The organism is Shinella granuli (assembly GCF_004341885.1).
Classification (GTDB): Bacteria; Pseudomonadota; Alphaproteobacteria; order Rhizobiales; family Rhizobiaceae; genus Shinella; species Shinella granuli.
In genome coordinates this window covers 1-113128 of sequence record NZ_SLVX01000016.1, presented here as the reverse complement: position 1 = coordinate 113128, position 113128 = coordinate 1, and the positions used below count along the sequence as shown (strand labels likewise).

Here is a 113128-nt window from a genome sequence, read left to right as displayed (position 1 = left end):
CCCATCAGGACGAGGCCAAGAAGCTTGTCGAATACCTGTCGAGCGAAGACGTTTCCGTCTTCATGGCCGCCAACGGCTCGCTGCTGCCGACCTATGCCGACGCCTACAAGAACGACGAGGTGCTGAAGGCCGTGCCGTGGTTCGCCGATGCGCTCCAGGTGGTCGAGACCGCCAAGGCCCGCCCGGTCACGCCGCGCTACAACGAGGTGAGCGAGGTCATCCGCACCACGGTCAACGCGGTGCTCGCCGGCGTCACGACGCCGGAGGACGGCGCAAGCCAGATCGAGGCGCGCCTCAAGCGCATCCTGCGCTGATCGCCATACCATCGCCGGAAGGGCAGGGCGGCCTGCCCGCCCTTCCGCCTCCCCAACCTGAATTGCCGGGAGTTGCCCCTTGTCGACGACCTCCACCCTCAATGCGGCAAGCTCTGCCGACCGCGGCCCGCCGGCCTGGACGCGCTGGCTCGATCTCGGCGACCGGGCGCTGGCCGTGGTCCTGCTCGCGCCCGCCGCGATCCTCCTCGCGCTGATCATCGTCTACCCGGTACTGCGCCTCGGCTATACCAGCTTCTTCAGCCTGTCGCTGACGTCAGGCCTGCCGGCGGAGTTCGTCGGCCTCGAAAACTACAGCCTCATGCTGGAGGATCCGGTTTTCTGGGAAACTACCTGGAACACCGTCCTCATCACGCTCATCACCGTGCCCGGCGCCCTCCTGGTCGGGCTCGCACTGGCCCTGCTCGCCAATCTCCCCTTCGGCGTGCAGTGGCCGGTGCGCCTTTCCCTGCTGATCCCGTGGGCGCTGCCGCTCTCCTTCGCGGGCCTGATCTTCGCCTGGTTCTTCCATTCAGAGTACGGCGTCGTCAACGACGTGCTGAACCGCCTCGGTTTCGAGGGCATTATCTGGTTCAACTCGCCGAACTGGGCCTTCGCCGCGATCTGTCTGACGATCATCTGGAAGACCTCGTCCTTCATGGCGCTGATCATCCTCGCCGGTCTCCAGACGATTCCGCGCTCGCTCTACGAGGCCGCCGATGTCGACGGCGCGGGCCGCGTCCGCCAGTTCTTCGAGATCACGCTGCCGCTCCTGAAGCCCTCCATCGTCGTCGCCCTGATCTTCCGCACCATCACCGCGCTGCAGACCTTCGACATCCCCTACATGATGACCGGCGGCGGCCCGGGCACCTCCACCGCCACGCTCGCCATGTACATCCACCAGAACACGGTCTCCTTCCTCGACCTCGGCTACGGCTCGGCGCTCGCCGTCGTGATGTTCGCCCTGTCGATGTGCGTGACCGCCGTTTATCTCCGCGCCATCCGGACCAAGGAGTAAGCCATGAGCGCCGTCGCCAATCCCGGATTCTCCTCGCTTCTCTCCGGCCGTCCGCTGCGCTTCATCGCCGGTGGCGCGCTGATCATCAACGGCATGTTCCCGGCGCTGTGGATCCTCTTCACCTCGCTGAAGACGGAAGCCGAACTCACCGCCAAGCCGATCACCTGGATCCCGCATGCCCCGACGCTTTCGAACTACATGCAGGCCTTCTCCGACCAGCCGCTGCATCTCTTCCTGTTCAACAGCTTCATGGTGGCGCTGCTGTCGACCTGCCTGACGCTGCTGGTCTCGGTGCTGGCGGCCTATGCGCTGGCGCGGCTCAACCTGCGCTATCGCGGGCTCATCCTGTCGCTGATCATCGCGGTCTCCACATTCCCGCTGGTGACGCTGCTCGTGCCGCTCTTCGAGATCATGCGCACGCTGAACCTGCTCAACACCTGGATCGCGCTGGTGCTGCCCTATACCGTGCTGTCGCTGCCGGTCTGCACCCTGATGCTGGTCTCCTTCTTCGAGGGCATTCCGCGCGATCTCGAAAACGCCGCGATGATCGACGGCTGCACGCGCATGGGGGCGCTGTTCAAGGTGGTCGTGCCGCTCTGCGCGCCGGGCGTCTTCACCGCCGGCATCCTCGCCTTCGTCAATGCCTGGGACGAGTTCCTGCTGGCGCTCTCCTTCAACTCCAATCCGTCGCTACGCACGCTGCCGGTGGGCATCCAGCTCTACCAGGGCGAGTTTGCCTTCCCCTGGCCGGTGATCTCCGCCGCGCTCGTCGTCGGCATCGTGCCGGTCGCCGTGCTGATCGTCATCTTCCAGGAGCGCGTCGTCTCTGGCCTCACTGCCGGGGGGATCAAGGGATGACGAAGCGCGAGCTTTCCGAACTGCGCAGCCAGCGCTGGTTCGCCTCCGACGACATGCGGGCCTTCGCGCACCGCCAGCGCACCCAGCAGATGGGCATGCGCCGCGAAGAATTCATGGGCCGGCCGGTGATCGGCATCATCAACACCTGGAGCGAGATGAGCCCCTGCCACGCGCATCTGCGCGACCGGGCCGAGGCCGTCAAGCGCGGCGTCTGGCAGATGGGCGGCTATCCCGTGGAGCTGCCGGCGATTTCTGTCGGCGAGGTCATGGTGAAGCCGACCACCATGCTCTACCGCAATTTTTTGGCCATGGAATGCGAGGAGCTGCTGCGCTGCCATCCGATCGACGGCGCCGTGCTGCTCGGAGGCTGCGACAAGTCCACCCCGGCGCTGCTGATGGGCGCCTTCTCGATGGACATCCCGGTTATCTTCTGCCCGGCCGGGCCGATGTCGAACGGCCAGTGGCGCGGCGTGAAGACCGGCGCGGGCACCCACACCAAGAAATACTGGGATGAACTGCGCGCCGGCAACATCACCCGCGAGGACTGGGTAGACCTCGAAAGCCGCATGACGCGCTCGCCCGGCACCTGCAACACGATCGGCACCGCCTCGACCATGACCTCCATCGTCGATGCGATGGGCATGACTCTGTCGGGCGCCTCCTCCATCCCCGCCGTCGATTCCGGCCATACCCGCATGGCCTCCGCCTGCGGGTCGCGCATCGTCGAAATGGTCTGGGAGGACCTGAAGCCGTCGAATATCCTGAATCGCGACAGCTTTTTGAACGGTCTCGTTGCCTATATGGCGCTCGGCGGCTCGACCAATGCGGCCGTGCATCTCATCGCCATGGCGAAGCGTGTCGGCGTGGCACTGACGCTGGACGACATGGCGGCAATGGCCGGCAAGGTGCCGGTCGTCGCCAATGTCTTCCCGTCGGGCGAATATCTGATGGAAGACTTCTACTTCGCCGGCGGCATCAATGCGCTGCTACGGAAGCTCTCGCGGCATCTCAACCTCGACCGGCCGACCGTCAACGGCCGCACGCTCGGCGAGAATATCGCCTCGGCCGATTGCTGGAACGACGAGGTGATCCGCGGCGAGGACAATCCGGTCGTGCCGCTCGAACGCGGCAAGACGCTGGAAGTGCTGCGCGGCAACCTCGCGCCGAACGGCGCGGTGATGAAATCCTCCGCCGCCAATCCGAAATTCCTGAAGCATGTCGGCCCGGCCATCGTCTTCGACGATCCGCGCACCATGAACCGCACATTGGACGATCCGGACCTCGACATCACCGAGGACACGGTGATCGTGCTGCGCAATGCCGGCCCGGTCGGCGCGCCGGGCATGCCGGAATGGGGCAACCTGCCGATCCCGAAGAAGCTGCTGAAGCAGGGCGTGCGCGACATGGTGCGCATCTGCGACGGGCGCATGAGTGGCACCCACTACGGCACCTGCATCCTGCACGTCTCGCCGGAAGCCGCCATCGGCGGCCCGCTGGCGCTGCTGCGGACCGGCGACCTGATCGACCTCGACGTCGCCGCCGCCACCATCGACATGCGCGTCTCCGAGGAGGAACTGGCCCGCCGTCGCGCCGAATGGAAGCCGTCCGCGCCGATCTACGAACGCTCCTTTGCCGCCCTCTACCAGCGCCATGTCAGCCAGGCGCACGAGGGCTGCGACTTCGACTTCCTGACCGGTACGCAAGCCGTGCCCGAACCGCCGATCTATTGAGGGAAACACCCATGAGCAGCAACAACCCTTTCAAGTCCTGGCTCGGCGACAAGAGCCGTGCCACCCCGCTCGGCACCTGGCTGATGGCTGCCGCGCCCGCGACGGCCGAAGCGCTCGGCTATGGCGGCTTCGATTTCCTCGTCGTCGACATGGAGCATGTGCCGGTGGAATTCACCGACCTCGCCCATATCCTGCGCGCCGTCGGCTGCACGCCGGCCGACGCCGTGGTGCGGCTCGCCTGGAACGACCAGGTTCTCGTCAAGCGGGCGCTCGATGCCGGCGCGCGCACCGTCATGCTGCCCTTCGTGCAGAACGCGGAGGAGGCGAAGGCCGCCGCATCCTATACGCGCTATCCGCCGCACGGCATCCGCGGCGTTGCCGCCGTACACCGCGGCTCGCGCTTCGGCACGATCCCGAACTACCTGAAATCCGCCAATGACGACATCTGCACCATCGTCCAGCTCGAAACGCCCGAAGCCATCGAGCGCCTGCCGGAGATCGCCGCCGTCGAGGGCATCGATGCGCTGTTCGTCGGTCCCGGCGATCTCTCCGCCGCCATGGGCCATATCGGCAATATCGCCCATCCCGAGGTGCAGGCGCTGATCGAGAAGGCGGCGAAGGATGCGCATGCCGCCGGCAAGCCGGTCGGCATCGTCGGCCCGAACCCGGACATGGTGAGGCGCTTCATCGGCTACGGCTACGATTTCGCCGCCATCGCCTCCGACATCGCCATGATGACGGGCCGGGCGAGCGAATGGCTCGGCCAGTTGAAGGGCGTCGAGAAGGCCCCCGCAACGCCGATGGCGGCTTACTGAGGGCGGCGCGGTGGAAGAAGGTTTTGCCCCCGTCCTCGATTTCAAGGCCGCGCTCGGCGAATGCCCGCTGTGGTCGGTCGCGGAGCAGGCGCTCTATTTCGTTGACATCAAGCGCTGCCGCATCCACCGCTACGATCCGGCGACGGGCGCGCTCGACGCGATGGAGCTGCCGGAGGAAATCGGGTGCATCGGTCTTGCCGAGGGCGGCGGCTTCGTCGCGGGCCTGCGCTCCGGCCTCTGGCTCATCGACGCGGACGGCACGCTCCGGAAGAAGCTCGCGGACAATCCCGAGGACCAGGCGATCAGCCGCTTCAACGACGGCGGCGTTGATCCCGTCGGCCGCTTCATCGCCGGCACGGTGGACGAGACGCGCGAAAAGGGCATCGCCAGCCTCTACCGCTATGATACTCGCGGCCTGACGCGCCTTGCCGGCGGGCTGCTCACCTCCAACGGCGTCGCCTTCTCGCCGGACGGCAAGCGGTTCTATCATTCCGATACGCTGCGCTACACGCTCTATGCCTGCGATTACGATGCCGAGACCGGCGAGGCGACGAACCGGCGGGTTTTCGCCCGCTTCGATAGCGAGACGGACAAGGGCCGGCCGGATGGCGGGGCGGTGGATGCCGAGGGCTGCTACTGGACCGCGCTCTACGAGGGCGGCCGCGTGCAGCGCTATGCGCCGGACGGCAGGTTGCTGGCCGAATACCCGGTGCCTGCGAAATGTCCGACCATGATCGCCTTCGGCGGGCCGGATATGAAGACGCTCTATTGCACCAGCGCCTCGATCGGCCGGCCCGACGAAGAGCTTGTCGAATACCCGCTTTCCGGCGCGCTCTTCTCCATGCGCACCGCTGTCGCCGGCCTCGCCCGACCCCTGTTCAACCCAGCCCGCTGAGGCATGCCATGACCTACGATACCGTACGCTACCATTCGCTCGAAGGCCGCACCGTGCTGATCACCGGCGGCGCTTCCGGCATCGGCGAGGCCATGGTGACGGCCTTCCGTACGCAGGGCGCCCATGTCGCCTTCCTCGATATCGACGAGAAGGCGGGCAAGGTGACGGCGGAAGCGACGGGCGCGGAGTTTCATGCCTGCGACCTTACGGACATTCCGGCTTTGCGCGATGCGGTGGCGAGGGTCGAGGCTAGGCACGGCGCGGTCGACGTCCTCGTCAACAATGCCGGCAAGGACGACCGTCACCGCATGGACGAGGTGGAGCCGGACTACTGGCGACGCATGCTGGCGCTGAACCTCGACCACCAGTTCTTCGCGACGCAAGCGGTCGCCAAAGGCATGCGCGAGAAGGGCCGGGGCTCCATCGTCATGATGGGCTCGGTGTCGTGGATGCGTGGCAATCCGGTGATGGTCGGTTATACGACGGCCAAGGCCGCGATCAACGGCATGACGCGCACGCTCGCCCGCGACCTCGGCCCCGACGGCATCCGCGTCAACTGCATCGTGCCGGGTGCCATCGTCACGGAGCGGCAGAAGGCGCTCTGGGCGGGGGCGGAGGAGAGCCAGAAGTTCATCGACCTGCAATCGTTGAAATTCCGTCTCGACGCCGGCCATGTCGCCCGCCTCGCGCTCTTCCTCGGCTCGGATGAAAGCAGCGGCTGCACCGGCGCCAATTTCATCGTCGACGCCGGCCTCACGCAGAACTGAAGGTTTCGCCATGCTCCTCGAAAAGACCGCCACCGGCTTCACGCTCTCCCTCGACGGCTGCGAAATCCTGCGCCATGCAGCTGACAATCCCGCCCTCTTCGCCGGTCGCGGCGAGGAGCGCATGGACATGTATCGCGGCAATTTCGATATCGAGGACTATGTGGTCGAGCGTGTGGCGCTCGCCCATGCCGAGGTTGAGGGCGACACGATCCGCCTTTCCAACGCGCCCGGCCAGCCGGTGCGCCTCGTGCTGACGGTCGAGGGCGACAGCCTGCTGCTTGCCGCGCCCGACGCCTCGATCAACCGCCTCTGGCTGCGCACCGTCGCCGGGAAGGACGAGCACGTCTGGGGCGGCGGCGAGCAGATGTCCTATTTCGACCTGCGCGGTCGCCGTTTCCCGCTGTGGACCTCAGAGCCCGGCGTCGGCCGAGACAAGACGACCGAGATCACCTTCCAGTCCGACGTGACGGGCAAGGCCGGCGGCGACTACTACAACACCAACTATCCCCAGCCGACCTATATCTCCTCCCGGCGCTATGCGCTGCATGTGGATACCACGGCCTACGCCGTCTTCGATTTCCGCCGCGAGACCTTTCACGAGGTGGAAGTCTGGGAAGTGCCGGAAAAGATCGAATTCTTCGCCGCCGATACCTTCCGCGACCTCGTCGGAAAGCTCTCGCTGCGCTTCGGCCGCCAGCCGGAACTGCCCGAATGGGTCTATGGAGGCGCGATCATTGGCCTCAAGGACGGCAAGACGTCGTTCGAACGACTGGAAAAAATTCGCGCCGCCGGCGTGAAGGTCTCGGGCCTGTGGTGCGAGGACTGGGTGGGCCTGCGCCACACCTCCTTCGGCGCGCGCCTCTTCTGGGACTGGGTGGGCAACGAGGAGCGCTATCCGCATCTGCGCCAGAAGATCGCCGAGCTTGCCGACGAGAACATCCGCTTTCTCGGCTATGTGAACCCCTATCTCTGCGTCGACGGCTCGCTCTTCCCGGAAGCCGAAGCCAGCGGCTACTTCGCGACGGATGCCGAGGGGAAAACCGCGCTGGTCGATTTCGGTGAATTCGATTGCGGCGTGGTGGACTTCACCAATCCCGATGCGGCGGCCTGGTTCGCCGAGCGGGTGATCGGTGAGAACATGCTGGATTACGGCCTGTCCGGCTGGATGGCGGATTTCGGCGAATACCTGCCCATCGACGTGAAGCTTGCCAACGGTGTCGACGCCAAGCGGATGCACAATGCCTGGCCGACGCTCTGGGCCGAGGTGAACGCCAGGGCCGTGGCAAGCCGCGGCAAGACGGGTGAGGCGCTGTTTTTCATGCGTGCCGGCTATACCGGCGTGCAGGCTCATTGCCCGCTTCTGTGGGGTGGCGACCAGTCGGTGGATTTCTCCCGCCATGACGGCCTTGTGACGGTCATCTCCGGCGCGCTTTCTTCCGGTCTCCTCGGCAATGCCTATCACCATTCCGATATCGGCGGTTACACCAGCCTGTTCGGCAATGTCCGCACGGCCGAGCTGCTGATGCGCTGGGCCGAGATGGCGGCCTTCACGCCCGTCATGCGCAGCCACGAGGGCAATCGCCCGCGCGACAACCTGCAGATCGACCAGGACGAGGTGGTGCTCGCCCATTTCGCCCGCATGACGGCGATCTATGTGCACCTCGCTCCCTACCTGAAGGTGCTTTCCGCGGAAGCGGCCGAAACGGGCCTGCCCGTCCAGCGCCCGTTCTTCCTGCATCACGAGGACGACCGCGCCACCTATGCCATCCAGGACGCCTATCTCTACGGCGCGGATCTCCTCGTCGCGCCGGTCTGGCGAGCGGGCGAAACGGAACGGACCGTCTACCTGCCGAAGGGCGCGCGCTGGGTGCATGTCTGGAGCGGCGCGGCGCATGAGGGTGGCCGCGAGGTAACCGTCGCGGCGCCGCTCGGCCAGCCGCCCGTGTTCTATCGCGCGGGTGCGGCGCACGAGAAATTATTCGCGGATATCGGGACGCTCTGATCATGGACACGGCAAGCCTTGCCGTCCTCCTGCTGCTCGCGGCGGGCGCCTCCTATGTGCAGACGCTGACCGGCTTCGCCCTCGGCCTGCTGATGATGGGCGGCGTGGGGCTGACGGGCGTCGTGCCGCTGCCGGATGCGGCCGTTCTCGTCGGCATCCTCGGGCTCGTCAATGCGGCGCAGGTGCTCGCCAGGGGCTGGCGCGACATCGCAAGGCGCGAATTCCTGCTGGTGATCTTCGTCAGCCTCGCCTTCCTCGTCCTCGGTTACTGCTTGCTCGGCCTGTTGCTCGCGGCCTCCCTCGACTGGCTGAAACTGGTGCTCGGGGTAATCATCGTCCTTTCCAGCCTCCAACTGCTCCTCAGGCCCGCACCCTACGAAAAGCCGTCGGGACCGGGCTCCTTCGTCTTCTTCGGGGCGATTGCCGGGGTCATGGGCGGGCTTTTCTCCACGGCCGGCCCGCCGCTCGTCTATCATTTCTACCGCCAGCCGCTGCGGCCGGTTTCCATCCGCGAAACGCTTGTCGCCATCTTCGCCGTCAACGGCATCCTGCGCCTGTTTCTGGTGGGGCTGGCCGGCAACATGCCGTCCGCATCCTTCTGGTGGGGCCTGCTCGCGATCCCGGTCGTCATGGCCTTCACCGCGCTCGCCCGCCTCTACCCGCCGCCGCTGACGCCGACGGGCCTGAGACGTGTCGCCTTCTGTCTTCTGTTCCTGTCCGGCCTGTCGCTCGCCGCGCCCGCCTTCCTCAAGCTTTTCGGAGATCTCTCATGACGCACCCGCTGAAAACCGCGCTCAAGGATGCAAGCCTGCTCGCCGACAAGGCCTTCGTCGCCGGCCGCTGGGTTTGCGCCGCCGATGGCAGGACCTTCCCCGTCACCGATCCCTTCGACGGCTCCGTGATCGCCGAGGTTCCCTCGCTCTCGCGCGAGGAGGTTTCCGCCGCCATCGACGCCGCCGAGACGGCGCAGAAGCTCTGGGCCAGGCGCACCGCCAAGGAGCGTGCCAAGGTGCTGAACACCTGGTTCCAGCTCATCCTCGACAATGCCGACGATCTCGCGCTGATCCTCACCTCGGAACAGGGCAAGCCGCTCGCCGAGGCGAAAGGCGAGGTGATCGCCAACGCCGCCTATCTCGAATGGTTCGCCGAAGAGGCAAAGCGCATCGATGGCGATATCATCCCCGGCGCCAATGCCGGCCAGCGCATCCTGGTGCTGAAGCAGCCGGTCGGTGTCTGCGCCGCCATCACGCCCTGGAACTTTCCCAACGGCATGATCACCCGCAAGGCCGGCCCGGCGCTCGCCGCCGGCTGCTCCATGCTGCTGAAGCCCGCCTCGCAGACGCCGCTCTCCGCGCTGGCGCTTGCCGTGCTCGCCGAGCGTGCCGGCGTGCCGGCGGGTGTCTTCTCCGTCGTCACCGGCGAGGCGCGGCCGATCGGCACGGAGTTCTGCCATAACCCCAAGGTCGCCAAGATCACCTTCACCGGCTCGACCGGCGTCGGGCGTTGGCTGATGAAGGAGGCTGCCGACGGCATCAAGCGCCTGTCGCTGGAACTCGGTGGCAACGCACCCTTCATCGTCTTCGACGACGCCGACCTCGATGCGGCTGTCGACGGCGCGATGATCTCGAAGTTCCGCAATGCGGGCCAGACCTGCGTGTGCGCCAACCGCATCTATGTGCAGGAAAGCGTCGTCGAAGCCTTCACGGAGAAGCTGCTGGCGAAGGTTTCTGCGATCACGCTCGGCCGGGGCACGGACGCCGGCATCACGCAAGGTCCGCTGATCGACGACAAGGCCGTCGCCAAGATCGAGGAGCATGTGGCGGACGCGCTGGAGAAGGGCGGCCGGCTGGTGGCGGGCGGCAAGCGCAGCGTGCTCGGCGGCACCTTCTACGAGCCGACGGTCATCACCGGCGTCACGCAGGCGATGAAGGTGGCGGCGGAAGAGACCTTCGCCCCGTTGGCACCGATCATTTCGTTCAGGGACGAGGACGAGGTCATCGCCATGGCGAACGACAGCGAATACGGCCTTGCCTCGTATTTCTACGCGAAGGACATGGCTCGGGTCTGGCGCGTCGCGGAGGCATTGGAGGCGGGCATCGTCGGCGTGAATTCCGGCCTGATCGCCAACGAGATGGCGCCCTTCGGCGGCGTCAAGCAGTCTGGCCTCGGCCGCGAGGGCTCCAAATACGGCATCGAGGGCTTCCTCGAAATCAAATATGTCTGCGTCGCAGGGCTTTGACATGGCCCTCGATTGCGACATCCTCGGCCTTAACTGGGCGCGTCAAGCCAACAAAGCTCACGCTTGCCAGCCACCACAAGCGGAATGCGCCTTGGAGGTGCCTCAGGCCGTCGCTCCCCATCTGATCTTCAGATCGAGCACGACGGGTTCCCGTTCGGCATCTTCCATTTGATTGCGCTCGATCAGGGACCATCCACCGTGAGGGCGGCAGGCTTGGTGGTTTCGCGGACGATCCGGCTCAGTAATCCACGATCCGGTCGTCGGCCGGGTCGGCCCAGCGCGTGTTCGGCACGGTCGAGAACCAGCCGGGGCGGGCGGGGTCGCGGTCATAGGCGTAGCCGCCCAGCGACTTGTAGAGATCAGAATACCGGCCGAGCTTGTCGCGGTCGAGCGTGACGCCGAGGCCGGGGGCGGTGGGCACGGCGATCTTGCCGTCGACATAGCGCATCGGGCCGCCGACGATCACGTCGTCGACGAGCTGGTGATAGTGCGCATCGCCCGTGAAGACGAGGTTCGGCAGCACCGCGCCGAGATGCAGCATGGTGGCGAGCTGGATGCCGAGCTCGCCGGAGGAGTGCACGGCGATGCCGAGCTGGAAGGTCTCGCAGACGGCGGCCGCCTTGACGCAGGGCCGGATGCCGCCCCAGAAGGTCGTGTCGAGCAGGATGACGTCGCAGGCCGGCGCCAGGACATTGGTGGCAAGCTGCTCGAAATTGACGACGATCGTGTTGGTGGCGAGCGGCATATGCGTGTTCTCGCGCACGCGGCGCATGCCGTTGAGGCCCCAGGTCGGGTCCTCGTAATAGTCGTTGTTGAGGTCCTCGATGCCCTTGGCGAAGCGGATCGCCTCCTCCACGGTGAAGGCGGCATTGGGGTCGTAGCGCACGCTGTCGGTGCCGACGGCCTTGGCCAGCGCCCGGTAGACCTCCAGCTCGTAATCCGGCGGAAAGACGCCGCTCTTCAGCTTGTGGGCGGTGAAGCCGTGCGACTTCTTGAGGTTGAGCGCCTGATCGATGAGCTGGTCGGCAGTGCGGATCTCGCCCGCGCCTGTCTCCTTGTTCGGCAGGCGGAAGAACAGGTAGCTGGCAAAGCCCACCGCATCGCGCATCTTGCCGCCGAGAAGATCATAGACCGGCACGCCGAGGAACTTGCCCATGATGTCGAGGCAGGCGAACTCGATGGCCGCATGCATCTGCGTGCGGTTGTTGTAGAGGCTGGCGGTCGGATTGCAGATCTTGAAGCGGAGCTGCTCCAGTTCGAACGGATCGTGGCCGACGAGATAGGGCTTCAGCGCCCGGAAGGCGGCCTCGGCGCTTTCGCCGCCGCCGCCCATCTCGCCGAGCCCGACGAGGCCGACATCGGTCTCGACCTCCACGATGGTGCGCACGAAGCGTCCCCAATGGGCGCCGTTGGAATGGCGCAGCGGCGCCTCGAGCGGCACCGTCACGGTGGTGGCGCGGATGTCGGTGATGACGGGCCGTTTCATGGCGGGTCTCCGGTTCTCGTTCATTCGGGCAGGACGATGCCGAGCTTGGCCATCGTGCCGCCATCGATCTTGATGTCCGCGCCCGTGATGAAGCGGGCCTTGTCGCTGGCGAGGAAGGCGACGAGATCGGCGATCTCGGAGGGCTTTCCCACCCGGCCGACCGGATGGCCCTTGCCCCACAGCGCGATCGTCTCGTCCTGGCTGTGCTCGCCCTTCCACAGGTCCGCCGCCCAGCGCAGCATGGGCGTGTCGACGGAGGCGGGGCAGACGGCGTTGACCGTGATGTTGTCCGCCGCATGGTCGAGCGCCATCGCGCGCACCAGGGCGTTGATCGCGCCCTTGCTGGCCGTATAGGCCGCGACGCCCGCCTGCGAGGCGTAGGCCTGCACGGAGGAGATGGCGACGATCGCCCCGCCGCCGCGCTTGCGCATTTCAGGGATGGCGAAGCGGGAGGCGAGGTAGATGCCCTTCAGGTTGATGTCGAAGACATCGTCCCAGACATCTTCCGGCGTGTCGACGACCGTGCCGTAGCGCTGGATGCCGGCGCAGCAGGCGAGCACGTCGAGGCCGCCATGGCGCGCCACGGCCGCGGCGGCGGCGCGCTCCATGTCGTCCGCCCGGCGCACGTCGCCGACGAAGCCGGAGGCATTCGGCCCGATTGCCGCGACGGCCTCGTCCACCGATGCGGCATCGTTCGCGACGACGAGGACCCTGCCGCCGGCACCGGCGAACCGTTCCGCGCAGGCCCGGCCCATGCCGAGGCTGCCGCCGGTCACGATGATGCTCCTGCCGGAAAATTCATCCGCGCTCATGATCGTTCTCCTCCACATCCTTCCTAGCTAACATTCTACCATACCAGATTGTCAACCGGCATTTCTCAGAAGTGTCAGCCGGCGAATTTCGGTTCGGGAATACCGGTGCCGGCCCCGTCGATCGCAACGAGGCTGCCTTCCGCCGGATTTGCGGCAAGGTGCTCGGCCGTCATCGTGAAGCGGGCGGAGGTGACGTAGAGGGTGGAAAGGTCCGGGCCGCCGAAGGTGCAGCTCGTCGGCCAGGTGACGGGCAGTTCCGCCAGCGCCAGCAGCGCGCCATCGGCGGTAAAGCGCGCGACTGAGGCGCCGCCGACCACCCGGCAGTTCCACAGCGTGTCCTCGGCATCCATGCAGGAGCCGTCCGGCAGGCCGCGCTCGAAACCGCTGACGATGGTGCGCCGGTTGCTGATCGTCCTTGCGACGGGGTCGTAGGCGAAGGCGTAGATTTCGTTTTCCGGCGTATCGGCGAAGAGGAAGCGGCCGTCGTGCGTCCAGCCCATCGTGTTGGTGATGCCGTATTCGCGTGGCGTGAGCTGCGTGACGGTGCCGGTGGGGTCGATCCGGTAGATGGCGCCGGACTTGCGGTCCATCGCCCGGGGCGAGCCGTCCGGGTTGAGATTGTTCTGCATGGTGGCGACCCAGAAGGAGCCGTCGGGTGCGACGCGGCCTTCGTTCAGCCGGTTGTCGGCAAGGTCCGGCTCGGGCACGGCGAAGGTCTCGAAGGCCTCGCCCGGCCGCCAGAAGGCGACCTCGCGGCGCAGCCCGACGATGAAGCCGCCGGAGGCGCGAAGGCCGATCGACGTCGGGAAGTCCGGCGCCGGCCAGGTGGCATGCTCGCCGCTGCGCGGCACGTGGCGGTGGATGCGCTTGCCGCCGATATCCACCCAGTAGAGCGCCTGTTCCTCGCCGGACCAGATGATGCTTTCGCCGACGATGTCGCCCGCGGCGTATTCGATCCTTGCCTTCACGCGCAGCCCTCCCGCATCTGCCAAATTCACGTTGACAATAGCTGAGAGTGAATCTAATTCAAGGTCACTAGGTACCTATATGATAGGTAGGAGGCGACGGGATGGAATCGAAGTCGGAACCGGATGCGGCCGGCGGGCAGAGGGGTGGCGAAGGTCTGCTTGGCGGCGTCATGGATGCCGTCCGGATCCACATCCGCGAAAACGGCCTGCAGGTCGGCGACTGGCTGCCGAGCGAGGGCGCCTTTGCGGAAAAGCTCGGCGTTTCCCGCGGCATCGTGCGCGAGGCCTATCGTTCGCTGTCCGCGCTGACGCTGATCGATATCGGCAACGGTCGTCGCCCGCGGGTGGCCGCGCCGAGGGCCGACGTGCTGGCGCTGGTCACCGACCACGCCGTGCACACCGACCAGGTGACGATCCAGCAGATTTTCGATGTTCGCCGCACGGTCGAGCGCCGGACGGTCGTGCTCGCCGCGATGCGCCGCACGGACCGCGAGGCCGCCGCGATCGTCGCGCTGGCCGAGGCGATGCAGCGCGATTTCGACGCGCCGCAAAAGGTGATGGAGCACGACATCGCCTTCCACGAGGCGATCGGCGCGGCGTCGCGCAATCCGATGTTCTCGCTGATCGTCGGCTCGTTCCATGTGGTGACGCGCCAGACCTGGCCGATCGGCTGGGCAAGCCGCGCCAGCAACGAGACGCGGCAGGAAAGCATCGACGGTCACATGACCATCGCCCGGGCCATCGCCAATGGCGATCCGACGACGGGCGAGCAGGCGATGGTCGAGCATTTCGACCTGACGGTAAAGGCGCTGCTGGCGGCGGGAGTGTATTGAGCATGAAGATCACAGCCTTTGAAACCGTCCGCGCCCGCGACTTTCCCAACATCCTCTGGGTGCGCATCCACACCGACGAGGGCCTCGTCGGGCTCGGCGAGACCTTCTTCATGGCCGCGACGGTGGAAGCCTATATCCACGAGGTCGTTGCGCCGAAACTGCTCGGCCGCGATCCCCTGGAGATCGACCGCATCTCGAAGGACCTGACCGGCTATCTCGGCTTCCGTTCGACGGGGGCGGAGATGCGCGGCAATTCGGCCGTGGATATCGGCCTGTGGGACCTCTTCGGCAAGGCGACGAACCTGCCGATCGCCCAACTGCTCGGCGGCTTCTCGCGGCGCGAGATCCGTACCTACAACACCTGCGCCGGCAACACCTACATGCGCGAGGCGAAGGGCCAGCAGACCGGCAATTACGGCATCGGCGGCCCGCGGCGCGACCATGACGACCTCAACGGCTTCCTGGAGCGGGCGGACGAGCTTGCCGAGGACCTCCTGTCGGAGGGCATCACGGCCATGAAGATCTGGCCGTTCGACATCGCGGCGGAAAAGAGCGGCGGCCAGTACATTTCCGGCCCGGACCTGCGCAAGGCGCTCGAACCCTTCGAGAAGATCCGCAAGCGCGTCGGCGACCGCATGGACATCATGGTCGAGTTCCACTCCATGTGGCAGCTCACCCCGGCCATCCAGATCGCCCGGGCGCTCGAGCCCTACGCCACCTTCTGGCACGAGGACCCGATCAAGATGGATTCGCTCTCCAGCCTCAAGCGCTATGCGGCGGCGAGCCGCGCGCCGCTCTGCGCCTCGGAGACGCTCGCCACCCGCTGGGCCTTCCGCGACCTGATGGAGACGGATGCGGCCGGTGTCGTCATGCTCGACCTTTCCTGGTGCGGCGGAATCTCCGAGGCCAAGAAGATCGCCACCATGGCGGAGGCCTGGCACCTGCCAGTCGCCCCGCATGACTGCACCGGTCCCGTCGTGCTCGCCGCCTCGACGCACCTGTCGCTGAACGCGCCGAACGCGCTCGTGCAGGAAAGCGTGCGCGCCTATTACAAGACCTGGTACGCCGATCTGACGACGCAGCTGCCGACCGTGGCGAACGGCATGATCACCGTTCCCCCCGGGCCGGGCCACGGCGTCGATCTCGCGCCGGATCTCGACCGGAAATTCGATGTCTCGCGCCGGACTTCGGCGCTGGAATAATTGCGTCATGATGACCGCTTGACTTGTATGGTAGTATGCTAGTAGCCTGTAACGGGATGGAGGAGGCCGGAATGCAGAACATCAAACCGCAGCGCGTTCTTTCGGCCGCCGAAGCCGTCGGGCCGCAGGTCTACCGCATCCTGCGCGAGCAGATCATCCAGGCCGAGCTGACGCCGGGCGAGCGCATCTCCGAGGCCGAGATCGCCAAAAGCCTGTCGATCAGCCGCCAGCCGGTGCGCGAAGCCTTCATAAAGCTGTCGGAGGAGGGCCTTGTTCAGGTCCTGCCGCAGCGCGGCACCTATGTGACGCGGATTTCCACCGCCTCCGTGATGGACGTGCGCTTCGTGCGCGAGGCGATCGAGGCCGATATCGTGCGCCAGGTCGCCGGCGAGCACACGGCCGAGACCGTGCGGGCGCTGCGCGACCAGATCGCAAGGCAGAAGCAGGTGCCGCAGGACGACCGCGCCGCCTTCCTGCGGCTCGACGAACTCTTCCACCACACGCTCGCGGCGGCTGCCGGCCGCGCCTATGCCTGGAGCGTCATCGAAAGCGTCAAGGCGCAGATGGACCGCGTCCGCTTCCTCAGCGTCGACGACCTCCACATCGGCCGGCTGATCGACCAGCACGAACGCATCGTCGATGCGATCGCCGCCGGCGACGTCGGCAAGGCCGAGACGGCGTTGCGCACGCATCTGCGCGAGATCCTCAAATCGCTGCCCGAGATCGCCCGGGCGCGCACGGAATTCTTCGACGGCGTGGCATGACGCCGGGACGACAACGATTGATGTTCAACGGGAGGTACGCATCATGACGATCCGGAAATTTCTTGCAGGAACGGCCCTCGGGCTGGGGCTGATGGCCTCGGGCGCCAGCGCGGAAGGCCTCAATATCGCCTTCATCAGCCATTCGTCCGCCTCGAACACCTTCTGGCAATCGGTCAAGAAGGGCTATGACGATGCCTGCGGGAAGGTCGGGGCTTCGTGCCAGTTGATCCTCACGCAGACCGAAGGCTCGGTCGAGCAGGCCGTCGCCAATCTTCAGGCGGCCATCGCCTCCAGGCCGGATGCGATCTTCGTCGCGATCGTCGACAACAACGCCTATGACAATGTGATCAAGGAAGCCGTCGATTCGGGCATCCTCGTGCTCGCCGTCAACGTGGACGACAGCGACGGCACCAACGGCAATGCCCGCAAGGCCTTCATCGGCCAGGGCTTCACCGCGGCCGGCTATTCTCTCGCCAAGGCGCAGTCGGAGAATTTCCCCAAGGAAGGCCCGCTCAACCTGCTGGTCGGCGTCAATGCGCCGGGCCAGACCTGGTCCGAGCAGCGCGCCGGCGGCGTGATGAAGTTCCTGGAAGAATACAAGGCCGAGCATGCCGACCGCGAGATCACCATCACGCGCATCGATTCGGCCACCGATCTCGCGCTGACCGCCGATCGCATCGGCGCCTATCTCAACGCCAACCCGGACACCACGGCCTATTTCGACACCGGCTACTGGCATGCCGGCGTCGCCAAGGTGCTGAAGGACCGCGGCATCGAGCCCGGCAAGGTGCTGCTCGGCGGCTTCGACCTCGTGCCGGAGGTCCTGCAGCAGATGGAAGCAGGCTATGTGCAGGTGCAGGTCGACCAGCAGCCCTACATGCAGGGCTTCATGCCGGTCATGCAGGCCTATCTGTGGAAGACTGCCGGCCTGACGCCGTCGGACATCGACACGGGGCAGGGCATCGTCACGCCCAAGGACGTGCCGACGATCCTCGAAATGGCAAAGCAGGGCCTGCGCTGATCCGGCGCTCCTATGGGAAACCGGTGCCTTGCCGCTCGGGCGGGGCACCGAAGCACGAGTGGAGCCCATGAAGCGGTTTCTGAAAATCTATCTCGACAAGCCGGAGCTTGCGGGCCTTGCCCTGCTGATCGTCCTGCTTGCCGTCTTCCAGGTGAAGTCGAACGGCGTGCTTCTCTCCTTCGAGAACGTGCGCGGCGTCATGGGCCTCCTGCCGGAAATGGCGCTCGTCGCCATCGGCGTGACGATCCTGATGATCTGCGGCGAGTTCGACCTGTCGGTCGGTTCCGTCTTCGCGCTGATGCCGATGTCGATGGCGGTGATCCTCAATTCCGGCGTGCCTTTCACCGCCGCCGTGCTGCTCGGCCTTGCGATCTGCGCGGTGATCGGCTTCGTCAACGGCTATGTGACGCTGCAATTCTCGATCCCGAGCTTCATCACCACGCTCGGCATGCTGTTCATCGCCCGCTCGCTCACCATCGTCATATCCGGCGGCTTTCCGCCGCTGCTGCCCTCCGACCTGCCGACCTGGCTCTTCACGGACTATATCTGGCAGGGCGCGCTCTTCCGCATGTCCTTCGTCTGGTTCGTCGGCATCGCCGTTCTTGCCGCAGCGCTCCTGTCGCTCACCAATTTCGGCAACTGGATCCGCGCCACCGGCGGCTTCAACGAGGCGGCGGCCTCGATGGGCATACCCGTCAAGCGCGTGAAGATAATCTGCTTCATGCTCTGCTCGGTGCTCGCCGGCTTTGCAGGCCTGCTCCAGGTGCTGCGCCTCGGCTCGCCGCTGCCCTCGATCGGCGAGGGGCTGGAACTGCAGGCGGTCGCCGCCGCCGTCATCGGGGGCACGGCGCTTGCCGGCGGCATCGGCACGGTCTTCGGCGCCATCATCGGCACGCTGCTCATCCGCACCATCGACAACGGCCTCGTGCTGTCGCGCGTCGATGCCAACTGGTTCAAGTTCGCCATCGGCGTGCTCACCATGTTCGCGGTGATCGCCAATGCCTGGATGGGGAAGATGTCCCGCAAGATCAAGGTGGAGGCGCACAAGTGACGACACCGGTCATCGAATGCCGCAACCTGCAGAAATGGTACAGCGGCGTACACGCGCTGAAGAATGTCAACCTCACCATCCATCCCGGCGAGACCGTCGGCCTCGTCGGCGACAACGGCGCCGGCAAGTCGACGCTGATCAAGATCCTCTCCGGCGTGCATCACCAGGATTCCGGCGAGGTGCTGATCGAGGGCAGGAAGGTGGACCTGCGCAGCCCGAAGGATGCGATGCGCCACGGGCTGGAGACGATCTACCAGTACAATTCCATGGTCCCGACCATGTCGATCGCCCGCAATCTCTTCATCGGCCGCGAGCCGTTGAAATGGTCGGTCTTCGGCTTCGGCCTCATGGACCAGAAGCGCATGCGCGCCGAAAGCGTGCAGGCCATCGCGGATGTCGACCTGCACCTGCGCTCGCCGGATGCCTTGGTCGGCGAACTGTCCGGCGGCCAGCGGCAGGGCGTGGCGATTGCCCGCGCCATGCATTTCAAGTCGAAGGTGCTGATCCTCGACGAGCCGACCAACCATCTTTCCGTCAAGGAGACGGACAAGGTGATCGGCTTCGTGCGCGGCCTGAAGGCACAGGGCCTCACCGGCATCTTCATCTCGCACAACATGCAGCACGTCTTCCAGTCCTGCGACCGCATCGTCGCCATGGCGCGCGGCGAGATCGTCTTCGACAAGCCGACCGCCGCGACCTCGATCGACGAGGTCCACGCCCTTCTGTGAGGAGACCATGACAGAGCTTTCGGGAAAGACCGCCCTCATCACCGGCGCGCTCGGCACGCTCGGCCGTGCCCAGGCCGCGCGGCTCGCCCGGGCCGGCGCCAGCCTCCTGCTGCTCGACCGCCCGGCGGCCGAGGGCGGCACCGCCTTCGCGGCGGATATTGCCGAGGCACACGGCGTCAAGGCAGCCTATGTCGGCGAGGACCTGAACGACCTTGCCGCGGCGGAACGGCGGGCGGCGGCGCTTTCGCGCGAGCATGGCGGCATCGACATCCTCATCAACAATGCGGCGCTGATCATCAACAAGCCGTTCGAGGATTTTTCGCTGGAGGAATACGAGGACCAGGTCCGTGTCAATTCCTCCGCCGCCTTCGCGCTTGTCCGGGCGGTCGCGCCGGCGATGAAGGAAAAGCGCTACGGCAAGATCGTCAATTTCTGCTCGGTCACCCTGAACGGGCGCTGGGACGGTTATGTGCCCTATGTCGCCTCGAAGGGCGCGATGCTGGGCCTGACGAAATCGCTGGCGCGCGAACTCGGGCCGCATGGCGTGCGCGTCAACGCGGTGTCTCCGGGCGCGGTGGTGTCCGAGGCGGAGGCCCGCGTCTTCGCCGATCGCCTGCAGCAGTACAATGACTGGATCCTTGAAAACCAGTCGCTGAAGGCGCGCATCCAGCCGGCGGATGTCGCCGATCTCGTGCATTTCCTCGTCTCGCCGGCCTCCGACATGATTTCCGGCCAGAACATCGCGATCGACGGCGGCTGGTGATGGCGATCGAACTCGATAATGGGGCGGCGCGCATCCGCGTGCGGCCCGATCTCGGCGCCGGCCTGACATGCTTCGATGTCCGGCATGGCGGCGCCTGGCAGCCGGTCTTCCGCACGGTCGATCCCGCAACGGCCCATCCCTTCGCGCTGTCCAACATCCTTCTCGTGCCGTTTTCCGGCCGGGTCTCCGGCGGCGGCTTTGCCTTCGACGGCGCCTTTCACGCCCTGCCGCGCAACATGGAGACGGAGTCCTATCCGATCCACGGCAACGGCTTTTCCTCTGCATGGGCGGAGGCTTCCCGGAGCGACGGTTGCATCACGCTGACCCTGTCGTCGGACGGGCCGGGGCCGTTCCGCTACGAGGCGACGATGTGCTATCGCCTTGAAGGCGCGGGCCTCGTAATGGAACTGAGCCTTGTCAACCGCGCTAAAACACGGCTGCCCTACGGCGCCGGCTTCCACCCCTGGTTCGTGCGCGATGCGGATACGACGCTCGCCGCGCCGTCGAAGGGCGTCTGGCTGGAGCAGCCCGATCACCTTCCGAAGGCTTACGAGCCCATCGCCAGGCATCCTGATATGGATTTCAACGTGCCGCGGCCCCTGCCGCCGCGCTGGATCAACAACTGGTTCGACGGCTGGGATGGCAAGGCGCGTATCGACTGGCCGGCGCGCGGGCTGCGGGCCGAGGTCGAGGCAAGCGAGGCGCTGGATCAGTATGTGGTCTTCTCGCCTGCAGCCGATGCCGATTTCTTCTGCTTCGAGCCGGTGAGCCATCCCGTCGATGCCTTCAACCTGCCCGACCGGCCGGACGCCTACGGCCTGAAGGTGCTTTCTCCCGGCGAGACGCTGGACATCTGGACCCGTATCGCCGTTTCGCCGCACAAGGCGGCCTGACCTCGCAAGACATCCGACCTGCACACCCTGGCAGCCCATATGGTTGCCGGGGCTGATCGCGTGGCCACGGCGGGGGAAGCGTCCGTCAATGCAGCATCTGACGGGGTTTCCAAGGCTTGAAACGGCAATCCATATATGAAAGAATAATTCAAATAAGAATTTCAGTAGCGCAGCCTTCGGGAGCGCGGGAGGAGATGTGCATGCAGGATGAGACGGGACTTCTGGCCGGCCTGACCGTGGTCGATATGAGCCAGTTCCTCTCCGGTCCCTATTGTTCGTTGCGGCTTGCCGATCTCGGCGCCCGCGTCATCAAGATCGAGCGGCCGGATGGCGGCGATCTCTCCCGCCGGCTCTATCTCAGCGACACCGAGATCGGCGGCGATTCGACGCTCTTCCACGCCATCAACCGCGGCAAGGAAAGCCTCGGCATCGACCTGAAGAACCCCGACGACCTCGCTTTCCTGCGCAGGCTTCTCGGCAAGGCCGACGTGCTCATCCAGAATTTTCGCCCGGGTGTCATCGAACGCCTCGGGCTCGATCATGCGGCCGTCAGGGCGATCAACCCGGCGATCGTCTATGCCTCGATCAGCGGCTATGGCGAGGATGGCCCCTGGGTCATGCGGCCGGGGCAGGATCTCCTGGCGCAGGCACGCTCCGGCCTGATGTGGCTGAACGGCGACGAGACGCAGGGGCCGGTGCCCTTCGGCCTTGCGGTCGCCGACATGCTCGCCGGCGCCAATGCCTGCCAGGGCATTCTTGCCGCCCTCGTGCGCCGCGGCATGTCCGGCAAGGGCGCCCATATCCAGACGAGCCTGCTCGAAAGCCTCATCGATTTCCAGTTCGAGGTGCTGACCACCCATCTCAACGACGGCGGCCGCAAGCCGAAGCGCTCGGATTTCCGCAGCGCGCATGCCTATCTCTCCGCGCCCTACGGCGTCTATCCGGCAAAGGACGGCTACCTCGCGATCGCCATGACGCCGCTCGGCCGCCTGCAGGATCTGCTGCAGATCGAGGCGCTGGCGCCCTATCGCGACGACAGCAAGGCCTGGTTCACCGCGCGCGATGCGATCAAGCGGATCATCGCCGGCCGCATCGCGACCGAGACCGTCGAGCATTGGCTCTCCATCCTGGAGCCCGCCGACATCTGGTGCTCGAAGGTGCTGGAATGGCCGGAGCTTCTGGCCAGCGACGGTTTCCGCATCCTCGACATGCTGCAGACGGTAACGCGCGAGGATGCGGTTTCGATCGGCACGACCCGCTGCCCCGTGCGCGTGAACGGCCGGCGCCCTCTCGGCCATCGCGCCGCGCCGCGCGTTGGCGAGCACTCGGCAGCGATCCGCGCGGAGTTCGCGTGATGGGCGCGATCACGCTGAGGGGCATGACCTGGAGCCATCCGCGCGGCTACGACCCGATGGTGACCTGCGCGCAGGACTGGCGTGCCAGGACCGGCATCTCCATCGAATGGGACAAGCGCTCGCTGCAGGATTTCGAGAGCTTTCCGGTCGAGGACCTCGCCCGCCGCTACGACCTCATCGTCATCGATCATCCGCATGTCGGGCAGATCACGGCGGAAGGATGCCTCACGCCGCTGGACCTGCCCGGCCGCGAGGCGCCTTTCGCGGCTCTTGCGGACGGCAGCGTCGGCCTCTCGTTCCCGAGCTACAACTGGCAGGGCCGCCAATGGGCCTTCCCGATCGACGCGGCCACCCAGGTGCTCGCCTTCCGGCCGGATCGGCTGGACAGGGCACCGGGCACATGGGCGGAGGTGCTGGATCTGGCAAAGGCCGGCGAAATGCTGCTGCCGCTGCGCCCGCCGCATTCCCTGATGTGCCTCTTCACGCTCTGCGGCAATCTCGGCCGGCCCTGCGCGGTGGAACGGGATCAGCCCTTCGTCGATGCCGAAATCGGCGTGCAGGCGATCGAGATGATCCGGGAGCTTGCCGCGCTCGCCGACCCTGCCTGCACCGGCATGGATCCCATCGCCGTGCTGGACCGGATGGGCGAGGCGGGATCGCGCTACAGTCTCTCGCCGCTGATCTACGGTTATGTCAGCTACTCCCTCGCCGGCTTCCGGGCAAATCGCATCGCCTTTGCCGACATGCCGGTTGCCGGCGATGCGGGGCCGATCGGCTCAGCACTTGGCGGCACGGGCATCGCCGTCTCCGCCTTCTCGGCGCAGCGCGAGGCGGCCGTGGATTTCGCCTATTGGGTTGCGGCCGGGCCGCAGCAGGCGGGCCGCTACTGGCAGGCCGGCGGCCAGCCCGGCCATGCGGCAGGCTGGGAGGACGAGGCGGCCAATGCCGCGACGCTCGGCTTCTATCGCAACACGCGCCGGACGCTGGAGGGCGCCTGGCTGCGCCCCCGGCACGCCGGCTACATGCCCTTCCAGGAGGCCGCCTCGCAGCGCATCAACCAGGCCGTGACGGGCCGCGAGCCGGCGGCAAGGGCCATTGCGGACCTCAATGCGCTCTTCCTGAAAAGTTTTGCGGGGAACGGGTGAGCCTTGGCCGCGCCGGCGAATCATGCCTTCAGATGCGAAGCCTGTTGCTCCTCGGCATTGAAGCCGGCGCCTGCCATTTCCGAGAGCCTGCGCGTCGTCTCGCCCAGCAACTGGATGGTCGTCGAGATATCCGGCGCAACCGGCGTGTTGATCAGGGTGATATAGGGGATCGTCAGGGCGGCGATCGCCCGGCCGTCCGCGCCGAGCACGGGCGCCGAAAGGTTGATGACGCCCGCGGTCTGGGCGCTCGGCATCATTTCGTAGCCGCGCGAGCGGATGAGATCGAGCCGCGCCAGGAATTCCGGCGTGACGCGCATGTCCGTGCCGCCGTCGCCGACATGCTCGGCGATCATGCGCAGGCGCTCTTCCGGCGAGCGGAAGGCAAGCAGCGCGTGGCCGGATCCCGTGTCGAACAGGCCGATGCGCGAGCCGACGCGGATCGAGATGCCCCAGTAGCCGGGCGCCTCCTGCTGGGCGATGACGACGGGATTGCCGCGGTCGAAGACGACGAGCTGGTTGGCCTGGCGCGAGGCTTCGGCCAGCTCGCGCATCAGCGGCACGGCGAAGGAGACGAGCCGGCGCACCGGCGCGTGCAGTTGCGCAAGGCCGAAGAGTTTCAGGGTCAGCGAGAAGCGGTCGCCATCGATGCGGGTGACGTAGCCGCGTTTCACCAGCCGGTCGAGCATGCGGTAGAATTCGTTCGGACTGCGATCGAGCCGTTTGGCGATCTCCGCCTGGGTGAGCCCGCCATCGACGCCGGCGAGAAGCTCCAGGATGTCGAGGCCCTTGTCGAGCGCCGGCGCCCTGTAGCGATCGTTTTCCTCGTCCGACACCCGAATTCCTCCAGTGAATGAGTAAATTCATATACGCAGAAATAGGGCGTGACAATCCCGGGATGCCGATTTCCGCTTGACGATATGTAAATAGTAAGTTTGTATATGAATGAAGCTCTTATTGGTAAGGGCTGGCGAGAAGCCAATGGGAGGAGAAGATGACGAGATTTCTAGCCGGCGTGGCCGCCGGTGCCGTGATCTGCGCTTGGGCGGGCGCTGCGCTTGCCGCGGATCTGCCGGGAAAGTTCGAGGGGGTGACCGTCGATGCGAAGCTCATCGGCGGCCAGCAGTATGAAGCGCTCTATGCGCGCATCGCCGAATGGGAGAAGGCGACCGGCGCGAAGGTGAACGTTCTTTCCAAGAAGAACCATTTCGAGCTGGACAAGGAGATCAAGTCGGACATCGCGACCGGCAACATCACCTGGTGCGTCGGCTCGAACCATTCGTCCTTCGCCCCGCAATACCCCGACATCTACACCGATCTTTCGGCGCTTCTGCCGAAGGAGGAGATCGGCGCCTTCGTGCCGGCCAACATCGCGTCCTCGACGCTCGACGGCAAGCTGGTGATGCTGCCGCGCGCGCAGTTCGACGTTTCCGCGCTCTACTACCAGAAGAGCCTTTATGAGGACGACGCGAAGAAGGCGGCGTTCAAGGAGAAATACGGCTACGACCTCGCCCCGCCGGACACCTGGCAGCAGGTTGCCGACCAGGCGGTCTTCTTCGCCAATCCGCCGGATTTCTACGGCACGCAATATGCCGGCAAGGAGGAGGCGATCAACGGCCGCTTCTATGAGATGCTGGTCGCCGAGGGCGGCGACTATCTCGACGCCGACGGCAAGCCGGCCTTCAACTCGGAAGCGGGCGTTCGCGCGCTCGACTGGTTCGTCAACCTCTACAAGGCGAAGGCCGTGCCGGTCGGCACGACCAACTATCTGTGGGACGACCTCGGCCAGGGCTTTGCCTCCGGCACCATCGCCGTCAACCTCGACTGGCCTGGCTGGGCGAGCTTCTTCAACGACCCGAAGTCGTCGAAGGTTGCCGGCAATGTCGGCGTGAAGGTGCAGCCGGCAGGCTCCTCCGGCAAGCGCACCGGCTGGTCCGGCCACCACGGTTTTTCCGTGACGGAAAGCTGCGCCAACAAGGAAGCCGCCGCCTCGCTCGTCTGGTTCCTCACCAACGAGGACAGCCAGAAGCTGGAATCGTCCGCCGGTCCGCTGCCGACGCGCACGGCCGTCTGGGATTACAATATCCAGCAGGCGGAGAGCGATGCCTATCGCAAGGAAGTCCTGATCGCCTTCCAGGAAGCGGCGAAGCACGCCTTCGCCGTGCCGCAGACGCCGGCCTGGATCGAGATCTCCAACGCCGTCTATCCGGAGCTGCAGGCCGCCATCCTCGGCGACAAGACCTCCAAGGAAGCGCTGGACGCGGCAGCCGAGAAGGCGACGCAGATCCTTGAGGATGCGGGCGCGCTCTGAGGCAAGCTTGCCCCTCACCCTAACCCTCTCCCCGCAAGCGGGGAGAGGGGACGTGCCCCACGAACGGGCATTGGTTGAGGAAACCGGCGCGGCATATCCCTTCGCCCCGCTTGCGGGGAGAAGGTGGCCGGCAGGCCGGATGAGGGGCTATGCCTTATCCGCAACCTCTCCTGCGTCATGGTCGGGCTTGACCCGACCATCCACCCTATGCCGGTGGGTGGGCTCGGCACCGCGCCCCAAGCAAACAAACCAGCGGCCGCCCCCAGCGGCCGCTTCTTGAAATACGGCGGCGTCCGGAAAGGGCGACCGACCAGAGCATATCCAAGAGGCATTCATGAAAGGCTGGAGGCCACCGGCGCCGTTTCTGCTCCTGCTGCCCGCCATCGTGGTGCTCGCGGCCGTCGTCATCATTCCGCTCATCCTGTCGCTCTATTCGAGCTTCACGCCCTTCCGGCTGACGCAGCCCGCCTCGCTCTATACCTTCGTCGGCTTCCGCAATTATGCGCGCATCCTGACGGATCTCGAATTCTGGACGGCGTTCGGCCGCACCGTGCTCTTGCTCACCGTCGCGCTGAATGTCGAAATGCTGCTCGGCCTCGGCCTTGCCATGCTGGTGGAGAAGGCGACGAGCGGACAGCGGCTGCTGAGAACCATCATGATGTTCCCAATGATGTTCTCGCCGATCCTCGTCGGCTTCCAGTTCAAGTTCATGTTCAACGACAATATCGGCCTCGTGAACAACGCCCTGCAATCGCTCGGCCTGACGGACCAGGCGATCCCCTGGCTGATCGACGGCACGCTCGCCTTCACCGCGATCCTCGTCGCCGAAATCTGGTCGTCCACCTCGGTCTTCGCCATCCTCATCCTCGCGGGTCTTCTCGCCATGCCGAAGGAGCCGATCGAGGCGGCACGCGTCGACGGCTGCACGCCCTGGCAGACGTTCCGCTACGTCACCTGGCCGTTCATCATGCCATTTGCCTATATCGCCATGACCATCCGCTCGCTCGATGTCGCGCGCGCCTATGACATCGTGAAGATCATGACGGACGGCGGGCCAGCCAAGCGCACCGAGCTGCTGTGGACGCTCGTCTCGCGCACCGCCTATGCCGATGCCCGCATGGGTCTCGCCAATGCCATGGCCTATGTCGCGATCCTGCTTTCCATCCTCTTCACCGTCTATTTCTTCCGCAAGCTTGCGGCGGCGCGGACCCAGATCGCGGCCGAATGGTAAGGGGGGAGTGGTAAAGATGAACGAGAACACGAAAGCCCGTCTCAACGGCCTTCTCCTCTCCGCCGCGCACAAGATCGGCCTTTTCCTGGCGATGACCGTCATCTGCCTGCCGGGCCTGTGGATCGTGCTCGCCTCCTTCCGCCCGACGGTCGAGATCATGGCGAAGCCGCCGGTCTGGATCCCCGAGGACCTGTCCTTCGATGCCTATGTCGCGATGTTCTCCGGCGTTGGGCAGGGCGGCATTCCGGTCATCGAATATTTCCGCAATTCGCTGATCATCTCCGTCACCTCGACGGCGATCGCGCTCGCCATCGGCATGGCCGGCGGTTATGCCTTCGCGCGCTTCCGCTTCAAGGCGAAATCCTCGATCTTCCTCGGCCTGATGCTGACGCGCACCGTGCCGGGCATCGCGCTCTCGCTGCCGCTGTTCTTCGTCTATTCGAAGCTCGGCATCATCGACACGCATTTCGGGCTGATCATGGCCTATGTGGCGCTCAACGTGCCCTTCACCATCTGGCTGATCGACGGCTTCTTCCGCCAGGTGCCGAAGGATCTCGCCGAGGCCGCGCAGATCGACGGCTGCACGCGCTGGCAGGCCTTCTGGCAGGTGGAGTTTCCGCTCGCCGGCCCGGGCATAGCCTCCGCCGGCATCTTCGCCTTCCTCACCTCGTGGAACGAGTTCGCGCTCGCCTCGCAGCTCACCCGTTCCGTCAATTCCAAGACCCTGCCCGTCGGCCTGCTGGACTATACGGCGGAGTTCACCATCGACTGGCGCGGCATGTGCGCGCTGGCGGTGATCATGATCATTCCCGCCCTCGTGCTGACCTTCATCGTGCAGAAGCATCTGGTGTCCGGCCTCACCTCCGGCGCAGTCAAAGGATAATCCATGGCAACCGTTTCCCTCGAAAAGCTGGTCAAGCGCTACGGCGCGGTCGAAGTGGTCCATGGCATCGATCTCGACGTCGCAGACCGCGAGTTCATCGCCCTCGTCGGCCCCTCCGGCTGCGGCAAGTCGACAACGCTGCGCATGATCGCCGGGCTGGAGCCGATCTCCGGCGGCAATCTCAGGATCGGCGGCAAGATCGTCAACGACCTGCCGCCGCGCGCGCGAAATCTCGCCATGGTCTTCCAGTCCTACGCGCTCTATCCGCACATGACCGTGCGCGAGAATATGGGCTTCTCGCTGAAGATCGCCGGCCAGAAGCCGGAGGAGATCGCCCCGCGCGTCGAAGAGGCGGCAAAAACGCTCGACCTCACGCATCTCCTCGACCGCCGACCCTCGCAACTGTCAGGCGGCCAGCGCCAGCGCGTCGCCATGGGCCGTGCCATCGTGCGCCAGCCGGAAGTCTTCCTCTTCGACGAGCCGCTGTCGAACCTCGATGCGAAGCTGAGGACCCAGATGCGCGTCGAGATCAAGAAGCTGCACGCCAAGGTGCAATCGACGGTGATCTACGTCACGCACGACCAGGTGGAGGCGATGACGCTCGCCGACCGCATCGTCATCATGCGCGACGGTCATATCGAGCAGGTCGGCACGCCGGAGGATGTGTTCCAGCGGCCGAACTCGAAATTCGTCGCCGGCTTCATCGGTTCGCCGCCGATGAACCTCAAGGACGCCGAGATCGCCGATGGCCATGTGGTCTTTTCCAATGGCGACCGCCTGCCACTGCCGTCCCGCTTCCGCGACCGGGTGACGGCCGGCCAGAAGGTGACTTTCGGCCTGCGCCCGGACGATCTCTATCCCGCCGGCCACGGCATCCATTCCGGCGAGGATGCCGATGTATACAGGCACGACCTTCGCGTCATCCTCACCGAGCCGCTCGGCAACGAAACCCTCGTCTTCTCCGATTTCGGCGGCGCGGAATGGGTCGGCCGCATGCTGAACCCAAGGCGACTTGCGCCCGGCGAAGCGCTGCCCTTCTGCTTCGATCTCTCCCAGGCTCACCTCTTCGACGGTGAGACCGGCAAGACGCTCAGGGGCTGACATGGCGAGGATCGAACGCATCGAGCTGAAAATGGTCGACCTTCGCCCGAAGGTCGAGCGCACGGACGCCATCCAGAGCTTCGTTTCCCAGGAAACGCCGCTCGTCACCATCACCGACAGCGACGGGGCGGTCGGCACCGGCTACAGCTACACGATCGGCACCGGCGGCTCCTCCGTCATGCGGCTTCTGGCCGATCATCTCGCGCCGCGCCTCCTCGGCCGCGACGCCGACCGGATCGAGGCGATCTGGCACGAGCTGGAATTCGCGACCCACGCGACGACCATCGGTGCGATCACCTCGATCGCGCTCGCCGCCATCGATACCGCGCTCTGGGATTTGCGCGCGCGAAAACAGAACCTGCCGCTCTGGAAGCTCGCCGGCGGCGCGAAGGACCGCTGCCCGCTCTACACGACCGAGGGCGGCTGGCTGCACATTCCGGTGGAGGCGCTCGTCGAGGATGCGCTGGACGCCAAGGCGAAGGGTTTTTCCGGCTCCAAGGTGAAGATCGGCAAGTCGCACGGGTCCGAGGATCTTGCGCGCCTTTCCGCTGTGCGCAAGGCGGTCGGCGACGGCTACGAGATCATGACGGACGCCAACCAGGGTTTTTCAGTCGACGAGGCGATCCGCCGCGCCGAGCGCCTGCGCGACCTCGACCTCGGCTGGATCGAGGAACCGTTGCCGGCGGACGACATCGACGGCCATGTCCGCCTCAACCGCGCGACGGCGACGCCCATCGCCGTCGGCGAATCGCTCTATTCGATCCGCCATTTCCGCGAATACATGCAGAAAGGCGCGTGCTCCATCGTGCAGGTCGATGCCGGCCGCATCGGCGGCATCACGCCCTGGCTGAAGGTGGCGCATGCGGCGGAGGCCTTCGATATGCCGGTCTGCCCGCATTTCCTGATGGAACTGCATGTCAGCCTGACCTGCGCGGTGCAGAACGGCAAATATGTCGAATACATTCCGCAGCTCGACGACATCACCACCTCGCGCTTGACCATCGAGAACGGCATGGCGCTCGCGCCCACGACGCCCGGCCTCGGCATCGACTGGGACTGGGATGCGATCCGCGCCCGCTCCATTGCCGAATTCGAGCGCGAAATCCGGGAAAGGGTCTAGGACATGCAGCGCATCGGCATGGTGATCGGCGTGAAGCCGGAGAAGATCGAAGACTACAAGCGCCTGCACGCCGCCGTCTGGCCGGAGGTGCTGGCGATGATTTCCGCCTGCAATATCCGGAACTATTCGATCTTCCTGAAGGAGCCGGAGAACCTGCTCTTCTCCTTCTTCGAATATCACGGCAACGACTATGCCGCCGACATGGCGAAGATGGCCGCCGACCCGAAGACGCAGGAATGGTGGGCCGTCTGCATGCCCTGCCAGTCGCCGCTGGAGACGCGGAAGGATGGCGAGTGGTGGGCGGGCATGGAAGAGGTGTTCTTTCATGCGTGAATCTCCGCGCTTGCCCCTCACCCTAACCCTCTCCCCGCTCGCGGGGAGAGGAGACGTGCCCTGCGACCGGTCGAAATATGCTGAAAACAGCGCGGCATCCCCTTCTCCCCGCTTGCGGGGAGAAGGTGGCGGCAGCCGGATGAGGGGCGCACGTGTGCTGCGAGAGCTGAAGCCATGACCTTTGACCCCGAAACCCTCACCCAATCCTGGCCGCTGCCGGCGAACCCGCGTCCCATCGTCACCTTCGGGGCCGGCTCGATCGTCGGCGACGCGCATTATCCGGCCTATCGCAAGGGCGGCTTCCCGATCGCCGGGCTCTATGATCCGGACCACGACAAGGCGAAGGCGCTCGCCGAAAGGTGGGGCGTCACGGCCTACCGCACCGTGGAGGAAGCCGCGTCCGTCGAGAACGCCATCTTCGATCTCGCAACGCCCCCGGCCGCGCATGCGAACGTGCTGGCGGTGCTGCCGGAGGGCGCGGCGGCGCTGATCCAGAAGCCGATGGGCGCCGACCTTGCCGCTGCGACGGAGATCCTGACGATCTGCCGCGACAGGAAGCTCAAGGCGGCCGTCAATTTCCAGCTTCGTTTCGCGCCGATGATGCTGGCGCTGAAGGACGCCATCGCCAAGGGGCTGCTCGGCGAGGTCGTCGATTTCGACGTCCATCTGGCGCTCGATACGCCCTGGCAGCTCTGGTCCTTCCTCGAAGGCCTGCCGCGCATCGAGATCGCCATGCACTCGATCCATTATCTCGATGTGATCCGCCAGGTGCTGGGCGATCCCGGGGGCGTGCACGCCAAGTCGATCGGCCACCCGAACCACGGGATGGCGCAGACGCGCACCACGGCGATCCTCGACTATGGCGACCGTGTCCGCTGCGCCCTTTCGATCAACCACGATCACCGATTCGGCCGCAGGCATCAGGCCTGCGAATTCCGCGTCTCGGGCACGCAGGGCGCGGCCTATCTCCAGCTCGGCGTCAATCTCGATTATCCGCGCGGCGAACCGGACATTCTGGAGATCCATCCCAAGGGCGGCGACGGCTGGGTGCCGGTGCCGCTGGAGGGAACGTGGTTCCCGGACGCCTTCGTCGGCCGCATGGCGAACCTTCAGCGTTTCGTGTCGGGCGAGGATGCGGAACTCGTCTCCTCGGTCGAGGATGCATGGATGACCATGGCGCTCGTCGAGGCGGCCTATGCCTCCAGCGCCGCGCCCGCGACGCCGCTCGCCGCACGGCCCTAGACAGGAACAGCCATGGAACAGGTCAAATATTTCGAAGACTATGAAATCGGCGAGGGGCGCAAGACGAGCGGCCGCACCATCACCGAGACCGATTTCGTCGTGCATGCCGGCCATACGGGCGATTTCTTCCCGCACCACATGGATGCCGAATTCATGAAGACGCAGCCTTTCGGCCAGCGCATCGCCCATGGCACGATGGTGTTTGCGATCGGTGTCGGGCTGACGGCGAGCGTCATCAATCCTGTTGCATTTTCCTACGGCTATGATCGCATGCGCTTCATCAGGCCGGTCTTCATCGGTGATACGATCCACACCCGCGTGACGATATCAGGCAAGGAGGATGATCCGAAACGCGCCGGCTTCGGCCGCGTCATCGAGCGCACGGAAGTCGTCAACCAGAAGGGCGAGGTCGTTCTCGCCGCAGACCATATCTACGTCGTCGAGCGCCGCCCGGGCGCCTGACGCACCACAAGGAGCCATCATGAGCCTTTCCCTTCAAGACAAGCGCGTCCTCATCACCGCCGCAGGCCAGGGCATCGGCAAGGCGAGCGCCATCGCCTTCGCCCGCGCCGGCGCCAAGGTCGTCGCGACCGACATCAATGCCGATGCGCTGAAAAGCCTTGCGGGCGAGGCGGGCATCGAGACCTATGTGCTCGACGTCCTGAGCGAGGAGGCCGTCAACCGCGTGGTCTCGGCGACCGGCCCGTTCGACGTGCTCTTCAACTGCGCCGGCTTCGTGCATGCCGGCACGATCCTCGACATGCCGGACAAGGACCTCGACTTCGCCTTCGATCTCAATGTCCGCGCCATGGTGCGCACCATTCGCGCCGTGCTGCCGGCGATGCTGGAGAAGAAGGACGGCGCGATCATCAACATGGCCTCGGTCGCCTCCAGCGTGAAGGGCGTGCCGAACCGGGCGGCCTACACCATCACCAAGGCGGCGGTCGTCGGGCTCACCAAGTCGGTGGCGGCCGACTACGTGGCTGAGGGCATCCGCTGCAACTGCATCTGCCCCGGCACGGTGGAAAGCCCCTCGCTGCAGGATCGCCTGCGCGCGCAGGGTGACTACGAGACGGCGCGCGCGGCCTTCATCGCCCGCCAGCCGATCGGCCGCATCGGCACGCCGGAAGAGATCGCCGACCTCGCCGTCTATCTCGCGAGCGCCACCTACACGACCGGACAGGCCTACGCCATCGACGGCGGCTGGACCATCTGAGACATTTTTTAGCCGGCAGAGCGCCGGCCATTGCAAGGGCCGCACCATGACCAAGATCACCAGCCTTCGCTCGATCGACCTGCGCTTTCCCACTTCGCAGAGCCTCGACGGCTCGGACGCCATGAACCCGGATCCGGACTATTCGGCCGCCTATGTGGTGCTCGGCACGGATGCGCCCGGCCTCGAAGGCCATGGCCTCACCTTCACGATTGGCCGCGGCAACGAGATCTGCTGCCTGGCGATCGAGGCGATGAAGCATCTGGTGGTCGGCCTCGACCTTGCCTGGGTGCGCGAAAATCCCGGCCGCTTCTGGCGTCATGTCACGAGCGACAGCCAGTTGCGCTGGATCGGCCCGGACAAGGGCGCGATGCATCTGGCGACCGGCGCGGTGGTGAATGCCGTCTGGGACCTCCTGGCCAAGCAGGCGGGCAAGCCGGTCTGGCGGCTCGTCGCCGAGATGCGCCCGGAGGACATCCTCTCCATCGTCGACTTCCGCTACCTGACGGATGCGCTGACGCCGGAGGAGGCGCTGGCCATCCTAGAGAAGGCGGAAACCGGCAAGGCGGAGCGCATCGCGACGCTGGAGAAGGAAGGGTATCCCTGCTACACGACCTCGGCGGGCTGGCTCGGCTATGACGACGAGAAGCTGCGCCGCCTTTGCCAGGAGGCCGTCGACCAGGGGTTCACCCATATAAAGATGAAGGTCGGCCGCGACCTCGAAGACGACAAGCGGCGCCTGCGCATCGCCCGCGAGGTGATCGGCGACGAGCGCACCATGATGATCGACGCCAACCAGATCTGGGAGGTGGGGCAGGCGATCGACTGGGTGTCGGAGCTGAAACCCTACAAGCCCTTCTTCATCGAGGAGCCGACGAGCCCGGACGACATCGCCGGCCACAAGGCGATCCGGCAGGCCGTTCATCCGGTCAAGGTGGCGACGGGCGAGATGTGCCAGAACCGCATCATCTTCAAGCAGATGATCGCCGGCGGCGCGATCGACATCGTGCAGATCGACAGTTGCCGCATGGGCGGCCTCAACGAAGTGCTCGCCGTGCTGCTGATGGCGGCGAAATACGGCCTGCCGGTCTGGCCGCATGCCGGCGGCGTCGGCCTGTGCGAGTATGTCCAGCATCTCTCGATGATCGACTACATCGCCGTGTCCGGTACGAAGGAGGGCAGGGTGATCGAATATGTCGACCACCTGCACGAGCATTTCGTCGACCCCTGCCGCATCGAGAACGCCGCCTATATGCCGCCCGCGCGGCCGGGTTTCTCCATCGAGATGAAGCCGGAGTCGATCGCGGCCTATACGTTCGGGTGACGAGGGGCGGGGCGGCTGTCACCGCCGCCCCTTCGACAGGCGGATATCAGGACACGGGCTTGAGGGTGCCGTCCATCACGAAGCGGGGCGTCTCCTCCGGGCGATCATGGACCTGCCAGCGGATGGCGTTCGCGCCGATGTGGAACACGGCGGTCGCCAGCGTGTTCTCGTGGTCCGGGTCGTCCGGCTGCGCGCGGTAGATGGGCAGTGGCGCTACGGCCTTGTCCCACAGGATGGCGCGTGGATCCCGCAGGCCTTCCCCGCCCTCGGCGATGATTTGGTCCCCGCGTTGCTGCCGGGACCGGGAGGAGCCGGTGATCACCTGTCGTTCGCCGGCCATGCCGGCATGAACGAGGTGGTTGGCGTGGCATTGCGGGCGGTCGAGCGTGACGGTGGAGCAGTGCTCGTGGGTGAATTCCACGCCGACAAGCCGCGGATCGCCCCTTTGCCCGAGCGTCATGTGGAAGGCGCCGGCGCGTTCCGAACGCTCCAGCAGGTGGATAGCCGCGTCGATCGACGGGCAATCCAGCAGGGCGCGCCCGAGCACCATGCGCGGTAGGCCGGCGCCGACACCGCGCGAGCGGATATTGTTGACGGTCTGGACGAGACCCGTCGCCGTCACCGCAAAGGTGTGGCCGGGGATCGAGGCCGGGTAGACGAAGCTGGTGAAGGCCGTGCCGCCCTCCGGGCGGATATGGGCGAGCGCGCAATGGCCTCGAAAGCCGGGATCGCCGTCCTCGTTGTGGGCAAGCAGCGGTTCGGCGCCCGGTATCTGCACCGTCGTGCAGCCATCCGGCGCGAAGGCCCAGAGGTCGCCGCGGCAGTTCCACAGGAAGACGTCGTCGAAGGGAAGATCGAGGCCGAGGGCGAGGCCCTGCAGTTCCGCCCAACAGGCGGGGAAGCGGGCCTCCACCATCCGGCGCATCGCGGCAACGCGCGGATCCGCGCGAAAGGCGAGGACCGAGGCCCAGGCATGGCCGTGCACGAGGTGGCGATGGGCGATGTCGCGGCCGAAACGGCCGAGCTGGAGGCCGATCTCCCGCGGCATGCCGGCGATCTCGATGTAACCCAGCCGGTTGTCAGTGGACATGCTGCAAGAACTCCCGCAGGCGTGGATTTTCCGGATTGGCGAGCAGGTCGGCCGGCTTGCCGTCGACGGAGATCTTGCCATCCTCCATGAAGATCAGCCGCGTGCCGACCTGGCGGGCAAAGGCCATTTCGTGCGTGACCACGATCATCGTCATGCCCTCCTCGGCGAGCGCCTGCATGACGCGCAGCACCTCGTGGCGCAGTTCCGGGTCGAGCGCGGAGGTCGGCTCGTCGAACAGCATCAGCTTCGGCTTGACGGCCAGCGCCCGGGCGATCGCCACGCGCTGCTGCTGGCCGCCGGAAAGCTCGGCCGGATAGTGGTGGCCGCGCTCGGCAAGGCCGACCTTGGCGAGCAGCGCCCTGGCCTGCTCCTCGGCCTCGGCACGGCTGATGCCGCGCACGCGCCGGGGGCCGAAGGCGACGTTTTCCAGCGCCGTCATCTGCGGGAAGAGGTTGAACTGCTGGAAGACCATGCCGGCCTCCTGGCGGATGAGGCGAACCTGCGAGCGGCCGGCCTTGACGCTGATATTGTCGACGACGAGATCCCCGCCGTTGATCTCCTCCAGCGCGTTGATGCAGCGAAGCAGCGTCGACTTTCCGGAGCCGGACGGGCCGATCAGCACGACCACCTCGCCCTTGTCGATGTTGAGGTCGACCTCGCGCAGCACCACGACGGGGCCGAAGGTCTTCGTGACGTTTCGAAATTCCACGATGCTCACAGGATCCGCATCCTCTTTTCGGTGACGCGCAGGATCAGCGTCAGGGTTCCGGTCATCAGGAGGTAGAGGATCGCCACCGCGCTCCAGATCTCGACCGCGCGGAAGTTGGCGGCCATGATCTCCTGGCCCTGGCGGGTGAGTTCGCCGACGCCGATGACGATGAACAGCGAGGTGTCCTTGAGGCTGACGATGAACTGGTTGCCGAGCGGCGGGATCATCCGCCGGAAGGCGACGGGGCCGATGATGTAGACCAGTACCTTCCACAGCGGCAGGCCGAGCGCCAGGCCGGCCTCCTTCAATCCCCTGTGCACGGAGAGGAAGGAGCCGCGCACGATCTCCGCGATATAGGCGCCGGCATTGACGACGATCGCCGTGACGGCAGCGGTCATCGGATTGACGCGGATATCGGCGAGAACCGGCAGCGCGAAATAGATGAACATCACCTGCACGACGATCGGCGTGCCGCGGATGAGCTCGATATAGGCAAAGGCGATGGCGTTCAGGAACGCATTGCCATAGGCGCGCATCAGGCCCGCGACGAAGCCCACGGCAAGGCCGCCCACGAGGCCGGCAAGGGTGATGAGGATGGTAAGGCGTGCGCCGCTCAACAGGGCGGGCATGGCCTCGCCGATGACGGACCAGTCGAATTCCATAAAAGGCTCCCCGGCGTGAGGAGGGCGCGCCAGCCTGCCGGCGCGCCCGGGGCTAAGGCGTCAGAGCTTCGGCTCGGTGCCGAACCACTTCTTGTAGATCTCGGTGTAGCGGCCGTCCTTCTTCATGTTGGCGAGCGCGGCGTTCACCTTGGCGACGAGCTCGCTGCCCTTCGGGAAGCCGATGCCGTATTGATGGGCCATCATCTGCTCGCCGACGGCCTTCACCTTGCCGCCGCCGGCGGTCTTCACGTAGTAGAGCACGTTCGGCGTATCGTGCATGGCGGCGTCGACGCGGCCGGTCTGCAGTTCCAGATAGGCATTGTCGATGTTGGGGAACTGGCGCAGCTCCGTCTCCTTGAAGTGCTCCTTGGCGTAGTCCGTCGCCGAGGTGCCGGTCTTGGTGGCGAGGATCTTGCCCTTCAGGTCCTCGGCGCTCTGGACCGTGCTGTCCGCCGGCACCATCAGCAGGAAGCCGCTGTCGTAATAGCCGTCGGAGAAATCGATCGCCTTCTTGCGCTCGTCCTTGATGGTGATGCCGGCGAGCGCGACATCCACCTGCTTGGTCTGGAGCGCGGGGATGATGCCGTTGAAGTCCATCGGCTGCAGCGTGTAGGTGACGCCGATCTCCTTGGCGATGGCATCCCACATGTCTATGTCGAAGCCGACATACTTGTCGCCTTCCTTGAATTCGAAGGGCACGAAGGCCGTGTCGGTGGCGACCACAAGGTCTTCGGCCTGCGCGGCCTGGCCGAAGGCGAGGGCCGATGCGAAGGCGGCAAATAGAATGGTACGCAGTTTCATGGTCGTTCCCCTTTTGCTTGGTTATGCGTGTGGAAGTGTGCTGACGGCGGCATCGATCGCATCGCCCAGCCGCTCGACGATGCGCGTGATGTCCGCGCGCTCGACGATGAAGGGCGGGGCGATCAGCACATGGTCGCCCTGCCGGCCGTCGATCGTGCCGCCCATCGGATAGACCATCAGGCCGCGCGCCATGGCTTCCTTCTTGATCAGGACGTTGAGCTTGAATTTCGGGTCGAAGGGCTGCTTGCCGGCGCGATCGGCCACCAGTTCAACCCCGCGGAACAGGCCGCGCCCGCGGATGTCGCCGACATGATGGTGGTTGCCGAGGCGCTCGACGAGCTGGCGCTCCAGTTCCGCGCCCATCGCAACGACGTTGGCAAGAAGGTTTTCGCGCCGGATGACCTGCTGCACCGCAAGGCCGGCGGCGGCGGCCATCGGATGGCCCATATAGGTGTGTCCGTGCTGGAAGAAGCCGGAGCCGCTGGCGAAGGCCTCGAAGATCTTCTCCGAGAGGAGCACGGCGCCGACCGGCTGGTAGCCGCCGCCAAGCCCCTTGGCGATGGTCATCAGGTCCGGCGCGACGCCGTCCTGTTCGCAGGCATGCAGCGTCCCGGTGCGGCCCATGCCGCACATCACCTCGTCGAGGATGAGCAGCACGCCGTAACGGTCGCAGATGGCGCGGATGCGCTTCAGGTAGTCGGCGACTGGCGGAACCGCGCCGGCCGTGGCGCCGACGACCGTTTCGGCGACGAAGGCGATGACCGCGTCCGCGCCGAGTTCGAGGATCTTGTCTTCGAGCTGCTGCGCGGCACGAGCCGCATAGGCCTCGTCGCTCTCGCCGGTCTCCTGCAGGCGATAGGCATAGCACGGGTCGATATGGTGGGTTTCGACGAGCAGCGGCTTGAACTGCGCGCGCCGCCACTCGTTGCCGCCCGCGGCAAGCGCCCCGAGCGTGTTGCCGTGATAGCTCTGGCGGCGCGCGATGATGTGGCGGCGCTGCGGCTCACCCTTCTCGACGAAATATTGCCGCGCCATCTTCAGCGCCGCCTCGACCGCTTCCGAGCCGCCGCTGACGAGATAGGCATGGCTCAACCCTGCCGGTGCATCCGCGATCAGCAGCTCCGCCAGCGCTTCGGCAGCTTCAGAGGTGAAGAAGCCGGTATGGGCATAGGCGAGCCGATCGAGCTGCTCGTGCAGGGCGGAAAGGACGGCGGGATGGGCGTGGCCGAGGCAGGAAACGGCGGCGCCGCCCGAGGCGTCGATATAGGCCTTGCCCTCGGCATCGAACAATTCGATGCCCCTGCCGCCCACGGCGACCGGCATGCGGGAATGGATGGCGCGATGCAGAAGGCGGGTCACGGGCGCTTCGTCCTCGTCTTGAGATGGGTGTTGAGGGCGGCCGATTGGTGATCGACGGCGGCAAGCGCGGCGCCTGCCGCATCCCCTGCCTGGCCGGCGACCAGCGCGCCCAGCACCTCGGCGACGACGAAGGCCGGCGACATGGTGTGCAGGAACGACGGGCTTTCGGTCGGCACGACCAGCGTGCAGGCGGCAAGCTGGGCAAGGGGGGCGACGAGGCTGTCGGTGATGGCGATCAGCGGCACGCCCGCCTCGCCGGCATAATCGGCGATCTCGATCGTCTGGCGCGTATAGGGCAGCACGCTGACCGCGACCATCACGTCCTCGCCGCTCGCGCTGCCGAGCGCATCGGCGCCGATGCCGCCGACGGCATCCAGCATGATCGAGTGTTTTCCCGCCAGCGACAGGATGTAGTGCAGGTGCCAGGCCGGCGAATGGCTGGAGCGCAGGCCGAGGCAATAGATGCGCCGCGCGGCGCCGAGCCGGCGGGCGGCTTCCACCAGCATTTCCAGCGATTGCGGCTGCGAGAGCTGGCCGACCTGCGCGGCGATGCCGCCCAGCATGTCGGCTGCCAGCGCCTGGTCGCCCTTCAGTTTCTGGCTCTTCGCCTGCGCGCCGACGCGGCCGGCAAAGCCCGTCACGTCGCCGCGCATGGCGTCCGCATGGAGCTGGCGGATGTCCTCGTAGCCGGCAAGGCCGAGATGCTTGGCAAGCCGCGTCATGGTGGCGGGCTGCACGCCCGCCTGCCGTGCCTGCTCGCGCATGGACAACAGCGCGACCTCGCGCGGCTGGTTCAGCACATAGCGCGCGGCGGCCCGGAGCTGCTCCGACATCGTGTCGAAGGCCTGGACGATCTGGTCTGCGAGAGGGCCGTTTTGCATGGCGATCGAATACACCTTTCCAAATTTCTTTGCAACAGTTGTTTCATTAATGTAGATATATGATCCATATGAATCATATGCTGGATGCACGATGACAGATTCTCGCGAACCGCGCCGCGTGGCCATTGCCGTGGCCCCAAACGGCGGCCGCCGCACCAAGGCGGACCATCCCGCCATCCCCCTGACACCGGGCGAGTTGGCGCGTACCGCAGCCGAATGCCTGGATGCGGGCGCCGCCATGATCCACGTCCATGTGCGCCGACCGGATGGCCGTCATCTCCTCGATGCCGATGCCTATGGGGCGGCGATTGCGGTCATCCGCGCGGCGGTGGGCGATCGCCTGGTCATCCAGATCACCACGGAAGCGCTCGGCCTTTATGCGCCGGCCGAGCAGATCGCCGTGCTGAAGGCCGTAAAGCCGGAAGCGGCCTCGCTGGCGTTGCGGGAACTCGCGCCGGATGCGGCCACCGAACCCGCCTTCGCCGAGGCGCTCTTCTGGATGAAACGGGAAAACGTCCTGCCGCAGATCATCCTCTACGAGCCGGCGGAGGCGGTGCGCCTTGAAGGCATGATCCGCCGCGGCCTCGTGCCCTGGCCGAATATCCCCGTGCTCTACGTGCTCGGCCGCTATACCCTGTCCCAGACCTCGCAGCCCGTCGACCTGCTGCCCTTCCTCGCACCGGATGCGCCGCGCTTTTCGAACTGGAGCGTCTGCGCCTTCGGACGCCACGAGGCGGCCTGCGTCACTGCCGGCGCCCTGCTTGGCGGCCATGTCCGCGTCGGCTTCGAGAACAATCTCTTCAGGCCCGACGGCAGCCTCGCCGCCTCCAACGCCGACCTTGTCGAAACAGTCGCGACGGCCCTCGATCACTTCGGTCACGCGCCGTGCAGCGCTGCGGATGTGCGCGAGAGCTTTGGCGCCCCGACCTGACGCGTTTGAATGCATTGAGCTGCAAGCCTCTGCTTATGCGCCAGAGCGCCTCGGCTTGCGAGGCCCGGAAAACTGTCATACGGAAAGAAGGAGACACGCAGGAGGGGCGCCATGCAGGATCGAAACGCGGCTTTGCGGGAGGACGTGCGGCTCGACGATCCCGAGCGGGCCTATCGTGTCCTGATCGCCGACCTGATCGGCCTGCGGTTCGACGCCGAGGGACGGCCCGATTTCAGCGAGGTCGCGGCGTATATCGAGGAAAAAGGCGGCACGTTTCACGATGCGGCCTTTGCGGGCGAGGCCCTGCCGCCCGGCATCCATTTCTTCTACCAGCCGGATATCAGCACCGAGGCGGAGATCCTGGCGCAGACGTCGCGCGGTCAATATGACGCCCTCATCGCCGCCGCGACCTTCATCCCGCGGCTGGCGGTCTTTCCGCTTGGCGGCGTGCGCATCGGCGCGGGCACCGGCAATATGGGCTCGCTCTCCTGGGGCGGTGGCAATGGCGAGGGCGGCATCGCGCCCCTCATGAACACGCCCGGCATCAACAGCCGCGCGACGGCGCAGATGGTGATGAAGGCGCTTTTGAAGGTGGCGCCGGACCTGCCGGTCGATGTTCTGCACGAACGCGTGGCGAACGGCGATTTCGACACGGGCCGCGACCTCAAATCCTACCCGACCGCCAAGCTGGAGGGACGTCGCATGGCGGTCATCGGCTATGGCAATATCGGCCGTGAAGTGGCCAGGCTCGCCCGTGCCTTCGGCATGCAGGTGGCGATCCATGCGCGTCCGAAGCACCGTCAATGGATCGAGGCCGAGGGCTTTGACTACGCCAGTTCTCCGGCAGAGGCCGCGAGCGGGGCGGATGCGCTGTCCGTCCATGTCGGCCTCGGCCGGCTCGATCCGGTGACGCGCGCCTATGCCAATGCCGGCATCGTCGGTGACGCCGTGCTCTCGGCGATGAACCGCGGTGCCGTCGTCGTCAACTACGACCGCGGCGAGGTGGTGGATGCCGGCGCGCTCGACCGGGCGCTCGCCTCCGGCCAGCTCCGCCATGCCGCCATCGACGCCGATCTTTTCAAGGATGCGCAGAGCGGCGCGCTCAGCGGGCCGATGCTGCCCTATCTGACGCTCGCCGCCCGGCATCCCGGCAAACTCGAACTCCTGCCGCATGCGGCCGCCGATACGGACCATCCCTCGCGCGTCGCCGGCGCCTGCCAGGCTGTCGACCAGATCATCGATGTCATCCGCCATCGCCGCGTCCGCAATCTCAAGGGCGACCTGCCGGAGGGCTATGTCGATGCCGGGGCGAAGGTGCCGCACGGCATCGGGCGCGTCACGACCGCAACGCTCGCCGCCGCCGTCGCCGATCCGCGGTTCTCCGAGCTGCACGGTGTCTCGCGCGAAATCTTCGATACGCTGGAAGCCATCGTCGAGGCGGTGGACGAGGGCATGACGCACCAGCCGGCGGCCGGCGACGTCGTTGCGCTCACCCATCTCCTGTTGCGCCAGCGGCGGCTTCTCGAAGCGCTCGGGCTGGACGGCCCGGCGGAGGCCTGAGGCGGTTCGGGGGAACTTTCGCCGTCACCGCCAGTTCCCTCCCTGACACGATCTTCAGGGAGTGACCGCCATGACCCATCAGCAAGACGAACGCGGCGATCCGCTGACCCGCACCCATGATCCCGCCCGGAAAGACTATGCCGCGCGGGAAACCCGACAGGGCGGCCTCGGGCGGCCGGTGCTGAAAGTGCTCGGCATCAGCCTGGCGCTCGCCTTCCTCGTCTGGGGCGCGGTCGAGATCTGGGGCGAAAGCGCCGATCCCACGGTCGATACGGAACAGACGTCCTCCACCTCCGACGGCACGCAGACGCCGACCCAGGATACGATCGACGATAGCGTCCCCGGCGGTGGCGAGACCGTTCCGACGGATCGCGATCCCAATGCGGATTCCAGCACCGGCGGACAGAGCCAGCGCGTGACGCCCGACGGCACGGGCAATTGACCGCGCCGGGGATCAGGGCATGGCCGGCGCATCCGCGTGCCGGCCATATCGCTTCATCACCGCCACCAGTTCGTCGTGCCGGATGGCGTCGACGCGCAGACGGTCATGCGGCGTGCCGCCGCTGTCCTTCGCCGCCAGCATGGCATTGACGACGGCCTCCTCCACGCTTTCCACCGCCGCCAGATAGATCGGATCGAGCTGTTCGTCGTTGACCATGTCGAGGGCGAGCAGCGCCGGTGCGCGATGGGCCATCGGCTGCGGATTGGCGGTGGAGAAGGCGAGGAAGATGTCGCCGGAATTGTTGCCGCCGGGCGTGCCGTTGCGGCCGATGCCGATGGCGGCGCGGCGGGCGAGGCGCTTTAGCTGGTGCGGGGCCATCGGCAGGTCCGTGGCGATGACGACGATGATCGAGCCGCGCTCCTTGAGCTGGCTTTGCGGCGTGTTGTCCTGGAGGTGTTTTCCGACCGGCACACCGCAGATCGTCAGCCAGTCGCGCTGGCCGTGGTTGGCCTGCACCAGCGTGCCGATCGTATAGTCCTTGTCTCCGACCGTGACGACACGGGAGGCGGTGCCGGTGCCGCCCTTGAAACCATAGGCGATCATGCCCGTGCCGCCGCCGCAATTGCCTTCCGCGACGGGACCGGAGGAGAGGTTTTCCAGAGCTGCCCGGGCATCCGCCTCCGTCACCGGCATGGCGTTGATGTCGCTGAGCACGCCGTCATAGGTCTCGGCAATGACAGGCATCAGCCAGAGGAAATCGCCCACCTCGTAGGTCGAGGCATAGCGCTCCAGCATCCAGCGGATCGTTGCGTGATGGGTGATGCCGACGCCGTGGGTGTTGGTGATCATCACGGGGCCTAGAAACGTGCCGCCGTCCTCGATCCAGTGGGTGCCGGTCATCTCGCCATTGCCGTTGAAGCGGTGCACGCCGGCATAGACGGGGACGGGCGTCGGGCTCTCGCTATGGGGCAGGATGGCGGTGACGCCGGTGCGCACCGGGAGTTTGCGGCCGGGACGCGGGGTTTCCTCGACAATGGTGCGGAAGCCGACGGTGATGCCTTCCACATCGGTGATGGCGTTGAACGGGCCGGTGCGGCCGGTGAAGGGCAGGCCGAGGGTGCGGGCGCGGGGTTTTGCTGTCTGGGTCATGGTCATTTCTGCCGGGAGCGGAGATAGAGGCCGAGCGAGGCGACGACGAAGGAGAAGGTCAGCATCATCACGGCGATGGCGTTGATCTCCGGCTTGATGCCGCGCCGGAGCATGGCGAAGATGAACATCGGCAGGGTCGTCACGTCGACGCCGGCGATGAAATAGGTGATCACCAGATCGTCCATCGAGATGATGAAGGCGAGCAGCGCGCCGCCGACGATGCCCGGCAGGAGTTGCGGGAACACCACCTTGCGGAAGGTCGTCCATTCATAGGCGCCGAGATCGGCCGAGGCGTGCTCCAGCGTGCGGTCCATGCCGGCGAGCCGGGCGGAGACGACGATGAAGACGTAGGAGATCAGGAAGGTGCACTGGCCGATGATGATCGTCTTCAGGCCGAGATTGACACCGGCATTGACGAAGAAGATCAGGAGCGCGATGCCGAGCACGATATCCGGCATCAGCATCGGCATGAACATGACGACGCGGTAGAAGCGCCTGCCAAAAAAGTCGAAGCGGTAGAGGGCGATGGCGATCGCCGTGCCGAGCACGGTGGCGATCGTCGTCGTCGAGGCGGCGATCATCAGGCTGTTCCAGACGGCCTGGACGAGCTGGTCGGTCGATTCGATATAGAGCGCGTTTTCCGAGACCGTCGTCTTGAAGCCGAGGACCTGGGCGTACCATTCGGTGGTGAAACCGGTCCAGGTCATCATGTTGATCGGGTTGGAATTGAACGAATAGACCGCGATCAGCACCAGCGGGATATAGATGAAGGCGAAGAACAGCGCGGTATAGGCGATCAGGCTGCCGCGGGCGAGGGAGGCGAAGATCTTCATCGAAAAACCTCCTCAGCGCCCGGTCGCGGCATCGATGCCGCGGCGGCCGGAAACGATGACATAGGCGAAGAGCAGGACGAGCATCACGCTCATCACCATCATGGCGAGCGCCGAGCCGAAGGGCCAGTTGCGCGCGGCGAGGAACTGCTGTTCGATGAGGTTGCCGAGCATCATCACCTTCGCGCCGCCGAGAATGGCCGGCACGACGAAATTGCCGAGCGCCGGGATGAAGACGATCACCGCCCCGCCGGCAATGCCGGGTGCCGTCAGCGGCAGGATGATGCGCAGGAAGGTGCGGATCGGCCCGGCGCCGAGATCGAGCGAGGCGCGCACCAGCGTCCAGTCGAGCTTTTCGACGCTGGCATAGACGGGCATGAACATGAAGGGGATGAAGACATAGACCATGCCGAGCACGATCGCGCCGTCCGTATAGATCAGTTCCAGCGGCCGGGCGACGACGCCGGTGTTCAGCAGCACCGCGTTGACGAGGCCGGTCTGGCGCAGGATCAGCACCCAGATGAAAAGGCGCACGATCAGGCTGGTGAAGAAGGGCAGGGTGATGAGGAACAGGCAGAAATTCTTCCAGCGTTCCGAAAGCCGGCTGATGCAGAAGGCGGCCGGATAGCAGACGAGGAGCGTGGCGACGACGGTGAGCGCCGCGATCTTCAGCGAGCGCAGGAAGATCGCGATATAAACCGGATCGAAATCCTCGAACATGGGATCGGCGAAGCCGAGGATGCGGCCGTAATTGTGCGGATACCAGGTCCATTCCACGCCGCCATAGAGGCCGGGCGCCAGAAAGCTCGTCACGATCATGATGGCGAGCGGGCCGAGGAAGAAGATGGCGAGGAACAGCGAGACCGGTCCGAGCAGCAGGCCGAGTTGGGCGCGACGGCGAAAGGCGATCGACGACATGTCAGGCGGCCTCCGCCGGGATGAGGTGGACTGCCGCGGGATCGTAGGCAAGGCGGGCACGGCGTGACTGCTCGATCTCGCCGACGAGGTTGCGGCGCGTCGCCGGGATTTCCGCGATGACGCGCCGGCCGGTCGCCGTGCGGCCGAAAAGCTCGAAGGTGGAGCCGACGAAGACGATCTGTTCGAGGTCGACGTCGAGGGCCGGAGCGGTGTCGCCGGCCTCGGCGATGAAGAACTGTTCCGGGCGGATGAGCGCGGTCGCCGTGCCGCTCGTGCCGGCCGTCGCATGGGCGATGGAAAGGCCGTCGCCGGTGACGAGCCGCGCGCCCTCCGCCCGGCCCTCGAAGAGATTGCTCGCGCCGACGAAGGTGGCGACGAAACTGTTCTTCGGCTGGTCGTAGATGGCGCGGGGCGTATCGAGCTGCTGGATGCGGCCGCCCGAAAGGACCGCCACCCGGTCCGACATGGTCAGCGCCTCCTGCTGGTCATGCGTGACGAAGATGAAGGAGATGCCGAGCTCGTGCTGGAGCGTCTTCAGCTCGATCTGCATGGCCTGGCGCAGGTTCTTGTCGAGGGCGGAGAGCGGTTCGTCGAGCAGCAGCAGTTTCGGACGGGCGATGATGGCACGGGCGAGCGCCACGCGCTGCTGCTGGCCGCCGGAAAGCTGGCGCGGCTTGCGGCCCTCCATGCCTTCCAGGCCGACCATGCGCAGCGCATCTGCGACGCGCCTTGCCCGCTCCGGCCGCGCGACGCCCGCCACTTCCAGCGCATAGCCGGTGTTTTCCCCCACCGTCATATGCGGGAAGAGGGCGTAGTTCTGGAACACCGTGTTGACCGGGCGGCGATAGGGCGGGCGGTCCGTGATGTCCTCGCCGTCGATCAGGATGCGGCCGGAATCGAGCTCCACGAAACCGCTGATCGCCTGGAGGAGGGTGGTCTTGCCGCAGCCGGACGGGCCCAGCAGCGTCAGGAATTCGTTGCGGCGCACGGTAAGGTCGATCGCGTCGAGCGCCGTCACCGTCTGTCCTTCGGGCGTGCCGAAGGCTTTCGCCGCCTTCTCCAGGCGGACTATCGAATCTCGCATCGTCGTTCCCCAAAATGTTATTAAAATAACGCTTGTGCGATTTCGATAGTTGGATACCATTTGGCCATCCAAGTCAACGGCCGAAAGAAGCCGGGACGGGAACATCCGGTGCAAAGGAAAGCACCGGGGCCACGACGGGCCAAACCATCAGAGGAGATCATTCGATGACGAAGTCTTATTGCGCCGGCGCATCCGGCCTTGGGGCATGGACGCGCCGCACCGCCTTCTCGCTCGCCGCCCTTGTGGCGACGGCGGGCATGGCGAGCGCCGCCGAACTCAACATCTACAACTGGGGCGAATACATCAATCCGGAGGTTCTGAAGAAATTCGAGGAGGAGACCCAGATCAAGGTCAACCTCTCGACCTATTCCTCCAACGAGGAAATGCTGGCGAAGATCCAGGGCGGCGCGACAGGCTACGACATCGTCTTCCCCTCCGTGCACATGCACGACATCATGGCCAAGCTCGACCTTCTGGAAAAGACCGACATCAACACGTTCGAGGGCTTCAAGAACATCGATCCCGCCTTCCTGCGCGCGAAAAGCGATCCGAAGGGCGAATATTGCCTACCCTATGCCTGGGGCTCGGTCGGCATCTTTTACAACCGCACGATCCTCGGCAAGGACGTCACCGGCTGGAAGGACCTGATCGAGACGGTGGAGGCCAAGGGGCTGAAATTCACCCTGCTCGACGACATGCGCGAGGTGCTGGCGGTCGGCCTCATGCTGAACGGCCACAAGATCAACTCCACCGACCCGGCGGAGTTGCAGCAGGCGGCCGAGACGATCATCGCCATGAAACCCCATGTCGCGGCCTTCACCTATGACACGCGGCCGATGGTGCAATCCGGCGATGTCGCAGCCGGCCATTTCTTCGTCGGCGCGATGGTCGACGTCTTCGGCGACGAGAAGGACCTTGGCTATGTGATCCCCGAGGAGGGGGCGACCATGTACCAGGAGGACGTCTGCGTCTTGAAGACGGCTCCCAACAAGGAGAACGCCATCAAGTTCCTGCAATTCTACACCCGTCCGGAAATCGCCGCGCTCAACGTCGCGCAGCAGACCAATGGCACGGCCAACGTGCCGGCGCGGGAATTGACCCCGGAAAAGATCAAGAATAGCAAGGAGATCAATCCGCCGGCCGAGACCATGGCGCGGCTCCAGATCTTCGAGGACCTGGGTCCGGCACTGCGCCAGCTCGACCGCGTCTGGACGCGCATCAAGACGGCGCAGTGAGCGCGCCGGATCCCCGCCCGTCTTTCTGGCGGGCGGGACTTTGGGGAGAGGGCGACGTGTCGAAACGCATTCTGAAGCTCGTTCAGTCCGACGACCTCCGGCGCTCCAAATCCGACAGGCTGATCGCCCACTATATCGAGCGCAACATCGCCGAACTGCCCTTCGAGACGGCGCGCTCCATCGCCCAGCGCCTCCAGGTGTCGCCCATGACCATCGGCCGGTATCTCCGCCGCATGGGTTTCGACGGGCTCGACGAACTGAAGAGCGAACTGCGCCGCGGCGGCTCCAATCCGGCCTGGGAGGTCAAGGGGCCGGTCGCCTCGCTGGAGCAGGACCGCAAGGAGGGAAAGCTTCTTGCCGGCCTCATCCAGCAGCAGATCGACAATCTCGGCCAGATCTACGCCATCACAAGCGCGCCGGAATGGCAGCAGACGATCGACGCGCTGATCGGCGCAACGGAAGTCTATGTCGCCGCCTATCAGAACGTTCGCGGCATCGCCCAGTATTTCGCCAGCCAGCTTTCCTATACGCGGCCGCGCGTGCAGTTCGTCGACGGCCTCAACGGCACCTATTCGGAACTGCTCGACGGCTCCGTCGAGGGACGGCTGCTCTTCCTGCATGACGTGCGCCGCTTTGCCGCCAAGGCGCGGCCGCTTGCGCTGGAGGCGCGGCGGGCCGGCGTGAAGGTCGTGCTGCTCACCGACGAGTTCTGCCCGTGGGGACCTGAGGTCTCCGACATCTGCCTTATCGTGCCGGGCTCGCACGGGCCGCTCTGGGACGGCGCAGCCACCATGACCGCCGTCATGGACCTCATGCTCAGCAACATCATCGTCGTCATGGGCGAGGCGGTCAGCGAGCGCGTCGATACGCTGACCCGCCTCCAGGACATCTTCGGGGATTTCGAGAGCTGAGCGCCTTGACGCTGCCAAGCGCGGCGGACTAAGGATGGATCGACGGTTCCCCGAAGGATGACTCCCAGGGGATTAATAGGGAACACGGTGCGGACGACCCAACAGGGACCCATTCCGTGGCTGCCCCCGCAACTGTAGGCGGATTGCCGCCTGTCCTTGGGACGCGTTTTGCGTCATGCCACTGCGGTTTTCCGCGGGAAGGCAGACAGGCAGCAGATATCCGTGAGCCAGGAGACCTGCCGTCAGAGCAACAATCCAAGTCACGGGCGGGGATGCCCGGAACAGGAGACGCCATGACGACCCTGGCTGCCGGAGACGGCAGGACTCCACTCGTTTTCTCCCGACCGCAATCGGTTCGCCTCCATCGGCTTACCGGCTGAGCCCGCACGCTTTCATTCATCCGGGAGAAACCCATGACCATTCTGCCTGCGGCCGCGCGTGCCGCATCCCTCGTTTCCGCCCTGGCCGGCGCCGCCGTGCTCGTCCTGTCGTCGGGCGCGGCCCAGGCGGCCGCGACCCAGTATCCGCTGACGCTGGAAAACTGCGGCCGCAAGGTCACCTTCGAAAAGGCACCGGAGCGCGCCGTTTCGCTGGGCCAGAGCTCGACCGAAATCCTCTATCTCCTCGGCGTCGGCGAGCGCATGGTCGGCACTGCGGTCTGGATCGGCCCGGTGCTGTCGGGCTACGAGGACATCAACGCCAAGGTCGAGCGCCTTGCCGACAACGATCCGAGCTTCGAGAGCGTCGTCGCCAGGAAGCCGGATCTCGTGACGGCGCAGTTCCAGTGGCATGTCGGCCCCGAGGGCATCGTCGCGACGCCCGAGCAGTTCGAGGAGCTGAACATCCCGGTCTATACCTCGCCTGCCGATTGCATCGGCAAGGACAATTCCGGTGGCGGCGACGGCGTGCGCAATACGGTCTTCACCATGGACCTGATCTACAAGGAAATCAGTGAGCTGGCGCAGATCTTTGATGTGCAGGATCAGGGCGGGAAGGTCATCGCCGACCTGAAGGCGCGCGAAGAGGCGGCCCGCAGGAAGATCGCCTCGGCGGATGGCAAGCTCTCCGCCGTCTTCTGGTTCTCCAGCGCCGAACTCGACATCGACCCCTATGTCGCCGGCCGCAACGGCGCGCCGGGCTACATCATGTCGGCGCTCGGCATCCGGAACGTCATCGAGAGCGACGAGGAATGGCCGACGGTCGGCTGGGAAACCGTCGCCAAGGCCGTCCCGACGATCATCGTTGCCGGCAAGATGGAGCGGCGCCGCTTCCCCGCCGATGACGTCGCGGTCAAGCACGAGTTCCTCGAGACCGATCCCGTCGCGAGCCTGATGCCGGCCGTGAAGAACGGCCATGTCGTCGACATGGACGCCCAGGCGATGAACCCGACGATCCGCACGATCGAGGGCATCGAGGTGCTTGCCGACGCCATCGAGAAAGCCGGCCTCGCAAAGTGACGGCGGACCGCCCCATCCTGCTGCGCACGGGCGCCGCCTTCGCGGCGCTCGTGCTGCTCGTCGCCGCGCTCGGCATGGGCGCGGCGGTGGGCGAGACCGCCATTCCGCTCGATGTCGTGGCGAAGACCGTGGCGAACCGTCTCTGGCAGGCGGGGCACGCCATCGAACCGATCGACGAAGGCATCATCTGGAACTATCGACTGAGCCGGGCGATGGTCGCTGCCTGCTGCGGTTCGGCGCTCGCGCTCTGCGGCGTGATCCTCCAGTCGCTGCTGCGCAATGCGCTCGCCGATCCCTACATTCTCGGCATTTCCGCCGGTGCCTCCACCGGGGCGGTGGCCGTGGCGATCCTCGGCATCGGTGCCGGCATCCTGACGCTGCCGATCGGCGCCTTTCTCGGGGCGCTCGTCGCCTTCGGCCTCGTCAGCGCGCTTGCGGTGCGCGCGGGCCGCGGCACGGGGGCGATCATCCTTGCGGGTGTCGCCGGCTCGCAGCTCTTCAACGCGCTGACCTCCTTCATCGTCACGAAGGCGGCCAATGCCGAGCAGGCGCGCGGCATCATGTTCTGGCTGCTCGGCAACCTCTCGGGCGTGCGCTGGCCGGATGTCTGGCTGGCGCTGCCGGTGGCGCTTCTCGGCCTTGTCGTCTGCCTCTGGCATGCCCGCGCGCTCGATGCCTTCACCTTCGGCACGGAATCGGCGGCCTCGCTCGGCATTCCGGTGCGGCGGGTCTATGTCGTGCTGATCGCTGTCTCGGCGCTGATGACGGCCGTCATGGTCTCCATCGTGGGGTCGATCGGCTTCGTCGGGCTCGTCATTCCCCATGCCGCGCGCATGGTCGTCGGCGTCCGGCACGGGCTGCTGCTGCCGGCCTCGGCGCTGATCGGCGCGGTCTTCATGATCGCCGCGGACGTGCTGTCGCGCGTCATCATCCCCGGCCAGGTGCTGCCCATCGGCGTCATCACGGCGCTGTTCGGCGCCCCGGCCTTCGCGCTCATCCTCAGCCAACGGAGGTCGGCCCTGTGACCCTTTCGGCAAAAGGCCTCTCCTGGTCGGCCGGCGGCACGACCATCCTGTCGGACGTCTCGCTCGACGTGCGCCCCGGCGAATTTCTGGGCATCATCGGCCCGAACGGTTCCGGCAAGACCAGCCTGATGGCGCTGATGGCCGGCATCCGCAGGCCGCAGGCCGGCGTGGTGACGCTCGACGGCAGGCCGCTCTCCGCCCATGGCCGGCAGGCGATCGCCCGCCGCATCGCCTTCGTGGAACAGCAGGCTGAGACCACCGAGCGCATCACCGCGCGCCAGGCCGTCGAGCTCGGCCGCACGCCCCATCTCGGCGCCCTGACGCCCTGGTCGCGCACCGATGATGCCATTGTCGACCGGGCGCTGGAGGAGGTCGACATGGCGCGCTTTTCCGGCCGGCTCTGGCACACGCTCTCCGGCGGAGAGCGCCAGCGGCTGCACATCGCCCGCGCGCTCGCCCAGCAGGCGCCGATCCTCCTCCTCGACGAGCCGACCAACCACCTCGACATCGGCCACCAGATCAGCCTGCTCCAGCTCGTGCGCGAGCAGGACCTGACCGTCGTCGCCGCGCTGCACGATCTCAACCACGCCGCCATGTTCTGCGACCGCATCGCCGTCATGCAGGGCGGCCGCATCGTCGCGCTCGGCACGCCCGCCAAGGTGTTGGAGCCGCAGCGCCTCGCCGACGTCTTCGGCGTCACCGTCGATGTCGAGCGCGACAGCACCGGCGGCTGCTTCATCCGCTATCGCCGGCCGGAACCGCGGCCTGCCAAACTCAAGCTCGTTGCAGAGGCATGATGAAAACCGGTCTCCTCCTCGCCGCGGCCTTCGCCGCCCTCCTCCATGCCGTTCCCGCCGCGGCCGAAACGTTTCGCGTCGAGATGCGCAACCGCGGCGAAAGGGGCTCCATGGTCTTCGAGCCGGATTTCCTGGCGATCAAACCGGGTGACAGCATCAAGTTCATCGCCACCCACAAGAGCCACAATGCCGCAAGCATCGACGGCATGGTTTCCGAGGGCTATGCGGGCTTCAAGGGCAAGATCAACGAGGAGATCGAGGTGACCTTCGACCAGCCGGGCTACTACGGCATCAAGTGCTCGCCGCATTTCGGCATGGGCATGGTCATGCTGGTCAAGGTTGGCGCAGCGGAGCTGACGGAGGCGATCCGCAAGGTCGAGGTCCCGGCCCGCGCCCGGCCGCGCTTCGATGATATCTTTGCCCGTATCGATGCGGGCGAGGGGCAGTGATGCACGGCCCGCGCCCCAACAGCCATCTCAAGGAAGACATCCGCGACTACTGGTCGCGTCGCTCCGAAACCTTCGATCTCGCCTTCGGCCACCGCATTCCCGAAGGGCCGGAATTCGACGCCTGGGCGGCGGCGATCCGCGAGCGGCTCGGCCCCGAGCCGCGCCGCGTGCTGGAGCTTGCCTGCGGCACGGGGGAAGTGACGCGCCTGCTCCTTTCCCTCGGCCATGAGGTGACGGCGCTCGATTTCTCCGAGGCGATGCTGGCGGTGGCACGGAAAAAGCACGCCGGGGCGAGGGGGCTTCGCTTCCTGCTCGCCGATGCGGAAAACCCGATGGAGCCGGACGAGAGCTACGACGCCATCGTCTGCCGCCATCTCGTCTGGACACTGACGACGCCGGCCACGGCCTTTGCGGAATGGCACCGCATGCTGAAGTCCGGCGGCCTGCTTCTGTTCTTCGACGGCGACTGGGCCGCGCCGACCCGGCTCGGCCGGCTGGCAAGCCGGGCCATCGCCATGCTGGACAAGGTCGTCGGCACCGATCCGCACTATGACGGCGCGATGAGCGAACGGCACGCCAGCATCATGGAGCGCCTGCCCTTCGGCGACGGGCTCACCGTCGAGCGCGTGCTGCCGCTGCTGGAGGCGGCGGGTTTTCGCGACATGACGGTCGGCTCGCATGCGCCCATCGCAAAGGCCCAGCGCCGCACGGCGGACCTGCGCAACCGGCTGCGGACGCTGCTTTACCGCCGTTTCATCCTCTGCTGCCGTCGGGCTCCGGCTCCACCGTCAGCTTGACCCGGTCGGCGGCAAAGCGCGTACGAGAGAACTGGATCGGAACGCCGTCGAGGTCGGTGTTGACCGCCGTCGCCACGAGGATGATCGCCCCGGGCGAGAGCTTCAGGTGGCGGATGTCGTCGCCCTCGGCGTGGATCGCGGAGATTTCGGTCGAGCGGCGGACGTAATCCGGCACGCCGAGTTCGCGGAAGGAGGCGGTGATGGAGCGCGTCCTGTCGTAGATCGCGTCGATCCCCGTGAAGCGATCGGCCGGGAAATAATGTGTCCCGCAGGAGACGGGGCGCCTGTCGGCGCTGTTGACGGTTTCGAGCCGCATGCAGGGAGTGCCGGGCGCAAGGCCGAGCGCCTCGGCGACGGTGGCGGGCGCGGCCTCCGTTGCTGCCGCCAGCAGCCTTCCCTCCAGGTTGCGCGTCTGGTTGCCGAGGCCCTGCGAGAAGCGTGTCCGGCGGGAGATGGGAAAGCGCAGCCGGTCGCGCCGCTCGATGCGTGTGCCGATGCCCTGGATCGGGCGTACGATGCCTTCCTCCGCCAGCGCCGCCATGGCGCTGCGCACCGTGTGCCGGTTCACGCCGAAGCGGGCGGCCAGCACCACTTCCGGCGGCATCATGCCGGTCTCGTCGAAATCGCCATTGTTGATCGCAAGGCGCATGCGATCCGCGATCTGTCGCCAGAGCGCCACGCCCGATTGCCGTTCCACCATTTCCGCCCCCGCGAAGCCCGCTGTCACACCCTTGTCATCCCGGCCGATTAAGACGAGACTTAGATGTTCGGTTGTCTAGATTAATAGACATTTGGAGATGAGGCAATGGCATCAATTCGGAAATCTGCCGAAAGCGCCGCGACGGGCGAACGGCAGAGGGCGATGGGTCTGCTCGCGAAGGCGAGCCGGGCCGAACTGCAGGCGGCGTTCGACGCGCTCGGCGACAAGCCGGCCGCCCAGCCGGTGCGCGGCCCGGAAACGGGCCTCGTCATGGTGCGCGGGCGCATCGGCGGCGGCGGGGCGCCGTTCAATCTCGGTGAGGCGACGGTGACCCGCGCGAGCGTCCGTCTCGAAGACGGCACGGTCGGCCACGGCCAGGCGCTCGGCACCGACAGTGCCAAGGCGCGGCTTACGGCGATCTTCGATGCGCTCTTCCAGCAGCCGGCCCGCAGGGCCGGGGTGGAGGCGCTGCTTGACGTCGTCGCCGCGCGCATCGCCGACGAGGACGCCGAAAAGGCGCGCCAGACGGCCGCCACCCGCGTCGATTTCTTCACCATGGTTCGCGGAGAGGACTGATGACGACAGACACGCTCGCCTTTGCCGGCGGTTTCGACCAGCCGGTGTTCGAGGCCCAGGCCGCGTTCCGCACGCTGATGGACTGCATGGCCCGCCCGGGCACGATCGGCCGCATCGATGCGACAGTCGTGCCGCCCGCACCGCTGAACGCGACGGCCGGCGCCATCGCGCTGACGCTCTGCGACCACGATACCACCGTCTGGCTCACCCCGGCGCTCTCCCGCTCGGCGCTGCCGGGCTGGCTCGCCTTCAATGCCGGCGCGACGGTGACCGACGAGCGCCAGAACGCGCGCTTCGCCTTCGTGGAGAAGGGCGCAATGCTGCCCAATCTCAGTCTCTTCGCGCAAGGCACGCAGGAATATCCGGATCGTTCGACGACGCTCGTGGTCGAGATCGATGCTTTCGAGGGCGGACGGCCGCTCGTGCTGAAGGGGCCGGGCATCCGCACCGAGGCGGAGATCGCGCCGGTGGGCCTGCCCGACATGTTTCCGCATTTCTGGTCGGAGAACCGGCAGAATTTTCCGCGCGGCGTCGACCTGATCCTCGTTGCCGGAGCAAGAATCCTCTGCCTGCCGCGCACCACCATTGTCAGCGTGAAGGAGGCGTAGGACCATGTACGTTGCCGTCAAGGGTGGCGAAGCCGCCATCTCCAACGCCCACCGCCTCCTCGCCGACCGCCGCCGCGGCGACCGTTCGCTGCCGGCCATCGGCATCGAGCAGATCGTCGCGCAGCTCGGCCTTGCCGTCGATCGCGTGATGGCCGAAGCCTCGCTCTACGACCGGTCGCTCGCGGCGCTTGCCGTCCGCCAGGCGCGCGGCGACATGATCGAGGCGATCTTCATCCTGCGCGCCTACCGCACCACGCTGCCGCGCTTCGGCTATTCGAAGCCGGTCGAGACGGGCGACATGCGCGTCGAGCGCCGCGTCTCGGCGACCTACAAGGACCTGCCGGGTGGCCAGCTCCTCGGGCCCACCTTCGATTATACGCACCGCCTGCTCGATCCGTCGCTCCTGACGGACGAGGCGGTCGAAGCGCCGCTGGAGCGCGAGGAGGCCGGCGAGCCGGTGATGCGCGTTTCCGACATCCTGGCTGGCGAAGGGCTCGTCGAGGATGACGGCAGCCTGCCGGACGGTCATGTCGCGGGCGACCTGACGCGCGAACCGCTGGAATTCCCGATGGCGCGGGACCTGCGCCTGCAGGCGCTCGCCCGCGGCGACGAGGGCTTTCTGCTGGCGCTCGGCTACTCCACGCAGCGCGGCTATGCCCGCACCCATCCCTTCGTCGGCGAGGTGCGCATCGGCGAGGTCGAGGTGGAGTTGGACATGCCGGAACTCGGCTTTTCCGTCTCGCTCGGTCGCATCCAGGTGACCGAATGCCAGATGATCGCCCAGTTCAAGGGATCGGCGAAGAACCCGCCGCAGTTCACCCGCGGCTACGGCCTCGTCTTCGGCCAGAGCGAGCGCAAGGCCATGGCCATGTCGCTGGTCGACCGGGCGCTGCGCGCGGAGGAATTCGGCGAGGATATCGTCGCCCCGGCGCAGGATGAGGAATTCGTCATCTCCCATTCCGACAACGTGCAGGCGACCGGCTTCGTCGAGCACCTGAAGCTCCCGCACTACGTGGACTTCCAGGCCGAACTCGATCTTGTGCGCCGCATGCGGCGCGAATACGAGGCCGCGCAGAACATCGATCTTCCGGAGGCCGCAGAATGAGCACGGCAGACCTGGCGACCTACAATTTCGCCTATCTCGACGAACAGACCAAACGCATGATCCGCCGCGCGATCCTGAAAGCGATCGCCATTCCCGGCTACCAGGTGCCCTTCGCCTCGCGCGAAATGCCCATGCCCTATGGCTGGGGCACCGGCGGCGTGCAGGTGACGGCGGCGATCCTCGGCCCCAAGGACGTGCTGAAGGTCATCGACCAGGGGGCGGACGACACGACCAACGCCGTCTCCATCCGCGCCTTCTTCCAGAAGGTCGCCGATGTGGCGGTGACGACAAAGACGCGCGAGGCGACAATCATTCAGACGCGCCACCGCATTCCCGAGGAAAAGCTGACGGCCGGGCAGACGCTCGTCTACCAGGTGCCGATCCCCGAACCCTTGCGCTTCCTCGAGCCGCGCGAGACCGAGACGCGCAAGATGCACGCGCTGGAAGAATACGGCCTGATGCATGTCAAGCTCTACGAGGACATTGCCCGCAACGGCCATATCGCCACGACCTATGCCTATCCGGTGAAGGTGGAGGGCCGCTACGTCATGGACCCGTCGCCGACGCCGAAATTCGACAATCCGAAGATGCACATGTCGGAGGCGCTCCAGCTTTTCGGCGCGGGACGCGAAAAGCGCATCTACGCCGTGCCGCCCTTCACCGAGGTCGTCAGCCTCGATTTCGAGGACCATCCCTTCGAGATCCAGACCTTCGACAGGCCCTGCGCGCTGTGCGGCGCGGAGAATGTCTACCTCGACGAGGTCGTGCTCGACGACAAGGGCGGGCGGATGTTCGTCTGCTCGGACACCGATCATTGTGAAGAACGCTGCGCGGGCGGCCATCGCGGCTCTCTCGCCTATGACAAGGAGGCTGCCGAATGACCGACACGCCGCTTCTCAAAGTCCGCGACATCTCGAAGTTCTACGGCGCGCGCATCGGCTGCCAGAACGTCTCCTTCGATCTCTGGCCGGGTGAAGTGCTGGCGATCGTCGGCGAATCCGGCTCCGGCAAGACGACGCTGCTCAACTGCCTCGCCACCCGCCTGATGCCGAGCTCGGGCTCCGTCGAATATCGCATGCGCGATGGCGGGATGCGCGACCTGTCCCGCATGAGCGAGGCGGAGCGCCGCTTCCTGATGCGCACCGACTGGGGTTTCGTGCACCAGAACCCGGCGGACGGCCTGCGCATGGCGGTCTCGGCCGGCGCCAATGTCGGCGAGCGGCTGATGGCCGTCGGCGAGCGACACTACGGCAATATCCGCGAAACGGCCGGCAACTGGCTCGGCCGCGTCGAGATCAGCGTCGACCGCATCGACGACCAGCCGCGCGCCTTCTCGGGCGGCATGCGCCAGCGTCTTCAGATCGCCCGCAATCTCGTGACCTCTCCCCGCCTCGTCTTCATGGACGAGCCGACGGGCGGCCTCGACGTCTCGGTGCAGGCCCGCCTGCTCGATCTGTTGCGCGGCCTCGTGCAGGACCTCGGCCTTTCCGCGATCATCGTCACGCATGACCTTGCCGTCGCCCGCCTCCTCTCGCACCGCATGATGGTGATGAAGGACGGCATCGTCATCGAGCAGGGGCTCACCGACCGCGTGCTCGACGATCCGCGCGAAGCCTATACCCAGCTCCTCGTCTCCTCGATCCTTCAGGTGTGACCATGCCGACCCCGCTCGTTGTTTCCGAAGTCGCGAAGAGCTTCACCATGCATCTTCGCGACGGCATCCGCCTGCCCGTCATGTCGAATGTCGCTTTCTCGGTGAAGGCAGGCGAATGCGTCGTGCTGGGCGGCCCGTCCGGCATCGGCAAGAGTTCGCTGCTCAAGATGGTCTACGGCAACTATGCCGTCGACAGCGGCCAGATCCTCATCGAGCATGGCGGACGCCTGCTCGATCTGGCGGCCGCCGATCCGCGCACGATCCTGTCGGTGCGCCGCGCCACGCTCGGCTATGTCAGCCAGTTCCTGCGCACCGTGCCGCGCGTCGCGGCCGTTGACGTCGTCGCCGAGCCGCTGGCCGCCCGCGGCGTCGAGGCGGCCGAGGCGAAAGCGACGGCGGAGGCGATGCTCGCCCGACTCAACCTGCCGCGCGACCTCTGGCAGTTGCCGCCGGCCACCTTCTCCGGCGGCGAGCAGCAGCGCGTCAACATCGCCCGCGGCTTCATCACCGATCATCGCATCCTGCTGCTCGACGAGCCGACCGCCTCGCTCGACGCGAAGAACCGCGCCGTCGTCGTCGAGATGATCGCGGAGAAGAAGGCCGCCGGGGTCGCGCTTCTCGGCATCTTCCACGACGAGGACGTGCGCGAGAAGGTTGCCGACCGCATCGTCGACGTCTCTGCCTTCTCGCCGCGAAAGGCCGTCGCATGACCCGGCTGTCCGAAACGCCGCTGATCCATCCGACCGCCGTCGTGTCAGACACGGTGCTCGGCCGCTACACGGAGATCGACGAGAACTGCCGCGTCAGCGAAGCGGAGATCGGCGACTACTCCTACATCATGAACGGCGGCTCCGTCTGGTGCACGACGATCGGCAAGTTCGCCAACATCGCCGCCTCGGTGCGCATCAACGCGACGAACCACCCGATGTGGCGCGCGACCCTGCACCATTTCACCTACCGTGCCAACGACTACTGGCCGGACGCCGACCAGGAGGCCGACTTCTTCTCCTGGCGGCGCGACCATCGCGTCACCATAGGCCATGACGTGTGGATCGGTCACGGATCGACCATCCTGCCGGGTGTCACGATCGGCAACGGCGCTGTCATAGGCTCCGGCGCGGTCGTCACAAAGGACGTCGAACCCTACATGATCGTCGGCGGCGTCGCGGCGAAAGTCATCCGCGAACGCTTCCCCCGAACCATCGCCGAACGCATGGAAAAACTCGCCTGGTGGGACTGGGATCACGCCCGGCTGCGCACGGCTCTGGACGACTTTCGCAAACTTGACGCAGAAGCCTTCCTCGCCCGTCACGACGGGTGAGGAGGCCCCCTCCGATGCCGGAAATTCAGGCCTGTGGACTGTTATTTTTCCGACATGAAACTGACATCGCCCCTTCATCAACAGCGTTTAGAGCCAGTCCCGAAAACGACGAGGCCCGACCTCGATCCGACACAGGACAAAAGGGATCCATCATGTTTCGACTGAAGAATGTTACCCGCCGGTTCGGCGAGCGCGTTGCGGTCGACGACGTGACCTTCGACATTCCGCAGGGCCAGATGGTCGGTGTCATCGGCCGCTCCGGCGCCGGCAAGTCCACCATGCTGCGCATGATCAACCGTCTTGCCGATCCGAGCGAGGGTTCCATCCACTTCAATGACGTCGAGGTCTCCGCGTTGCGCGGCGCGGCATTGCGCAACTGGCAGCGCGACTGCGCCATGATCTTCCAGCAGTTCAACCTCGTGCCACGCCTCGATGTGCTCACCAACGTGCTGCTCGGCCGCCTCAACCATCGTTCGGCCGTGCTGAGCATCCTCAACCTCTTCACCCGCGAGGAGCGCATCATGGCGATTGCCGCGCTGGAGCGCCTCGGCATCGAGCAGACCGCGCTGCAGCCGGCCGGCACGCTCTCGGGCGGCCAGCAGCAGCGCGTGGCGATCGCAAGGGCGCTGATGCAGAACCCGAAGATGCTGCTTGCCGACGAGCCGATCGCCTCGCTCGACCCGCTGAACGCCAAGATCGTGATGGACGCGCTGCGCGACATCAACGAGCGCGAGGGCATCACCGTCATCACCAACCTGCACACGCTGGATACGGCGCGCGCCTATTGCGAGCGCATCATCGGCATGTCCGGCGGCCGCGTCGTCTTCGACGGACCGGCGCGTGACCTGGATGCCGAGGCGGTGCGCACGATCTACGGCACGGGCGCCGATGGGGCGGAGATCGACGAGAGCGTCACCTCCACGGCGATCCGCAATCCGGCCCGCCAGGACAACATCAAGGAATCCGCCAGCCCGACACCGCTGGCACTGGCCGGCCTTTGAGCCGACCGGGATCGATTGGCCCGCGTGAAGGGCCATCATTTTTCAAGAGCCCGGCAGAGCCGGTCAAACAGGAGAAAGACCATGCTGAAGAAAGCTCTTCTCGGCGCCGTCGCGCTCATCGCGCTCGCCGGCCACGTACAGGCTGAAGACCTCAAGGAATTCCGCGTCGGCATCATCGGCGGCGAGAACGAAGCCGACCGCCTGCGCAACTATCAGTGCCTCGGCGATCATCTGAAGGCCGAGCTCGGCTTCGAGAAGGTCTCGTTCTTCCCGGCCGCCGACTATGACGGCGTCATCCAGGGCCTGCTCGGCGGCACGCTCGACTATGCCGAACTCGGCGCCTCCGGCTTTGCCAAGATCTACCTCGCCAAGGCCGACGCCGTCGAGCCGATCCTGACGACCGTCCAGACGGACGGCTCGACCGGCTACCACTCGATCATGGTCGCCCGCAAGGATTCCGGCATCACCAAGCTGGAGGACCTGAAGGGCAAGAAGCTCGGCTTCGCCGATCCGGACTCCACCTCCGGCTACCTGATCCCGCTCGTCACGCTGCCGGAATCGATCGGCGGCCCGGTCAAGGAATATTTCGCTGAAACCGGCTTCGGCGGCGGCCATGAGAACCTGGTTCTCGAAGTCATGAAGGGCACCTTCGATGCCGGCACGACCTTCGGTTCGGGCGTCGGCGAGTGGAAGGACGGCTACACCTCCGGCAACCTGCACAAGATGGTCGAGAAGGGCATTCTCGACATGAACGACCTCGTCGAAGTCTGGAAGTCGCCGCTGATCCCGAACGGCCCGATCGTCGTCCGCTCCTCCATGGAAGGCGACATGAAGGCGAAGTTCAAGCAGTTCATGCTCGACCTGCCGCAGAAGGACGCCGCCTGCTTTGCCGCCGTCATGGGCGGTGACTTCACCTCGTTCACGGAGGTCAATGTCGACTTCTACAAGCCGATCATCGACGCCCGCAAGGCAACGATCGGCGGTTGATCGCCAAACAGCATCCGGCGCCGGCCGCAACCCGGCCGGCGCCTTTTGCTGACGTCGTCACCCCACTCTCGACGTCATCCTCGGGTCAAGCCCGACCATGACGGAAGAGAGGTCGTGGCGCTTTGTCGGCGATCAGGATTGCGCACACAGAACTCTGCCGAGACGGACAGATCATGGCCATGAACACGCTTCACGACGGCTTCAGCGAAAAGGGTGCGCTCATCGAGCGGCACTGGCAGGAGCTGAACGCCCGCCGCCGGCTCTATACCTGGCTCGGCCTTGCCATCCTCGCCATGGCGCTCACCGGCTCGCTCTGGTTCGCCAACGAGACCAATGCCGGAAAGTTCTTCGACCGGCTGCCGCATCTCTTCGATTTCGTCGGCGACATGGTGCCGCGTGACGGGCTGGAGGTCTTTCGCGCATTGTTCGACCTGCCGTCGCCCTATGATGACGGCAGCTTCAAGTACAATTACCCGGAGGGGCGGCTCTACATCACCGAGAGCCTCTATGTGCCGGAATATTTCCACAAGATGCTGGAGACGCTGAACATCGCGATCTTCTCCACCGTCATCGGCATGGTCTTCGGTTTCCTGCTCTGTTTCCTTGCGGCGAAGAACCTCGTCGCCAACCGCCTGCTGCGCGGCTTCGTGCGCCGCTTCATGGAGATCCTACGCGCCTTCCCGGAAGTCGTGCTCGCCGGCTTCTTCCTCGCCATCCTGTCGCTCGGCCCGCTGCCGGCCGTCATCGCCGTGTCGATCCACACGGTCGGAGCGCTCGGCAAACTGTTCTTCGAGGTGGTCGAGAATGCCGACATGAAGGCGGAGGAAGGGCTTCGCGCGGTCGGCGCAAGCTGGGTGGAGCGCGTCTGGTTCGGCATCGTGCCGCAGGTGCTGCCGAATTTCATGAGCTATTTCCTGCTGCGCCTCGAAATCAACGTGCGCGCCTCGACCATCATCGGCGCCGTCGGCGGCGGCGGCATCGGCGAATTGCTGCGCCTGTCCATCGGCCAGGGACACCAGGCCAAGACGCTCGCCATCGTGCTCCTGCTGCTCATCACCATCATCGCCGTCGACCAGTTTTCCGCCTGGCTGCGCCGCAGGCTCGTCGGCGATCACGCCTTCCGGCTGGCCCAATAGGAGAGTGCCATGACGACCCTCAATCCCGCTCAGATGGATGAGATCGCGGCACGCCATCCGGCCGTCTTCCACCGCTCGTTCTGGCAGCGCTTCCGCGTCGCCATCATCGCCGGCGGCTTCGTGCTCTACGCGCTCTATTGTTGGTGGTTCTTCGCCATCGGCCATGTGCTCGGCACGGCGAACTGGAACATTGCCGGCACCTATCTCGCCGACTGGGTCTCCTATGAGGTGCGCCCGGAAGTGACGATCGATCCCGACGGCGCGATGAAGTTGACCTATCCGCGCTTTTCGCCGCTCGGGCCGAATGCCGAGCCCGACTGGGTCGAGATCGAGCGCGGCACGATGACCCGCACCACGCCTTCCGCCGGCGCTGCGACGGACACCGCCCAAAAGCCCGCCTCGATGGGCTTCATGGGAACGGGCGGCACCATCGGCGGCTCGGCCACTGCCGCGAATGCCATGGCGACCGCGACCACCCGCGAGGAGGAGGTGGTCAAGCGTGCGAAGATCACGCTCAATTCCTCGACGAGCGTCGAGGTCGTGCCAGAGCGGGTGACCGTGCAGCATTCCGGCGAGACGCTGCTCGTCGAGATCGCCGGCTCCGATATGACGGTCGAGGGCGTGCTGCCGGCCTGGGCGACGCAGAAGGCGCCGGGCGAGAAGATCACGCTCTCCTTCGGTGTCGCCGGCTGGGGCGAGATCGAGGCGGACGACATCTCGATCCGCAAGCGCTTCTTCGGCTGGGCGAACTTCCTGTTCGACACCAATTCGCCCTTCCACGGCAAGCCGCTATCGGAAGTCTTCTCGCTGGTGACGTCGGGCGAGCGCATCGACCCGAAGCAGTCGAACCTGTCGCTTGCCTGGGACAACATCCTCTACAATGCGGAATGGCAGCATCTCGACGTCTGGACGAAGCTGCTCCAGACCATCGTCATGGCCTTCGTCGGCACGCTGTTCGCCATGCTGCTCGCCTTCCCGCTCGCCTTCCTCGCCGCGCGCAACATCACGCGGAGCTGGATCTCCAACCAGGTGACGAAGCGCCTCTTCGACTTCCTGCGCTCCGTCGACATGCTGATCTGGGCGCTGTTCTTCACCCGTGCCTTCGGCCCGGGGCCGCTCGCCGGCATGTCGGCGATCTTCTTCACGGATACGGGAACGCTCGGAAAACTCTATTCCGAGGCGCTGGAGAATATCGACGACAAGCAGCGCGAGGGCGTGAAGTCGGTCGGCGCGGCGCCGGCCGCGGTGCAGCGCTTCGGCGTGCTGCCGCAGGTCATGCCGCTCTTTGCCTCCCAGGCGCTTTATTTCTGGGAATCGAACACCCGTTCTGCCACGATCATCGGTGCGGTCGGCGCCGGCGGCATCGGCCTCAAGCTCTGGGAAGCGATGCGCACGAATTCCGACTGGGAGAACGTCGCCTATATGGTGCTGCTGATCCTCATCGTCGTCTTCGTCTTCGACGGCATCTCGAACGCGCTGCGCTCGCGCCTGATGGGCAAGCCGGCGCATTGAGCGGCGAAAGATCCGGCGTGGCGGCATGATGCTGCCACACGAATCCCTTCAAGTGCCGACGCCGCCGGACCGGCGGCGTCGAACGACTTTCACAGGAATGAACCATTGCGTTACGCCCTCTATTTCACCCCGCCCGCAAGCGACCCGCTGACCCTTGCCGCCCAGCGCTGGCTGGGGCGCAATGCGTTTACGGGGGCGGCGCTGGAACAGCCGGCCGTGAACGGCTTCGATGCGGCCGCGCTCGCCGGCCTGACGGCCGATCCGCGCCGCTACGGTTTCCACGCCACGCTGAAGGCACCCTTCGCGCTTGCCGAGGGCCGCAGCGAAGCCGAGCTGCTGGCTGCAATCGGCCGTTTCGCTTCCGAGGTCGGGCCTTTCGAGATTCCGCGCGCTGTCGTCGGCCGCCTCGGCTCCTTCTTCGCGCTGGTGCCCGGCGATGATTGCGAGCCGCTGCAGGCCTTTGCCGGCGAGGTGGTGCGCCGCTTCGAGCGTTTTCGCGCCCCGCTCACCTCCGCCGACATCGCCCGCCGCAAACCGGACGAGCTCACGGCCGAAGAGCGCCAGAACCTCGTGCAATGGGGCTATCCCTATGTTTTCGACACGTTCCGCTTTCATATGACGCTGACGGGGCGCGTCCCCGTGGAGCGCCGCGCGGCCGTCGAGGCCGCGCTGCTTGCGCATTTTTCCGATTTCCATGAACGCCCGCTGGCGATCGAGGGCCTCGCGCTCTTCCGCGAGCCCTCGCGCGGCGCCGATTTCACCGTCCATTCGCTTTTCCCGCTCGCAGCGGGAGCCAATAGAAAGACCGCCTGACATGACCCGCGAAACCGTTCTTTCCAATGCCCGCATCGTGCTTGAGGACCGGATCCTCGATGGCACGCTGGTGCTCCGTGATGGCCTGATCGCGGACATTTCCGAAGGTTCTTCCGCCGCTGGCGAGGACATGGAAGGCGACTTCCTCCTGCCCGGCCTCGTCGAACTGCACACCGACCATCTCGAAGCCCACTATTCGCCGCGCCCCGGCGTGCGCTGGGGCCTGACGGCGGCGATCCAGGCGCATGACGCCCAGGTCGTCACCTCGGGCATCACCACCGTCTTCGACTGCCTGCGCATGGGCTCGGACGAGGACGGCGGCTTCGAGCAGGGCGAGATGCGCGCCATGGCCGATGCCATCGCCGAGGCGCAGGACGAGGACCGCCTGCGCGCCGAGCACCTCATCCACCTGCGCTGCGAGGTCTCGACCGACAACGTGCTCGACCACTATGCGGAATTCGAGGACGATCCGCTGGTCCGCCTCGTCTCGCTGATGGACCACGCGCCGGGGCAGCGCCAGTTCCAGACGCTGGACCAGTACATCCTCTACTACAAGAAGAAGCGCGGCCTGACCGACGACGAATTCGCCGCCTTCTGCAAGCGCCAGCAGGACCTTTCCGCCCGCTATGCCAAGCCGCACCGCGATGCCATCGCCGCCTCCTGCGCGGCCCGCGACATCTCGGTCGCCAGCCATGACGACGCGACGCTGGAACATGTCGAGGAGGCGATCGGCTACGGCATCCGCCTTGCCGAGTTCCCGACCAGCTTTGACGCCGCCAAGGCCTCGCACGGTGCCGGCATGAGCGTCCTGATGGGCGCGCCGAACATCGTGCGCGGCAAGTCCCATTCCGGCAACATCGCCGCCCGCGACCTCGCGACGATGGGCGTGCTCGACGTGCTCTCCTCCGACTACGTGCCCTTCAGCCTGATGCATGCGCCCTTCATCCTCGCCGACGAGGTCGAGGGCATCGACCTGCCGCGCGCCATCGCCATGGTCTCCACCACGCCGGCCCGCACCGTCGGCCTCGACGATCGCGGCGCCATCGCCAGGGGCCTGCGCGCCGATCTCGTGCGCGTGCGCCGTCCCTCCGGCGTTCCGGTCGTGCGCTCGGTCTGGCGGCAGGGCAGGCGGGTCGCTTGAGCATGGAGGCCGAAATCGTCACGGCCCGGCCCCTGCCGGTCGCGGCCGGCACGATGGTCGTCGTCGTCGGCCCCAGCGGCGCGGGCAAGGACAGCGTCATGTCCTATGCCGCCCGGCATTTTGCCGGCGAGCCGCGCCTCGGCTTCGTGCGCCGCGTCATCACCCGCCCGCCGGATGCCGGCGGGGAGGCGCATGAGGCGGTCGATGCGGCCGGTTTCCAGGCGCGGGCGGCCGCCGGCGCCTTTGCGGTCTCGTGGGATGCGCACGGCCTTTCCTACGGCATTCCGCGCGAAACCCTCGACCGGCTTTCGGAGGGCATGACGCTGGTCGCCAATGGCAGCCGGTCGGCGCTGCCCGCCTTCGCTGCCGCCTACGAGCGGCTGAAGGTCGTGCTGATCACCGCCCGCGCCGACATTCTTGCCGCGCGTCTCGCCGCCCGCGGCCGGGAAAGCACCGAGGCCATCGCCCGCCGGCTCGACCGCGCCGTGCCCGAGATCGTCGTCGCTGCCGATACGGTCGTCATCGACAACAGCGGCGCGCTGGAAGAGGCGGGTGATGCCCTCGTGCGCCTGCTTGCCTCCGCCCTTGCGCGGGACGATTAGGGCTCCGGCTCAGTCCGCCTTCAGCGCCTTGAAGGCGGCAAGCGCCCGTTCGCGGGCGCGGGCGTGGTCGACGATGGGCTTCGGATAGGTCCTGCCGAGATCGATGCCGGCGCTCTTCAGCGCGGCCTCCGGTGCGGCGAAGGGCTTGTGGATCCAGGCGGCATCCAGGTTCTCCAGTTCCGGCACGAAGCGGCGTACATAGGTGCCGTCCGGATCGAATTTCTCGCCCTGCAGGATGGGATTGAAGATGCGGAAGAAGGGCGAGGCGTCTGCGCCGGAGCCGGCCACCCATTGCCAGTTCGCCGCATTCGAGGCCGCATCGGCGTCCACCAGCGTGTCGCGGAACCATTTTTCGCCGTGCCGCCAGTCGATCATCAGGTGCTTGATCAGGAAGGAGGCCGTGATCATGCGCACGCGGTTGTGCATCCAGCCGTGCCGCCAGAGCTGGCGCATGCCGGCATCGACGATCGGATAGCCCGTCAGGCCGCGCGTCCAGAGCGTGAAGGCCTCGCCGCGTTCCTCCCAGGGGAAGGCGTCGAACCGGTCGTTCCAGTTCTTCTCCGCGAGGGCGGGAAAATGGAAGTGCAGGTGGTAGCAGAATTCCCGCCAGGCCAGTTCCTTGCGGAAATGGACGAGATCGCCGGTCGGCGCGTCAAGCCCGCGCGTGGCGTGCCAGACGCGGGCCGGGGAGATTTCGCCGAGCGCCAGATACGGCGAGAGCATCGAGGTGGCGTCGAGGGCGGGATGGTCGCGGTCGGTGCCGTAGCCGTCGATCGCGCGGTCCACGAAGGTTGCAAGACGCTCCTGCGCGGCGGCTTCGCCCGGTGTCCATACCTCCCGGAAGGACGCGGCCCAGTCGGGCCTTGCCGGCGTGAGGCGCCAGTCCTCCAGGCGTTCCGACGTCAAGGGTTCGGGGAGGGCGGCCAGCCGTGCCGGCGGGTCGATCGGTTCCTGGGGTTCGCCCGCCCGTTCCAGCGCCTTCCAGAAGGGCGTGTAGACGCGAAAGGGCTTCTTTTCTCCCGTCAGCAGGCGGGTCGGGTCGTGCAGCAACTGGCCGGCGAAGCTGGTGGCGGCAAGGCCGCGCGTCTTCAGCGCGGCCTTGATCGCGCGGTCGATTGCCATGCCCGACGGGTCGTGCCGGCGGTTCCAGTGGACGGTGTCGGCGCCGGTCTCGGCGATCAGCGCGTCGAGGACCGCATCGGCCGGCCCGCTGCGCAGGACGAGCGGCGCGCCGAGCCCGGAGAGGTTCCCGGCCAGCGCTTCGAGGGCGTGGTGCAGCCACCAGCGCTGGGCGGCGCCGAGCGCGCCGGTTCCGGCCTCCGCAGGCTCAAGGACATAGAGCGGGACGACGGGGCGCCCGGTATCCGCGGCGGCGGCCAGCGCCGCATTGTCGTCGATGCGCAGGTCCTTGCGGAACCAGACGATGACCGGGGCTTGGTGCGTTGCCATCGGGCCGTCACGTCCTCTTCGGCAGGGGGCGGGTCAGGATGAAAAGGGCGCTTGCCGACAGGACGAGACCGACCACGACCGCAAGAAGAGGCGACGGCGCCGTGCGGTAATAGAAGAAACCGTAGCTCGCGACGATGAGACAGATGGCGATCGTCTTCGCGCGCGCCGAGATCGCGCCCTCGCGCCGCCAGTTCGCCAGCGGCGGGCCGAGGGTGCGGTGGTTCAGCAGCCAGTGTTCGAGGCGCGGCGAGGAGCGGGAAAAGCACCAAGCCGCGACGAGCAGGAACGGCGTCGTCGGCAGGAGCGGCAGGAAGACGCCGACAATGCCGATCGCCGTCATCAGCACGCCTGCCGCCATATAGATCGATCGCACCGGGTATCCTCGCTTCAGCCCGCGTTCGACCGTTCACATAGAGCGTCGCATCGCCGTCTCCAAGGGCATTGATGCCGCAGGAGGGCGGGAATAATTGGTAAAGACCGGCTGAGAAGGCAAGGCTTCGCTCTTGCCTCTTCTTCCCGGGGGAGGAAGAGGCCTGGTGTCGGGCGCCTTCATTCTATGGCCGATTGCCTGAGGCGGCCGCCTCATGGCGGGCGGAATAGCACACCCGCTACGGCAGGCCGTTTCTGCCGTGTCGCAGCGATCAGGCTTCCTTGCCGTTCGTCGTCGCCTTGACGGATTTTGCCTTCGCGACGATCGGCTTTTCCGTCGCGGCTTCGGCCTTCTTGCGCGGCTTGGCCGGGTCGGACTTCTTCGCCTGCGCCTTCCTGGATATCTCGATCAGCGGCGTCCTGGCGCCGGACGGCCTCGCCTCCGGGGCAAGTGCCACGCGCTCGAATTCGTCGCGCTCCTGCACTGCCTGTTCCCAGTGCTCGGCGTCATGGCCGTGCGGCCGTCCCGCCTCTTCCCAGAGCGTATAGGCCCGCTTGCTGATCCATTCCCTTCGCGCATCCGTCATCGCTAATCCCCGTTCCAGATTGAACTGACGTCGTGCCGCCGCTGCCGCAGAAAAGGGCAGGCAGGATCGGGACACGGAACTCGCTGGATGGCCGGGACGACATTAACCGGCACGTCCAGATACCAGGCACCATGCGCTCCGGGCATCGCCCCACGGGAGCAGGTCTGCTTCATGCGATTCGCCGGGTTAGAATGCGCCCAAAGCGACGGGGCATCAAGCAGACATGGATGCGGCAGAATGACCGTTTGCCGGCCGGAAAGGGAAAAACATGCTGCCGGCTGCGGTAAACCGGCGTAATTTTGGAAAAGTTTCATGCTTGCGGGTGGACAGCGCCAATCCCGCCAACGTATTGTCCGCATGAGAGAATATTCAACGCGGGCGATGGAATCGAAAGGCAGGGCGTTTGGTAGCGGCAGGGCAACAGCATCGACCTGTTCGTCGGGCTTTTTGCCTCTTCTGTGCTGCGCTTGCCTGTCTTTTGCTGCTGATATTGACGCTCTCGGCGCCGTCTGCCGCCGGTGCCGGTTCGAAGATGCTTCGCTACGGCACCCACAAGACCGCGGGCCATCCCTCGGCGCTTCCCGATGCCGAATGCCGCAAGCGCATTGTCGCCGGGAAAGTGACGCCGCTCGACAGCACAGGCGATCTTGCCTGCCTGCCGGCGCGGGAAGCTTTTGGCCTCGAGGGCATGGTGACCGCCATGGCCATCATCGTGCCTTCGGTCTCCGGCGCGGGGCATGTGGACATGCGCGGGGCGCGTGCCCCTCCGTTGAATTTCACCTGACGACCGCCGCCGATCGTCCCGTCGGTCGCGTGCGGTCTCCCGATTTTGCCGGCATGCCGGCGCGTGAGAAGCTCTGACGTTCGAAAGCGACCGATCAAACGATGACAGGTGAAATGATTCTGGTCCTGCTGGTCTGCCTTCCCTTCGCGGGAAGCCTTGCCGCGACCATTCTGCTGCGGACCGATTCGAGGGTGCTTGCCGCGCGCATGTCCGGCGCCGTGGCCTTTGTGAGCCTGGTGCTGACCGCCGCGCTCTATCCCGCGGTGCGCGACGGCGGCAAGGTCCGGATTGACCTCGAATGGCTGCCGCAGCTCGGGCTCAACGTCACGCTGCGCATGGATGGCTTTGCCTGGCTCTTTGCGATGCTCATCACCGGCATCGGCTGCCTCATCGTGCTCTATGCACGCTACTACATGTCGGAGGAGGATCCGGTTCCGCGTTTCTTCTCCTTCCTGCTCGCCTTCATGGGCTCGATGCTCGGCATCGTGCTGTCGGGCAACATCATCCTGCTGTCGGTGTTCTGGGAGCTGACCAGCATCTTCTCCTTCCTCCTGATCAGCTACTGGCATCACAATGCCGCTGCCCGCGACGGCGCGCGCATGGCGCTGACGATCACCGGCATCGGCGGCTTCTGCCTGCTCGCCGGCCTGCTCGTGCTCGGCCATATCGTCGGCAGCTACGATCTCGACGTGGTGCTTTCGTCCGGCGATCAGATCAAGGCGCATCCGCTCTACCTGACGGCGCTCGTGCTGATCCTCATCGGTGCGCTGACGAAGAGCGCGCAGGTGCCGTTCCACTTCTGGCTGCCCAATGCCATGGCCGCGCCGACGCCGGTCTCGGCCTATCTGCATTCGGCGACCATGGTGAAGGCGGGCGTCTTCCTGCTCGTGCGGCTCTGGCCCGCGCTGTCGGGCACCTATGAATGGTTCATGCTGGTCGGCATTGCCGGTGTGTGCACGCTGATCCTCGGCGCCTATTTCGCGATGTTCCAGCAGGACCTGAAGGGGCTGCTCGCCTATTCGACCATCAGCCATCTCGGTCTCATCACCACGTTGCTCAGCCTCGGCAGCCCGGTCGCCGCCGTGGCGGCGATCTTTCACATGATGAACCATGCCACCTTCAAGGCCTCGCTCTTCATGGCCGCCGGCATCATCGACCACGAGACCGGCACGCGCGACATGCGACGATTGAGCGGGCTCTTCAAATACCTGCCGATAACCGGCACGCTCGCCATGGTGGCGAGCGCGGCCATGGCCGGCGTGCCGCTGCTCAACGGCTTCATCTCCAAGGAAATGTTCTTCGCCGAGGCGGTGGAGACGCATGCCGATTCCGTGCTCGACCGCATGCTGCCCTATGTCGCCACGCTTGCCGGCGCCTTCTCGGTCGCCTATTCGCTCCGCTTCATCCACATGGTCTTCTTCGGCCCCGAGCCGACCGACCTGCCGAAGCCCAAGCCGCACGAGCCGCCGCGCTGGATGCGCTTTCCCATCGAGTTCCTGGTGCTCGCCTGCCTCGTCGTCGGCATCATCCCGTCGCTCTCGATCGGCCCGTTCCTGCATTCGGCCGTCGTCTCGGTGCTTGGTACGCGCACACCGGAATACAGCCTCGCCTTCTGGCACGGCATCAATACCCCGCTTATCATGAGCATGATCGCGCTCATCGGCGGCGCCGCACTCTACGCAGTGCTGAAGGACTATCTTGCCAGGTGCGACGACGGCCCGCCGCTCTTCCGCCATCTCGGCGGCCAGCGCATCTTCGAGCGTGTGCTCGTCACGGTCTCGTGGAAATGGGCACGCTGGCTTGAAAGCCGTCTCAGCACCCGCAATCTCCAGCCGCAGTTGCGCCTCGTCGCGGCCGCCGGATTGCTGGCGGGCGTCGTGCCGCTCTACATGGCGGGCTTTGCGCCGAAGCCGCTGGTCTTCGGGGACATCGATCCCATCTTCGCCGCCATCTGGTGCGTCGGCGCCTTCTGCGCGCTGGGCGCTGCCTACCAGGCGAAATACCATCGCCTTGCCGCGCTCGTCCTGCTCGGTGGCGCGGGCATCACGACCTGCATCACCTTCGTCTGGCTCTCCGCGCCGGATCTTGCCATCACGCAGCTCGTCGTGGAAATCGTCACGACGGTCCTCCTGCTGCTCGGCCTGCGCTGGCTGCCCAAGCGCTCGGAGAAGATCGACAACTCCGTCACCCTGTCGGCCCGCAGCCGCCGCTTCCGCGACTTCCTGCTTGCGGTCTCCTGCGGCCTCGGCATGTTCGTCTTCTCCTACGCGATCATGAACCAGCCGGTGCCGGACGCCATTGCCAGCTACTTCCTCGAAAAGGCCTATGCCGAAGGGGGCGGGCGCAACGTCGTCAACGTCATCCTCGTTGATTTCCGCGGCTTCGACACGATGGGCGAGATCGCGGTCCTGGCCATCGTCGCGCTGACGGTCTTCGCCCTCCTGCGCCGTTTCCGCCCCGCGCCGGACAGCATCGAGAAACCGGAGCAGCAGCGCATCCAGGCCGCCTATGACGCCGAACGCCCCGAGCGCTCGGCGGGCGATACGGTGCGCGATTATCTGCTGGTGCCCTCGGTCATCATGCAGTGGATGTTCCCGGTCATCATCACGTTTGCGATCTATCTCTTCCTGCGCGGCCATGACCTGCCGGGCGGCGGCTTTGCCGGCGGGGTCACCATGGCGATCGCCTTCCTGCTGCAATATCTGGGCGGCGGCGTGCGCTGGGCGGAGGACCGGCTGCGCATCCTGCCGCTGCGCTGGATGGGTGTCGGCCTGCTGCTGGCCGCGATCACCGGCATGGGCGCGTGGGCGTTCGGCTATCCGTTCCTGACCAGCCATTCGCAATATGTCGAGATACCCTTCATCGGCAAGGTACCCGCGGCGAGCGCGCTGTTCTTCGACCTCGGGGTCTTCTCGCTCGTCGTCGGCGCGACGGTGCTGATCCTCATCGCGCTCGCGCACCAGTCCATACGCATGCATCGGGTTCGCAATCTCGAAGCCCCCAAGGCGGAGGAGGCCTGATGGAACTCGTTCTTTCGCTCGGTATCGGCATCATGACAGGCTCGGGCGTCTGGCTCATCCTGCGCCCGCGCACCTATCAGGTCATCATCGGCCTCTCGCTGCTCTCCTATGCGGTGAACCTCTTCATCTTTGCGGTCGGCGGCGTGAAGTCCAATGCCGCGCCGCTGCTGGAGGAGGGCGTCGACATCTCGACGATGACCGATCCGGTGCCGCATGCGCTGGTGCTCACCGCCATCGTCATCGGCTTTGCCACGACGGCGCTCTTCCTCGTGGTGCTGCTGGCGGCCCGCGGCCTCACCGGCACCGACCATGTCGACGGCAGGGAGCAGCCGAAATGAGCGGCTGGCAGCAACACCTCATCATCGCGCCCATCGTCATCCCGCTCGTCGCGGGCGCGCTCCTGCTGTTCTTCGACGAGCGCGAGCGCGTCCTCAAGGCAATGATCAGCGTCGTGTCGTGCCTGGCGCTCGCGGCGGTCGCCATCAGCCTGTTCCGTCTTGCGAACAACGGCTCGGACGGTTTCGAGGGCGTCTACCTGCTCGGCAACTGGCCGGCGCCCTTCGGCATCGTGCTGGTCGTCGACCGGCTCTCGGCGCTGATGCTCGTCCTCGCCTCGATCCTCGCCATCCCGACGCTCGTCTTCGCGCTTGCCCGCTGGCACACCGCCGGCGCGCATTTCCATTCGCTGTTCCAGTTCCTGCTGATGGGCCTCAACGGCGCGTTCCTCACGGGCGACCTCTTCAACCTCTTCGTCTTCTTCGAGGTGATGCTGGCTGCGTCCTACGGCCTCCTGATGCACGGTTCCGGCTCGATGCGCGTCAAGGCCGGCATGCACTATATCGCCGTCAACCTCGCTGCCGCGCTCTGCTTCCTGATCGGCGTCAGCGCCATCTACGGCTCGGCCGGCACGCTCAACATGGCGGACCTTGCCGTGCGCATCGGCGAGATCGAGGGCGAGCGGCGCATGCTGCTGGAAGCCGGCGCCGGCATCCTCGGCATCGTCTTCCTCATCAAGGCCGGCATGTGGCCGTTGAACTTCTGGCTGCCGGGCGCCTACAGCGCCGCGACGGCGCCGGTCGCCGGCATCTTCGCCATCATGAGCAAGGTCGGCATCTATGTCATCCTGCGCCTCTCGCTGCTCGTCTTCGGGCAGGGGGATTCGGCCGGGCTCGGCCTCAACGTGCTGCTCTACGGCGGCATGGCGACCATCGCCTTCGGCACGATCGGGGTTCTCGCCTCGCAGGCGCTTGGGCGGCTGGCGAGCTATTCCGTGCTCGTTTCCTCCGGCACGCTGCTCGCGGTCCTCGGCCTCAACAACGGCACGGTGACATCGGGCGCGCTCTTCTACATGGTTAGTTCCACGCTGACGATCGCCGCCTTCTTCCTGCTGATCGAGCTCGTCGAGCGCGGGCAGGATGCGGGTGCATCGGTCCTCGCCGTGACCATGGAAGCCTACGGCGATGCGGACGAGGAGGACGAGGAGGTCGAGGTCGGCGTCACCATGCCCGGCACGATCGCCGTGCTCGGCATCTGCTTTGCCGCCTGCGGCATCCTGCTCTCCGGCCTGCCGCCGCTTTCCGGCTTCGTCGCGAAATTCGCCATGCTGTCGGGCATGATCGGAACGGGCGCGAACAGCGAGGCGCCGATCGCCGCGTCGGCGTGGTGGATCGTCGCCCTGCTCATCCTGTCGGGGCTGGCGGCGCTGATCTCGATGACCCGCGCCGGCATCCGCACCTTCTGGGCCTCGATGGAGGGCACCGTGCCGCGGGTCCTCGTCATGGAGATGGCCCCGGTCATGCTCTTGATCGCGCTGACGCTGGCGCTCACCATCAAGGCCGGCCCGGCGATGGGGTACATGGAGGAGACCATCCGCAATCTGCAGCAGCCGGCCGCCTATATCGATGCCGTGATCAATGCGCGCCGAGCCGGTGTCGCCGAACCGAGCGGGCCGGATGGCGGGGGAGGGCTCTGACATGCTTCCCTATCCGCTGCTCAGCGCCTCGCTCGTCATCATGTGGCTCGCCCTCAACGGCTTCACGCTCGGCCACCTCATCCTCGGCTGCATCGTGTCGGTCTTCGCCTCCTGGGGCATGGCGGCCCTGCGACCCGTAAAGCCGCACCTGCCGAAATGGTATCTGCTGCCGAAACTCATCGGCATCGTGCTCTACGATATCCTGCGCTCGAACCTCGCCGTCGCCTCGATCCTCATCACCGGCGGCCGGCGCAAGCACAAGTCCGGCTTCATCACCGTTCCGCTCGATCTTGAAAACCCGACGGCACTCGCCGTGCTCGCCGTCGTCATCACCAGCACGCCGGGCACGGCCTGGCTGGAATACAATTCGCTCAGCAAGACGGTGCTGATCCACGTCCTCGACCTCGTCGACGAGGCGGAGTGGCAGGTGCTGATCAAGACCCGCTACGAGGCGCTGCTGATGGAGATCTTCAAATGAGCCACACGATCCTCGCCTGGTCCGTCACCATCGCGCAGGTATTCCTTGCCATCGCCATGGCGCTTGCGGCGCTGCGCATGTTCCGCGGCCCGCGCGCGCAGGACCGCGTGCTGGCGCTCGACACGCTCTATGTGAACTCCATGCTGCTGCTCATGGTCTTCGGCATGCGCACCGGCAGGGTCATCTATTTTGAGGCTTCGCTGGTCATCGGCATGCTCGGCTTCGTGGCAACGGTCGCACTCGCCAAGTTCCTGATGCGCGGGGAGGTGATCGAATGAGCGTGATCGAGCATGCGGACGACCTGCCGGCCTGGGCGGCGCTTGCCGTCTCCTTCTTCCTCGTCGTCGGCGCCGGCCTGACGCTCATCGGCACGATCGGCTTTGCCCGCCTGCCGTCCTTCTACGAGCGCATCCACGCACCGACGCTCGGCACGAGCTGGGGCACGGGCGGCATCGTCATGGCCTCGATGATCTTCTTCACCGTGCTCGCCACCCGCCCCGTCGTGCACGAGATCCTGATCGGCATCTTCGTGACGGTGACGACGCCCGTCACGCTGATGCTGCTCGCCCGCGCGGCCCTGCATCGCGACCGGGCGGAGGGCAATCCCGAGGTGCCGGCCGAGGCGCCGCTCACGCGGGAGGCCGAGGGCCAGCCCGCCGCGGGCGAATAGCCGCGAGGCTTCCATTCCATCGTCATTCCCGGGCGGGCCGATCTCTGATCGGCCCGTTTTTCATGGGCGATGAAGCCGCTCATGGATGATTGGTGCTTGACAGCCGAAGCTTGCCGCATAATGCTAAGATGTCAGACCAATTTGAGAAGCTGACACGAAACAGGGGAATTGGCATCATGCCAGGCGAACCGAGCGACAGGCCGCAGATCGAGCCATTGCCGCCCATCGACCGGGCGCGGCAGGTGACGGAGGCGCTCGCCTCCTATATCGACCGCGCCAGCCTCGTGGCCGGCGACCGGCTGCCGGCCGAGCGCGAGCTGATGGCGGCGCTGGCGGTCGGCCGCTCGACGATCCGCGAGGCGATCCGCCATTTCCAGGCGCTCGGCGTCATCGAAAGCCGCAAGGGCAGCGGCACCTATCTCCTGAAGCCGATCACCACAGCGACGGTGCACATGCCACTTTCCTTCGATGCGGTGCATCTGCGCGACGTGCTGCTCCAGACGCTGGAGGTCCGCCGCGGCATCGAATGCGAAGCCGGCATGGTCGCCGCGCGGCGGCGCACGGATGAGGATGTCGCCATCATCGAGGAGAAGCTGAACGAGATGGAACGCGTTCAGCTCGCCAAGGGTACCTCCGGACCGGAAGACCTCGCCTTCCACCTCGCTATCTACGACGCCACGCACAATCCGCTGTTCAAGCAGCTCCTGGAGCAGATGCGCGGCGCCTTCGAGCGATTCTGGGAAAAGCCGTTCAACCGGCCGGACTTCGCCCGCCGTTCCTTCCCGTTCCACCGCACGCTTTTCAACGCCGTCGCCGCCCGGGATCCCGAGGCGGCGCGGGCGGAAACCCTGAAGATCCTCGCCGTCGTCGAGGAAGACATCAAGGACATGTCCCGATGATCAACGGAGCCGATCCGTTCGACTTTGCCGCCCTCACCGTCGCCCATGACGAGGCGAACGCCTTCGACGCGGTGGTGCCGCCCATCGTGCAGACCTCGCTCTTCACCTTCGGCAGCTATGACGAGATGGTGGCCGCCTATCGCGGGGAGATCGTGCGGCCGATCTATACGCGCGGCCTCAACCCGACGGTGCGCGCCTTCGAGGAGATGCTGGCCAAGCTCGAAGGCGGCGAGGACGCGCTGGGCTTTGCGAGCGGCATGGCGGCGATCTCCTCCACCGTGCTTTCCTTCGTCGAGCCGGGCGACCGCATCGTCGCCGTGCGCCATTGCTACCCGGATGCCTTCCGCCTGTTCGGCACGCATCTCAAGCGCATGAAGATCGAGGTGACCTATGTCGACGGGCGCGACGAGGAGGCGGTGGCAAAAGCCCTGCCGGGCGCCAGGCTGCTCTATCTCGAAAGCCCGACGAGCTGGGTGATGGAGGCGCACGATGTCGGCGCGCTCGCCGCCCTTGCCCGGCGCCACGGCATCGTCAGCGTCATCGACAACAGTTGGGCGAGCCCCGTCTTCCAGCGGCCGTTGACGCTCGGCGTCGATCTCGTGCTGCACTCGGCCTCGAAATATCTCGGCGGCCACAGCGACGTCGTCGCCGGTGTCGTCGCCGGCTCGAAGGAGCTGGTCGGCCGCATCCGCTCGGAGGCCTATCCCTATCTCGGCGGCAAGCTCTCGCCCTTCGACGCCTGGCTGCTGGTGCGGGGCCTGCGCACGCTGCCGATCCGCATGAAGGCGCACGAGGCTTCGGCACTCGACATCGCCAAACGGCTTCAGGCGCTCGACATCGTCGACAAGGTCTTTCACCCCGCGCTCGCCAACCGCCTGCCGCCGGGATTGACCGGCACGTCGGGCCTCTTCTCCTTCACCTTCCGCGAGGGTATCGACATCCGCGCCTTCGCCGACCGCCTGACGCTCTTCAAGCTCGGCGTCTCCTGGGGCGGGCATGAGAGCCTGATCGTGCCGGGCGAGGTGGTTCTTCAGCAGAAAGCCGAGCCGAATTCCGCGCATGCCTTCGGCATCGATGCGCGGTCCGTGCGTCTCCATGTCGGCCTGGAGGGAACCGAGGCCCTGTGGAGTGATCTGGACGCGGCGATAACCGCCGCGACCGAAACCTGACGTCAAACTTCGAAGCAAAACCAGAAAAGAGGGAACGACCATGAAGAGACTTTTGACTGCAGCACTCATCACCACCCTGATGGCGTCGAGCGCATTGGCCGATACGACGCTCAAGCTCGTCGAGGTGATCACCAGCCCCGAGCGCACGGAGACGCTGAAATCCATCGTCGGCAAGTTCGAGGCGGAAAACCCCGGCACCAAGGTCGAGATCATCTCGCTGCCCTGGGGCGAGGCCTTCCAGAAATTCGCCACCATGGTCTCGGCCGGCGAAGTGCCCGATGTCATGGAAATGCCCGACACCTGGCTGTCGCTCTATGCCAACAACGGCATGCTGGAGAGCCTGGAGCCGTATCTTGCCAAATGGCAGCACACGTCCGGCCTGACGGCCCGTGCCCTGGAACTCGGCCGCGACATCGACGACACGGCCTATATGCTGCCCTACGGCTTCTACCTGCGCGCCATGTTCTACAACAAGAAACTGCTCGAAGAAGCCGGCGTTTCCGAGCCGCCGAAGACGCTGGACGAATTCGCCGAGGCCTCCAAGAAGGTTTCGGCGCTGCCCGGCAAATACGGCTATTGCCTGCGCGGCGGCCCGGGCGGGCTCAACGGCTGGGTGATGTTCGGCGCCTCCATGGCCGGCGACAACAAATTCTTCAACGAGGACGGCACCTCCACCTTCAACAGCGAAGGCTGGGTGAAGGGTCTGACCTTCCTGATCGACCTCTACAAGAACGGTTACGCCCCGAAGGACAGCGTCAACTGGGGCTTCAACGAGATCGTCGCCGGCTTCTACTCCGGCACCTGCGCCTTCCTCGACCAGGACCCGGACGCGCTCATCGCCATTGCCGAGCGCATGAAGGCGGAAGACTACGGCATCATGACCATGCCGAAGGGACCGGATGGGAAAACCTTCCCGACGATCGGTTTCGCCGGCTGGTCGATGTTCGCCTCCAGCGCCAACAAGGATCTCGCCTGGAAGCTGATCGGGACGCTCGAAGGCCCGGAGGGCAATATCGAGTGGAACAAGCGCACGGGCGCGCTGCCGGTGCACACGTCCGCGGAGAAGGACCCGTTCTATGCCAGCGAGCAGTTCAAGGGCTGGTTCGCCGAGCTGGAGGACAAGGATGCCGTGCCGACCGTGATGCCGACGCATCTGGAGGAGTTCGCCTTCTTCAAGGATTCGCTGGTCATCAAGACCTCGCAGGAAGCCCTTCTCGGCGACATCACGCCGGAGGACCTTGCGGGCCAGTGGGCAGACTACCTGACCAAGGCCCAGCAAAAGTTCCTCGCCAAGAAATAGGCTGAGGAACGCTCCGGGCGGAGATACGAGGCTCCGCCCGGAGATATATTTTGAACGCCCCGCCACCTTCAACGGAAGCGAGACGATGACCCTTGCCGCCCATCCGCACGCCGTGCGGCCGCTCAGGAAGCGGATTGCCGACGCATCGGAACCCTATCTCTACAGCGCGCCGGCGCTGATCCTCATCATCGCCGTCATGCTGGTGCCGCTGGTGCTCGGCATTTCCTATGCGTTCCGCGATATCCAGCTGCTGAACCCGCTTTCCGGCGGCTTCATCGGGCTCGATCATTTTCGCGCGCTCAGCGAGGACCAGGCGTTCTTCCGCGCGCTGCGCAACACGCTGTGGTGGACGGGCGCCTCGGTCTTCCTGCAATTCCTCTTTGGCCTCATCCTCGCGCTGCTGCTCGACAAGCCTTTTGCCGGACGCGGCCTGGCGCAGGCGCTGGTCTTCCTGCCCTGGGCCGTGCCGAGCTTCCTCGCCGGCCTCAACTGGGCCTGGCTGTTCAACCCGGTCATCGGCCCGCTGCCGCACTGGATGCATGCGCTCGGCATTCTCGACGCGCCGAACAACATTCTTTCCGATCCGCACCTCGCCATGTGGGGGCCGATCGTCGCCAATGTCTGGTGGGGCATTCCCTTCTTCGCCATCACCCTGCTTGCCGCGCTCCAGGCGATCCCGCGCGATCTCTACGAGGCGGCCAGCATCGACGGGGCAGGGCCGGTTCAGCGCTTCCTCTCGATCACCCTGCCGTTCCTCGCGCCCACCATCGCCATCACCATCCTGCTGCGCACCGTCTGGATCTCGAATTTCGCCGACCTCATCGTCGTCATGACGAATGGCGGGCCGGCCGACCGCACGCAGATCGTCGCCAGCTACATCTTCACGCAGGCCTTCAGGCGTCTCGATTTCGGCTATGCCTCGGCCATCGCCCTCGTGCTGCTGGTCCTGCTGCTGGCCTATTCCATGCTGATCGTGCTTTTGCGCCAGACGCTGCTGAACAAGGGGTGAGACCATGAGAAGCAAGCCTTTCCTCACCGTGGCGCACCGGCTCGCGATCCTCGCCTATATCGTGGTCGCGCTCTTCCCGCTGTTCTGGCTGCTGAAGGTCTCGGTGACGCCGAACGACCTGCTCTACAGCGAGGGCGTACGGATGTGGCCCTCGCGCGCCACCTTCGAGCACTATACCTTCGTCATCGCCCACAGCGCCTTTCCGACCTTCTTCAAGAACAGCCTGATCGTCGCCGGATCGACGGCCGTGGCGGTCACCATCCTCGCCTCGCTCGCCGGCTACGCCCTGTCGCGCTTCCGTTTCCGGGCGAAATACTGGATCGTCGCCTTGATGCTGATCACGCAAATGTTCCCGCTGGTCATGCTGGTCGCGCCGATCTTCAAGATGCTCTCGCCGCTCGGCCTCACCAACAGCCTCACCGGCCTTATCATCGTCTACACCGCCTTCAACGTGCCCTTCGCCACCTTCCTCATGCAGTCCTTCTTCGACGGCATCCCGAAGGACCTGGAGGAGGCGGCGATGATCGACGGGGCGACGCAGTTCGTCGCCTTCCGCCAGATCATCCTGCCGCTGACGCTGCCCGGCATCGCCGCGACGCTCGGCTTCGTCTTCACGGCCGCCTGGAGCGAACTGCTCTTCGCGCTGATGCTGATCTCCGGCAACGACGCGGCGACCTTCCCGGTCGGCCTTCTCACCTTCGTCTCGAAATTCTCGGTCGATTTCGGGCAGATGATGGCGGCGGGCATTCTCGCGCTCATCCCGGCCTGCCTCTTCTTCCTCCTCATCCAGCGCTACCTCGTGCAGGGCCTGACGGCCGGCGCGGTCAAAGGCTGAAAGGGTCTTCCATGGCTTCCATCGACATCCAGGACATCCGCAAGAGCTTCGGCGCCTTTTCCGTGCTGCACGGCGTCGATCTCACCATCCGCGACGGCGAGTTCATCGTGCTGGTCGGCCCCTCGGGCTGCGGGAAATCCACGCTGCTGCGCATGATCGCCGGGCTGGAGGACGTCACGTCCGGCGACATCCGCATCGACGGCAAGCGGGTCAACGACCTTGCCCCGAAGGATCGCGACATCGCCATGGTGTTCCAGTCCTACGCGCTCTACCCGCATATGAGCGTCGCCGACAACATGAGCTACAGCCTGAAGCTCCGCCGTACCGCGAAGGAGAAGATCGCCAGCGCCGTCGGCGGGGCCGCTGCGAAACTCGGCCTCGATCCGCTGCTGGAGCGCCGCCCGCGCGCGCTTTCCGGCGGCCAGCGCCAGCGTGTCGCCATGGGTCGCGCCATCGTGCGCCAGCCGAAGGCCTTTCTCTTCGACGAGCCGCTGTCCAACCTCGATGCCCGCCTGCGCGAGCAGATGCGCGCTGAAATCAAGAAGCTGCATGGCGATCTTCATGCGACTTCCATATACGTCACCCACGACCAGATCGAGGCGATGACGCTGGCGGACCGGATCGTCGCCATGCATGCCGGCGTCGTCCAGCAGGTCGGCACGCCGCTCGATCTCTACGACCGGCCGGCCAATCTCTTCGTCGCGGGCTTCATCGGTTCGCCGGGCATGAACTTCTTCGAGGGGCGCTATCTCGTTTCGGGTGATCACGCGGACCTGCGGCTGGCGAACGGGGTGACCTTGCCCGTCCCGCGGCGGGCCGGTATCGAATCAGGCGCGACGGCGACGCTCGGCATCCGCCCCGAGCATGTGGTGCTCGATGCGCATGGCGCGTTGGAGGCGAAGGTCGACCTCATCGAGCCGACGGGCTTCGGCATCATCATGCATGTGAGCATCCACGATGTCCCGATGAAAATCTTCACGCTCGACCGGGCGATGCTGGATCCCGGCCCGGCGGTCCGCGTCGACCTGCCGCAGGAGCGGCTTCACCTCTTCGGGACGCAGGGCCAGCGGGTGGAATGAAACGGGATCGTGAACACGATTTCGGTCCCGTCCAAAGACAATGTTAACCTTCATTTCCTAACCATCTACGCATCCCTATCGGCAATGATCGTCGAGTTTGCAGGTTCATGCGTATTTCCAGAACAAACTTCTACCCCATCCTTGAAACCGAAGAGGGAGCCGGCGAACAAGCGCCGTATTATTCCCGCGAAAACAATGCCTTGCCGGAATCCCTACCGCAAGCCGACGATTGGCATGCAGCCGGAGAGCCGGTCGCCAACGACGAGGACTATCGCCCGCGTTTCCGCTCGCCGGTGCTGAGGCGCTACGATCCCGGCCAGTATGCCGACGGAAGCTGGGAGAGCCATTTCTACATGGCGCCGAACGTCCGCTTCACGCGCACCCCCGACAAGGTCGCCGCCAGGATCGAGGAGGCGGCCGCGGAAGAGATGCAGCCGGCCGACCCGATGGTCGAGCAGGCCGTCCAGCCGGCGGCTCAGCCTGCAGAGATGGCGCAGCTTTCCCAGACGGAACTGCTGCAGCGCCTGCGCGAGGCACTGGAGGAGCGCCGCCGCCGCTCCGAGGCACAGCAGGCCGAGGCTGTCGCAGCGGCAGCCGTTGTCGAGCCGGAGCCGCCGCTGGTGCAGGCCGTGGTCGCCGCGGGCACGACCGGAACGCCTGCCGATGCCGCCGTCGTGTTCAAGCCGGCCGGCCCGCTGCCGGCACCCGTTGCCGCAGCGGCGATCTTCCCCGTCGCCAAACCGGCCATTTCCATCACAAAGCCAGCCGAGAAGACCGACGTGCGTACCGCAATCAGCCGTTTTGCCAACCTCTCCGACCACGCCTTCTGGGAAACGCTGGTGCCGGACGAGGATGCGGTCGAGCGGCCGGCAAGGCCGGCCGTCACCGTGGTGCGCATGCCGGCGCCCGTTCCCGCGCCGGCCGCCGTGGCCGAGCCGAAGCCGGTCGCGGTCCCCGAGGTGCGCCAGGACGTGCCCTCCATCGCCTCGCTCTTCCGCGTCGTCGAATGCCGCCCGGCCGTTGCCCGGACTGCGGCGGTCGAGGCCGCTCCCGTTGCCGAGGTGAAGACGGAGCCTGTTGCGGTCGTTGCGACCCCGGTCGTCGAGACGGTGGCGGAGCCCGTGCCGGCCGTCGCCGAGGTACAGCCCGTCCCGGTCGCCGTCACGCCGGTCGTCACCCCGGTTGCGGCTGTCGAGCCCGTGCGCGAAACCCCGTCCTCGGTGCTGTCGCGCGCCCGGCCGTTCCAGGTCATGATGGCGACGCCGGCCGGCGATGCCTACGAATATCCGCCGCGCGAACTCCTGCAGGAGCCCCCGGGCACCGTCGGCTACGTTCTGACCCAGGAACAACTGGAGCAGAATGCCGGCCTCCTCGAAAGCGTGCTGGAAGATTTCGGCGTGCGCGGCGAGATCATCCATGTCCGCCCGGGCCCGGTCGTCACGCTCTATGAATTCGAGCCCGCGCCGGGCGTCAAATCCTCCCGCGTCATCGGCCTTGCCGACGATATCGCCCGCTCCATGTCGGCGCTGTCGGCGCGTGTCGCGGTCGTGCCCGGCCGCAACGTCATCGGCATCGAACTGCCGAATGCGACGCGCGAGACGGTCTATTTCCGCGAGATGATCGAGAGCCAGGATTTCGCCAAGACCGGCTTCAAGCTGCCGATCTGCCTCGGCAAGACCATCGGCGGCGAACCCGTCATCGCGGAACTCGCCAAGATGCCGCACCTGCTCGTCGCCGGCACCACCGGCTCGGGCAAGTCCGTCGCCATCAACACGATGATCCTGTCGCTGCTCTACCGCTTCCGCCCGGAAGAGTGCCGCCTGATCATGGTCGACCCCAAGATGCTGGAACTGTCGATCTATGACGGCATTCCGCACCTGCTGACCCCCGTCGTCACCGATCCCAAGAAGGCCGTCATGGCGCTGAAATGGGCGGTGCGCGAGATGGAGGACCGTTACCGGAAGATGTCCCGCCTCGGCGTGCGCAACATCGACGGCTACAACAACCGCGTGGCCGCCGCACGCGACAAGGGCGAGACGATCTCGATCAGCGTCCAGACCGGCTTCGACAAGGGAACCGGCGAGGCGATCCACGAGGAGCAGGAGCTCGCCCTCGATCCGATGCCCTATATCGTCGTTATCGTCGACGAGATGGCCGACCTGATGATGGTCGCCGGCAAGGAGATCGAAGGCGCGATCCAGCGGCTCGCCCAGATGGCCCGCGCGGCCGGCATCCACCTGATCATGGCGACGCAGCGCCCCTCGGTCGACGTCATCACCGGCACGATCAAGGCCAACTTCCCGACGCGCATCTCCTTCCAGGTGACGTCGAAGATCGACAGCCGCACCATTCTCGGAGAGCAGGGCGCCGAACAGCTCCTCGGCCAGGGCGACATGCTGCACATGGCCGGCGGCGGCCGTATTTCCCGCGTGCATGGTCCCTTCGTCTCCGACGAGGAGGTCGAAAAGGTCGTGTTGCACCTGAAGGCCCAGGGTCGCCCGGAATATCTGGAGACCGTGACGGCCGAGGAAGAGGAAGAAGAGGACGAGAAGCCGGCGGCAGGCGGTGCGGTGTTCGACAAGGGCGATATCGCGGCAGAAGACGGCGACGACCTCTACGAGAAGGCCGTCAAGGTCGTGATGCGTGACCGCAAGTGCTCGACGTCCTATATCCAGCGGCGCCTTGCCGTCGGTTACAACCGTGCCGCCTCCCTCGTCGAGCGCATGGAGAAGGAAGGCCTCGTCGGTCCTGCCAACCATGTCGGCAAACGCGAGATCATCTCCGGCGAGCGCGGCAGCTTCCAGGCGCCCGAGCCGACCGACGACGATTGACAATTGGGCCGGCGGCGATTGCCCAGCCGCCGGGCATTTGTCCTACTTGTTTGAATCGGAACGCATTTCTCGATCCGGCCCGCCACCGCGGGCCGGATTTTCGTCATGTCCACGGGAAATTCGTTGCGCGTGTCCCATTTAATCGATTTGGCTTGGAACAGGTTCTTTCCGGCCTGTTGCATATGGCGGACCGATCTGTGAATAGTGCCGCCGACCCGAGAAACCAGCATCCCAAGGAGGACAGGAATGGCATTGATCACCATGCGGCAATTGCTCGATCACGCAGCGGAGAATGACTACGCACTGCCCGCATTCAACGTCAACAACCTGGAATATATCCAGGCGGTCATGCGCGCGGCGGATGCGACGGATTCTCCGGTGATCCTGCAGGCGAGCCGCGGTGCGCGCGCCTATGCGGGCGATGCTTTCCTGCGCCACCTGATCCTCGGTGCGGCAGAGGAATATCCGCATATCCCGGTCTGCCTTCACCTCGACCACGGCGACCAGCCCTCCACCTGCATCTCGGCCATCACCAACGGCTTCACCTCCGTCATGATGGATGGTTCGCTGCTCGCCGATGGCAAGACCGTCGCCAGCTACGAATACAATGTCGATGTGACGGCGGAGGTCGTGAAGATTGCGCACGCGGCCGGCGTTTCGGTCGAAGGTGAGCTTGGCTGTCTCGGCAACCTGGAAACGGGCGCCGGCGACAAGGAGGACGGCCATGGCTTCGAGGGCAAGCTTTCCCGCGAGGAACTGCTGACCGATCCGGACCAGGCGCTCGACTTCGTCTCCAGGACCGGCGTCGACGCGCTGGCCGTCGCCATCGGCACCAGCCACGGCGCCTACAAGTTCACCCGCGCGCCGGACGGCGACATCCTGTCGATCGATACGATCGCGAAGATCAACGAGAAGCTGCCGAACACGCATCTCGTCATGCACGGCTCCTCCTCGGTTCCGCAGGACCTGCAGGATCTCTTCACCGCCTATGGCGGCGAGATGAAGCAGACCTGGGGCGTGCCGGTCGCCGAAATCCAGAAGGCGATCCCGCTCGGCGTGCGCAAGGTCAATATCGACACGGACCTGCGCCTTGCCATGACCGGCACGATCCGCAAGAACTTCAAGGAAAAGCCGGACAATTTCGACCCGCGCAACTACCTGAAGCCAGCGACCGCCCTGATGGCGGACGTCTGCAAGGAGCGCTTCGAAGCCTTCCGCACCGCCGGCAAGGCCTCCAGCATCCGCGTGAAGCGCCTGCCCGACATGGCGAAGTTCTACGCCACCAAATGAGGCTTTCGCCCTCCTGGACTACCGCAGGGCAAGTGCATGTGGGGCAGGACGATGCCGCAGCCCCTTCTCCCCCGATGGGAGAAGGGAGCCGTGGCGACGATTGCATTTCATATGCGCTTGCCCTGCGGTCCGCCGGGAGGGCGATTTTCCGCTGCATCGACCGCCGGCCAGAAAATGCACATTGACAGCGCGGTTGCATCATTCTTTATTCCTGAATATCTCATTCATATGAGGATGCATGTTTCCTCCCGAAACCGGCAGGAAGCCGTTGCAGGCCTGTGCGCCCCCTCGTAAAAGGATGCGACCCCGAAAAGCCGGATGATGCGAGGACAGACAGCATGAGCGTAGACCAGGCCCTGACGATCGCGGACCTCAAGGACCGGGCGCGCCGCCGCGTGCCGAAGATGTTCTTCGACTACGCGGATTCCGGCGCCTGGACCGAGGGCACCTACCGGGCCAACGAGGACGATTTCCACAAGGTCAAGCTGCGCCAGCGCGTGCTCGTCGACATGACCAACCGCTCGCTGGCCAGCGAGATGATCGGCGAGGCGGTGTCGATGCCCGTCGCGCTCGCGCCGACCGGGCTCACCGGCATGCAGCATGCCGATGGCGAGATGCTCGCCGCGCAGGCGGCGGAGGAGGCCGGCGTGCCCTTCACGCTGTCCACCATGAGCATCTGCTCGATCGAGGACGTGCGCTCCGTCACGTCGAAACCCTTCTGGTTCCAGCTCTACGTGATGCAGGACAAGGATTTCGTCCACAACCTCATCGACCGGGCCAAGGCGGCCGGCTGCTCGGCGCTGGTGCTGACGCTCGACCTCCAGATCCTCGGCCAGCGCCACAAGGACCTGCGCAACGGCCTCTCCGCCCCGCCGCGCTTCACGCCGAAACACGTCTGGCAGATGGCGACACGGCCCTTCTGGTGCCTCGACATGCTCGGCACGAAGCGCCGCACCTTCGGCAACATCGTCGGCCACGCCAAGGGCGTGACGGACCTCTCCTCGCTCTCCTCCTGGACGTCGGAACAGTTCGATCCGCAGTTGTCCTGGAAGGACATCGCATGGATCCGCGACCGCTGGGGCGGCAAGCTCATCCTCAAGGGCATCCTCGACGAGGAGGACGCGCGCATGTCGCTCGACAGCGGCGCCGACGCCATCATCGTCTCCAACCATGGCGGCCGCCAGCTCGACGGCGCCGCCTCCTCGATCAGCATGCTGCCGCGCATCGTCGATGCCGTCGGCGACCGGATGGAGGTCCATCTCGACGGCGGCATCCGCTCCGGCCAGGACGTCCTCAAGGCGCTCTGCCACGGCGCCAAGGGCACCTATATCGGCCGCCCCTTCCTCTACGGCCTCGGCGCCGGCGGCAAGGCCGGCGTGCGCCGCGCGCTCGAGATCATCCGCAAGGAACTCGACGTCACCCTGGCGCTCTGCGGCGAACGCGACGTGAAGAACCTGTCGCGGAAGAACCTGCATACCGACCTTTGAGCGGGGCTGGCGGGGGCAGCAGGGTTCATGCGAGAATGCGGCATGGACAAGCGTGACGACATTTCCAAGGACCTTGATCGCCGCATCGATGCGCTGGCGGCACGGTCGTCATTGACCCGCGGGCAGATCATCGAGGATGCGCTGGCGCATGGTCGCTCGCTTGCCTGGCAGGAAAAATGGATCGAGGGCGTCGAGGCAGGCCTTGCCGATGCGGAGCGCGGCGACTTTGCGAGCGAGGAGGAGATCGCGCTCGTCCTCAACAAATATGCGGCGCGCTGATCGTCGATGGCGTAAGTCGTCTGGACCCGTCGTTATCTTCGGGAGCTTGAGGCGATAGGCGACTATATCGCCGTGCGCAATCCTGCCGCTGCAGCGCGCATCGTAACGGCTATCCACAGCCGCACCCGGCGCCTGCTGGCCGACAATCCCTTCATCGGGCGACCCGGTGAGATCGCGGGAACGCGAGAGCTCGTCGTGCCGGGAACCTATATCGTCGCCTATCGTGTGCTGGAAACCCGCATCGACGTTCTCTTCGTGCAGCATGGCGCGGGGGAATGGCCAGACACTCTTTGACCGTCAGGCGCCCGCGAAACCCTGCAGGACGTTCACCGCGTTGACGCCGAGGGCGTCCACCGCGTAGCCGCCTTCCATGACGAAGAGTGTCGGGAGAGCAAGGTCGGCGATGCGGCGGCCGATGGCGAGGAAATGCTCGCTTTCCAGCTTGAACTGCGAGATCGGGTCTTCCTTGAATGTATCGACGCCGAGCGAGATGACGAGGGCGGTCGGGGCGTAGGCGCCGATCCGTGCATGCGCATCCTCGAAAGCGGCTTGCCATTCGAGCCAGCCGGTGCCGGCGGGGAGGGGATAGTTGAGGTTGAAGCCCTCGCCCCGGCCGGTCCCGCGCTCGCGGGCATAGCCGAGGTGGAAGGGAAACTCGAAATCCGGGTCGCCGTGCAGGCTCGCCAGCAGAACGTCGTCGCGGTCGTAGAAAATCTCCTGCGTTCCGTTGCCATGGTGGTAGTCGATGTCGAAGATCGCGACGCGGGCGTGGCCGTTGTCGAGGAAGCGCTGGGCGGCGATGGCGGCATTGTTGAGATAGCAGTAGCCGCCGAAGAAATCGCGGCCGGCATGGTGGCCGGGCGGGCGGCAGAGCGCGAAGGCGGCGCGCTCGCCGGACAACACGGCATCGGCGCCGGCCAGCGCCGTGTCGGCGGCGCGCCTGGCGGCCTGCCAGGTGGTCCCGGTGATCGAGCCCGCCATGTCGAAGGAATAGTAGGAAAGCCGCGCATCGAGGCCGGACGGCGGGGCGTCGAGCATCGGCATCGAGCGATGGCGCCAGCTATAGGGCCAGACCTCGCCGTCGCGGCCGGCGGCGCGCCATTCGGCAAAGACGTTCTGCAGGAAATCGAGATAGTCCGGCGTGTGGACACGCTCGATGGCCGCGCGGTCGTAGGCGGCGGGTTCGATCACCGGGCCGAGGCCGACCTCCTTGACGCGCCTGAGAACGATTTCGGCGCGCTCCGGTTTCTCGAAGGTCTCGACGATGCGGCCGAAGGACAGTTCCATGCCGCTGTGATGCAGGTGATGGTCGGCGGTATAGAAGGTTTTCATGATCAGACGACTTCACCATAGAGCGTGCGTTCGAGCGCAGTGACTTCCGCGGCGAAGCGGCGGTATTCGGCGCGCTTGAGGGCGAGGAAGACGTGGTGCAGCCGCTCTCCGAGCGCCTCCTTGAGGAAGGCGGAGCGGGCTGCGGCCTCGATGGCGCTGCGCCAGTCCGGCGGCAGCGCGTCGCCGGCATTTTCCGCATAGGCCGTCGTTTCGGGGCCGGGGTCGGCCCGGTCGAGAATGCCCTTGCGCATGCCGGCAAGCACGGTGGCGCCGACGAGATAGGGGTTGGAATCGATGCCGGCGGCGCGCTGTTCCAGATGGCGCCCGGCGGGCGAGCCGGCCGGAATGCGCACCGCGACGCTGCGGTTGTTGGTGCCCCAGGTCGGCGTCGTCGGCGCATAGCTCTGGGCGGAGAAGCGGCGCCAGGAATTGAGATGCGGGGCGAAGACGAGCATGGATTCGTGCATCGTTTCCAGCAGGCCGGCGACGGCCTGTTTCAGGAGGGGCGAGAGCGCCTCGCCCTGGTCGGCGAAACGATTGACGCCTCCGGCATCGGCAAGGCTCGCATGCACATGCATGCCGGAGCCAGCACGGCCGGCGAAGGGCTTTGCCATGAAGCAGGCCATCATGCCGTGGCGCACGGCGAGGGCGCGCAGGAGACGCTTCAGCATGGCAAGGTCGTCGGCGGCGCGCAGCGCCGCGCCATGGCGCAACGTCAGCTCGAACTGGCCCTGCGCATATTCCGAGATCATCGTCTCGACGGGCAGGCCCTGCGCCTCCGCGCCGCGATAGACGGCGTCGATGAAGGGCTCCAGCCGGTCGAGCTCGGTGACGCCATAGACCTGGATGCCATCCGGCCGTTCGCCGGAAAGCGGCAGGCGCAGTGGCTGGAAGGTGCCGTCGGCCGCGCGCTCGCGGTCGAGCAGGTAGAATTCCAGCTCGTAGGCGAGCACGGGGTGGAAACCGTCGGACTCCAGATGCGTCACCTGGCGGGCCAGCGCATGGCGCGGGTCGGCTGCCATCGGCGTGCCGTCGAGCTCGAAGAGGGCGAGGCGCAGTTCGCCGCGCGGCGGGGACGTCCAGGGCAGGGGAACGAGCGAACCGGCAACCGGCCAGGCACGCCGGTCCGCGTCGCCGTCCGACCAGACGAGGCCGGTTTCCTCCACGTCCTCACCCGTCACGTCGAGGCCGAGGATCGAGCCGGGCAGGTGCCGGCCTGAGCGGAAGATCGCCAGCAGCTCGTGCCGCCGGATGATCTTGCCGCGCGCGATGCCGTTGAGGTCGATCAGGACGAGGTCGAACGCGGTGATTTCGGGATGGGCGGCGAGGAACGCTTCGGCCTCCGAAATGTCGGCGGCCTCCGGCGGACGGGTGGCGCGGTCGCGGCTCACGCGGCGGCCCTCCGTTCCGCAAGGCGTCCGGTGACGGTCGCGAAGGCCGCGACGAGACCGTCGGCCTGCTGTTCCGAAAGGGCGGGGCTGACGAGCACCATGTTGTGGAAGGGCGTCAGGAGATAGCCGAGGTTCAGCATGGAAAGATGCAGGGCCGCCTCGATCGTGTCCGACGCGGCGGCCCGCGCCTCCGCGGCGTTGCGCACGGGGACCGGCGAGAAGACGACCTCCAGCCGCGCGCCGACGCGTGCGACGGTCCAGTCGAGGCCCGCGGCGGCGATGGCTGCCTTGAAGCCGGCCTCGATGCGGTCGGCGCGCGCCTGCATGATGCGGTAGGCCTCCTCGGTCATCACCTGTTCGAGGCAGGCGCGCAGGCAGGCGAGCTGCAGCGCGCTGCCCGACAGCGTCGTGCCGATGCCGGAATGGCCGTGGCCGCTCTGCTCGCGGCGGATGACGTGCAGCCTGTCGGAGATCGCCTGGGTCATGCCCCAGACGCTGACCGGTACGCCGCCGCCGATCGGCTTGCCCATCACCATGAGATCGGGTTCAAGGCCGTGCACCTTGCTGTAGCCGCCAAGGCCGGTGGAGATGGTGTGCGTCTCGTCGATGAGCAGCAGCGTGCCGGCCGCGCGCGTCAGGCGCCGCAGCGCGGCATGGAAGCCGGGGGCGGGCGGGATCATGCCGCAATTCGTCATGACGGGCTCTGCGAGCACGCAGGCGATGTCCTGCGCGGCGAGCGCCTTTTCCAGCGCCGCCTCGTCGTTGAAGGGGATCGAGACGGTGAGTTCGCCGAGATCGCGCACCTGGCCGAGCAGGTTGCGACGGGAAACGGTCCTGCCGTCGACGAGGTCCACCAGCGTGTCGTCCACCGCGCCATGGTAGCAGCCGTCGAAGACGAGGAGTTTCGCCCGGCCGGTGACGGCGCGGGCGACGCGGATGGCGAAGCGGTTGGCGTCGCTTGCGGTGGCGCCGAGCTGCCAGCGCGGCAGGCCGAAGCGCTCCACCAGCAGGCGGCCGACCGCCGCGGCGTCGGAAGAGGGCAGCATGGTGGTGAGGCCGCGCGTGCCGGCATTTTTCAGGGCTTCGAGAACCGGCGCGGGGCCGTGGCCGAACATGGCGCCGGTGTCGCCGAGGCAGACGTCGACGATGCGGTTGCCGTCGATGTCGACAAGTTCGGCGCCGCTGGCCTGGTCGACGACGAGGGGGAAGGGCGTCGGCCAGTCGAGCATCCAGTGCTGCGGCACGCCGTCGAAGAAACCGGATGTCGCCTCTTCATGCGCCGCCGCCGAACGCGGCCGCCGCGCGCGAAAAACCTCCGTCTCCGCCTCGATGAGCGCGCGGGCACGCGCCTCCAGGTTCGCCCTCTCCATCCCGTTCTCCAGCAAATCCTCAAGAAATGTGATCACATATTGGTTGATGTGATTTCAAGTGTCAAACGACAAGATGCGTGCCGGAAGAGCTAAAGCGCGCTGACGATGCGCAGCCAGTCGTGCACAGAGGCGGCCGCCTGCTTTTCGGCGGAGCCGAGGGCGAGCGGACCGCGCTCGCCCATCTCGCGCACCTCGCGCGGGCTCATGCCGAACTGGTGCCGGAAGGCGCGCGAAAAGGCGGAGATGTCGGAAAAGCCGCAGGCATAGGCGATCTCGCCGACGGTACGCTTGCGCTCGTCCACCAGCATGTCGAAGGCGGCGCGCAGGCGCCGGCTGCGGATATGGTCGGTGACGCCGCCGATCGGCTCGAACAACCGGTAGAGCGAGGCACGCGACAGGCCGAACACCTTGCACAGATGCTCCGGCCCGAGATCGGGCAAGGCGAGGCTCTGCTCGATATAGCGGCGGATTTCCATGAGGACGGCGCCGCGCACCGTGGGCGAGGGCAGGCTGCGTTCGGCGATCTGGGGGGCGACGAGATTGCTGACGAGGTTGGCCGTGGCGGTGACGATGGCCGGCGCCTCGTCCGGGGTGATGTCCGTCAGATCCGCGAACAGGGCGCGCAGGTGGCTGCCGATCAGCCGTGCGGTGCTGGTCGAGCGTTTCAGGAGGAGGCCGTGCAGGGCGTCGGTCTGCGCGTCCTTGCCGAAGAGCAGGTGGCGCGGCAGCACGAGGGTGAGGTTGCGGCAATGCTGGGTCTCGGCCTGCATGGGGCGCGAGAGGTCGAAGAGGGAGATGTCGCCCGCCTCCACCAGCATCGTCTCGCCGTTGACCGTGCGCATGTCACTGCCGTCCAGCGTCACCTGCACGAAGATGAGGTCCAGACCGCTGCGGGCGATGCGGCCGGGGTCGCGTGCGAAGCGATAGGTCGTGCCGAGCATTTCGGCCGCGAAGAACAGGGCCGGCCCCATGAAATAGGTGGCGAGGCTGGCCCGGAAATCGTCGAGCCGCTCCGGCGTCGCCATGGTCGTGCGGAAGACGGGATCGAGCGTCTCGGCGAAGAGCTGGCTTTCCCGACGGCAATCCGCGCCGGCTTCGGCAAGGACGGAGTTGGAGGGCAGCTTGGCGACGGGACTCATTTTCTCTCGCGACGGTTCGATGACGGGCGGTCCTGCCGATCAAGAGGCAAGGACGGACGAAGGCTCCCGGAAATTCGCCGGCTTGGCACGGTGTCTCATTCTTTTGGCCTCCCGTCTCATAATGCCGATTGGGCTTAGTAATACAATTGACAGTTTCATCGGGCTGCAACCCCATGGAAAATAAAGGGTCATTCAGGCCCGCGATGCCGCGACAACCACAACAGAGGGCGCATCGTTCCGGATCGGGGAAGAGGTATGGATCAGGTTTCCTTTGTCGACAGCGCGCTGGTCTTCCAGGTGCCGCCGTTCGAATTCCTGAATGCGCCGGGTTTTGCCGCGGCGCGGGACCGTCTGATCGCCGGCAAGCTTGCGCTTTATGAGGGCAACCACCTGTTCAACCGGCTCATCCTGGAGGAAGGCCGGTTCCTCTGTTATCTCGCAGCGCTCTCGCTGCATGCCGGTCAGGACATGGCGCAATCCTCCACCTGGCTGACGCTCGGGCGGCTGCAGCGCGAGGTGACGGAACTTGGCGTGGCGAGCCGCAACCGGGTCGAGGCGCAGGTCTCCTGTCTGCGCAAATACGGTTTCCTGACGCAGCAGCCCCATGCATCGGACCGGCGCGTGCGGCTGCTCGTTCCCAGCGCCGCTCTTCTTGCGCGCGATGCCGGCATTCTCGGCCTGCTTGTCAGCGGCCTTTCCGAATTCGGCCTTTCGCCGACGGACGGTCACAAGGGTCCGCTTGCACCGGACCTGCACCGTGCCATGCGTCGCGCGACGCTGCCGCACCTGCCGGGCCTCAGCCGGATCATCCGCCGCCACCTGCCGCTTGCACCCTTCTTCGCCCATGATTGCGGCTACATGATCCTGCTCATCCTGCTGCGCGGCGGCTGCGAGGGCCGTGATGGCCTCATCGGTTCCGGTTATCAGCGGCTTGCCATGCAGACGGGCGTGTCGCGCACCCATGTCCGGCGCATCATCGAGGCGGCGCGTGACGCCGGGCTCTTGACGACCGCCACGCGCGGCGGCCACGACATCCGTCTGACGGCGAATATGTGGCATGCGGCGGACCGCTGGTTTGCCGACATGTTCGCCCTGACCGATCTTCTGCTGCGCGAGGCCCTGGCGGCAGGACGCGCCGGCGCGTCGGCCTGACTTCCAGCTATCCGGCCGAACCGGCGGCGGCGAGAATGACCGCAAGGACCAGATGCGTCAGGTGATGCAGCGTCTGGTCCGCGCCCAGGAGCCACCAGAAGCCCGTCTTGCTGGGCGTGAGCGCCTGGCGACGGGCGGCAATGCCCTTCATCCGGTCGATCGTGCCGTGCACGAGGGCGTCGGCGATGCCGAGCCAGGCGAGCGGCGGGGCGACGATGGAAAACAACAGGGCGGTGAGGAGGCCGTGCAGGCCGGCATGGATCACGAGCGGCAGCAACCAGCCTTCCTGCCGTTCCTTGCCCATGGCGATCCAGTCCGTCTGGAAGACGAAATCGGCCAGAAAGTGTTTTACGAGGAACGCCGCCATGGCGGCAGCGATCCAAGCGGTCGAGATCTGGTCCGGTATGTCGATCATTCCGCTCCCGTCTGCCCGCTACCGTAAGGCAGGGGGCGGCCCCTTTCCATGCAATTCCCGAAGGCGGCCGCGCCGCCCCGGCCGGAAACGCCCGGGCGGCCATCCGTCTCGATGATGCCCTTCGCCAGGCCGCCCACCGCCCGATGAAGCGGGAGCGAGCAGGCCCGGAACGCATGATAGATGTCCCCCTTGCCGGCGAACAGGGCCTGGCGCGAGATCGTCCCTCCGCCCTTCATGCCAGCCGCCACGCTCCTGATCAAGGAAGGGACGTGCGAGGGCATCCGGTTTTCCAGGACACGGGTCTGATTGGAGATTGCCGCCTGCATCGCCGCAGGCCTGTTGGGATAGCGCGGCCTGTTCACCGGCCCGGAAAGGCGACTTTTCGCATGCGGGGGGCCGTCACGCACCGCAATTGTGAAAGGCGAATTCATCAGTGTGGCGAAAATGAGAAAAAATACCCTACCAATCTTATAGGGATAATATATAAATCATTCTCGGAGAACGGGCGGCTATGAATGTCCGCCCCGGAGAAGACCGGAAAATCCGGCCTCCACAGCAAGGGATGATGGTGAATGAGCAATGCGAAACTCGGCGGCCGTTCAAGCTTTGGTCCTCTTGGGGCTGTCAGCGATCGCAGAACACGCCGCGCAGAGCGACAGCTTCTCGTGAACAATATCGCTGTCGCCGGAGCCTTCCTCTTCGTCAGCGCCGTGATTTTCGGCTTCGTCGGCTAAAGCACTTCCGCGCCCCATGATGGCCTCCGATACGATCTCGGAGGATATCCCGACATTTGGTTCCGTGAAACGCCAGTGCCATGGAGCGCCTGTCATTCCAGTGCCTGGTCCGGTCCGGATCCATGTGGTGCTGCTGACCAGCTTATCGTCTTGTCCCGGTTCCGGCTCACCCGACTTTCGCCTTGAGGCGGGAGGGGATGCGTCGCGATCATGGCCCCGTTCCCGGACACCGAAAGGCTGACGACCCAAAGAGCGGCGACGACCGCACTGCCACGCCGAAACAATCTCCACACCGTTAAGACTGTGTTGATGGAAACGATCGAATTCTACCGTTCATGCGCGGTGGAAGCAGTAAAGATGGGGAAAATTACTGTAAGCTGCCCAGAAATCCGAAAACCAAACACGCTTCAAGCACGGCCGCAGGAGGTCGGGCAGTTTTGAAGCGGTTCAGCGGGTAGCTTGTCGAAAAGACAGCGAGGTGCTTGCAGCGAAACGGTTTTTTCCGAATTAGGAGGGCCGGACTGCGGCTTCCAATCCGCCGCGCTATCTACCTTCATGCGCTTTTAGGCGATTTATTTAAGATGAGCAATCTTTAGTTGTATATAGTTTAGCGCTATGTGAATATGCCGCGTGGACAAGAAGACCGGCTTTAACCCCGCGTTCATTGTCGGCCTGATACGGTAGACTTCAGATCTACTCGTGAGCGCCATGTTTTCCGAAATCTACACAAAGATCGTAAACAAACTGTATAATATCGATTATACAACGCCGGCCCTGATTTTGGGGATGGCGCTGGTTTGCGCGCTGATTGTCTACTGCAGAAAGGTGGAGGACAAGTCGATCCGGGGATTTTTCGACTTCCTGTTCCCCGAGGAAATCATCCTGCACCCGTCTGCCCGCGCCGACGCCACCTTCTGGATTACCAAGCGGCTGATGATGCCGTTCCTGCTCATCCCGGCAGGTGCGACCTTCGTGACCGCCGTGGGCTATGCCACGAACCGGGCCGTGAGCTGGGTTTTCGGCATCGAGGGAACCCTTCTGGAAGGCCCGCCCGGATCGATCACGCTGGTGATCTTCACGGCGACGATGCTGCTCGCCTATGATGTTTCCTACTATTTCTACCACGTCGCGCAGCATCGCTACCCGTTCCTGTGGGAGTTGCACAAGGTGCACCATTCCGCCGAGGTCATGGTCGGCATCACCAAGGACCGTGTGCATCCGCTGGACGACCTCATGAACCGTATGTGGGACGGGGTCATTCCCGGAATCTGCTTCGGGATCTGGAGCGTGGTCGCGCTCGATCCCGTGGAAGTCGTCGTCTTCGGCCTGAATGTCTATGTCGTGCGCAACATCCTGATGATGGACTTCGTGCGGCACACCCACCTTCCGATTTCCTTCGGGCCGCTGGACAAGGTCGTTCTTTCTCCGCATTGGCACCAGTTGCATCACAGCGTCGATCCGCGCCATTACGACAAGAATTTCGGCCTGCTCTTTTCGTTCTGGGACCGGCTTTTCGGCACGTCGTACGTTCCCGATCCGAACGAGGAACTGAAGTTCGGCCTCGTCGACCGGGATGTCAGGGACTATCAGTCGCTGGCGGGCCTCTACATCCTGCCGCTCAGGAAGATGTGGGGCCACATAGCCTCGCGCTTGTGGCGACGCCAACCGGAGGGCGCGCAAGCCAGGGAGACGTCATCGTCATGAATGCGCGCGCGTCGGTGGACGCTGTGAAGGCCGAGCGCCTGGAGATCGTCGACTCTTCCGATCGCCTCGCGGCGATCGAGGACCAGTGGACGCGCCTGTGGCGCGCTTCCGATGCGCTTGTCTTCCAGAGCCATGGCTGGATTTCGGCCTGGTGGAGGACCCTGAAGAACCAGCAGCAGGTCGCGTTGCGGATAGGCTTGGTCTGGAAGGGCGACAGCCTTGTCGCCGTCCTTCCGCTGGCGATCACCCGGCGCAAGGGGGTTCGCTTTCTCGAATGGGCGGCGGGCGCTCATACCGATTATGGCGACGTTCTTTGCGCACCGGAATGTCCGGATGCGGCCCTGCACCGATTGTGGACGCACCTGTGCGATGCCGGCGGCTTCGATCTCGTCTTGATCGACCGCCTGTTGCCCGATGCGGCGGCCCGGCGGTTTATCGATGCGGGCTCGGCGGCCGGCAGGATTAGGCTGCAGCCGGCCCATCGGCGGGAGATCAGTTCCCGCATCGCCGGCGATTGGCAGAACGGGGCCGCATGGGTGGCCAGCCATCCGAAAAAGACGCGCCAGAATTATCGCCGCGGCATCAAGATGCTCGAGGAAGCCGGCACCGTAAGGTTTCGCCTGCTCGATCCCGATGAACCGCTGGAGCCCGTGCTCGACCGGCTGGCCGCCTTGAAGCGGAAGTGGCTCGAAAGAAACGCGCAGAGTTCGGGGCTTTTCGAAGGCGAGGCACCGGCCCTGAAGGCGCTGGTCGACGTGATGGCGCGATCCGGCGTCCTGCGCCTGTTCGTTATCGAAGTCGACGGCGTCGTGGTCGCCGTGTCGGTCAATTTTGTCCAGCGCGACACGATGATGGCCTGGGTGACGACCTACGATCCGGACTTCGCCCGGGCTTCCCCCGGCATGGTCCTGATCTTCGACTATGTGCAATGGTCGATCGACCGCGGCCTCGCCATGGTCGACCTGCTCTGCGGCGGTGAGGCGTTCAAGGACAGGCTCGCCACCCAAGTCGTCGAACTGGGGTCCGTCGTCGGGGCGGGCAACGCTGTCGGCTCGCTCGCGCTTCTTGCGCACGGAATAGGCCGTCGCCTGCTTGAAGGCCGCGCGCCGCAGAAAACACCGCCCGAGTTGTCGTGATCGCCTCGCAATAAGGCGCTCAGGCCGAGCCTGCGGCTGCCAGAAGGATCGCAAGGCCGAGATGCGTGAGATGGTGCAGCGTCTGGTCCGCGCCGAAAAGCCACCAGAAGGCCGTCTGCCGCGGCGTGAGCTTGCCCCGGTTGGCGGCGATGCCCTTCAGCCTGTCGATGCCGCCGTGGATCACGGCGTCGGCCAGGCCGAGCCAGGCGAGCGGGGGTGCGACGGCCAGAAAGAGCAGGGCGGTCAGCGCGCCATGCACGCCGGCATGGGCGGAGAGCGGCCACAGCCAGCCCTCCGGGCGCTCCTTGCCCATGGCCATCCAGCCTGTCTGCAGAATGAAATCCGCCAGCAGATGTTTTATGAGGAACGCCGCGAGGCAAGCGGCGATCCCTGTCGTGGAGATCTGGTCCGGTATGTCGATCATGCCACAACCGCCTGTCCGACGGCTCGAAGCGGGGACTGGCGGTCCTGCTTCGAACCATTCGGGACGCAGGGCCGCCCCGCGCTTTCGCGCTAGCGGCCGCCTGCCTCGATGATGCCCTTCGTCAGGCTGCCAGTCGCCGGATAAAGCGGGATGAGGCACGCCTGGAGCGCATGATAGATGTCGCCCTTGCCGGCGAACAGCGTGTAGTTCGGCACGAGGTCCTCCGTCAGTTCCTCATGCCAGCCGCCGCGGTCCTGGTCGAGGAAATGGCGTGCGATCGTGTTCCAGATCCTGCGATACCAGGTCTCGTGGAAATCGCTCGGCAGATGCTCGCAGAGGAATGCCGCCGCGCCCGCGCCTTCGGCCATCGGCCACCACAGCTTGCTGCGCTTGGCAGGCTCGTCGTTCCAGTCGAGCGTATAGAAGAAGCCACCCTTCTCCTTGTCCCAGCCGAGCGCGATGGACTGGGCGAAGAGGGCCTTTGCCGCCTCCGGCATCCATCCATGCCGCTTTCCGCCGAGTGCATGAAGCTGAAGGATGAGGCGGGCCCATTCCAGCCAGTGGCCGGGCGTGGTGCCGGACGGGCGGAACATCTCGTTGCCGCGATACTCCTTGTCGAGCACCCAGTTCTCGTCGAAATGCTCCGGCACGCGAAAACCGTTTTCCCCGGCGCGGCGGCGAATGATGAGGTCGGCAATGCTTTCCGCCTTGTCGAGATAGCCCTTTTCACCCGTCGCCTCGAAGGCCGCCATCAGGGCCTCGGTCAGGTGCATGTTGGAGTTCTGGCCCCGGTAGCCGGGGATCGCGGTCCAGTCGGCCTCGAATTCTTCCGCGATTGCGCCGTGCCTGGCCTCCCAGAAGCGCGTTTCGAGCACTTCGGTGACGTCGGCCAGCATGCGGTCGGCATCCGGGTGGCCGGCCAGCTTGGCGCTCGATGCGGCGAGCAGCACGAAGGCGTGGCCGTAACCCTGCTTGCTGCCGTCGAGCAGGCCGGAATTGTCGAGCGACCAATGGTAACCGCCGCGCTCTGCGTCGCGATGCCGTTCCCAGAGATATTTCATACCGTGGTCGATGATGTCGTCGGCGCCGGGACGGCCGAGCAGGCTGGCGATCGAGAAGCAGTGCACCATGCGCGCCGTCGAATGGATGCCGCGCACCGGATTGCCGGGGTTGAGCGGCCGGCCTTCCACATCCAGTTCATGGAAGCCGCCGACCGGATTGAAGGTCCGGTTCTGAAAGAAATCGAAGAGGCGGTTGGCTTCCCGCCAGAGCCACTGGCGATGATAGTCGCGCTGACGCCAGGCAGCGCCGAGATGTCCCGTTGCGTCCATGATGCGTTCTCCTTCCTGATCGTTCTGCATTGTTGTTCTGCGCCGGGGTAAACCGGAGCGCGGGGGAGACTTTCCGCGGCGTAGGATCACGCACGGCCCACAACGCTCGAAATGACGGCTGGCCCTGGACAGGTGGGAGGGGATTTATGGCTCAGAACGGCGGAGGTCGCAACCCGCATTCATCGAAGGATCGGGTCGAGCCGTTCCGCTATCCGTCGAGGCCGGGGCTGCGTCTTACCGCGAATGCAGGGCACGGTAGACCGAGGCCAGCCGGGCGTTGTGGCCATGCAGGTCGAAATGTGTGCGCACGCGATCTGCCGCCGCTTGTGCCCTGGCCTGCCGCGACGTCTCATCCGTCGCGAGCTGGCAGATGGCATCCGCAAGACGCTCCTTGTCGCCTGGCTGGACCAGGATAGCCGACCTGTCGTCCACCAGTTCCGGAATGCCGCCCACCGGGCAGCTCACGATCGGCAAGCCATAGGACATGGCCTCCAGGACGGACATCGGCATGCCTTCCGCGCGGGAGGGCAGGACATAGGCATGCGCGGAAAGGAAAGCCCGCTCGCGTTCCTCGCCCTCTATCCAGCCGAGATAGCGGACGCGTGCCGCCAGTGCGGGGGAGGCCGCCAAGCGCGCCTTCAGGCGCTCCACATCACCGTTTCCGCCGATGGCAAGACGGATTTCCACGCCCCGCCGGCAGGCCGTTTCCATCGCGTCGAGAAGGTCGAAGACACCCTTGCGCTCGCCGATCAGGCCCATGAAAAGCAGCTCCAACGGCATGTCCGGTGATATCCGGCCTTGCGCCCGCAGGCCCGGGATCGACACCGCATTCGGCAGTACCACGGCCTCGGACAGTCCGAACTCCGTGGAAAGGTCCCGGCGCCAGCTTTCCGACAGGCACAGAACGACGTCGAATTGCCGGAGGAACCATTGCACGAACCGGCGGCGCCCGGGCGGCAGTTCGGCATATTCGGCCAGGAAGTTCGCGCCGTGGAAGTGAAGGATGCTCTTCGTTCGCCGCATCAGCAGCGGCACAATGACGGCCGCCTTGCGATAAAGGCTGGGAAAGTCGCCGACATGCACGTGGATCATGTCCGGCGGGCGCCGCACGGCCAGGCCGACGGCCTGAAGAAGGGCGCGGCCGGCGACGGCGAGTTTTTTCGCCCGGGAACCGTCCGCATGGGTCTGCACGAACGTCATCTCGAATTCGCGCGCAAGCTCGGATCCGCGGTAGTTGGAGACCACCGTCGATATTCCCCCACGCGTGCCGTCGAGAGGCGAGAAATGCGCAATACGCATAAGACGATCCACCAATGGTCCCCGGCTTCGGCCTGGAATACGGTCAGGACGCCGGCCGCAGGCGCTCGACATACTCCCCGTCGAGAAACGCCCGATAGGCGTCGGCGATGCCTTCTTCCAGCCCGATCCTCGGGCTCCAGCCGAGCGCGCGCAGCTTCGCGGCGCTCATCAGCTTGCGCGGCGTGCCGTCCGGCTTGGACAGGTCGTGCACGATGGCGCCTTCGAAGCCGACGATCCTGCAGACGAACTGCGTCAGCTCCAGGATCGTCACATCCTCGCCGAGCCCGACATTGACATGTCCCTCGCCCGAATAGGTCTTCATCAGATGGACGCAGGCGTCGGCGCAGTCATCGACATGCAGGAATTCGCGGCGCGGCGTTCCGGTGCCCCAGACGGTCAGCTCCGGCAGGCCGTCGATCTTCGCCTGGTGGGCCTTGCGGATCAGCGCCGGCACCACATGGCTGGATGTCAGATCGAAATTGTCGCCCGGCCCGTAGAGGTTGGTCGGCATGGCGGAGATGAAATCGTCGCCATATTGCTTGCGATAGGCTTGGCAAAGCTTGATGCCGGCGATCTTGGCGATCGCATACCACTCGTTGGTCGGCTCCAGCTCGCCCGTGAGAAGCGCCTCCTCCACGATGGGCTGGGCGGCAAATTTCGGGTAGATGCAGGAGGAGCCGAGGAACAGCAGCTTCTCTACCTTCACCTTGTGCGCGGCGTGGATGACGTTGGCTTCAAGGATGAGGTTGTCGTAGAGGAACTCCGCCGGATAGCTGTCGTTCGCCAGGATGCCGCCGACCTTCGCGGCGGCAAGGAAGACGGCGTCGGGGCGGCGGTCCTCCATCCAGGCTTCGACATCGGCCTGGCGCGTGAGATCGAGCTCCTTGCGCGTCGCCGTGAGGACGTCGCAGCCCTCCTGCGCCAGGCGCCGGACGATGGCCGCGCCGACCATGCCGCGGTGCCCGGCGACAAAGACTTTCTTGCCGGCTAGGCGATAGGCAACCTCATGCATGCGGGCTGCTTTTGGCGTTGAAGGCCTTGCTCTGCATCGACTTGAAGTCCTGCTCGACCATTTCGCCGACGAGCTGATCGAGATTGGCTTCGTGTTTCCAGCCGAGCTTGCTGTGCGCCTTGGCCGGGTTTCCGATGAGAAGCTCGACTTCGGTGGGGCGGAAATAACGCGGGTCGATTTCTATGAGGACGCGTCCGGACGCCTTGTCGTAGCCTTTTTCGTCGACGCCTTCGCCGCGCCATTCGATGGCGATGTCGAGTTTAGCAAAGGCCTTTTCGACGAAGGAGCGGACGGTATGGGTCTCGCCGGTGGCCAGGACGTAGTCGTCGGGCGTGTCCTGCTGCAGCATCAGCCACATGCCGCGAACATATTCGCGGGCATGGCCCCAGTCGCGCTTGGCATTGAGGTTTCCGAGATAGAGCTTGTCCTGGAGGCCGAGGCGGATGGCGGCGGCGGCGCGGGTGATCTTGCGGGTGACGAAGGTTTCGCCGCGAATGGGGCTCTCGTGGTTGAACAGGATGCCGTTGGAGGCATGCATGCCGTAGGCTTCGCGATAATTGACGACGATCCAGTAGGCGTAGAGCTTGGCGGCGGCATAGGGGGATCGCGGGTAGAACGGGGTCGTCTCGCTCTGCGGAACCTCCTGTACCTTGCCGTAGAGTTCGGAGGTGGAAGCCTGGTAGAAGCGGGTCTTGTCGGTAAGGCCGAGCAGGCGGATGGCCTCCAGCAGGCGCAGCGTGCCCATCCCGTCGGCGTTGGCGGTGTATTCGGGGGTCTCGAAGGAGACGTGCACGTGGCTCTGGGCGGCCAGGTTGTAGATCTCGTCCGGCTGGGTTTCCTGCACGACACGGATCAGGTTGGTGCTGTCGGTCATGTCGCCGAAATGCAGGATGAAGCGCGGGTCATCGACATGCGGGTCTTCGTAGAGGTGCTCGATGCGATCGGTGTTGAAAGAGGAGGAACGCCTCTTGATGCCGTGCACCGTGTAGCCCTTGTCGAGGAGCAGCTCGGACAGGTAAGCCCCGTCCTGTCCTGTCACGCCGGTGACGAGGGCCACCTTGCCATTACTTTCTACGCGCTTGCCCATCGGGTCCCCGGTCTGTCAAATAGATCAATCAATCGGCTGGACGGCGACATGGTCGATGCGCCACCCTAACAATCGGCGCAACACTACCCGGAATTTTTTGCGATACAACACTCCCCGGTTCCTATAGTTAACTGCCGATTTTCCTTTGCGAAGTAAAAGAGAGCCGCCTGGTAAACACAGGGATAGTCTTAATGGCGGGGAGCCCTGTCCGCCAAACCGCGCAGAACCTGCGTTTTCATTTTTCTTCCGTACCGCCTGGAACAAGAACCTTGCATATGCACGAGCCACCCAAACCTCGCCAGTTCCCCATCCTGGGAATCCCGGTCAGTGTCGTCGACCTGAAGCGCAGCGCAGATCTCGTGAGCCGTTGGGCGCGCGGGCGTGGTGCCAAAACCGTGTTCGTGCGCGAGGTGGCGAGCCTGATGGCCGCCGTGGACGAGCCCTACCTTGCCGCGTTGCACCAGAAGGCCGATCTGGTGGTGCCGGACGGTGTCCCGCTCGTCTGGACGGGACGGTTGCGCGGCGTCGGCAGCGAGCTTGGCCGCGTGCCGGGGGCGGACCTGCTCGATGCGGTCTGCCAGCATTCGCTGTCCACCGGACAATCGCATTATTTCTTCGGCGGCAAGCCGGGCGTGGCCGACGAGATGGCGAAGCGCCTTGCCGAGCGCCATCGCGGCCTTGCGATTGCCGGAACCTTGTCGCCGCCGTTCCGCACCATTGGCCCGGACTTCCGGATGGAAGGGGAGGCGCTGGTGGAGCTGGAAAGGATCAGGCAGGCCGATCCGGACTTCATCTGGGTCGGCATATCGAGCCCCAAGCAGGAATATTGGATGATGCAGGCGGCCGAGCACCTGCCGCGCGGCGTGTTGATCGGCGTCGGCGCCGCTTTCGACTTCCACTCCGGCGCGGTACGGCGCGCGCCCCGGTGGATGCGCAACAACGGGCTCGAATGGGCGCACCGGCTGAGCAGCGAGCCGCGGCGGCTCTGGCGCCGTTACCTGGTTCTGGCGCCGCGCTTCGTGCTCGCTGTCGCCCTGGAGTCCATTCGCCGCAAGTCATGACGATGCCCGTATTTACCTTTCCGCCCGATTCTCGATGACACCGGCCGTGCCCGGTCTATGTTTGCGGGCGGCTTTCAGGTTTCGTGTCCGGCGCTTGATCTGGGGGTAGCCTTCCTTCCTCGAAACGGGACCTGCGACCAAACGCCATGAAGCTGTTCAATCTCCTGTCCCTTCTCTTCGTTCTCGCCCTCGGAACGGCGGTGCACGCCGCTCCGCTGGCGCTTCAGCGCGGCATCAGCGTGCAGGACTGGCTGAACTGGTCTCCGCTCGAACCTGACGGTTCCTATCGCTGGCCGCCCTATCGCAGCGAGACGGAATGGATGACCGCCGCGCGTCCGATCTCCGACTGGCCGCAGCTCGACCAGTTCCAGCGCATCCGCGCGATGGGCTTCGATTTCGTTCGGCTGAGCGTCGATCCCGGCCCGCTCCTGGCCAGTCGGGGGGAGCGGCGCGAGCAGGCGCTGGCGGTGCTTGAACGAGCCGTCGCGCGCGTGACCTCCGCCGGCCTGAAGGTCGTGTTCGATCTGCATGCGGCCCGCCAGGTGCCCGCCTACAGCATCGACATGATCGGCGATGGCGCCGATAGTCTCGGCGTCGCGCACTATCGCGAGATGGTCCGGCACGTCGCGGCCATGCTGACGCGTTTCGATACCGGCCTGGTCGCGCTCGAACCGTTCAACGAGCCGGAATATTATCCGTGCGACGAGACCGACGCGGGGGACTGGCAGCGCATCATGGCCGCGACCGTCGCCGATATTCGCGCCATCAGCAAGGACCTGACGATCATCGTGACGGGCGCCTGCGGCGGCAGCGTCACCGGCCTCGTCGACCTTGATCCCAGCTTCGACGATCCCCGTCTCTACTACAGTTTCCACATGTACGAGCCGCACAGCTTCACCCATCAACTGCCGGCTGCCACGCAGCCGTTCAATTCGGGTCTGCCCTGGCCGGCGGCGATGGGATCGCCCGACGGGGCCATCGCGCATCTGCAGGGATACATGGCGGCAGCCGGGCTCGGCGAAGCGGAGCAGGCGGCAAACCTTGCCGCCGCGGGCGAGCCGATTGCCCGGTATTTTGCGGAGAACTGGGGTTTCCCGCAGGTTCAGGCGCGCATCGGCGAGGCGGTCGCCTGGGCTGAAAGGCATGGAATCCCGCCCGGCCGGCTGTTCATGGGGGAGTTCGGCTGTTACCGCCTGTCGGCCGACGGGCGCTCGGGAGCCCGCGATGAGGACCGGCTGCGCTACTTGGCCGCGGTCCGGCTGGAGGCCGAAAGGCTGGGCATCCCGTGGGCCGTCTGGGAATACACCAATCCCCACGGAATCAGCCTGATCGAGCCCTGGGGGCCGGCCGTGGCCGACCGCGGGATGTTGCAGGCATTGGGGCTCCTGCATTGATAAATTTACCTTTCACCGAAGTTTGCCTCCTTTTTTCGCGGTAGGTTTGCTAAGAGCATCTCTCGCAAAAGCGCGAAGCGGTTTTGCCTCCGGAAAGGCTCCAGGTAGGGCGGAAGCGTCCCAGGAATATCCCTTGCTGCTGCGTTCGACCCTTACCTACGCGCCCGCGGTGTTCTTGACCCGCATGTCGGCCCTTCTCCTGTTGATCATCGCCACGCGGCTCATCGACCAGGGCGAATACGGCCTGCTCACGCTGGTCGTGACCATCGGCGAGATGACGGATGCCGCCGTCACCGGCTGGCTGCGCATATCTTTGCTCAGGCTCGGCGGGAAGGGCGATGTCAGCCGCAGCAACGTGCGCCTGGCGCGGAGCGTGCTGGTCGGCACGACCGTCCTGGCGCTCGTTGTCGCTGCCGCGGCCTCGGCGGTCGTCGCGCCCGAACGCTGGACGGCCTTCGCGACGGCCGTCTCGGTCTATCTGGCCGCCGGCGCCGTCAGCCGCTTCGGCTTGACGCTGCTGCAGATGCAGCAGCGCCATTCGACCTATGCGATGCTGGAGTTCCTGCGCGCGGTGCTGCAGCTCGTCCTGCCGATCGTGGCAATCCCGCTCTTCGGTACGTCCTTCCTCGTCGTCTCGCTTGGCACCAGCGTTGCCACGCTGGCGGCCGGGCTTGTTTCGCTGCACCTCGCAACGTCGCGCCTGGTCGCCGGGCCAGCGACCTTCACCTACCGCGAGTTCCTGACGCTCGGCCTGCCGATGGTCGTCACGACCCTTGTCTCCTTCGGCCTCACCGATGCCGAGCGGATCATTCTCAAGATGTCGCACGACGCGAGCGCCGTGGCGATCTTCGCTGCCGCCTATGCGCTGGCGCGCCAGCCCATCGATACGCTGGCCAATGCCGTCAACATGGGGGCCTTTCCCGAACTGGTCAGCCGCTTCGACACCGAGGGCGAGCAGGCCGCCGCCACGTTCCTGACGGATCTCATGGCTCTGACGCTGCGCCTGTGTCTGCCGACCGCCGCTCTGCTCGTCGTGCTGGCCGAGGAGATCACCGCGCTTGTCCTGCCGGCGAGCTATCTCGACGGTATCGTGGGGCTGTTTCCCCTCATCGTGGCAGGCGTGATTGCCGCGAACCTGACCAACACGGTCTATGCCAACGTGATGCATGTCCACAAGAGACCCTGGCTGCTGACGGCGGTCTATGGCCTCGGCTCCGCCGTCGGCATCGTTCTGTCGCTGCTTCTCATCCCCCAGATGGCCGAGCGCGGCGCGGCCCTGGCGTTGCTCGGCGGCTCCCTTGCCCTGCTTGCGGCCGGCATCACGGCCACCCGGCGGTTGACGCCGGTTCCGTTGCCGTACCGCGCGATCGGGGTTGCGCTGGTGGTTGCGCTTGCCTGCGGTCTCGGTGCCCGGCTTGCAGCCGATGCATTCAGCGCATTCCCTCTCTTCCTGCGTCTTGCGGCCGCCGGCCTTTGCGCGCTTGCGATCTTCCTTGGCCTCAATGCCCTCTTCCATTGGCAGGAGGCCAGGCGTCTGGCGGCGACATTCCGCCAGAGGCTGTCGCGCCCGGCCACCTGAGCGGGTTCTCCAATGGCGCGCTTTCGGTGCGCAATGCATATCTTAAGTTTCTATTGAGCATTGCGTTCTAAAAAAAGGAATCACAGCGAGAGCGCCCGCTGAGCCATCGGGCATGCCGTTTACCAGGAGTGGGTCCCATGTCGATGTTTTCAGACGTCCCCAAGGGTAGCCCGGTCGTGCGTACGTTCGCGCGCGACCGTGCCAAGCCCCTTGGTCGCAAGATCAAGGCGAGGGATGTGCCGCATGTGGAAAGGCAGAAGCCGGTGCCGGTTGCAACCGGCGCTTCCACCGCGGTCGACAAGGTCGGCGAATTCCTCGAATTCGATTTCCGCCGGGTGTCCGAATGGCTGCGCGCCGGGATGAAGGGCGCCATCGTCCTTGCCCTTCTGGGCGGCCTTGCCGGCGGCGCCTACGGTCTGCTGAGCAAGCGCCTCTATACCGTCGGGACCGATATCCTCATCAACCCCTCCAACCTCCAGGTGGTCGCCAACGACCTTTACGCGGCGCCCAGCCAGGGGGACAACCAGGTGTTGGCGGTGCGCAGCAAGCTGCGTGTGCTGACCTCGCGCAACGTCTTGCTGCACGTCGTGGACGAGCTGGATCTGACGCGCGACAGCGAGTTCAACGATCCCTCGCCGGGTTTGTTCTCTTTCCTGTCCGGCTCCGGCGCGGCCGCCTCGGATCCGCGCACCGCGGTGCTGGAGGTGCTCAGCAAGCGGATCGAGACCAAGGCCGACGAGACCTCGTTTGTCGCGAGCCTGTCCGTCTCCGCCGAAACCGTCGACAAGGCCATCCGCATCTCGCAGGCCGTGGTGACCGGTTTCCAGGATGAGCTGGCCAAGGCCGAATCGGACGGCGCCAGCCGGGCCGCCCGTGCCATCGACGACCGGCTCGACCAGCTCAAGCAGGATGTCCAGGCAGCCGAGGCGAAGGTGGAAGCCTATCGCCGCGCCAACAATCTGGCCTCGAGCCAGGGGCAGCTCGTCAGCTCGCAGAGCATGACCCAGGTCAACAGCGAGATGATCACCGCCCAGTCCCGCGTGATCGCCGCGCAGGCCGCCTACGACGCCGTCCTTGCCGCCGGTCCCAATGCCACCACCCAGGATTCCGTCGCTTCGACCTCGCTCGCCGCGCTGCGCACCCGGGCCAGCAACCTGCAGCAGGAACTCGACGGCCTGTCGATGACCTATGGTCCGCGCTATCCGCGCCTGGTGCAACTGCGCGCCGAACTCGAAGCCGCCAACGGGCAGATCAAGACCGAACTGTCGCGCATCCTCGCCAAGGCCCGCTCGAACCTGGACGAGGCGAAGGCCTCCTTCAAGGCTCTCGACACCAGGATGAAGGATATGACGGGCACGGTCTTCACGGACAACGAAGTCCAGGTCGCCTTGCGCGAACTCGAACGCGATGCTGCCTCCAAGACCGCGGTCTATGAGAGTTTCCTGGCGCGTGCGCACCAGATCACCGAGCGCGAGCAGATCGATACCACGAACGTGCGGGTCATCTCGACCGCGGTGCCTCCGCAAAGCCGCTCCTGGCCGCCGCGCACCAGCCTTCTCATCGTCGCCGGAACCATTCTCGGCCTTGCGGCCGGCCTCTTCCTGGCGCTGGCGCGCGGCATGCTGCGCGAACTGCGGGAACCCCAGCCGGCCGCCGCCGAACAGCGCGCCTGAGCCGCATGGCGAGGCGTCTTCTTTTCCATGCACCCAGCCTGGCCGGCGGTGGTGCCGAGCGGGTGCTCGTGCTGGTGGCCAATGAAATGGCCGCGCGCGGCCATGCCGTGACGCTGCTGGCATGGAACGGGCAGGGGCCGAATGCGGACCTGCTGTCGCCTGCCGTCGAGCTCGTCGACCTGCACTTTCCCATGCGCGGCGAGGGGTTCGGCAAGGCAAAGACCCTGGAGGGCCTCGCCCGAACCGTGCGGATGCTGCGCCGTCTCCGGCCGGAGGCCGTTTTCAGCGCACCGGACTTCGCCAATCTCGTCATGGCCGCCGCTCTCGTTCTTGCCCGCAGCCGCGCACGCTTCTTTCCGGGCTTCCACGGTGCTGCCGCCCTCAAGTCGGAGAAGATCGGTGCGATCCTTGCGGACCGCCTCGCCGGCTTCGTCGCCGCGCGTGCGACGCGCGCCATCGCCGTTTCCAAGGGGGTCGGCCGCGATCTCGTGCAGAACGGCTATCCGCCGGAAAAGATCGCCGTCATCTACAATCCCCTTCCGCCGGAAGGCGTGCGCATGCCCGGCGCGCATCCCTGGCGGCAGGCGCTCGCGGCCATGGGCGACGGCCCGGTGATCGGCACCCTCGGCCGCCTCGTGCCCGTCAAGGACCACGCCACCCTTCTGCGTGCCTTTGCGATCCTGCGCGCCGAGAGAAAGGCCCGGCTCGTGATCTTCGGGGAAGGCCCCCTGGAGGCGGAGACCCGGGCGCTGGCGGATGAGCTCACCATCGCGGACGACGTCCTCTTCGCCGGCTATGTCAACGATCCCGCCGCATGCTACGCCGCCATCGATCTCCTTGCCCTGTCCTCGACCAGCGAGGGCTTCGGCAACGTCCTCATCGAGGCCATGGCCCATGGCGTGCCTGTCGTCTCCACCGACGCGCCCCATGGCCCGCGCGAAATTCTTGACGACGGGCAATTTGGTCCCCTTGTCCCTGTTGCGGATCCGATGGCTTTCGCCGTACAGTTGCAGAAATCGCTGGAAAACCCCATCGATTCCGCGACACTCCGGCAAAGGGCCGACGCGTTCAAGATCAATGCCATCGCGGACAGGTACGAAGGGCTCCTTACATGAAGAAGATCTGACGTTGGGAAAAGTCCTTCTCCTTACCCATCAAAAGTCGTCGAGGCGCTGGTACTGCGAGCTCATCGCGCGTCTTCAAGCAGAGGGCCATGATGTTTCCGTCAAGGCCGTGGCAGGGGCAGGAACCGCCCGTCATGCGCTCGATCGCGTCATGGCGGTCGAACGTCGTCTTTTCGGTCCCTCGCTTGCGCATCTTGCCGCCCCGGTGGCGACGACGGGCCGTGACGGGTACGATCTCATCATCGATCTTGCCGAAACGGCCGGTGGGCAGGACAGGCCCGTGCTCAGGCTGGAGGTTTTCGGTTCGGGCGATGTCACCGGCGGGATCTGCGATGCGGCAGCGGCGCGGCAATCGGCGGAGTTCGTCGCCCGGCTGGATGGTGTCGCCGTGGGGCGTGCGCGCCCCGCCGTTTCGAGCGGGTTGCGCGTATCGCGCATCCTCGACGAACTGCTCGTCGGCGCGATCTCGCTAATCATACAGGTCGTGAACCGTTTCTTCGACGGCACGCTCGGACCGGTTGCGGAGCGGCCAGCGGAGCAGCGACCCCCCAGCGGCATTCTTCGCGCCTATCTTCCTTTCGCCGCCGCCGCGCTTTCCAGCCGGCTCGGCCGAAAGCGCGCCAACCACTGGCAGGTTGCCTATCGCCTGATCGATGGTCCCGGCGTCGCCGAGACCGGCAGGCTGGACGGCGCAGCCTATACGGTTCTCGCCGATGACGGTGCGCGCTTCTATGCGGATCCCTTCGTCTTCGAGCACGACGGCCGTCACTATCTCTTCGTCGAAGAGTTCCCCTACTGTACCGGGCGCGGGGTCATCTCGGTGTCCGTGTTGGATGAGGACGGCCGCTTCGGCGTGCCCGAGGTGGTGCTGGAGGAGCCGCATCATCTCTCCTATCCCCAGATAGTCGCCGAGGACGGCGAGATATATATGATCCCGGAAAGCGGCTCAGCCCATGAAGTCGTCCTCTATCGCGCCGCCCGGTTTCCCGATCGCTGGGAACGGCAGGCCGTCCTCATCGCGGGCCGGAACCTGAACGACATGACGCTCCTGCGCTCGGAAGGGACCTATTGGCTGTTCGGCACCGAGCGGTACGGCAAGGGCAACCCGTCGGACACGATGGTCGTATACCATGCGCCTGCCCTTGAGGGGCCGTGGACGCCGCATCGCCTCAACCCCATAACGATCGATCGGGCCGGCGCGAGGCCGGGCGGTGCGTTCACTCGCCGGGACGGACGGACGTTCCTGCCGGTGCAGGACTGTTCGCGGATATATGGCGGCGGTCTCGGCCTCATGGAACTCGTAAGGCTGGACGAGACGGCAGTGGTCTTCGGTCCGGTTGTTCCGGTAGGGTCCGGCCCGGCATGGGCCCGCGCGGGCACGCATACGCTCAATCGCCAGGGACGGCTGGAAGTCGTGGATAGTTGCGGCTGACGGCGCCGGGCGCCATTGGCAACGAACCGTCACATCTGCGCCGTGCGGGCTTTCCGGCGAGCCGTGGCTGCACCTGACGCGCGGGCGGCCGGACGCTTCTGCTCGGTCACGTGCGTGGGGGCTTCGGAAGGCGCGGGCAGCAAAGGCCGCCGGTAGGCGAGCAACAACACGAAGATTGCGGTGACCACGGATGTCTTCTCTGTGAACGTGTTGTTTGACAGCGAGGCGATGATGAAAACGGCGGCGCCGAGTTGCGCCGAGCCGGCCGCACCGCGGATGAGCCGCGAGAAGAGGCGGAAAAGCGCGACGGTGAACACGAGCGCGGCCGGCAGGCCGAACAGCATCGTCAACACGACCGGAGCGCTTTCGATGAATTCCAGGTCCAGCTTCTCGTTCACGACGAACATCAACTGGTCGATATGCACGCCCATCATGATCTCCGACCAGCTAAAATAGTCGAAGACCCGGTAGATCGTGACGCGGGCCATGAAGCTGTCGTCGAAGAGCGTGCCTCGGAAGCGCTCCATGAAGCCCGCCCCCAGGAGCACGACGAAGAGAACGGCGCATAGCGGGATGAGGAGGAGAAGGACGATGCCCTTCGCCCGGCGCTCGGTGCGTTTCGACAGTTTCGACCAGCGCGTGAACAGCAGGAGCAGGAGCAGTTCGAGCGAAGCGAGCACGAAGGCCGTTCTCGCCGTCGAGATCGCGGCGCCCACATAGAGCGTGAAGATCGCGAGAAGCCGCACCCAGAGCGGCCAGCGTGTCGCAGCGACGAAGCCGATCGCGGTCGCGGACATGGCGCCGAGGGTCAGCGGATGTCCCGTCAGGCCGATGGGCCGAAAGACGTCGCGTATGGGAGGATAGGGAAGCAGGCGGTCCTGCGCGATGGCCTCGAAGAAGCCTATGACCGCGCTTGCGATCAGAAACGCCAGCGTGATGTCGCCGAGCAGCCGGCGCATGTCGTGAGGAAGCGTGAGCATGATCATACAGGCGAATCCGGCCACGACATAGGTGTCGATCACGAAGCCGACCGAACCCGAACGCCCCACCGCCCCGAGATAGACGATCAAGGCCAGCATTAGGCGGTTCTTCCTCAATCTGTGTGATTCAGCGGCAACATTCTTGCTCTCATCAGTTCTGGCCCAGCTCTGCCATACATTGCTCGCTTCAGAGTTTTG

The 113128-nt window shown here is 65.7% G+C and carries 110 protein-coding genes, 2 pseudogenes and 1 riboswitch (1 of these 113 cut by a window edge); of the genes and pseudogenes, 82 read left to right on the top strand and 30 right to left on the bottom strand.

Features of this window, described 5'->3' with window-relative positions:
- The 10 genes from EV665_RS22050 to EV665_RS22005 all read left to right on the top strand — a co-directional run.
- Nucleotides 1–314 carry the 3' end of an ABC transporter substrate-binding protein gene (locus tag EV665_RS22050; protein WP_133035701.1) on the top strand. Its footprint begins 922 nt before the window's first position, so only the last 314 of its 1236 coding nucleotides appear in the window; its start codon lies off the left edge, out of view; its stop codon occupies nt 312–314.
- A 79-nt stretch (nt 315–393) separates the two neighbouring features.
- Nucleotides 394–1329, top strand: a complete 936-nt coding sequence (locus tag EV665_RS22045; protein WP_133035700.1) for a carbohydrate ABC transporter permease — start codon at nt 394–396, stop codon at nt 1327–1329.
- Between the two features lie 3 nt (nt 1330–1332).
- The gene (locus EV665_RS22040) at nt 1333–2187 is read left to right on the top strand and encodes a carbohydrate ABC transporter permease (protein ID WP_133035699.1); all 855 of its coding nucleotides are present in this window, start codon (nt 1333–1335) and stop codon (nt 2185–2187) included.
- Nucleotides 2184–3917, top strand: coding sequence for an L-arabinonate dehydratase (gene araD / locus EV665_RS22035; protein ID WP_133035698.1), 1734 nt, complete (start codon nt 2184–2186; stop codon nt 3915–3917). The genes EV665_RS22040 and araD overlap by 4 nt, the downstream gene beginning before the upstream one ends.
- An 11-nt stretch (nt 3918–3928) precedes the next feature.
- Nucleotides 3929–4732, top strand: a complete 804-nt coding sequence (locus EV665_RS22030) for an HpcH/HpaI aldolase family protein (RefSeq protein WP_133035697.1) — start codon at nt 3929–3931, stop codon at nt 4730–4732.
- Between the two features lie 10 nt (nt 4733–4742).
- Complete coding sequence (locus EV665_RS22025; protein ID WP_133035696.1) at nt 4743–5627, top strand: SMP-30/gluconolactonase/LRE family protein; 885 nt, start codon at nt 4743–4745, stop codon at nt 5625–5627.
- Nucleotides 5628–5635: 8 nt separating this feature from the next.
- Nucleotides 5636–6394 (top strand): SDR family NAD(P)-dependent oxidoreductase, encoded by a 759-nt coding sequence (locus EV665_RS22020; RefSeq protein ID WP_133035695.1) that lies wholly within the window; start codon nt 5636–5638, stop codon nt 6392–6394.
- A gap of 10 nt (nt 6395–6404) precedes the next feature.
- A complete protein-coding gene (locus EV665_RS22015; protein ID WP_133035694.1) occupies nt 6405–8396 on the top strand; it encodes an alpha-glucosidase in 1992 nt (663 codons plus the stop codon).
- A gap of 2 nt (nt 8397–8398) precedes the next feature.
- On the top strand, nt 8399–9169 hold the full coding sequence (locus EV665_RS22010) for a TSUP family transporter (RefSeq protein WP_133035693.1): 771 nt from the start codon (nt 8399–8401) through the stop codon (nt 9167–9169).
- Nucleotides 9166–10635: an NAD-dependent succinate-semialdehyde dehydrogenase gene (locus tag EV665_RS22005; RefSeq protein ID WP_064333111.1), complete on the top strand. Its 1470-nt coding sequence runs from the start codon at nt 9166–9168 to the stop codon at nt 10633–10635. The genes EV665_RS22010 and EV665_RS22005 overlap by 4 nt, the downstream gene beginning before the upstream one ends.
- Before the next feature lie 238 nt (nt 10636–10873).
- Here EV665_RS22005 and EV665_RS22000 read toward each other — a convergent pair whose 3' ends face one another.
- The 3 genes from EV665_RS22000 to EV665_RS21990 form a co-directional block, all read right to left on the bottom strand.
- Nucleotides 10874–12121 carry an enolase C-terminal domain-like protein gene (locus EV665_RS22000; RefSeq protein ID WP_133035692.1) on the bottom strand — a complete coding sequence of 416 codons (1248 nt, stop codon included), beginning with the start codon at nt 12119–12121 and terminating at the stop codon, nt 10874–10876.
- Between the two features lie 20 nt (nt 12122–12141).
- Complete coding sequence (locus tag EV665_RS21995; protein WP_133035691.1) at nt 12142–12933, bottom strand: SDR family NAD(P)-dependent oxidoreductase; 792 nt, start codon at nt 12931–12933, stop codon at nt 12142–12144.
- A gap of 74 nt (nt 12934–13007) precedes the next feature.
- Nucleotides 13008–13901, bottom strand: coding sequence for an SMP-30/gluconolactonase/LRE family protein (locus tag EV665_RS21990; RefSeq protein WP_245507790.1), 894 nt, complete (start codon nt 13899–13901; stop codon nt 13008–13010).
- Between the two features lie 101 nt (nt 13902–14002).
- Here EV665_RS21990 and EV665_RS21985 point away from each other — a divergent pair, with 101 nt between their 5' ends.
- The 10 genes from EV665_RS21985 (at nt 14003) to EV665_RS21940 (ending at nt 23656) form a co-directional block, all read left to right on the top strand.
- Nucleotides 14003–14734, top strand: coding sequence for a FadR/GntR family transcriptional regulator (locus EV665_RS21985; RefSeq protein ID WP_162853127.1), 732 nt, complete (start codon nt 14003–14005; stop codon nt 14732–14734).
- 2 nt (nt 14735–14736) lie between these two features.
- Nucleotides 14737–15936, top strand: coding sequence for a mandelate racemase/muconate lactonizing enzyme family protein (locus tag EV665_RS21980; protein ID WP_133035690.1), 1200 nt, complete (start codon nt 14737–14739; stop codon nt 15934–15936).
- 71 nt (nt 15937–16007) lie between these two features.
- The gene (locus tag EV665_RS21975) at nt 16008–16700 is read left to right on the top strand and encodes a GntR family transcriptional regulator (protein ID WP_064333116.1); all 693 of its coding nucleotides are present in this window, start codon (nt 16008–16010) and stop codon (nt 16698–16700) included.
- Nucleotides 16701–16743: 43 nt separating this feature from the next.
- Nucleotides 16744–17721: a sugar ABC transporter substrate-binding protein gene (locus EV665_RS21970; RefSeq protein ID WP_133035689.1), complete on the top strand. Its 978-nt coding sequence runs from the start codon at nt 16744–16746 to the stop codon at nt 17719–17721.
- 67 nt (nt 17722–17788) lie between these two features.
- Nucleotides 17789–18772, top strand: coding sequence for an ABC transporter permease (locus tag EV665_RS21965; protein WP_133035688.1), 984 nt, complete (start codon nt 17789–17791; stop codon nt 18770–18772).
- The gene (locus tag EV665_RS21960) at nt 18769–19500 is read left to right on the top strand and encodes an ATP-binding cassette domain-containing protein (protein WP_064333119.1); all 732 of its coding nucleotides are present in this window, start codon (nt 18769–18771) and stop codon (nt 19498–19500) included. The genes EV665_RS21965 and EV665_RS21960 overlap by 4 nt, the downstream gene beginning before the upstream one ends.
- Before the next feature lie 7 nt (nt 19501–19507).
- Nucleotides 19508–20263: an SDR family oxidoreductase gene (locus EV665_RS21955; protein WP_133035687.1), complete on the top strand. Its 756-nt coding sequence runs from the start codon at nt 19508–19510 to the stop codon at nt 20261–20263.
- On the top strand, nt 20260–21156 hold the full coding sequence (locus tag EV665_RS21950; RefSeq protein ID WP_133035686.1) for an aldose epimerase family protein: 897 nt from the start codon (nt 20260–20262) through the stop codon (nt 21154–21156). The genes EV665_RS21955 and EV665_RS21950 overlap by 4 nt, the downstream gene beginning before the upstream one ends.
- A 200-nt stretch (nt 21157–21356) precedes the next feature.
- Nucleotides 21357–22511 (top strand): CaiB/BaiF CoA transferase family protein, encoded by a 1155-nt coding sequence (locus tag EV665_RS21945; RefSeq protein WP_133035685.1) that lies wholly within the window; start codon nt 21357–21359, stop codon nt 22509–22511.
- Nucleotides 22511–23656, top strand: a complete 1146-nt coding sequence (locus tag EV665_RS21940; RefSeq protein WP_133035684.1) for an extracellular solute-binding protein — start codon at nt 22511–22513, stop codon at nt 23654–23656. Before EV665_RS21945 ends, EV665_RS21940 begins: the two co-directional genes overlap by 1 nt.
- 20 nt (nt 23657–23676) lie before the next feature.
- Here the strand turns inward: EV665_RS21940 and EV665_RS21935 are convergent, their stop codons facing one another.
- Nucleotides 23677–24489 carry an IclR family transcriptional regulator gene (locus EV665_RS21935; protein WP_064333124.1) on the bottom strand — a complete coding sequence of 271 codons (813 nt, stop codon included), beginning with the start codon at nt 24487–24489 and terminating at the stop codon, nt 23677–23679.
- 158 nt (nt 24490–24647) lie between these two features.
- Between EV665_RS21935 and EV665_RS21930 the strand changes: the two genes are divergently transcribed.
- The 10 genes from EV665_RS21930 to EV665_RS21880 all read left to right on the top strand — a co-directional run bounded on the left by EV665_RS21930 (nt 24648) and on the right by EV665_RS21880 (nt 34411).
- Entirely contained in the window at nt 24648–25964 is a 1317-nt protein-coding gene (locus EV665_RS21930; RefSeq protein ID WP_133035683.1) for an ABC transporter substrate-binding protein, read from the top strand.
- Nucleotides 25965–26298: 334 nt separating this feature from the next.
- Complete coding sequence (locus tag EV665_RS21920; protein WP_133035681.1) at nt 26299–27195, top strand: carbohydrate ABC transporter permease; 897 nt, start codon at nt 26299–26301, stop codon at nt 27193–27195.
- Between the two features lie 16 nt (nt 27196–27211).
- Nucleotides 27212–28078 (top strand): carbohydrate ABC transporter permease, encoded by an 867-nt coding sequence (locus tag EV665_RS21915; protein ID WP_064333127.1) that lies wholly within the window; start codon nt 27212–27214, stop codon nt 28076–28078.
- Nucleotides 28079–28081: 3 nt separating this feature from the next.
- On the top strand, nt 28082–29179 hold the full coding sequence (locus EV665_RS21910; RefSeq protein WP_133035680.1) for an ABC transporter ATP-binding protein: 1098 nt from the start codon (nt 28082–28084) through the stop codon (nt 29177–29179).
- 1 nt (nt 29180) lies between these two features.
- Nucleotides 29181–30299 carry a mandelate racemase/muconate lactonizing enzyme family protein gene (locus EV665_RS21905; protein WP_133035679.1) on the top strand — a complete coding sequence of 373 codons (1119 nt, stop codon included), beginning with the start codon at nt 29181–29183 and terminating at the stop codon, nt 30297–30299.
- Between the two features lie 3 nt (nt 30300–30302).
- On the top strand, nt 30303–30632 hold the full coding sequence (locus tag EV665_RS21900; RefSeq protein ID WP_133035678.1) for an L-rhamnose mutarotase: 330 nt from the start codon (nt 30303–30305) through the stop codon (nt 30630–30632).
- Between the two features lie 174 nt (nt 30633–30806).
- On the top strand, nt 30807–31874 hold the full coding sequence (locus EV665_RS21895; protein ID WP_064333131.1) for a Gfo/Idh/MocA family protein: 1068 nt from the start codon (nt 30807–30809) through the stop codon (nt 31872–31874).
- A 12-nt stretch (nt 31875–31886) separates the two neighbouring features.
- A complete protein-coding gene (locus EV665_RS21890; protein WP_133035677.1) occupies nt 31887–32336 on the top strand; it encodes a MaoC/PaaZ C-terminal domain-containing protein in 450 nt (149 codons plus the stop codon).
- A 19-nt stretch (nt 32337–32355) separates the two neighbouring features.
- Nucleotides 32356–33090 (top strand): SDR family oxidoreductase, encoded by a 735-nt coding sequence (locus tag EV665_RS21885; protein ID WP_133035676.1) that lies wholly within the window; start codon nt 32356–32358, stop codon nt 33088–33090.
- A 46-nt stretch (nt 33091–33136) separates the two neighbouring features.
- On the top strand, nt 33137–34411 hold the full coding sequence (locus EV665_RS21880; protein WP_133035675.1) for an L-fuconate dehydratase: 1275 nt from the start codon (nt 33137–33139) through the stop codon (nt 34409–34411).
- Nucleotides 34412–34457: 46 nt separating this feature from the next.
- Here the strand turns inward: EV665_RS21880 and EV665_RS21875 are convergent, their stop codons facing one another.
- From EV665_RS21875 to EV665_RS21850, 6 genes are read right to left on the bottom strand one after another with little or no spacing between them, the layout of a single operon-like run.
- Nucleotides 34458–35501, bottom strand: coding sequence for a C45 family autoproteolytic acyltransferase/hydrolase (locus EV665_RS21875; RefSeq protein ID WP_133035674.1), 1044 nt, complete (start codon nt 35499–35501; stop codon nt 34458–34460).
- The gene (gene glnQ / locus EV665_RS21870) at nt 35491–36219 is read right to left on the bottom strand and encodes a glutamine ABC transporter ATP-binding protein GlnQ (RefSeq protein ID WP_064333136.1); all 729 of its coding nucleotides are present in this window, start codon (nt 36217–36219) and stop codon (nt 35491–35493) included. Before glnQ ends, EV665_RS21875 begins: the two co-directional genes overlap by 11 nt.
- Nucleotides 36216–36872, bottom strand: coding sequence for a glutamine ABC transporter permease GlnP (glnP, locus tag EV665_RS21865; RefSeq protein ID WP_064333137.1), 657 nt, complete (start codon nt 36870–36872; stop codon nt 36216–36218). Before glnP ends, glnQ begins: the two co-directional genes overlap by 4 nt.
- Nucleotides 36873–36932: 60 nt before the next feature.
- Nucleotides 36933–37673, bottom strand: coding sequence for a glutamine ABC transporter substrate-binding protein GlnH (glnH, locus tag EV665_RS21860; protein WP_133035673.1), 741 nt, complete (start codon nt 37671–37673; stop codon nt 36933–36935).
- 21 nt (nt 37674–37694) lie between these two features.
- Complete coding sequence (locus EV665_RS21855) at nt 37695–39032, bottom strand: aspartate aminotransferase family protein (protein WP_133035672.1); 1338 nt, start codon at nt 39030–39032, stop codon at nt 37695–37697.
- Nucleotides 39029–39913, bottom strand: coding sequence for a MurR/RpiR family transcriptional regulator (locus EV665_RS21850; protein WP_133035671.1), 885 nt, complete (start codon nt 39911–39913; stop codon nt 39029–39031). Before EV665_RS21850 ends, EV665_RS21855 begins: the two co-directional genes overlap by 4 nt.
- 91 nt (nt 39914–40004) lie before the next feature.
- Here EV665_RS21850 and EV665_RS21845 point away from each other — a divergent pair, with 91 nt between their 5' ends.
- From EV665_RS21845 to EV665_RS21835, 3 genes and pseudogenes are all read left to right on the top strand, one after another.
- A complete protein-coding gene (locus EV665_RS21845) occupies nt 40005–40844 on the top strand; it encodes a beta-keto acid cleavage family enzyme (RefSeq protein WP_133035670.1) in 840 nt (279 codons plus the stop codon).
- Between the two features lie 144 nt (nt 40845–40988).
- Nucleotides 40989–42404: pseudogene (locus EV665_RS21840) on the top strand (NAD(P)-dependent oxidoreductase); the annotation flags it as partial.
- A gap of 70 nt (nt 42405–42474) precedes the next feature.
- The gene (locus tag EV665_RS21835) at nt 42475–42846 is read left to right on the top strand and encodes a hypothetical protein (RefSeq protein WP_133035668.1); all 372 of its coding nucleotides are present in this window, start codon (nt 42475–42477) and stop codon (nt 42844–42846) included.
- A 12-nt stretch (nt 42847–42858) separates the two neighbouring features.
- On the opposite strand, the gene EV665_RS21830 is transcribed toward EV665_RS21835, so the two are convergent.
- Genes EV665_RS21830 through EV665_RS21815 form a run of 4 tightly spaced genes read right to left on the bottom strand, consistent with a single transcriptional unit; the run spans nt 42859 to nt 46827 of the window.
- Complete coding sequence (locus EV665_RS21830; RefSeq protein ID WP_380685900.1) at nt 42859–43995, bottom strand: DmpA family aminopeptidase; 1137 nt, start codon at nt 43993–43995, stop codon at nt 42859–42861.
- 2 nt (nt 43996–43997) lie between these two features.
- Nucleotides 43998–44828 carry an ABC transporter permease gene (locus tag EV665_RS21825; protein WP_133035666.1) on the bottom strand — a complete coding sequence of 277 codons (831 nt, stop codon included), beginning with the start codon at nt 44826–44828 and terminating at the stop codon, nt 43998–44000.
- A 12-nt stretch (nt 44829–44840) separates the two neighbouring features.
- A complete protein-coding gene (locus EV665_RS21820) occupies nt 44841–45743 on the bottom strand; it encodes an ABC transporter permease (protein WP_133035665.1) in 903 nt (300 codons plus the stop codon).
- Between the two features lies 1 nt (nt 45744).
- The gene (locus tag EV665_RS21815) at nt 45745–46827 is read right to left on the bottom strand and encodes an ABC transporter ATP-binding protein (protein WP_133035664.1); all 1083 of its coding nucleotides are present in this window, start codon (nt 46825–46827) and stop codon (nt 45745–45747) included.
- A 164-nt stretch (nt 46828–46991) separates the two neighbouring features.
- Here EV665_RS21815 and EV665_RS21810 point away from each other — a divergent pair, with 164 nt between their 5' ends.
- The 7 genes from EV665_RS21810 to EV665_RS21780 all read left to right on the top strand — a co-directional run bounded on the left by EV665_RS21810 (nt 46992) and on the right by EV665_RS21780 (nt 53498).
- Complete coding sequence (locus tag EV665_RS21810; RefSeq protein ID WP_133035663.1) at nt 46992–48062, top strand: polyamine ABC transporter substrate-binding protein; 1071 nt, start codon at nt 46992–46994, stop codon at nt 48060–48062.
- A gap of 56 nt (nt 48063–48118) precedes the next feature.
- Nucleotides 48119–48973, top strand: a complete 855-nt coding sequence (locus tag EV665_RS21805; RefSeq protein WP_064333146.1) for a MurR/RpiR family transcriptional regulator — start codon at nt 48119–48121, stop codon at nt 48971–48973.
- A gap of 26 nt (nt 48974–48999) precedes the next feature.
- A riboswitch (cobalamin riboswitch) is annotated at nt 49000–49231 on the top strand.
- 155 nt (nt 49232–49386) lie between these two features.
- Entirely contained in the window at nt 49387–50430 is a 1044-nt protein-coding gene (locus EV665_RS21800; protein ID WP_133035662.1) for an ABC transporter substrate-binding protein, read from the top strand.
- Nucleotides 50427–51455: a FecCD family ABC transporter permease gene (locus EV665_RS21795; protein WP_133035661.1), complete on the top strand. Its 1029-nt coding sequence runs from the start codon at nt 50427–50429 to the stop codon at nt 51453–51455. The genes EV665_RS21800 and EV665_RS21795 overlap by 4 nt, the downstream gene beginning before the upstream one ends.
- Nucleotides 51452–52252, top strand: a complete 801-nt coding sequence (locus EV665_RS21790; protein WP_064333149.1) for an ABC transporter ATP-binding protein — start codon at nt 51452–51454, stop codon at nt 52250–52252. The genes EV665_RS21795 and EV665_RS21790 overlap by 4 nt, the downstream gene beginning before the upstream one ends.
- Nucleotides 52249–52701 carry a pseudoazurin gene (locus EV665_RS21785; protein ID WP_133035660.1) on the top strand — a complete coding sequence of 151 codons (453 nt, stop codon included), beginning with the start codon at nt 52249–52251 and terminating at the stop codon, nt 52699–52701. Before EV665_RS21790 ends, EV665_RS21785 begins: the two co-directional genes overlap by 4 nt.
- A complete protein-coding gene (locus EV665_RS21780; protein WP_064333151.1) occupies nt 52701–53498 on the top strand; it encodes a class I SAM-dependent methyltransferase in 798 nt (265 codons plus the stop codon). Before EV665_RS21785 ends, EV665_RS21780 begins: the two co-directional genes overlap by 1 nt.
- Here the strand turns inward: EV665_RS21780 and phnF are convergent.
- Complete coding sequence (phnF, locus tag EV665_RS21775) at nt 53455–54198, bottom strand: phosphonate metabolism transcriptional regulator PhnF (protein ID WP_133035722.1); 744 nt, start codon at nt 54196–54198, stop codon at nt 53455–53457. The genes EV665_RS21780 and phnF overlap by 44 nt on opposite strands.
- Nucleotides 54199–54303: 105 nt before the next feature.
- On the opposite strand from phnF, the gene phnG reads away from it, so the two are divergent.
- From phnG to phnN, 14 genes are all read left to right on the top strand, one after another.
- Nucleotides 54304–54774, top strand: a complete 471-nt coding sequence (phnG, locus tag EV665_RS21770; RefSeq protein ID WP_133035659.1) for a phosphonate C-P lyase system protein PhnG — start codon at nt 54304–54306, stop codon at nt 54772–54774.
- Entirely contained in the window at nt 54774–55382 is a 609-nt protein-coding gene (gene phnH, locus EV665_RS21765; RefSeq protein WP_133035658.1) for a phosphonate C-P lyase system protein PhnH, read from the top strand. The genes phnG and phnH overlap by 1 nt, the downstream gene beginning before the upstream one ends.
- A 4-nt stretch (nt 55383–55386) precedes the next feature.
- The gene (locus EV665_RS21760; protein ID WP_133035657.1) at nt 55387–56487 is read left to right on the top strand and encodes a carbon-phosphorus lyase complex subunit; all 1101 of its coding nucleotides are present in this window, start codon (nt 55387–55389) and stop codon (nt 56485–56487) included.
- A complete protein-coding gene (locus EV665_RS21755; protein WP_133035656.1) occupies nt 56484–57368 on the top strand; it encodes an alpha-D-ribose 1-methylphosphonate 5-phosphate C-P-lyase PhnJ in 885 nt (294 codons plus the stop codon). Before EV665_RS21760 ends, EV665_RS21755 begins: the two co-directional genes overlap by 4 nt.
- Nucleotides 57365–58141 (top strand): phosphonate C-P lyase system protein PhnK, encoded by a 777-nt coding sequence (gene phnK / locus EV665_RS21750; RefSeq protein WP_133035655.1) that lies wholly within the window; start codon nt 57365–57367, stop codon nt 58139–58141. Before EV665_RS21755 ends, phnK begins: the two co-directional genes overlap by 4 nt.
- Nucleotides 58142–58143: 2 nt before the next feature.
- A complete protein-coding gene (gene phnL / locus EV665_RS21745) occupies nt 58144–58851 on the top strand; it encodes a phosphonate C-P lyase system protein PhnL (RefSeq protein ID WP_133035654.1) in 708 nt (235 codons plus the stop codon).
- The gene (locus EV665_RS21740) at nt 58848–59462 is read left to right on the top strand and encodes a DapH/DapD/GlmU-related protein (RefSeq protein ID WP_064333159.1); all 615 of its coding nucleotides are present in this window, start codon (nt 58848–58850) and stop codon (nt 59460–59462) included. Before phnL ends, EV665_RS21740 begins: the two co-directional genes overlap by 4 nt.
- A 152-nt stretch (nt 59463–59614) precedes the next feature.
- Nucleotides 59615–60463 carry a phosphonate ABC transporter ATP-binding protein gene (gene phnC, locus EV665_RS21735; RefSeq protein ID WP_064333160.1) on the top strand — a complete coding sequence of 283 codons (849 nt, stop codon included), beginning with the start codon at nt 59615–59617 and terminating at the stop codon, nt 60461–60463.
- Nucleotides 60464–60544: 81 nt separating this feature from the next.
- Nucleotides 60545–61450, top strand: a complete 906-nt coding sequence (gene phnD / locus EV665_RS21730) for a phosphonate ABC transporter substrate-binding protein (protein WP_064333161.1) — start codon at nt 60545–60547, stop codon at nt 61448–61450.
- A gap of 179 nt (nt 61451–61629) precedes the next feature.
- Nucleotides 61630–62586: a phosphonate ABC transporter, permease protein PhnE gene (phnE, locus tag EV665_RS21725; protein WP_245507787.1), complete on the top strand. Its 957-nt coding sequence runs from the start codon at nt 61630–61632 to the stop codon at nt 62584–62586.
- A gap of 9 nt (nt 62587–62595) precedes the next feature.
- Nucleotides 62596–64098, top strand: a complete 1503-nt coding sequence (phnE, locus tag EV665_RS21720) for a phosphonate ABC transporter, permease protein PhnE (RefSeq protein WP_133035652.1) — start codon at nt 62596–62598, stop codon at nt 64096–64098.
- A 105-nt stretch (nt 64099–64203) separates the two neighbouring features.
- Entirely contained in the window at nt 64204–64911 is a 708-nt protein-coding gene (locus tag EV665_RS21715; RefSeq protein WP_064333164.1) for a DUF1045 domain-containing protein, read from the top strand.
- A 1-nt stretch (nt 64912) separates the two neighbouring features.
- On the top strand, nt 64913–66052 hold the full coding sequence (locus EV665_RS21710) for an alpha-D-ribose 1-methylphosphonate 5-triphosphate diphosphatase (RefSeq protein WP_133035651.1): 1140 nt from the start codon (nt 64913–64915) through the stop codon (nt 66050–66052).
- 2 nt (nt 66053–66054) lie between these two features.
- Nucleotides 66055–66654 carry a phosphonate metabolism protein/1,5-bisphosphokinase (PRPP-forming) PhnN gene (phnN, locus tag EV665_RS21705; protein WP_133035721.1) on the top strand — a complete coding sequence of 200 codons (600 nt, stop codon included), beginning with the start codon at nt 66055–66057 and terminating at the stop codon, nt 66652–66654.
- Nucleotides 66655–66663: 9 nt separating this feature from the next.
- On the opposite strand, the gene EV665_RS21700 is transcribed toward phnN, so the two are convergent.
- The 3 genes from EV665_RS21700 to EV665_RS33295 all read right to left on the bottom strand — a co-directional run bounded on the left by EV665_RS21700 (nt 66664) and on the right by EV665_RS33295 (nt 69059).
- On the bottom strand, nt 66664–68103 hold the full coding sequence (locus EV665_RS21700) for a cryptochrome/photolyase family protein (RefSeq protein ID WP_133035650.1): 1440 nt from the start codon (nt 68101–68103) through the stop codon (nt 66664–66666).
- 7 nt (nt 68104–68110) lie between these two features.
- A complete protein-coding gene (locus EV665_RS21695; protein ID WP_064333168.1) occupies nt 68111–68476 on the bottom strand; it encodes a YbaN family protein in 366 nt (121 codons plus the stop codon).
- A 268-nt stretch (nt 68477–68744) separates the two neighbouring features.
- The gene (locus EV665_RS33295) at nt 68745–69059 is read right to left on the bottom strand and encodes a DUF2934 domain-containing protein (protein WP_133035649.1); all 315 of its coding nucleotides are present in this window, start codon (nt 69057–69059) and stop codon (nt 68745–68747) included.
- Nucleotides 69060–69462: 403 nt separating this feature from the next.
- Between EV665_RS33295 and EV665_RS21685 the strand changes: the two genes are divergently transcribed.
- The 18 genes and pseudogenes from EV665_RS21685 to EV665_RS21600 all read left to right on the top strand — a co-directional run.
- Nucleotides 69463–69843: a hypothetical protein gene (locus EV665_RS21685; RefSeq protein WP_133035648.1), complete on the top strand. Its 381-nt coding sequence runs from the start codon at nt 69463–69465 to the stop codon at nt 69841–69843.
- Between the two features lie 101 nt (nt 69844–69944).
- Entirely contained in the window at nt 69945–72863 is a 2919-nt protein-coding gene (locus EV665_RS21680; RefSeq protein WP_064333171.1) for a monovalent cation/H+ antiporter subunit A, read from the top strand.
- Nucleotides 72863–73201 carry a Na+/H+ antiporter subunit C gene (locus EV665_RS21675; RefSeq protein ID WP_064333172.1) on the top strand — a complete coding sequence of 113 codons (339 nt, stop codon included), beginning with the start codon at nt 72863–72865 and terminating at the stop codon, nt 73199–73201. The genes EV665_RS21680 and EV665_RS21675 overlap by 1 nt, the downstream gene beginning before the upstream one ends.
- Nucleotides 73198–74835 (top strand): monovalent cation/H+ antiporter subunit D, encoded by a 1638-nt coding sequence (locus EV665_RS21670; protein ID WP_064333173.1) that lies wholly within the window; start codon nt 73198–73200, stop codon nt 74833–74835. The genes EV665_RS21675 and EV665_RS21670 overlap by 4 nt, the downstream gene beginning before the upstream one ends.
- A 1-nt stretch (nt 74836) precedes the next feature.
- Entirely contained in the window at nt 74837–75313 is a 477-nt protein-coding gene (locus EV665_RS21665; protein ID WP_064333174.1) for a Na+/H+ antiporter subunit E, read from the top strand.
- A complete protein-coding gene (locus tag EV665_RS21660) occupies nt 75310–75591 on the top strand; it encodes a K+/H+ antiporter subunit F (RefSeq protein ID WP_064333175.1) in 282 nt (93 codons plus the stop codon). Before EV665_RS21665 ends, EV665_RS21660 begins: the two co-directional genes overlap by 4 nt.
- On the top strand, nt 75588–75983 hold the full coding sequence (mnhG, locus tag EV665_RS21655) for a monovalent cation/H(+) antiporter subunit G (RefSeq protein WP_133035647.1): 396 nt from the start codon (nt 75588–75590) through the stop codon (nt 75981–75983). Before EV665_RS21660 ends, mnhG begins: the two co-directional genes overlap by 4 nt.
- Nucleotides 75984–76159: 176 nt before the next feature.
- Nucleotides 76160–76882 (top strand): FadR/GntR family transcriptional regulator, encoded by a 723-nt coding sequence (locus EV665_RS21650; RefSeq protein WP_133035646.1) that lies wholly within the window; start codon nt 76160–76162, stop codon nt 76880–76882.
- Nucleotides 76879–78051, top strand: a complete 1173-nt coding sequence (locus EV665_RS21645; RefSeq protein ID WP_133035645.1) for a PLP-dependent transferase — start codon at nt 76879–76881, stop codon at nt 78049–78051. Before EV665_RS21650 ends, EV665_RS21645 begins: the two co-directional genes overlap by 4 nt.
- Before the next feature lie 40 nt (nt 78052–78091).
- A complete protein-coding gene (locus EV665_RS21640; RefSeq protein WP_133035644.1) occupies nt 78092–79351 on the top strand; it encodes an ABC transporter substrate-binding protein in 1260 nt (419 codons plus the stop codon).
- Between the two features lie 85 nt (nt 79352–79436).
- The gene (locus tag EV665_RS21635) at nt 79437–80360 is read left to right on the top strand and encodes a carbohydrate ABC transporter permease (RefSeq protein WP_133035643.1); all 924 of its coding nucleotides are present in this window, start codon (nt 79437–79439) and stop codon (nt 80358–80360) included.
- A 4-nt stretch (nt 80361–80364) separates the two neighbouring features.
- Complete coding sequence (locus tag EV665_RS21630) at nt 80365–81195, top strand: carbohydrate ABC transporter permease (RefSeq protein ID WP_064333181.1); 831 nt, start codon at nt 80365–80367, stop codon at nt 81193–81195.
- Nucleotides 81196–81206: 11 nt separating this feature from the next.
- Nucleotides 81207–82274 (top strand): ABC transporter ATP-binding protein, encoded by a 1068-nt coding sequence (locus tag EV665_RS21625; protein WP_064333182.1) that lies wholly within the window; start codon nt 81207–81209, stop codon nt 82272–82274.
- Between the two features lie 107 nt (nt 82275–82381).
- Entirely contained in the window at nt 82382–85105 is a 2724-nt protein-coding gene (locus EV665_RS21620; RefSeq protein ID WP_133035642.1) for a DNA translocase FtsK, read from the top strand.
- A 246-nt stretch (nt 85106–85351) separates the two neighbouring features.
- Entirely contained in the window at nt 85352–86395 is a 1044-nt protein-coding gene (gene fba, locus EV665_RS21615; protein ID WP_064333183.1) for a class II fructose-bisphosphate aldolase, read from the top strand.
- A gap of 338 nt (nt 86396–86733) precedes the next feature.
- The gene (locus tag EV665_RS21610; RefSeq protein WP_133035641.1) at nt 86734–87882 is read left to right on the top strand and encodes an alpha-hydroxy acid oxidase; all 1149 of its coding nucleotides are present in this window, start codon (nt 86734–86736) and stop codon (nt 87880–87882) included.
- 42 nt (nt 87883–87924) lie between these two features.
- Nucleotides 87925–88161 carry a CopG family ribbon-helix-helix protein gene (locus tag EV665_RS21605; RefSeq protein WP_133035640.1) on the top strand — a complete coding sequence of 79 codons (237 nt, stop codon included), beginning with the start codon at nt 87925–87927 and terminating at the stop codon, nt 88159–88161.
- Nucleotides 88162–88188: 27 nt separating this feature from the next.
- Nucleotides 88189–88455 (top strand): annotated as a pseudogene (locus tag EV665_RS21600) (type II toxin-antitoxin system RelE/ParE family toxin); the annotation flags it as partial.
- Between the two features lie 3 nt (nt 88456–88458).
- Here EV665_RS21600 and EV665_RS21595 read toward each other — a convergent pair.
- The 4 genes from EV665_RS21595 to EV665_RS21580 all read right to left on the bottom strand — a co-directional run bounded on the left by EV665_RS21595 (nt 88459) and on the right by EV665_RS21580 (nt 93393).
- A complete protein-coding gene (locus EV665_RS21595) occupies nt 88459–89493 on the bottom strand; it encodes a histone deacetylase family protein (RefSeq protein WP_133035638.1) in 1035 nt (344 codons plus the stop codon).
- 2 nt (nt 89494–89495) lie between these two features.
- The gene (locus tag EV665_RS21590; RefSeq protein WP_133035637.1) at nt 89496–90884 is read right to left on the bottom strand and encodes a glutamine synthetase family protein; all 1389 of its coding nucleotides are present in this window, start codon (nt 90882–90884) and stop codon (nt 89496–89498) included.
- Nucleotides 90881–92254 carry a transaminase gene (locus EV665_RS21585; protein ID WP_133035636.1) on the bottom strand — a complete coding sequence of 458 codons (1374 nt, stop codon included), beginning with the start codon at nt 92252–92254 and terminating at the stop codon, nt 90881–90883. The genes EV665_RS21590 and EV665_RS21585 overlap by 4 nt, the downstream gene beginning before the upstream one ends.
- A gap of 89 nt (nt 92255–92343) precedes the next feature.
- Nucleotides 92344–93393 (bottom strand): helix-turn-helix domain-containing protein, encoded by a 1050-nt coding sequence (locus EV665_RS21580; protein ID WP_133035635.1) that lies wholly within the window; start codon nt 93391–93393, stop codon nt 92344–92346.
- 255 nt (nt 93394–93648) lie between these two features.
- On the opposite strand from EV665_RS21580, the gene EV665_RS21575 reads away from it, so the two are divergent.
- A complete protein-coding gene (locus EV665_RS21575; protein ID WP_133035634.1) occupies nt 93649–94545 on the top strand; it encodes a hypothetical protein in 897 nt (298 codons plus the stop codon).
- A 7-nt stretch (nt 94546–94552) separates the two neighbouring features.
- On the opposite strand, the gene EV665_RS21570 is transcribed toward EV665_RS21575, so the two are convergent.
- Together EV665_RS21570 and EV665_RS21565 are read right to left on the bottom strand one after the other, a co-directional pair.
- On the bottom strand, nt 94553–94960 hold the full coding sequence (locus tag EV665_RS21570; RefSeq protein ID WP_133035633.1) for a DUF3307 domain-containing protein: 408 nt from the start codon (nt 94958–94960) through the stop codon (nt 94553–94555).
- Complete coding sequence (locus EV665_RS21565; protein ID WP_133035632.1) at nt 94957–95286, bottom strand: hypothetical protein; 330 nt, start codon at nt 95284–95286, stop codon at nt 94957–94959. The genes EV665_RS21570 and EV665_RS21565 overlap by 4 nt, the downstream gene beginning before the upstream one ends.
- A gap of 246 nt (nt 95287–95532) precedes the next feature.
- Here EV665_RS21565 and EV665_RS32410 point away from each other — a divergent pair, with 246 nt between their 5' ends.
- The 3 genes from EV665_RS32410 to EV665_RS21555 all read left to right on the top strand — a co-directional run bounded on the left by EV665_RS32410 (nt 95533) and on the right by EV665_RS21555 (nt 98534).
- On the top strand, nt 95533–95694 hold the full coding sequence (locus EV665_RS32410; RefSeq protein ID WP_162853126.1) for a hypothetical protein: 162 nt from the start codon (nt 95533–95535) through the stop codon (nt 95692–95694).
- 708 nt (nt 95695–96402) lie between these two features.
- The gene (locus EV665_RS21560) at nt 96403–97398 is read left to right on the top strand and encodes a sterol desaturase family protein (RefSeq protein WP_133035720.1); all 996 of its coding nucleotides are present in this window, start codon (nt 96403–96405) and stop codon (nt 97396–97398) included.
- A complete protein-coding gene (locus EV665_RS21555; protein ID WP_133035631.1) occupies nt 97395–98534 on the top strand; it encodes a GNAT family N-acetyltransferase in 1140 nt (379 codons plus the stop codon). Before EV665_RS21560 ends, EV665_RS21555 begins: the two co-directional genes overlap by 4 nt.
- Nucleotides 98535–98553: 19 nt before the next feature.
- Here the strand turns inward: EV665_RS21555 and EV665_RS21550 are convergent, their stop codons facing one another.
- The 5 genes from EV665_RS21550 to gmd all read right to left on the bottom strand — a co-directional run bounded on the left by EV665_RS21550 (nt 98554) and on the right by gmd (nt 103687).
- On the bottom strand, nt 98554–98958 hold the full coding sequence (locus EV665_RS21550) for a DUF3307 domain-containing protein (protein ID WP_133035630.1): 405 nt from the start codon (nt 98956–98958) through the stop codon (nt 98554–98556).
- Between the two features lie 89 nt (nt 98959–99047).
- Nucleotides 99048–100289 carry an AGE family epimerase/isomerase gene (locus EV665_RS21545; protein WP_245507786.1) on the bottom strand — a complete coding sequence of 414 codons (1242 nt, stop codon included), beginning with the start codon at nt 100287–100289 and terminating at the stop codon, nt 99048–99050.
- Nucleotides 100290–100523: 234 nt separating this feature from the next.
- On the bottom strand, nt 100524–101588 hold the full coding sequence (locus tag EV665_RS21540) for a glycosyltransferase family 4 protein (RefSeq protein ID WP_162853125.1): 1065 nt from the start codon (nt 101586–101588) through the stop codon (nt 100524–100526).
- A gap of 43 nt (nt 101589–101631) precedes the next feature.
- Nucleotides 101632–102600 carry a GDP-L-fucose synthase gene (gene fcl / locus EV665_RS21535; protein ID WP_133035627.1) on the bottom strand — a complete coding sequence of 323 codons (969 nt, stop codon included), beginning with the start codon at nt 102598–102600 and terminating at the stop codon, nt 101632–101634.
- Nucleotides 102593–103687, bottom strand: coding sequence for a GDP-mannose 4,6-dehydratase (gene gmd / locus EV665_RS21530; RefSeq protein WP_064333197.1), 1095 nt, complete (start codon nt 103685–103687; stop codon nt 102593–102595). The genes fcl and gmd overlap by 8 nt, the downstream gene beginning before the upstream one ends.
- A gap of 275 nt (nt 103688–103962) precedes the next feature.
- Between gmd and EV665_RS21525 the strand changes: the two genes are divergently transcribed.
- The 6 genes from EV665_RS21525 (at nt 103963) to EV665_RS21500 (ending at nt 111950) form a co-directional block, all read left to right on the top strand.
- Nucleotides 103963–104748 (top strand): WecB/TagA/CpsF family glycosyltransferase, encoded by a 786-nt coding sequence (locus EV665_RS21525; protein ID WP_133035626.1) that lies wholly within the window; start codon nt 103963–103965, stop codon nt 104746–104748.
- A 146-nt stretch (nt 104749–104894) separates the two neighbouring features.
- A complete protein-coding gene (locus EV665_RS21520) occupies nt 104895–106142 on the top strand; it encodes a glycoside hydrolase family 5 protein (protein WP_133035625.1) in 1248 nt (415 codons plus the stop codon).
- A 133-nt stretch (nt 106143–106275) separates the two neighbouring features.
- Nucleotides 106276–107721, top strand: coding sequence for a lipopolysaccharide biosynthesis protein (locus EV665_RS21515; protein WP_064333200.1), 1446 nt, complete (start codon nt 106276–106278; stop codon nt 107719–107721).
- A 137-nt stretch (nt 107722–107858) separates the two neighbouring features.
- Nucleotides 107859–109394: a GumC family protein gene (locus EV665_RS21510; RefSeq protein ID WP_133035624.1), complete on the top strand. Its 1536-nt coding sequence runs from the start codon at nt 107859–107861 to the stop codon at nt 109392–109394.
- A 5-nt stretch (nt 109395–109399) separates the two neighbouring features.
- On the top strand, nt 109400–110509 hold the full coding sequence (locus EV665_RS21505; RefSeq protein WP_133035623.1) for a glycosyltransferase: 1110 nt from the start codon (nt 109400–109402) through the stop codon (nt 110507–110509).
- 160 nt (nt 110510–110669) lie between these two features.
- On the top strand, nt 110670–111950 hold the full coding sequence (locus EV665_RS21500) for a glucosamine inositolphosphorylceramide transferase family protein (RefSeq protein ID WP_245507785.1): 1281 nt from the start codon (nt 110670–110672) through the stop codon (nt 111948–111950).
- A gap of 29 nt (nt 111951–111979) precedes the next feature.
- Here the strand turns inward: EV665_RS21500 and EV665_RS32405 are convergent, their stop codons facing one another.
- Nucleotides 111980–113029 carry a VpsF family polysaccharide biosynthesis protein gene (locus tag EV665_RS32405; RefSeq protein ID WP_245507794.1) on the bottom strand — a complete coding sequence of 350 codons (1050 nt, stop codon included), beginning with the start codon at nt 113027–113029 and terminating at the stop codon, nt 111980–111982.
- Nucleotides 113030–113128 lie beyond the last annotated feature (99 nt).

Excerpts from the sequence above, each read along its gene's own strand:
- EV665_RS22040 (WP_133035699.1), top strand. The coding sequence starts at position 1,333 with ATGAGCGCCGTCGCCAATCCCGGATTCTCCTCGCTTCTCTCCGGCCGT.
- araD (WP_133035698.1), top strand. The coding sequence starts at position 2,184 with ATGACGAAGCGCGAGCTTTCCGAACTGCGCAGCCAGCGCTGGTTCGCC.
- EV665_RS22030 (WP_133035697.1), top strand. The coding sequence starts at position 3,929 with ATGAGCAGCAACAACCCTTTCAAGTCCTGGCTCGGCGACAAGAGCCGT.
- EV665_RS22020 (WP_133035695.1), top strand. The coding sequence starts at position 5,636 with ATGACCTACGATACCGTACGCTACCATTCGCTCGAAGGCCGCACCGTG.
- EV665_RS22015 (WP_133035694.1), top strand. The coding sequence starts at position 6,405 with ATGCTCCTCGAAAAGACCGCCACCGGCTTCACGCTCTCCCTCGACGGC.
- EV665_RS22010 (WP_133035693.1), top strand. The coding sequence starts at position 8,399 with ATGGACACGGCAAGCCTTGCCGTCCTCCTGCTGCTCGCGGCGGGCGCC.
- EV665_RS22005 (WP_064333111.1), top strand. The coding sequence starts at position 9,166 with ATGACGCACCCGCTGAAAACCGCGCTCAAGGATGCAAGCCTGCTCGCC.
- EV665_RS22000 (WP_133035692.1), bottom strand. The coding sequence starts at position 12,121 with ATGAAACGGCCCGTCATCACCGACATCCGCGCCACCACCGTGACGGTG.
- EV665_RS21995 (WP_133035691.1), bottom strand. The coding sequence starts at position 12,933 with ATGAGCGCGGATGAATTTTCCGGCAGGAGCATCATCGTGACCGGCGGC.
- EV665_RS21985 (WP_162853127.1), top strand. The coding sequence starts at position 14,003 with ATGGAATCGAAGTCGGAACCGGATGCGGCCGGCGGGCAGAGGGGTGGC.
- EV665_RS21980 (WP_133035690.1), top strand. The coding sequence starts at position 14,737 with ATGAAGATCACAGCCTTTGAAACCGTCCGCGCCCGCGACTTTCCCAAC.
- EV665_RS21975 (WP_064333116.1), top strand. The coding sequence starts at position 16,008 with ATGCAGAACATCAAACCGCAGCGCGTTCTTTCGGCCGCCGAAGCCGTC.
- EV665_RS21970 (WP_133035689.1), top strand. The coding sequence starts at position 16,744 with ATGACGATCCGGAAATTTCTTGCAGGAACGGCCCTCGGGCTGGGGCTG.
- EV665_RS21965 (WP_133035688.1), top strand. The coding sequence starts at position 17,789 with ATGAAGCGGTTTCTGAAAATCTATCTCGACAAGCCGGAGCTTGCGGGC.
- EV665_RS21955 (WP_133035687.1), top strand. The coding sequence starts at position 19,508 with ATGACAGAGCTTTCGGGAAAGACCGCCCTCATCACCGGCGCGCTCGGC.
- EV665_RS21945 (WP_133035685.1), top strand. The coding sequence starts at position 21,357 with ATGCAGGATGAGACGGGACTTCTGGCCGGCCTGACCGTGGTCGATATG.
- EV665_RS21940 (WP_133035684.1), top strand. The coding sequence starts at position 22,511 with ATGGGCGCGATCACGCTGAGGGGCATGACCTGGAGCCATCCGCGCGGC.
- EV665_RS21930 (WP_133035683.1), top strand. The coding sequence starts at position 24,648 with ATGACGAGATTTCTAGCCGGCGTGGCCGCCGGTGCCGTGATCTGCGCT.
- EV665_RS21920 (WP_133035681.1), top strand. The coding sequence starts at position 26,299 with ATGAAAGGCTGGAGGCCACCGGCGCCGTTTCTGCTCCTGCTGCCCGCC.
- EV665_RS21915 (WP_064333127.1), top strand. The coding sequence starts at position 27,212 with ATGAACGAGAACACGAAAGCCCGTCTCAACGGCCTTCTCCTCTCCGCC.
- EV665_RS21910 (WP_133035680.1), top strand. The coding sequence starts at position 28,082 with ATGGCAACCGTTTCCCTCGAAAAGCTGGTCAAGCGCTACGGCGCGGTC.
- EV665_RS21905 (WP_133035679.1), top strand. The coding sequence starts at position 29,181 with ATGGCGAGGATCGAACGCATCGAGCTGAAAATGGTCGACCTTCGCCCG.
- EV665_RS21900 (WP_133035678.1), top strand. The coding sequence starts at position 30,303 with ATGCAGCGCATCGGCATGGTGATCGGCGTGAAGCCGGAGAAGATCGAA.
- EV665_RS21895 (WP_064333131.1), top strand. The coding sequence starts at position 30,807 with ATGACCTTTGACCCCGAAACCCTCACCCAATCCTGGCCGCTGCCGGCG.
- EV665_RS21890 (WP_133035677.1), top strand. The coding sequence starts at position 31,887 with ATGGAACAGGTCAAATATTTCGAAGACTATGAAATCGGCGAGGGGCGC.
- EV665_RS21885 (WP_133035676.1), top strand. The coding sequence starts at position 32,356 with ATGAGCCTTTCCCTTCAAGACAAGCGCGTCCTCATCACCGCCGCAGGC.
- EV665_RS21880 (WP_133035675.1), top strand. The coding sequence starts at position 33,137 with ATGACCAAGATCACCAGCCTTCGCTCGATCGACCTGCGCTTTCCCACT.
- EV665_RS21875 (WP_133035674.1), bottom strand. The coding sequence starts at position 35,501 with ATGTCCACTGACAACCGGCTGGGTTACATCGAGATCGCCGGCATGCCG.
- glnP (WP_064333137.1), bottom strand. The coding sequence starts at position 36,872 with ATGGAATTCGACTGGTCCGTCATCGGCGAGGCCATGCCCGCCCTGTTG.
- glnH (WP_133035673.1), bottom strand. The coding sequence starts at position 37,673 with ATGAAACTGCGTACCATTCTATTTGCCGCCTTCGCATCGGCCCTCGCC.
- EV665_RS21850 (WP_133035671.1), bottom strand. The coding sequence starts at position 39,913 with ATGCAAAACGGCCCTCTCGCAGACCAGATCGTCCAGGCCTTCGACACG.
- EV665_RS21845 (WP_133035670.1), top strand. The coding sequence starts at position 40,005 with ATGACAGATTCTCGCGAACCGCGCCGCGTGGCCATTGCCGTGGCCCCA.
- EV665_RS21835 (WP_133035668.1), top strand. The coding sequence starts at position 42,475 with ATGACCCATCAGCAAGACGAACGCGGCGATCCGCTGACCCGCACCCAT.
- EV665_RS21830 (WP_380685900.1), bottom strand. The coding sequence starts at position 43,995 with ATGACCCAGACAGCAAAACCCCGCGCCCGCACCCTCGGCCTGCCCTTC.
- EV665_RS21825 (WP_133035666.1), bottom strand. The coding sequence starts at position 44,828 with ATGAAGATCTTCGCCTCCCTCGCCCGCGGCAGCCTGATCGCCTATACC.
- EV665_RS21820 (WP_133035665.1), bottom strand. The coding sequence starts at position 45,743 with ATGTCGTCGATCGCCTTTCGCCGTCGCGCCCAACTCGGCCTGCTGCTC.
- EV665_RS21815 (WP_133035664.1), bottom strand. The coding sequence starts at position 46,827 with ATGCGAGATTCGATAGTCCGCCTGGAGAAGGCGGCGAAAGCCTTCGGC.
- EV665_RS21810 (WP_133035663.1), top strand. The coding sequence starts at position 46,992 with ATGACGAAGTCTTATTGCGCCGGCGCATCCGGCCTTGGGGCATGGACG.
- EV665_RS21800 (WP_133035662.1), top strand. The coding sequence starts at position 49,387 with ATGACCATTCTGCCTGCGGCCGCGCGTGCCGCATCCCTCGTTTCCGCC.
- EV665_RS21785 (WP_133035660.1), top strand. The coding sequence starts at position 52,249 with ATGATGAAAACCGGTCTCCTCCTCGCCGCGGCCTTCGCCGCCCTCCTC.
- EV665_RS21780 (WP_064333151.1), top strand. The coding sequence starts at position 52,701 with ATGCACGGCCCGCGCCCCAACAGCCATCTCAAGGAAGACATCCGCGAC.
- phnF (WP_133035722.1), bottom strand. The coding sequence starts at position 54,198 with ATGGTGGAACGGCAATCGGGCGTGGCGCTCTGGCGACAGATCGCGGAT.
- phnG (WP_133035659.1), top strand. The coding sequence starts at position 54,304 with ATGGCATCAATTCGGAAATCTGCCGAAAGCGCCGCGACGGGCGAACGG.
- phnH (WP_133035658.1), top strand. The coding sequence starts at position 54,774 with ATGACGACAGACACGCTCGCCTTTGCCGGCGGTTTCGACCAGCCGGTG.
- EV665_RS21760 (WP_133035657.1), top strand. The coding sequence starts at position 55,387 with ATGTACGTTGCCGTCAAGGGTGGCGAAGCCGCCATCTCCAACGCCCAC.
- EV665_RS21755 (WP_133035656.1), top strand. The coding sequence starts at position 56,484 with ATGAGCACGGCAGACCTGGCGACCTACAATTTCGCCTATCTCGACGAA.
- phnK (WP_133035655.1), top strand. The coding sequence starts at position 57,365 with ATGACCGACACGCCGCTTCTCAAAGTCCGCGACATCTCGAAGTTCTAC.
- phnL (WP_133035654.1), top strand. The coding sequence starts at position 58,144 with ATGCCGACCCCGCTCGTTGTTTCCGAAGTCGCGAAGAGCTTCACCATG.
- EV665_RS21740 (WP_064333159.1), top strand. The coding sequence starts at position 58,848 with ATGACCCGGCTGTCCGAAACGCCGCTGATCCATCCGACCGCCGTCGTG.
- phnC (WP_064333160.1), top strand. The coding sequence starts at position 59,615 with ATGTTTCGACTGAAGAATGTTACCCGCCGGTTCGGCGAGCGCGTTGCG.
- phnD (WP_064333161.1), top strand. The coding sequence starts at position 60,545 with ATGCTGAAGAAAGCTCTTCTCGGCGCCGTCGCGCTCATCGCGCTCGCC.
- phnE (WP_245507787.1), top strand. The coding sequence starts at position 61,630 with ATGAACACGCTTCACGACGGCTTCAGCGAAAAGGGTGCGCTCATCGAG.
- phnE (WP_133035652.1), top strand. The coding sequence starts at position 62,596 with ATGACGACCCTCAATCCCGCTCAGATGGATGAGATCGCGGCACGCCAT.
- EV665_RS21710 (WP_133035651.1), top strand. The coding sequence starts at position 64,913 with ATGACCCGCGAAACCGTTCTTTCCAATGCCCGCATCGTGCTTGAGGAC.
- phnN (WP_133035721.1), top strand. The coding sequence starts at position 66,055 with ATGGAGGCCGAAATCGTCACGGCCCGGCCCCTGCCGGTCGCGGCCGGC.
- EV665_RS21700 (WP_133035650.1), bottom strand. The coding sequence starts at position 68,103 with ATGGCAACGCACCAAGCCCCGGTCATCGTCTGGTTCCGCAAGGACCTG.
- EV665_RS33295 (WP_133035649.1), bottom strand. The coding sequence starts at position 69,059 with ATGACGGATGCGCGAAGGGAATGGATCAGCAAGCGGGCCTATACGCTC.
- EV665_RS21680 (WP_064333171.1), top strand. The coding sequence starts at position 69,945 with ATGACAGGTGAAATGATTCTGGTCCTGCTGGTCTGCCTTCCCTTCGCG.
- EV665_RS21675 (WP_064333172.1), top strand. The coding sequence starts at position 72,863 with ATGGAACTCGTTCTTTCGCTCGGTATCGGCATCATGACAGGCTCGGGC.
- EV665_RS21670 (WP_064333173.1), top strand. The coding sequence starts at position 73,198 with ATGAGCGGCTGGCAGCAACACCTCATCATCGCGCCCATCGTCATCCCG.
- EV665_RS21665 (WP_064333174.1), top strand. The coding sequence starts at position 74,837 with ATGCTTCCCTATCCGCTGCTCAGCGCCTCGCTCGTCATCATGTGGCTC.
- EV665_RS21660 (WP_064333175.1), top strand. The coding sequence starts at position 75,310 with ATGAGCCACACGATCCTCGCCTGGTCCGTCACCATCGCGCAGGTATTC.
- mnhG (WP_133035647.1), top strand. The coding sequence starts at position 75,588 with ATGAGCGTGATCGAGCATGCGGACGACCTGCCGGCCTGGGCGGCGCTT.
- EV665_RS21650 (WP_133035646.1), top strand. The coding sequence starts at position 76,160 with ATGCCAGGCGAACCGAGCGACAGGCCGCAGATCGAGCCATTGCCGCCC.
- EV665_RS21645 (WP_133035645.1), top strand. The coding sequence starts at position 76,879 with ATGATCAACGGAGCCGATCCGTTCGACTTTGCCGCCCTCACCGTCGCC.
- EV665_RS21640 (WP_133035644.1), top strand. The coding sequence starts at position 78,092 with ATGAAGAGACTTTTGACTGCAGCACTCATCACCACCCTGATGGCGTCG.
- EV665_RS21635 (WP_133035643.1), top strand. The coding sequence starts at position 79,437 with ATGACCCTTGCCGCCCATCCGCACGCCGTGCGGCCGCTCAGGAAGCGG.
- EV665_RS21630 (WP_064333181.1), top strand. The coding sequence starts at position 80,365 with ATGAGAAGCAAGCCTTTCCTCACCGTGGCGCACCGGCTCGCGATCCTC.
- EV665_RS21625 (WP_064333182.1), top strand. The coding sequence starts at position 81,207 with ATGGCTTCCATCGACATCCAGGACATCCGCAAGAGCTTCGGCGCCTTT.
- EV665_RS21620 (WP_133035642.1), top strand. The coding sequence starts at position 82,382 with ATGCGTATTTCCAGAACAAACTTCTACCCCATCCTTGAAACCGAAGAG.
- fba (WP_064333183.1), top strand. The coding sequence starts at position 85,352 with ATGGCATTGATCACCATGCGGCAATTGCTCGATCACGCAGCGGAGAAT.
- EV665_RS21610 (WP_133035641.1), top strand. The coding sequence starts at position 86,734 with ATGAGCGTAGACCAGGCCCTGACGATCGCGGACCTCAAGGACCGGGCG.
- EV665_RS21605 (WP_133035640.1), top strand. The coding sequence starts at position 87,925 with ATGGACAAGCGTGACGACATTTCCAAGGACCTTGATCGCCGCATCGAT.
- EV665_RS21595 (WP_133035638.1), bottom strand. The coding sequence starts at position 89,493 with ATGAAAACCTTCTATACCGCCGACCATCACCTGCATCACAGCGGCATG.
- EV665_RS21585 (WP_133035636.1), bottom strand. The coding sequence starts at position 92,254 with ATGGAGAGGGCGAACCTGGAGGCGCGTGCCCGCGCGCTCATCGAGGCG.
- EV665_RS21580 (WP_133035635.1), bottom strand. The coding sequence starts at position 93,393 with ATGAGTCCCGTCGCCAAGCTGCCCTCCAACTCCGTCCTTGCCGAAGCC.
- EV665_RS21575 (WP_133035634.1), top strand. The coding sequence starts at position 93,649 with ATGGATCAGGTTTCCTTTGTCGACAGCGCGCTGGTCTTCCAGGTGCCG.
- EV665_RS21570 (WP_133035633.1), bottom strand. The coding sequence starts at position 94,960 with ATGATCGACATACCGGACCAGATCTCGACCGCTTGGATCGCTGCCGCC.
- EV665_RS21565 (WP_133035632.1), bottom strand. The coding sequence starts at position 95,286 with ATGCAGGCGGCAATCTCCAATCAGACCCGTGTCCTGGAAAACCGGATG.
- EV665_RS32410 (WP_162853126.1), top strand. The coding sequence starts at position 95,533 with ATGAGCAATGCGAAACTCGGCGGCCGTTCAAGCTTTGGTCCTCTTGGG.
- EV665_RS21560 (WP_133035720.1), top strand. The coding sequence starts at position 96,403 with ATGTTTTCCGAAATCTACACAAAGATCGTAAACAAACTGTATAATATC.
- EV665_RS21555 (WP_133035631.1), top strand. The coding sequence starts at position 97,395 with ATGAATGCGCGCGCGTCGGTGGACGCTGTGAAGGCCGAGCGCCTGGAG.
- EV665_RS21550 (WP_133035630.1), bottom strand. The coding sequence starts at position 98,958 with ATGATCGACATACCGGACCAGATCTCCACGACAGGGATCGCCGCTTGC.
- EV665_RS21545 (WP_245507786.1), bottom strand. The coding sequence starts at position 100,289 with ATGGACGCAACGGGACATCTCGGCGCTGCCTGGCGTCAGCGCGACTAT.
- EV665_RS21540 (WP_162853125.1), bottom strand. The coding sequence starts at position 101,588 with ATGCGTATTGCGCATTTCTCGCCTCTCGACGGCACGCGTGGGGGAATA.
- fcl (WP_133035627.1), bottom strand. The coding sequence starts at position 102,600 with ATGCATGAGGTTGCCTATCGCCTAGCCGGCAAGAAAGTCTTTGTCGCC.
- gmd (WP_064333197.1), bottom strand. The coding sequence starts at position 103,687 with ATGGGCAAGCGCGTAGAAAGTAATGGCAAGGTGGCCCTCGTCACCGGC.
- EV665_RS21525 (WP_133035626.1), top strand. The coding sequence starts at position 103,963 with ATGCACGAGCCACCCAAACCTCGCCAGTTCCCCATCCTGGGAATCCCG.
- EV665_RS21520 (WP_133035625.1), top strand. The coding sequence starts at position 104,895 with ATGAAGCTGTTCAATCTCCTGTCCCTTCTCTTCGTTCTCGCCCTCGGA.
- EV665_RS21510 (WP_133035624.1), top strand. The coding sequence starts at position 107,859 with ATGTCGATGTTTTCAGACGTCCCCAAGGGTAGCCCGGTCGTGCGTACG.
- EV665_RS21505 (WP_133035623.1), top strand. The coding sequence starts at position 109,400 with ATGGCGAGGCGTCTTCTTTTCCATGCACCCAGCCTGGCCGGCGGTGGT.
- EV665_RS21500 (WP_245507785.1), top strand. The coding sequence starts at position 110,670 with ATGGCGGTCGAACGTCGTCTTTTCGGTCCCTCGCTTGCGCATCTTGCC.
- EV665_RS32405 (WP_245507794.1), bottom strand. The coding sequence starts at position 113,029 with ATGCTGGCCTTGATCGTCTATCTCGGGGCGGTGGGGCGTTCGGGTTCG.